This is a genomic window from Pararhizobium polonicum (assembly GCF_001687365.1).
Lineage (GTDB): Bacteria > Pseudomonadota > Alphaproteobacteria > Rhizobiales > Rhizobiaceae > Pararhizobium > Pararhizobium polonicum.
On record NZ_LGLV01000020.1, the window covers coordinates 55616 to 162430 of the forward strand.

The 106815-nt window shown below is 61.3% G+C and carries 100 protein-coding genes, 1 pseudogene and 1 riboswitch (1 of these 102 running past the window's edge); of the genes and pseudogenes, 54 read left to right on the forward strand and 47 right to left on the reverse strand.

Annotated features, from left to right (window positions below; all coding sequences use genetic code 11):
- From ADU59_RS26855 to ADU59_RS26865, 3 genes are all read left to right on the forward strand, one after another.
- On the forward strand, positions 1-375 hold the end of the coding sequence (locus ADU59_RS26855; protein ID WP_068958442.1) for a cytochrome b. It extends 882 nt beyond the left edge of the window; the window shows 375 of its 1257 coding nt (coding positions 883-1257); the start codon falls outside the window, past its left edge; the stop codon is at positions 373-375.
- Between the two features lie 24 nt (positions 376-399).
- Positions 400-1281, forward strand: a complete 882-nt coding sequence (locus ADU59_RS26860; protein WP_068958445.1) for a cytochrome c1 — start codon at positions 400-402, stop codon at positions 1279-1281.
- Positions 1282-1424: 143 nt separating this feature from the next.
- Positions 1425-1784: a VOC family protein gene (locus ADU59_RS26865; RefSeq protein WP_068958612.1), complete on the forward strand. Its 360-nt coding sequence runs from the start codon at positions 1425-1427 to the stop codon at positions 1782-1784.
- A gap of 247 nt (positions 1785-2031) precedes the next feature.
- Here ADU59_RS26865 and ADU59_RS26870 read toward each other — a convergent pair whose 3' ends face one another.
- Positions 2032-8331, reverse strand: coding sequence for an apolipoprotein A-IV repeat region-like domain-containing protein (locus tag ADU59_RS26870; RefSeq protein ID WP_068958446.1), 6300 nt, complete (start codon positions 8329-8331; stop codon positions 2032-2034).
- A 662-nt stretch (positions 8332-8993) separates the two neighbouring features.
- On the opposite strand from ADU59_RS26870, the gene ADU59_RS26875 reads away from it, so the two are divergent.
- A complete protein-coding gene (locus ADU59_RS26875) occupies positions 8994-9362 on the forward strand; it encodes an Hpt domain-containing protein (protein WP_068958448.1) in 369 nt (122 codons plus the stop codon).
- Between the two features lie 214 nt (positions 9363-9576).
- Entirely contained in the window at positions 9577-9897 is a 321-nt protein-coding gene (locus ADU59_RS26880; RefSeq protein WP_068958451.1) for a 2Fe-2S iron-sulfur cluster-binding protein, read from the forward strand.
- Positions 9898-10320: 423 nt separating this feature from the next.
- Here ADU59_RS26880 and ADU59_RS26885 read toward each other — a convergent pair whose 3' ends face one another.
- A complete protein-coding gene (locus tag ADU59_RS26885; protein ID WP_068958453.1) occupies positions 10321-10944 on the reverse strand; it encodes a DUF922 domain-containing Zn-dependent protease in 624 nt (207 codons plus the stop codon).
- A 208-nt stretch (positions 10945-11152) separates the two neighbouring features.
- Here ADU59_RS26885 and folP point away from each other — a divergent pair, with 208 nt between their 5' ends.
- From folP to folK, 3 genes are read left to right on the forward strand one after another with little or no spacing between them, the layout of a single operon-like run.
- Complete coding sequence (folP, locus tag ADU59_RS26890; protein WP_068958455.1) at positions 11153-12034, forward strand: dihydropteroate synthase; 882 nt, start codon at positions 11153-11155, stop codon at positions 12032-12034.
- Positions 12031-12399, forward strand: coding sequence for a dihydroneopterin aldolase (gene folB / locus ADU59_RS26895; protein WP_068958457.1), 369 nt, complete (start codon positions 12031-12033; stop codon positions 12397-12399). The genes folP and folB overlap by 4 nt, the downstream gene beginning before the upstream one ends.
- A gap of 1 nt (position 12400) precedes the next feature.
- Positions 12401-12928: a 2-amino-4-hydroxy-6-hydroxymethyldihydropteridine diphosphokinase gene (gene folK / locus ADU59_RS26900; protein WP_068958459.1), complete on the forward strand. Its 528-nt coding sequence runs from the start codon at positions 12401-12403 to the stop codon at positions 12926-12928.
- 51 nt (positions 12929-12979) lie between these two features.
- Here folK and ADU59_RS26905 read toward each other — a convergent pair whose 3' ends face one another.
- Entirely contained in the window at positions 12980-13534 is a 555-nt protein-coding gene (locus tag ADU59_RS26905) for a hypothetical protein (protein ID WP_068958462.1), read from the reverse strand.
- Positions 13535-13793: 259 nt separating this feature from the next.
- Between ADU59_RS26905 and ADU59_RS26910 the strand changes: the two genes are divergently transcribed.
- Both ADU59_RS26910 and ADU59_RS26915 read left to right on the forward strand, forming a co-directional pair.
- On the forward strand, positions 13794-14657 hold the full coding sequence (locus ADU59_RS26910) for a cytochrome b/b6 domain-containing protein (protein ID WP_068958464.1): 864 nt from the start codon (positions 13794-13796) through the stop codon (positions 14655-14657).
- Complete coding sequence (locus ADU59_RS26915; RefSeq protein ID WP_068958466.1) at positions 14654-15445, forward strand: molybdopterin-binding protein; 792 nt, start codon at positions 14654-14656, stop codon at positions 15443-15445. Before ADU59_RS26910 ends, ADU59_RS26915 begins: the two co-directional genes overlap by 4 nt.
- Here ADU59_RS26915 and ADU59_RS26920 read toward each other — a convergent pair.
- The 4 genes from ADU59_RS26920 to ADU59_RS30455 all read right to left on the reverse strand — a co-directional run bounded on the left by ADU59_RS26920 (position 15442) and on the right by ADU59_RS30455 (position 18962).
- A complete protein-coding gene (locus ADU59_RS26920) occupies positions 15442-16518 on the reverse strand; it encodes a YcjF family protein (protein WP_068958468.1) in 1077 nt (358 codons plus the stop codon). The genes ADU59_RS26915 and ADU59_RS26920 overlap by 4 nt on opposite strands.
- Entirely contained in the window at positions 16515-17990 is a 1476-nt protein-coding gene (locus ADU59_RS26925) for a YcjX family GTP-binding protein (protein WP_068958470.1), read from the reverse strand. Before ADU59_RS26925 ends, ADU59_RS26920 begins: the two co-directional genes overlap by 4 nt.
- Positions 17991-18107: 117 nt before the next feature.
- On the reverse strand, positions 18108-18638 hold the full coding sequence (locus ADU59_RS26930; RefSeq protein WP_068958472.1) for a SixA phosphatase family protein: 531 nt from the start codon (positions 18636-18638) through the stop codon (positions 18108-18110).
- A 99-nt stretch (positions 18639-18737) separates the two neighbouring features.
- Positions 18738-18962, reverse strand: a complete 225-nt coding sequence (locus ADU59_RS30455) for a hypothetical protein (RefSeq protein WP_139093231.1) — start codon at positions 18960-18962, stop codon at positions 18738-18740.
- A 169-nt stretch (positions 18963-19131) separates the two neighbouring features.
- On the opposite strand from ADU59_RS30455, the gene dksA reads away from it, so the two are divergent.
- Positions 19132-19551: an RNA polymerase-binding protein DksA gene (dksA, locus tag ADU59_RS26935; RefSeq protein WP_018324683.1), complete on the forward strand. Its 420-nt coding sequence runs from the start codon at positions 19132-19134 to the stop codon at positions 19549-19551.
- 99 nt (positions 19552-19650) lie between these two features.
- On the opposite strand, the gene ADU59_RS26940 is transcribed toward dksA, so the two are convergent.
- Complete coding sequence (locus ADU59_RS26940) at positions 19651-20640, reverse strand: flagellar biosynthetic protein FliO (protein WP_068958474.1); 990 nt, start codon at positions 20638-20640, stop codon at positions 19651-19653.
- 349 nt (positions 20641-20989) lie between these two features.
- Between ADU59_RS26940 and cckA the strand changes: the two genes are divergently transcribed.
- Together cckA and ADU59_RS26950 are read left to right on the forward strand one after the other, a co-directional pair.
- Entirely contained in the window at positions 20990-23590 is a 2601-nt protein-coding gene (cckA, locus tag ADU59_RS26945) for a cell cycle histidine kinase CckA (RefSeq protein WP_068958614.1), read from the forward strand.
- A 175-nt stretch (positions 23591-23765) separates the two neighbouring features.
- The gene (locus tag ADU59_RS26950; protein WP_068958477.1) at positions 23766-24839 is read left to right on the forward strand and encodes a D-alanine--D-alanine ligase family protein; all 1074 of its coding nucleotides are present in this window, start codon (positions 23766-23768) and stop codon (positions 24837-24839) included.
- A 66-nt stretch (positions 24840-24905) separates the two neighbouring features.
- On the opposite strand, the gene ADU59_RS26955 is transcribed toward ADU59_RS26950, so the two are convergent.
- Both ADU59_RS26955 and ADU59_RS26960 read right to left on the reverse strand, forming a co-directional pair.
- The gene (locus ADU59_RS26955; RefSeq protein ID WP_068958479.1) at positions 24906-25829 is read right to left on the reverse strand and encodes a pseudouridine-5'-phosphate glycosidase; all 924 of its coding nucleotides are present in this window, start codon (positions 25827-25829) and stop codon (positions 24906-24908) included.
- Between the two features lie 31 nt (positions 25830-25860).
- Entirely contained in the window at positions 25861-26808 is a 948-nt protein-coding gene (locus ADU59_RS26960) for a carbohydrate kinase family protein (RefSeq protein ID WP_068958480.1), read from the reverse strand.
- A 236-nt stretch (positions 26809-27044) separates the two neighbouring features.
- Here ADU59_RS26960 and recA point away from each other — a divergent pair, with 236 nt between their 5' ends.
- From recA to ADU59_RS26975, 3 genes are all read left to right on the forward strand, one after another.
- Positions 27045-28136 (forward strand): recombinase RecA, encoded by a 1092-nt coding sequence (recA, locus tag ADU59_RS26965; RefSeq protein ID WP_068958483.1) that lies wholly within the window; start codon positions 27045-27047, stop codon positions 28134-28136.
- Positions 28137-28361: 225 nt separating this feature from the next.
- Positions 28362-31025 (forward strand): alanine--tRNA ligase, encoded by a 2664-nt coding sequence (gene alaS / locus ADU59_RS26970; RefSeq protein WP_068958485.1) that lies wholly within the window; start codon positions 28362-28364, stop codon positions 31023-31025.
- 167 nt (positions 31026-31192) lie between these two features.
- The gene (locus tag ADU59_RS26975; protein WP_068958487.1) at positions 31193-32044 is read left to right on the forward strand and encodes an AraC family transcriptional regulator; all 852 of its coding nucleotides are present in this window, start codon (positions 31193-31195) and stop codon (positions 32042-32044) included.
- Between the two features lie 92 nt (positions 32045-32136).
- Here ADU59_RS26975 and ADU59_RS26980 read toward each other — a convergent pair whose 3' ends face one another.
- From ADU59_RS26980 to ADU59_RS27000, 5 genes are all read right to left on the reverse strand, one after another.
- Positions 32137-32889 carry an HAD-IIB family hydrolase gene (locus ADU59_RS26980; protein WP_068958488.1) on the reverse strand — a complete coding sequence of 251 codons (753 nt, stop codon included), beginning with the start codon at positions 32887-32889 and terminating at the stop codon, positions 32137-32139.
- Positions 32886-34226, reverse strand: coding sequence for a glycosyltransferase family 4 protein (locus ADU59_RS26985; protein ID WP_068958490.1), 1341 nt, complete (start codon positions 34224-34226; stop codon positions 32886-32888). Before ADU59_RS26985 ends, ADU59_RS26980 begins: the two co-directional genes overlap by 4 nt.
- A 146-nt stretch (positions 34227-34372) precedes the next feature.
- Positions 34373-35587 (reverse strand): NADP-dependent isocitrate dehydrogenase, encoded by a 1215-nt coding sequence (locus ADU59_RS26990; RefSeq protein ID WP_068958492.1) that lies wholly within the window; start codon positions 35585-35587, stop codon positions 34373-34375.
- A gap of 126 nt (positions 35588-35713) precedes the next feature.
- A complete protein-coding gene (locus tag ADU59_RS26995; RefSeq protein WP_068958494.1) occupies positions 35714-36106 on the reverse strand; it encodes a ribbon-helix-helix domain-containing protein in 393 nt (130 codons plus the stop codon).
- Positions 36107-36170: 64 nt separating this feature from the next.
- Positions 36171-36779, reverse strand: a complete 609-nt coding sequence (locus ADU59_RS27000) for a DJ-1/PfpI family protein (protein ID WP_068958496.1) — start codon at positions 36777-36779, stop codon at positions 36171-36173.
- A 197-nt stretch (positions 36780-36976) separates the two neighbouring features.
- Here ADU59_RS27000 and ADU59_RS27005 point away from each other — a divergent pair, with 197 nt between their 5' ends.
- The 9 genes from ADU59_RS27005 (at position 36977) to ADU59_RS27045 (ending at position 45238) form a co-directional block, all read left to right on the forward strand.
- Positions 36977-37507, forward strand: a complete 531-nt coding sequence (locus ADU59_RS27005) for a hypothetical protein (RefSeq protein ID WP_139093232.1) — start codon at positions 36977-36979, stop codon at positions 37505-37507.
- A 76-nt stretch (positions 37508-37583) separates the two neighbouring features.
- Complete coding sequence (locus ADU59_RS27010) at positions 37584-38417, forward strand: RNA methyltransferase (RefSeq protein ID WP_068958500.1); 834 nt, start codon at positions 37584-37586, stop codon at positions 38415-38417.
- The gene (gene murI / locus ADU59_RS27015; protein ID WP_068958617.1) at positions 38404-39198 is read left to right on the forward strand and encodes a glutamate racemase; all 795 of its coding nucleotides are present in this window, start codon (positions 38404-38406) and stop codon (positions 39196-39198) included. Before ADU59_RS27010 ends, murI begins: the two co-directional genes overlap by 14 nt.
- A 153-nt stretch (positions 39199-39351) precedes the next feature.
- Positions 39352-39744 (forward strand): VOC family protein, encoded by a 393-nt coding sequence (locus ADU59_RS27020; protein ID WP_068958502.1) that lies wholly within the window; start codon positions 39352-39354, stop codon positions 39742-39744.
- Positions 39745-39925: 181 nt separating this feature from the next.
- Positions 39926-41440: a helicase HerA domain-containing protein gene (locus ADU59_RS27025; RefSeq protein WP_068958619.1), complete on the forward strand. Its 1515-nt coding sequence runs from the start codon at positions 39926-39928 to the stop codon at positions 41438-41440.
- A gap of 297 nt (positions 41441-41737) precedes the next feature.
- Positions 41738-42355 (forward strand): 30S ribosomal protein S4, encoded by a 618-nt coding sequence (rpsD, locus tag ADU59_RS27030; RefSeq protein ID WP_068958504.1) that lies wholly within the window; start codon positions 41738-41740, stop codon positions 42353-42355.
- 101 nt (positions 42356-42456) lie between these two features.
- Entirely contained in the window at positions 42457-43395 is a 939-nt protein-coding gene (locus tag ADU59_RS27035; RefSeq protein WP_068958506.1) for a glutaminase, read from the forward strand.
- Between the two features lie 134 nt (positions 43396-43529).
- On the forward strand, positions 43530-44417 hold the full coding sequence (gene ttcA, locus ADU59_RS27040) for a tRNA 2-thiocytidine(32) synthetase TtcA (RefSeq protein ID WP_068958508.1): 888 nt from the start codon (positions 43530-43532) through the stop codon (positions 44415-44417).
- On the forward strand, positions 44414-45238 hold the full coding sequence (locus ADU59_RS27045) for an inositol monophosphatase family protein (RefSeq protein WP_068958510.1): 825 nt from the start codon (positions 44414-44416) through the stop codon (positions 45236-45238). Before ttcA ends, ADU59_RS27045 begins: the two co-directional genes overlap by 4 nt.
- 91 nt (positions 45239-45329) lie before the next feature.
- Here ADU59_RS27045 and ADU59_RS27050 read toward each other — a convergent pair whose 3' ends face one another.
- The 6 genes from ADU59_RS27050 to ADU59_RS27075 all read right to left on the reverse strand — a co-directional run bounded on the left by ADU59_RS27050 (position 45330) and on the right by ADU59_RS27075 (position 52904).
- Positions 45330-46616 carry a multidrug effflux MFS transporter gene (locus ADU59_RS27050; RefSeq protein ID WP_068958511.1) on the reverse strand — a complete coding sequence of 429 codons (1287 nt, stop codon included), beginning with the start codon at positions 46614-46616 and terminating at the stop codon, positions 45330-45332.
- A gap of 38 nt (positions 46617-46654) precedes the next feature.
- Positions 46655-47890 carry a multidrug effflux MFS transporter gene (locus tag ADU59_RS27055; protein ID WP_099050950.1) on the reverse strand — a complete coding sequence of 412 codons (1236 nt, stop codon included), beginning with the start codon at positions 47888-47890 and terminating at the stop codon, positions 46655-46657.
- A 424-nt stretch (positions 47891-48314) separates the two neighbouring features.
- Positions 48315-48650, reverse strand: a complete 336-nt coding sequence (grxD, locus tag ADU59_RS27060; protein WP_037095615.1) for a Grx4 family monothiol glutaredoxin — start codon at positions 48648-48650, stop codon at positions 48315-48317.
- A 166-nt stretch (positions 48651-48816) separates the two neighbouring features.
- Positions 48817-49050, reverse strand: a complete 234-nt coding sequence (locus ADU59_RS27065; RefSeq protein ID WP_037095612.1) for a BolA/IbaG family iron-sulfur metabolism protein — start codon at positions 49048-49050, stop codon at positions 48817-48819.
- 17 nt (positions 49051-49067) lie between these two features.
- Entirely contained in the window at positions 49068-51302 is a 2235-nt protein-coding gene (purL, locus tag ADU59_RS27070) for a phosphoribosylformylglycinamidine synthase subunit PurL (RefSeq protein ID WP_068958624.1), read from the reverse strand.
- A 183-nt stretch (positions 51303-51485) separates the two neighbouring features.
- Positions 51486-52904 (reverse strand): aminotransferase-like domain-containing protein, encoded by a 1419-nt coding sequence (locus ADU59_RS27075; RefSeq protein ID WP_068958513.1) that lies wholly within the window; start codon positions 52902-52904, stop codon positions 51486-51488.
- A gap of 39 nt (positions 52905-52943) precedes the next feature.
- Between ADU59_RS27075 and ADU59_RS30460 the strand changes: the two genes are divergently transcribed.
- Positions 52944-53240 (forward strand): DUF1127 domain-containing protein, encoded by a 297-nt coding sequence (locus tag ADU59_RS30460; protein WP_244506523.1) that lies wholly within the window; start codon positions 52944-52946, stop codon positions 53238-53240.
- Positions 53241-53252: 12 nt separating this feature from the next.
- Here the strand turns inward: ADU59_RS30460 and arsC are convergent, their stop codons facing one another.
- The 6 genes from arsC to purC form a co-directional block, all read right to left on the reverse strand.
- Positions 53253-53600 carry an arsenate reductase (glutaredoxin) gene (gene arsC, locus ADU59_RS27085; protein ID WP_068958517.1) on the reverse strand — a complete coding sequence of 116 codons (348 nt, stop codon included), beginning with the start codon at positions 53598-53600 and terminating at the stop codon, positions 53253-53255.
- Between the two features lie 265 nt (positions 53601-53865).
- Entirely contained in the window at positions 53866-54261 is a 396-nt protein-coding gene (locus ADU59_RS27090; protein ID WP_068958519.1) for a hypothetical protein, read from the reverse strand.
- A gap of 51 nt (positions 54262-54312) precedes the next feature.
- Positions 54313-54984 (reverse strand): phosphoribosylformylglycinamidine synthase subunit PurQ, encoded by a 672-nt coding sequence (purQ, locus tag ADU59_RS27095; protein ID WP_068958521.1) that lies wholly within the window; start codon positions 54982-54984, stop codon positions 54313-54315.
- Entirely contained in the window at positions 54981-55238 is a 258-nt protein-coding gene (locus ADU59_RS29800) for a hypothetical protein (protein WP_083198437.1), read from the reverse strand. The genes purQ and ADU59_RS29800 overlap by 4 nt, the downstream gene beginning before the upstream one ends.
- Before the next feature lie 20 nt (positions 55239-55258).
- Positions 55259-55501, reverse strand: a complete 243-nt coding sequence (gene purS, locus ADU59_RS27105) for a phosphoribosylformylglycinamidine synthase subunit PurS (protein ID WP_068958524.1) — start codon at positions 55499-55501, stop codon at positions 55259-55261.
- Between the two features lie 16 nt (positions 55502-55517).
- Entirely contained in the window at positions 55518-56282 is a 765-nt protein-coding gene (gene purC / locus ADU59_RS27110; RefSeq protein ID WP_060640884.1) for a phosphoribosylaminoimidazolesuccinocarboxamide synthase, read from the reverse strand.
- Positions 56283-56513: 231 nt separating this feature from the next.
- On the opposite strand from purC, the gene ADU59_RS27115 reads away from it, so the two are divergent.
- Complete coding sequence (locus ADU59_RS27115) at positions 56514-56828, forward strand: DUF1476 domain-containing protein (protein WP_068958526.1); 315 nt, start codon at positions 56514-56516, stop codon at positions 56826-56828.
- A gap of 110 nt (positions 56829-56938) precedes the next feature.
- On the opposite strand, the gene ADU59_RS27120 is transcribed toward ADU59_RS27115, so the two are convergent.
- From ADU59_RS27120 to ADU59_RS27130, 3 genes are all read right to left on the reverse strand, one after another.
- A complete protein-coding gene (locus tag ADU59_RS27120; protein WP_068958528.1) occupies positions 56939-57724 on the reverse strand; it encodes a class I SAM-dependent methyltransferase in 786 nt (261 codons plus the stop codon).
- Positions 57725-58090: 366 nt separating this feature from the next.
- Positions 58091-60664 carry a sensor domain-containing protein gene (locus tag ADU59_RS27125; RefSeq protein WP_068958530.1) on the reverse strand — a complete coding sequence of 858 codons (2574 nt, stop codon included), beginning with the start codon at positions 60662-60664 and terminating at the stop codon, positions 58091-58093.
- A 101-nt stretch (positions 60665-60765) separates the two neighbouring features.
- Complete coding sequence (locus tag ADU59_RS27130) at positions 60766-61395, reverse strand: RBBP9/YdeN family alpha/beta hydrolase (protein WP_483414159.1); 630 nt, start codon at positions 61393-61395, stop codon at positions 60766-60768.
- 152 nt (positions 61396-61547) lie between these two features.
- Between ADU59_RS27130 and ADU59_RS27135 the strand changes: the two genes are divergently transcribed.
- The gene (locus ADU59_RS27135) at positions 61548-62354 is read left to right on the forward strand and encodes a DUF2189 domain-containing protein (RefSeq protein ID WP_068958534.1); all 807 of its coding nucleotides are present in this window, start codon (positions 61548-61550) and stop codon (positions 62352-62354) included.
- A 66-nt stretch (positions 62355-62420) separates the two neighbouring features.
- On the opposite strand, the gene ADU59_RS27140 is transcribed toward ADU59_RS27135, so the two are convergent.
- The 6 genes from ADU59_RS27140 to ADU59_RS27165 form a co-directional block, all read right to left on the reverse strand.
- Complete coding sequence (locus ADU59_RS27140) at positions 62421-62726, reverse strand: PilZ domain-containing protein (RefSeq protein WP_068958536.1); 306 nt, start codon at positions 62724-62726, stop codon at positions 62421-62423.
- 168 nt (positions 62727-62894) lie between these two features.
- The gene (purB, locus tag ADU59_RS27145; RefSeq protein ID WP_068958538.1) at positions 62895-64196 is read right to left on the reverse strand and encodes an adenylosuccinate lyase; all 1302 of its coding nucleotides are present in this window, start codon (positions 64194-64196) and stop codon (positions 62895-62897) included.
- A gap of 61 nt (positions 64197-64257) precedes the next feature.
- Entirely contained in the window at positions 64258-64812 is a 555-nt protein-coding gene (locus tag ADU59_RS27150; protein WP_068958626.1) for a hypothetical protein, read from the reverse strand.
- 40 nt (positions 64813-64852) lie between these two features.
- On the reverse strand, positions 64853-65530 hold the full coding sequence (gene rpe / locus ADU59_RS27155; RefSeq protein WP_068958540.1) for a ribulose-phosphate 3-epimerase: 678 nt from the start codon (positions 65528-65530) through the stop codon (positions 64853-64855).
- Positions 65531-65620: 90 nt separating this feature from the next.
- On the reverse strand, positions 65621-66628 hold the full coding sequence (locus ADU59_RS27160) for a P1 family peptidase (RefSeq protein ID WP_068958542.1): 1008 nt from the start codon (positions 66626-66628) through the stop codon (positions 65621-65623).
- Complete coding sequence (locus ADU59_RS27165) at positions 66625-67713, reverse strand: branched-chain amino acid ABC transporter substrate-binding protein (RefSeq protein WP_068958544.1); 1089 nt, start codon at positions 67711-67713, stop codon at positions 66625-66627. Before ADU59_RS27165 ends, ADU59_RS27160 begins: the two co-directional genes overlap by 4 nt.
- A gap of 120 nt (positions 67714-67833) precedes the next feature.
- Between ADU59_RS27165 and ADU59_RS27170 the strand changes: the two genes are divergently transcribed.
- The 7 genes and pseudogenes from ADU59_RS27170 to ADU59_RS27200 all read left to right on the forward strand — a co-directional run bounded on the left by ADU59_RS27170 (position 67834) and on the right by ADU59_RS27200 (position 72630).
- Entirely contained in the window at positions 67834-68391 is a 558-nt protein-coding gene (locus ADU59_RS27170; RefSeq protein WP_068958546.1) for a flavin reductase family protein, read from the forward strand.
- A gap of 26 nt (positions 68392-68417) precedes the next feature.
- Positions 68418-69347, forward strand: coding sequence for an AAA family ATPase (locus ADU59_RS27175; protein WP_068958548.1), 930 nt, complete (start codon positions 68418-68420; stop codon positions 69345-69347).
- Positions 69348-69349: 2 nt separating this feature from the next.
- Positions 69350-70603, forward strand: coding sequence for a vWA domain-containing protein (locus tag ADU59_RS27180; RefSeq protein WP_425332061.1), 1254 nt, complete (start codon positions 69350-69352; stop codon positions 70601-70603).
- A gap of 20 nt (positions 70604-70623) precedes the next feature.
- A complete protein-coding gene (locus ADU59_RS27185; RefSeq protein ID WP_068958553.1) occupies positions 70624-70953 on the forward strand; it encodes an XdhC family protein in 330 nt (109 codons plus the stop codon).
- Positions 70954-70958: 5 nt separating this feature from the next.
- Positions 70959-71684: an XdhC family protein gene (locus tag ADU59_RS27190; protein WP_068958555.1), complete on the forward strand. Its 726-nt coding sequence runs from the start codon at positions 70959-70961 to the stop codon at positions 71682-71684.
- A pseudogene (locus tag ADU59_RS27195) lies at positions 71657-72307 on the forward strand (nucleotidyltransferase family protein); the annotation flags it as partial. The gene ADU59_RS27190 and the pseudogene ADU59_RS27195, both read left to right, overlap by 28 nt.
- Before the next feature lie 5 nt (positions 72308-72312).
- Entirely contained in the window at positions 72313-72630 is a 318-nt protein-coding gene (locus tag ADU59_RS27200) for a TfoX/Sxy family protein (RefSeq protein ID WP_068958559.1), read from the forward strand.
- Here ADU59_RS27200 and ADU59_RS27205 read toward each other — a convergent pair.
- The 5 genes from ADU59_RS27205 to ADU59_RS27225 all read right to left on the reverse strand — a co-directional run bounded on the left by ADU59_RS27205 (position 72620) and on the right by ADU59_RS27225 (position 77548).
- A complete protein-coding gene (locus ADU59_RS27205) occupies positions 72620-73042 on the reverse strand; it encodes an NUDIX domain-containing protein (RefSeq protein WP_068958561.1) in 423 nt (140 codons plus the stop codon). The two genes, ADU59_RS27200 and ADU59_RS27205, sit on opposite strands and share 11 nt — an antisense overlap.
- A gap of 15 nt (positions 73043-73057) precedes the next feature.
- Complete coding sequence (locus ADU59_RS27210) at positions 73058-74599, reverse strand: DEAD/DEAH box helicase (protein ID WP_068958563.1); 1542 nt, start codon at positions 74597-74599, stop codon at positions 73058-73060.
- Between the two features lie 215 nt (positions 74600-74814).
- Complete coding sequence (locus ADU59_RS27215) at positions 74815-76137, reverse strand: M23 family metallopeptidase (RefSeq protein ID WP_068958565.1); 1323 nt, start codon at positions 76135-76137, stop codon at positions 74815-74817.
- A 98-nt stretch (positions 76138-76235) separates the two neighbouring features.
- Positions 76236-77063: a ferritin-like domain-containing protein gene (locus ADU59_RS27220; RefSeq protein WP_068958566.1), complete on the reverse strand. Its 828-nt coding sequence runs from the start codon at positions 77061-77063 to the stop codon at positions 76236-76238.
- Positions 77060-77548 carry a peroxiredoxin gene (locus ADU59_RS27225; RefSeq protein WP_193427107.1) on the reverse strand — a complete coding sequence of 163 codons (489 nt, stop codon included), beginning with the start codon at positions 77546-77548 and terminating at the stop codon, positions 77060-77062. Before ADU59_RS27225 ends, ADU59_RS27220 begins: the two co-directional genes overlap by 4 nt.
- Before the next feature lie 359 nt (positions 77549-77907).
- Between ADU59_RS27225 and ADU59_RS27230 the strand changes: the two genes are divergently transcribed.
- Positions 77908-81303: a YhdP family protein gene (locus tag ADU59_RS27230; protein WP_068958568.1), complete on the forward strand. Its 3396-nt coding sequence runs from the start codon at positions 77908-77910 to the stop codon at positions 81301-81303.
- Positions 81304-81355: 52 nt separating this feature from the next.
- Here ADU59_RS27230 and tyrS read toward each other — a convergent pair whose 3' ends face one another.
- A complete protein-coding gene (gene tyrS, locus ADU59_RS27235; RefSeq protein WP_068958570.1) occupies positions 81356-82609 on the reverse strand; it encodes a tyrosine--tRNA ligase in 1254 nt (417 codons plus the stop codon).
- A gap of 131 nt (positions 82610-82740) precedes the next feature.
- Between tyrS and ADU59_RS27240 the strand changes: the two genes are divergently transcribed.
- Positions 82741-83895 (forward strand): anhydro-N-acetylmuramic acid kinase, encoded by a 1155-nt coding sequence (locus ADU59_RS27240; RefSeq protein ID WP_068958572.1) that lies wholly within the window; start codon positions 82741-82743, stop codon positions 83893-83895.
- A gap of 100 nt (positions 83896-83995) precedes the next feature.
- Complete coding sequence (locus ADU59_RS27245; protein ID WP_244506524.1) at positions 83996-85216, forward strand: GGDEF domain-containing protein; 1221 nt, start codon at positions 83996-83998, stop codon at positions 85214-85216.
- Between the two features lie 65 nt (positions 85217-85281).
- Here the strand turns inward: ADU59_RS27245 and ADU59_RS27250 are convergent, their stop codons facing one another.
- On the reverse strand, positions 85282-85959 hold the full coding sequence (locus ADU59_RS27250) for an alpha/beta hydrolase (protein ID WP_037159929.1): 678 nt from the start codon (positions 85957-85959) through the stop codon (positions 85282-85284).
- A gap of 225 nt (positions 85960-86184) precedes the next feature.
- Here ADU59_RS27250 and ADU59_RS27255 point away from each other — a divergent pair, with 225 nt between their 5' ends.
- The 9 genes from ADU59_RS27255 (at position 86185) to ADU59_RS27295 (ending at position 95580) form a co-directional block, all read left to right on the forward strand.
- Positions 86185-87351, forward strand: a complete 1167-nt coding sequence (locus ADU59_RS27255) for a cysteine desulfurase family protein (RefSeq protein WP_068958574.1) — start codon at positions 86185-86187, stop codon at positions 87349-87351.
- 146 nt (positions 87352-87497) lie between these two features.
- Positions 87498-88967, forward strand: a complete 1470-nt coding sequence (gene sufB, locus ADU59_RS27260) for a Fe-S cluster assembly protein SufB (RefSeq protein WP_068958576.1) — start codon at positions 87498-87500, stop codon at positions 88965-88967.
- Between the two features lie 2 nt (positions 88968-88969).
- Positions 88970-89329 carry an ADP-ribosylation/crystallin J1 gene (locus ADU59_RS27265; RefSeq protein ID WP_068958578.1) on the forward strand — a complete coding sequence of 120 codons (360 nt, stop codon included), beginning with the start codon at positions 88970-88972 and terminating at the stop codon, positions 89327-89329.
- 74 nt (positions 89330-89403) lie between these two features.
- Positions 89404-90159, forward strand: a complete 756-nt coding sequence (gene sufC / locus ADU59_RS27270; protein ID WP_060640908.1) for a Fe-S cluster assembly ATPase SufC — start codon at positions 89404-89406, stop codon at positions 90157-90159.
- Positions 90160-90171: 12 nt separating this feature from the next.
- Entirely contained in the window at positions 90172-91446 is a 1275-nt protein-coding gene (gene sufD / locus ADU59_RS27275) for a Fe-S cluster assembly protein SufD (protein WP_068958580.1), read from the forward strand.
- A gap of 13 nt (positions 91447-91459) precedes the next feature.
- Entirely contained in the window at positions 91460-92701 is a 1242-nt protein-coding gene (locus ADU59_RS27280; RefSeq protein ID WP_068958582.1) for a cysteine desulfurase, read from the forward strand.
- A 10-nt stretch (positions 92702-92711) separates the two neighbouring features.
- Positions 92712-93092 (forward strand): SUF system Fe-S cluster assembly protein, encoded by a 381-nt coding sequence (locus tag ADU59_RS27285; RefSeq protein WP_037095546.1) that lies wholly within the window; start codon positions 92712-92714, stop codon positions 93090-93092.
- An 89-nt stretch (positions 93093-93181) separates the two neighbouring features.
- Positions 93182-93574: a Fe-S cluster assembly scaffold SufA gene (sufA, locus tag ADU59_RS27290; RefSeq protein WP_068958584.1), complete on the forward strand. Its 393-nt coding sequence runs from the start codon at positions 93182-93184 to the stop codon at positions 93572-93574.
- A 125-nt stretch (positions 93575-93699) separates the two neighbouring features.
- A complete protein-coding gene (locus tag ADU59_RS27295) occupies positions 93700-95580 on the forward strand; it encodes a PAS domain S-box protein (protein WP_068958586.1) in 1881 nt (626 codons plus the stop codon).
- Between the two features lie 92 nt (positions 95581-95672).
- On the opposite strand, the gene gcvP is transcribed toward ADU59_RS27295, so the two are convergent.
- The 3 genes from gcvP to gcvT are packed head-to-tail and all read right to left on the reverse strand — an operon-like array spanning position 95673 to position 100055.
- Positions 95673-98537: an aminomethyl-transferring glycine dehydrogenase gene (gcvP, locus tag ADU59_RS27300; protein WP_068958588.1), complete on the reverse strand. Its 2865-nt coding sequence runs from the start codon at positions 98535-98537 to the stop codon at positions 95673-95675.
- Positions 98537-98899 (reverse strand): glycine cleavage system protein GcvH, encoded by a 363-nt coding sequence (gene gcvH / locus ADU59_RS27305; RefSeq protein WP_068958590.1) that lies wholly within the window; start codon positions 98897-98899, stop codon positions 98537-98539. The genes gcvP and gcvH overlap by 1 nt, the downstream gene beginning before the upstream one ends.
- A gap of 16 nt (positions 98900-98915) precedes the next feature.
- On the reverse strand, positions 98916-100055 hold the full coding sequence (gene gcvT / locus ADU59_RS27310) for a glycine cleavage system aminomethyltransferase GcvT (RefSeq protein WP_068958632.1): 1140 nt from the start codon (positions 100053-100055) through the stop codon (positions 98916-98918).
- 143 nt (positions 100056-100198) lie between these two features.
- Positions 100199-100286, reverse strand: a riboswitch (glycine riboswitch).
- Between the two features lie 160 nt (positions 100287-100446).
- Between gcvT and ADU59_RS27315 the strand changes: the two genes are divergently transcribed.
- The gene (locus tag ADU59_RS27315) at positions 100447-100842 is read left to right on the forward strand and encodes a DUF2946 family protein (protein WP_068958634.1); all 396 of its coding nucleotides are present in this window, start codon (positions 100447-100449) and stop codon (positions 100840-100842) included.
- Between the two features lie 101 nt (positions 100843-100943).
- Positions 100944-101930, forward strand: coding sequence for a DUF1775 domain-containing protein (locus ADU59_RS27320; protein WP_068958592.1), 987 nt, complete (start codon positions 100944-100946; stop codon positions 101928-101930).
- A gap of 63 nt (positions 101931-101993) precedes the next feature.
- Here the strand turns inward: ADU59_RS27320 and ADU59_RS27325 are convergent, their stop codons facing one another.
- Positions 101994-102329: a hypothetical protein gene (locus ADU59_RS27325; protein ID WP_068958594.1), complete on the reverse strand. Its 336-nt coding sequence runs from the start codon at positions 102327-102329 to the stop codon at positions 101994-101996.
- Positions 102330-102737: 408 nt separating this feature from the next.
- Between ADU59_RS27325 and ADU59_RS27330 the strand changes: the two genes are divergently transcribed.
- The 5 genes from ADU59_RS27330 (at position 102738) to ADU59_RS27350 (ending at position 106472) form a co-directional block, all read left to right on the forward strand.
- Positions 102738-103436: a L,D-transpeptidase gene (locus ADU59_RS27330; protein ID WP_068958636.1), complete on the forward strand. Its 699-nt coding sequence runs from the start codon at positions 102738-102740 to the stop codon at positions 103434-103436.
- 216 nt (positions 103437-103652) lie between these two features.
- Positions 103653-104651 (forward strand): L,D-transpeptidase family protein, encoded by a 999-nt coding sequence (locus tag ADU59_RS27335; RefSeq protein ID WP_068958596.1) that lies wholly within the window; start codon positions 103653-103655, stop codon positions 104649-104651.
- Between the two features lie 138 nt (positions 104652-104789).
- Positions 104790-105695: a DnaJ C-terminal domain-containing protein gene (locus ADU59_RS27340; RefSeq protein WP_068958598.1), complete on the forward strand. Its 906-nt coding sequence runs from the start codon at positions 104790-104792 to the stop codon at positions 105693-105695.
- Position 105696: 1 nt separating this feature from the next.
- Complete coding sequence (locus ADU59_RS27345; protein ID WP_068958600.1) at positions 105697-106014, forward strand: chaperone modulator CbpM; 318 nt, start codon at positions 105697-105699, stop codon at positions 106012-106014.
- 62 nt (positions 106015-106076) lie between these two features.
- Complete coding sequence (locus tag ADU59_RS27350; RefSeq protein ID WP_068958602.1) at positions 106077-106472, forward strand: VOC family protein; 396 nt, start codon at positions 106077-106079, stop codon at positions 106470-106472.
- Positions 106473-106815: the final 343 nt, after the last annotated feature.

The following is a 106815-nucleotide window of genomic DNA, read 5'->3' on the forward strand; positions in this document are numbered from 1 at the left end:
TTCTACGCGATGCTGCGCGCCATCACCTTCAACATCGGCCCGATCGATTCGAAGCTCGGCGGCGTTCTGGTGATGTTTGGCTCGATCATCATCCTGTTCTTCCTGCCCTGGCTCGATACGTCGAAGGTCCGCTCGGCTGTCTACCGTCCCTGGTACAAGCTGTTCTTTTGGATCTTCGTCGCGAACGCCATCCTGCTCGGCTGGCTCGGCTCGCGTGCGCCGACCGATCTCTACACCCTGATGGCCCAGATTGGCACCCTCTACTACTTCGCGTTCTTCATCGTCATCATGCCGGTTCTCGGCCTGATTGAAACTCCGAAGCGTATTCCGAATTCGATCACGGAAGCGGTTCTGGAAAAGAAGAACAAGATCTGAGAGCGGCTGAGAGGAACTGAACCGATGAAAAAGCTTGTTACAAGCATCCTGTCGCTCGCAATCGCCGCTGGTCTCCTTGGCACCGTCGCCTATGCGGCGGACGAGGAGCACGGCCTGAAAGAGGCGACCGAGCACGCTGTTGCGAATGCGCATTTTCCGATCCTCAAGCCCGAGGAGAGCGAATGGAGCTTTGCCGGTCCCTTCGGTCACTATGACAAGGGACAGCTGCAGCGCGGCCTGAAGGTGTACACCGAAGTCTGTTCCGCCTGCCATTCGATGAAGCTTGTCTCCTTCCGCACGCTGGGAGACCTCGGCTATTCGGACGCGCAGATCAAGACCTTCGCCGCGAACTACGAAGTTCAGGACGGGCCGAACAGCGAAGGCGAAATGTACACCCGCAAGGCTGTCGCTTCCGACCACTTCCCGTCGCCGTTCCCGAACGACGAGGCGGCTGCTGCCGCCAACAATGGCGCGGCACCGCCGGACATGTCGCTGCTGGCAAAGGCACGCGGCGTCGAGCGTGGCTTCCCGCTGTTCATCTTCGATATCTTCACCCAGTATCAGGAGGGCGGACCGGATTATATCCATGCGCTGCTCACCGGCTACCAGGATCCGCCGGAAGGTGTGACCGTTCCGGAAGGAACGCATTTCAATCCGCATTTCAACGCCGCCATGTCCCTTGCCATGGCCAAGCCGATCTCGGACGATCAGGTAACCTATGACGATGGTTCGCCGCAGACAGTCGAGCAGTATTCCCGGGATATCTCGGCGTTCCTGATGTGGGCCGCCGAACCGCACCTGGAAGAACGCAAGCGGACCGGCTTCATGGTCCTCATCTTCCTGGTGATCTTCTCCGGGCTGCTGTACCTGACGAAGAAGTCGGTTTACGCCAACAAGGAACATTAAGCCGCTTTTGGGCTTGAGAATGAGAAAAGGCGGCCCGGATGGCCGCCTTTTTTGTGTTTGACGCACTTGTTGCTTTTCGTTGCATCGCCGTTATGACGGCTTGCGAGCGCGCGGTGGAACGCAATCGACGGAGGGTTTTCTCGATGTTGCTGAACAGGGTGGTTCTGTATGTCAGGGATGTTTCGCAGTCCGCGCATTTCTACGAGCAGAATTTCGGCTTTCAGGCGCATAGCGAAGAGGGCGACAGGATCGTTGAAATGGTCAACCCGCTGGGTGGCGCGATCTTGATGTTGCACCCCGCCGGCAAGGCGCAGAAGACCGGGCAGTCGATCGTCAAGCTGGTCTTCGATGTCGAGGACGTCGAGACGTTTGTCGGTGTATGCGCGCAAAACGGCTTGCATTTTGGCAGCCTGCATCAAGCCGATGGCTATGTCTTTGCAAACGCGAAGGACCCTTGCGGCAATGCCATATCGGTATCGAGCCGCGCCTACCGGAAATCCTGATTATTGACCGAACGAGCGTCAACCGGCCCACCGAGCGGTGGCGCTTGGCCGCCTTTCCTGTGCGAACCTTCAACGGTCGTTTCCGACCCCGTATCGACATTATTGGCGCGGCCAACGTTCTTGAACGCGCCGTGGTTCCGGCAATCGCCGACCCGTCTTCTGAGCGTCGAGGTCGATTGTCTCCGTAAAAAAGGCCCCGTGATTTCTCACGGAGCCTTCAAATATCAAACAAGCAATGATCTGAAGATCAGTTGAACCGTCCGGCCGCATGCGCCAGCATCGTATAGACCTTGCCGGTATCCGAGGTCAGATAGGTCTGGGTCATCACCTTGTCGCGGTCGTTGCGGGCGACATCGCCGAGCAGCTTTTCGAAGTCGGCGATATAGCGGTCGACGGCGGTGCGGAATTCCGGTTCGCGGTCGTACTTGCGCTTGATCTCGTCGAACGTCTGCTGGCCCTTCAGCGTGTAGAGGCGGCGCGTGAACACATCGCGTTCGCCGCGCTGGTAACGCCGCCACAGATCGACCGAGGCATCATGGTCGATGGCGCGGGCGATATCGACCGAGAGCGAGTTCAGCGATTCCATCACGTGGCGCGGATTGCGGTTGTCGCCGGTCCGGGCTGCCGCCGCCGGCTGGGCCTCGGCGGTGCGCTGCGGCGGTGCAGTCACGACCGGCTCTTCCTCGCGCGATGCGCCCCGCAGGAGATCGCGCATCCAGCCACTGCCTTCCTCCGAACGCTGGCGCGTTGCGGCCTGCGGCTCGGGCTGGCGGGCAGCGGGCTGCTGGGCGAGGGGCCGCGGCTGCTCGATGCCGAGGCTACCGCGAAGGGCGGGCTCCGGTTGCTGGGCAACGGTGCGGGCCGGGGCGGATGCCACGGCCTGCTGCGCCACCGGTTGGGCAACCGGCTGCTGGCGTGCGACCGGCTGGGCGATTTCAAGCTGACCGGAGGACTTGCCGATGATGTCGGACAGTTCCTGCAGGGCCTTGATCTGTTCGGCAACGGCGCGGCGCATGACCGAGGCGTTTTCCTTGGCTTCTTCCGGCAGGTCGAAGGCACCGCGCTTCAGTTCGGCGCGTGTCATGTCGAGTTCCTTGCGAATCTCGTGGGCCGAGCGGCGGATCTCGTCGGTGGCGCCGCTGAAGCGGCTGACCGCGTCTTCGACAGCCTGGCGGATGGCTTCGCCCATATGTTCGGCCGCACCGTCCGATTTCTTGCTCGTCTCGGTCATCAGGCGGTCGATATCCGAAAGGGACGCGCCGACGCTGCCGCGCAGGCGGGAGGCGACTTCCTTGGAGCGTTCCTCGGCGCGCGCAAAGGCACCCTCGACGGAAAGACCAGCATCTTCGCCGGCCTTGGTGACGGCGGCGCGCATGGCTTCGCTTGCGGAGGCGGCACGGGCTTCGGCTTCCGACAGGGTCTTGCTGACATTGGCGAAGGAGGCCTGGACGCCGGCGCGCAGGTTGCTGGCGATTTCGTTCGAGCGCTCCTCGACCCGGATGAACACCGATTCGACCGACATGCTGGCGTCGTCACCGGCCTTGATCACAACATTGCGCATGGCGTCGGCAGCCGAGGCGGCGCGCTGTTCGGCGTCGCTCAGGATACGGCCGACATCGCTGAAGGACGACTGGATGCCGGAGCGCAGATTGCCTGCGACCTGGGCGGAACGGTCTTCCGCACGCTGGAAGGCACCATCGACGAAGCCTTCGAGGGCATGCATGGTCTTCTCGATCTCTTCAGAGCGGCTGACAAGGCCGATCGAGAGGGTGCGCAGGGCATCCTGACGCTCTTCAAGCGTGCTGACCAGATTGGACTGCGCCGCGGCCAGAAGGTCGGAGGCCTGACCGAGAACCTTGGAATGGTCCTCGAAGCGGCCAACGATGCCGCCGATCTGCGACAGTGTCGCGCCGGAAATATCCGCCAGCTTGTCTACCTTGCCTTCGAGAAGGCGCGTGGAGGTGGACAGCATGTCGGAGGCGCGTGTGGCCGATTCCGAGAAGCGTACCGTCGTCGATTCCAGCTGCTGATCCATGGCGCCGAGATTGGCGCCGGCCTGCTCGATGACGCTGGCGATCGAGGAATTGCTGGCCGCCAGCTGCTCGATGAGCCCCGTTGCGGTCGACTGCAGACGGTTCTCCACCATCTTCATCGCCTTGGCGGTTTCTTCCGCGCGGCTGGAGATCGCATTCAGCGTTTCGCCGGTACGGGCGCTCAGGCTGTCGAGCAGCGTCTCGTTTTCGGTACGCAGGCGCTCGGCGCTTTCGCGGGCAACCTCGCTGATGCGGTCGGCGGCTTCCTTGCCTGTTGCCGCATACTGATCGATGAGCGGGCGGGCCTGCTCGTCGATGAGGCGGGACAGTTCGGCGGAGCGGCCGGCCAGCATCGAGTTGAGTTCGCGCGTGCTGTCGTCGAGGGTGGTGCGGATCGTGTTGCCACGGGCTTCCAGCGCTTTTTCGACGTCGGTGAGGCTCTGGCTCAGCGACGATGCCTGTTCGGCCACCCGCGACTGCGTCTGGGCGATCCTGGCGGCCGCGCCATCGGTTGCTTCACCGACAGAGCGGGCCAGCTCGGCGCTGCGCATGGCGGCCGTTGCTGCCGTCTGCTCCACGGCCGACTGGAAGTCTGCCTGGCGGGCGGCCATGGCCTGGGCGAAGTCTTCGCCTGCCTTGGCCAGAAGCTCGGCCGAACGCAATGCTTCAGCGTCGATGCCCTGGGCTGCTTCGCCAACGGCGCCGCGCAGGTTGGTGACGAGACCCGCGGCCTTGCCCTCGATCGTCCGGCTGACATTGTCGAGGCCGATCGACAGAGCCCGGTCCATCGTGCCGAGGCGTTCCTCGATGCGGCCCGTGCCGCCTTCGATGCTCGCTTCGATCCGTGTCGCGGCGGCAGAGCTGACGCGGTCGAGTTCGGCGGTGTGGGTGGTCAGCGTTTCGGCGATGCGGCTGGCCGCTGCGCCGCTGACACGGTCGATTTCTTCGGCACGGCCGGCAAGGCTGTCGGAAATGCGCGCCGCGGCGGCATGGCCGACCCGCTCGATTTCTTCGGTCCGTCCGGAAAGGCTGTCGGCAATCATGGCCGTGGCGGCGGTGCTGACCTGGTCGAATTCAGCCGTATGCCCCGACAGCGTTTCGGCAATCCGCGCCGAGGCGACATTGCCGATGCGTTCGATTTCATCGGTATGGCCGGCCAGGCTCTCGGAAATGCGGGTGGCAGCCCGGTCGCTGGCCTGATCCAGTTCCGTCACCTTGGCGGACAGGGTGTCGGCAATCTTCTGGCCGGCATTGTCGACGAATTCGCTGACGCCGCCGACGCTTTCGCGGATGCGGCCTTCCAGCACGCCGAGGCTGCTTTCGATGCGTGCGCCGGTATCGTCGACACTGCTGTTGATATTGGAGAGCGACGTGTCCATCCGGTGCGTCAGCGTATCGGCGGCACGGCTGATCTGGTCGGCGGTTTCGCCAAGCTGGGTGGCGACATGGCTGGTGCTGTCGCGCATGCGTTGTTCAAGCGCACCGGCGCTTCTGTCTATGACGCCGCCGAGTTCCGCCTGCCGCTCTTCCAGCGTCATTTCCAGCATGCTGGCGCTGGTGGCGATCGTCGTGGCAATGGAAATCGACTGTTCGGCCAGCGCGTCGGACAGCTGCTCGGTTCCGTGGCTGACGGCGACGTTGATGGCGTTGATCCTGTCGTCCAAAGTTGCCCGGATCTGGTCATGCGTGGAGGTCAGCGACGTTGCCAGCTGGTCGGCACGGCCGGAGAGGGTCTGCTCGATATCGGACGCCCTGCCTGCCATCGAAGCGGCCAGTTCGGTGGCATGTCCCGAAAGGGCAGTGGCTATCTCGGCAGAGGTGCTGGTCATGGTTCCGGCGATGTCGCTGACGCGGCCGGTGAGGTTTTCGGCGATCTGGGCGACGCGGCCCGAGAGTTGCTGTTCGATATCGCCGACTCGGTCGGCCATCGTCTCTGCAATCGCGCTGGCACGGTAGGACAGGCTGTCGGCGATTTCTTCCGTGCGGCTGCTGAGCGTGTCGGCCATCTCGGTCGCGCGGGCGGTCATGGTCCCGGCAATCTCTGCCGAGCGCTCGGTCAGCAGCGTATCGAGCGTTGCCGTCTGGCTGGCGAGCGTATCGCCCAGCGTGCGGCTGCGTTCCGTCAGCAGCGTGTCGAGGCGTTCGGTGGTGCCGCCGATGGCCTGTTCGATGGCACCGGCGGAGGAGGTCAGAACATTGGCGAGGGTACCGGTGCGCTGCGACAGGATCGCATCGATGCGCTCTGCAGTGCCATCAAAGGCCCCGTCGATCGCTGCCGTCGATGAATGCAGCACGTTTGCAAGTGCGCCGGTGCGCTGTGACAGGATCGTATCAATCCGCTCCGCCGTACCTTCGAAGGCGCTGTCGATGGATTCCGAGCTTGCGGCGAGCAGGCTGGAAAGCTCGACGGTACGTTCCGACAGCGTATTGTCGAGGCGGAACTGGCTGGCGGCGATCGAGCTGGTGATCTCGTCGGCGCGGTTGGTCAGGGTTTCCTCGATGCGGCCGTGGATTGCCTGCAGACCGTCGATGAAACCGCTGGTGCGGGTATCCAGGTTTTCGGCAAGCTGCTGGTTGCTGGCAGCCAGCGCGCTGGTGCGGGCGTCGAGTGTGTCGGCCAGCCGCTGCTGGCTTTCCGTCAAGGCGCTCTCAAGCGAACCGGCGCGCTCGGCAAAGCCGGATTCGATCCGGTCCTGTGCGGCGGTCAGCGCGCTCATCAGCGTGCCGGCGCGTTCCGAAAGAACACCGTCGATGCGGGTATGCGCGTTGCCGATCGCGTCGCTGAGTTCGGCGGTCTTGCCGCTGATCGTCTGCTCGATGAAGTCCTGGGTGGTGCCGAGCGTGGTGGCCAGCGTCAAGGACTGGTCCGACAGGGCGGATTCGAAGCGCTCGATACCGCCGTCAAGAATGCCGCCGATGGAATCGGCGCCGCCGGTAACCGACTGGTTGATGCGGGCAAGGCTTTCCATCAGCTTGGAATCGAGCATGCCGGCGCGCTTGTCGAAGGCCGTGGCAAATTCGTGGAAGCGGGAATCGAAGGCCGTCGCCAGATGACCGACCGTGGTCTGCAGCTTCTCCTCGAAGAAGCCGGAGCGCAGGTCGAGATCCATGATCGTGTCGTCGGCGCTGGTCTTCAGGCTCTGGCGGAAGCTTGCGCCCTTTTCGTCCAGCGTGGCGTTGAGGGTGTTGAGAATATCGTCGAGGCCACCGGTGATGGCCTGCTGGCCGACATTCAGGCTCTCGTTGAGATCGCGTGTGCGGGCAATCAGCGTCTCGTTCAGCTGGCGCGCGCGCTCGTTCAGTGCGGCATTCAGCTTCTCGGTGTTGGCATCGAGCGAGGAGGCACGGGTCTCGAATTGCCCGAGCAGCTGCTGGCCGCGCTTTGCCAGCGTCTCGCTCAGATTTTCCAGGCGGGTATCGAATTCGCTGCTGAGCGATACGCCGGCGGAGGTGAGGCCGGAGAGAAGAGCGTCGGTGCGGGCCGACAGCATGGAATCGATGGTCTGGGTGGCGCTGTTGGAGCGCTCCATCAGGGCGGCCGCACGGGTTTCGATCATCGAGGCAAAGGCTTCGCCGGATGTGGCGATGCGGTTGGTGATGTCGTCGCCGGCAAGCGCCAGTTCGTCCTTGAGCTGCGTATGGGCGCCGGAAATCGACGAGCGGATCCGTTCCGCGTGACCGACGATGGATTCCCGCTCGAGGCCCAGTTCCTGGACCAGCGTGCGGACCCGCAGTTCGTTGTCGCTGTAGCTGCGCTCCAGCGCGTTGACTTCGGAATGAACCAGTGTTTCGAGTTCGGTCGCGCGTGCGATCGTGCGCTCGATGCCCTCGTTCATCGCCGACACTTCGCGGCGAACGGCCTGGCCGACGGTCATGATGCGCTCAGAAGCGGCGGTTTCCGGCTCGGCAAGGCGCAATGCGACTTCGGCCATGGAACGGGCGGCGCTGCGCAGCTCCTGCGCGCGCGAAATCATGATGGCAAAGGAGAAGAACAGCATCACCGGCAAGATGATGAAGATCGCCACGCCGATAGCGCCGGGCATCGCCGACAGGTCGGCGAGCGAGCGAATCTGCCAGATCTCAGGCCCATAGAGCAGATTGGCGACACCAAGGCCGCCAATGATCCAGAGAAGGGAGATTGCAGCGGCAATCCGCATTGCCGAGCGGCTGGAGCGAACGTCCAGCGACCGCAGAATGGCGGCCGGCGTCTTGCGCCCGTCGTCGTTGGCGGGTGCGAAGGAAGGGGCTTTGGGCGCGGGTTCCGGAGACAGGCTTCTTTGGGTTTCGGCCGTGCGGGCTGCGTTGGCAGCCTGGCTCTGCGCCGGCTTCGCGCTCTTTGCCTGACTGGGGGCAGGTGCCTGCTTGGTGGGTTCAGACACGTTTTCCTCCGGAAGATCCAAGGAAGTCTTGTCGGTCAGGGCAGACTTAAGCTCGTCAAAGTCGATTTTCAAAGCGTCTTCCAACGCCTGAAATGCTTTGTCGTCGATCGACTCGTTGCTTTTATTTGTCGCCATGCGGATACGCCTCGTTACCAAACTGTCCTTTCGAAAGGACCCTCCGCAACACCGCCTGCATTGGGGAGCACCTCCGAAACTCGGACGGTGACATGAGGATACGCGCATCACATCTACGCAGAACCCTGACATGCACCCATTTCTACCACACCGGCGGGCAACGCATTGAGACCCGTAGGTGCTTCATTCAATGCAGTTTTCCGCCAGGACCGTTTTCACCCAAAGGCGTAAACATATCCCTCAACGTACCGTAGTGACACATTCACCGGTTTCTTACAATTAAGGGCCTCCTGCATTCGTTAAAATCCTAACAAGTTCTTAATGAAAAATGGAGCTGTTTTGCCCAGAAACCCTTGTAATCAGGCGGTTTAACGACCGTTAACCATGCCAAGCGAAAGCTGCCCTCATTGTGCCGCGTTTTAATCAGATAGCAGCGCCGCTGCGACCTAATGAGTGGCAGAGACCAGCGGAATGACGGCCTGACAGGGCATGGGACGATAATGCCCGCGCCATCTTCGAGCCTTATATTAAGCAGAAGGGTCAAGCACTTCCAGATCTTTTCCGGCCGATCGGGACTGATGGAGGAGCGGACCCCGCAAGAAAATGGGACGACCGGTTGCGAGCCGGTGCGTCAGAAGAAAACACAACAAGGACATTGGCACATGGCGGCTCTCAAGATCGCGTTCGAAGCTCCGGACAATTTCGGAGGGGCTTGTCCATCGACGTCGAGGCCCATCGATCTCGTTCATCTCGCGACACAGACGATGGGAGACAAGCTGCTCGAAATCGAAGTGCTGCAGATGTTTGCGCGCCAGACCCGGCAATTGATGAAAGAGCTGGCATCCGACAGTGCCGATACCAGACTGGCCACCGCCCATCGCCTGAAGGGCGCCGCTCTTGCCGTCGGTGCTTTCGGTGTCGCGGAGACGGCGGCCGCGGTCGAGGCTGAGCCACTGGATGCGGGCAATCTCGCGGCTCTCGGTGCGGCCGTGCTCGAGGCCGAACTGTTCATCCTCAAGCTTTGCCGGTAATCGGTTCTGCCGGCGTTTATGCGAAAGGTGCCTGCGGGCGGCGGACTGCCGCCGGGCAGGCCGGCAGACGCCGATGGTTCATCGTGTTGACTGCCGATAGGAATTGTTGGAAGAAATCGGATGAATTTGCCGCGTTCCGACGCCGCCTCTGTTTCGGGGCGGCGTGACTGTTCCTGCGGTATGCAATAGCAACGCCAAGCATCCGGAAAACATAATGCCAAAACTGTCCATCATCGCCTTTGACGGCACGCGCTATGACTTCGACGTTCAAAACGGTTCGACCGTCATGGAAAATGCCGTGCGCAATTCGGTTCCCGGCATCGAAGCCGAATGCGGTGGCGCCTGTGCCTGTGCCACCTGTCATGTCTATGTGGACGAGGAGTGGTCCGCGACGGTCGGAGCACCGGAAGCGATGGAGGAGGACATGCTTGACTTCGCCTATGATGTGAAGCCGACATCGCGGCTGTCCTGTCAGATCAAGATGAATGACGGCCTGGATGGTCTCGTCGTTCATGTTCCCGAACGTCAGGCCTGATACAAGCCTGACCCCGGCGAACTGCTGAAATGCGCAAAAAAAGCCCCGCTGGTCACAATCGACGAGCGGGGCCAGGAGGGCGCATCGCAGACTGATGAGGGAGGGGACATCGGCTGCAAAGGGATACGCCAGGAGAACACACGATGCGCCGTATCCCTGGCCGGTCGAACATCAATCCGGAACGGGACAGTCAAGCGCGAAACAATACTTCCGGCGGAATGCATCCTTGACGGAAGCATATCTGGTAGAGCCGGATCAGAGCAAAGGCGGGTGCTTTTTCTATTCTTCACTCTATGCTTGCACTATAACTCATCTGCCAGCGTTGTTGTATCGCTAGAAATCACCAATAAGATACTGTTGATGCGTGCAGGCCGGGCGATTGATTTTTTCGGTTTTTGCGGGGGCGATTCGGTGGCGCGCGGTTCAGCGCTTCTTCATCGTATCGAGCCGGTACTGCAGCAGCCGGACCATCCGGCGGTCGAAATTGGCTGCTTCCATGCGGTCGAAACGGGCCTGGTCGCGATCATGGTCCGCGATGGCGTTTTCGCTCAGCCGTGCAACCCGCGCCTGCATGCGTTCGCAGTCGGACTCAGGCTTCAGCGCGAGGAAATCCTTTTCCAGCTTGCGGGCATGATTGCGGGCAATTTCAGCGTGACGCTCCTCGTGACGCTTGATGTCGCTTGACAGCGTATCCCAGACGAGCCCGAGGTCCCGGTTGGCCTTGTTGCGGTTTTTCCAGCGGGGCAGGATCAGCCTGGTGCTGAGCGTGACTTTCGCACTGCCGACGGCGCAGCGATCGCCGTGTTTCACATAGGTCACCGTGCCGCCGAACTTGATCTTGGTGGCGCCGGGGTGACGCGCGCCGGTTCCCTTCATCAACGGGCCGTTTTCAGACAATGCCTTGTCCAGTTCCTCGGCCGTGCGGCCACCGACGGAAAAATAGGTGATGCTCTTGTTGACCACGGTTTCGGCATAGGCTGTCGAAGAATGGCTCGCGATGATGCTTGCGATCAGAAGCGCGGCGAATGAAATGCGGCCAGTCGGCATATGTTTACAGGTCTCGGCAGTTGAACTTCCATAGAGCTTGGGGCATAGCCAGCCTGAGCGCAACAGCAAATAGGCAACAGCCCCGGGCAAACCGGAAAACGCAATGGATTTCGGGCGTTTGTGGCAAGGTAGCCGGTGTGCGCCTTCAGGGCGCCGTCAAGGCTCGCCTCGATTGACGGGCCAGGCGTAAGAGGGGAGTGAAACCATCATGATCGATCCTTTCCAGCCTTTCGAATGGGCATTGGCGCATGGCCGGACCCTGACGCTTGGTCCGCGTGGATTGCTGATGGCGATCATCAATGTGACGCCGGATTCGTTTTCCGATGGCGGGGTCTACAATGATACGGAAGCCGCGGTATCGCAGGGGCTGCGCTGCCTGGAAGACGGGGCGGCGATCCTCGATATCGGCGGCGAATCGACGCGGCCGGGTGCAGCCGCTGTAACGGCCGCGCAGGAGCAGGACCGCGTGCTTCCGGTCATTGCCGCGCTTGCCAGCCAGACTGATGCGATCATCTCTGTGGATACCTACCGGGCCGAGACGGCGCGGCTCGCCATTGCTGCCGGTGCCCATATCGTCAACGACGTGCACGGCCTGCAGCGCGAACCCGATCTTGCCGATGTCGCCGCGACGACTGGAGCAGGCCTCTGCATCATGCATACGGGCCGCGATCGCGAAAAGCGCGCCGATGTCGTGGACGATCAATATCACTTCCTCGAAAGATCCCTGGAGATCGCGGCGGCGGCCGGTGTCCAGCGTGACCGGATCGTTCTTGATCCCGGCTTCGGTTTTGCCAAGGACACGGACGAGAACGTGGCGCTGATGGCGCGTTTCGACGAACTGTTCGGATTCGGGATGCCGCTTTTGGCCGGGACATCGCGAAAACGCTTTATCGGTGCCATCACCGGAAGGGAGGCGCAGGAACGGGATGCGGGCACGGCTGCGACGACAGCGCTGTTGAGAATGGCGGGTGCTGCGGTTTTCCGGGTACACAATGTCGCAATCAACAGGGATGCGCTTCTGGTGGCGGATGCTATGCTGGCCTCAAAAAGACATGTGACGGGAACGCCTGGGAAGGACAATCAACCATGAAACCGATCTACACGATCACCCTGAAGAACTGCGCGTTCTTCGCCCGTCATGGCGTGCATGACGAAGAGGAATTCCTGGGGCAGCGCTTCTTCGTCGATGCGGAGCTGGATGTCGAGCAGGGAACGGCGCTGGTCGAGGATTCGATCAATGATACAGTGCATTACGGCATTGCCTTCACCGAGATCGAGAAGATCATTACCGGACGACGGCGCTACCTGATCGAAGCGTTGGCGCTGGAGGTGGCAACCACGCTCTGTTCGGTTTTCCCGCAGATTCGCCGGGCGAAAATATCGATCCGCAAGCCGAACGCGCCTGTTCCCGGCGTGCTCGACTATGTCGAAGTGACGGTCGAGCATTTTGCCTGACATGGACACGCATCTGGCGACGCTTGGCCTCGGCGGCAATATCGGCGATCCGGCGGCATCGATGGCGCGTGCGCTCGTTCTTCTGGATGCGCGGCCGGATTGCGCGGTGACGCAGGTGTCGAAGCTCTACCGCACGCCGCCCTGGGGGAAGACCGACCAGGCCTGGTTCTTCAATGCCTGTGCGCAGATCAGGACGTCGCTGTCTCCGGAAGAGCTGCTCGATGCCTGCCTCTCGATCGAGCGTCAGATGAAGCGGGAGCGGCTCGAGCGTTGGGGGCCGCGCACGATCGATATCGACGTGCTGACCTATGGCGATCTTAAACAGCAGTCGCCGACCTTGGAAATACCGCATCCGCGCATGACGGGACGCGGTTTCGTGCTGATGCCGCTCGCCGATTTCGCCCCCGGTCTTTCCATTGAAGGCCGAACGGTTGCCGAATGGCTTGAAGATGCCGATGTCGCGGGCATAGAAATCGCCGATCCGCGCAGCGACTGGTGGCGGCAGCGTGCGCCGGCGTCGCTACTCTGAACGCAAAAGAGCCGGACAAGCCGGCTCTGCGAAGTGCTGTAGCGATAATCTCTACTTGATCGATCCGACAGCCATGCCGTCGACCTGCCGGTTGAGGCTGACGCCGATCACCGGGACCATGGTGTCTTCCACTTTCACAGAAATGGTGATGTTCAGGGTCGAATCGTCCTGAAGACGGGCGATCATCGCGCCATTCAGCTTCTTGCGGTTGATGCCGACGACAACCTTGTCCTTGGCGACATTGCCCGAGACGATATCGAGGCCCTTGCCGTCGGCGCCGTCGAGGAACTTGCCGGTATAGCTGTTGCCAGCCCGGGTGATGACGGCGGACATCGGCTGCTTGAAGACGCCGACGCGGCAGGTGCCGTCAAGCTTGATGCCGGTGGATGCGCCGTCCGTGGCCTCGCCAGTCAGGTCGCAGGTGAATTTCGTGCCCTTGTATTTGCCGGCGACAATTTCGCCCGGGCCTTTCCACTGACCGGAAACCTGTTCGAAAAACGCCTTGTCGTCATCGCTGCCCGAAAACGCCGGAGAAGCGGCGCCGGTCAGGGCTGCGAGTGAGGCTGCGGCAAAACCGCGAGCGATCAAAGAAGGGCGCGAAAACATGAACGATCCTTGATGGTCGATGTCTGGAATGTGAGGTTACATTTGCACTTAAATGGTTAATGGAGCGTTGCCTGGAGCTTTCGGCGCGGTCATTCCGGCGCTCACGAAATGTTTCATCCTGCCTGCCGGAAGGGTTGGAAAACGTTGGAAATCCGGGCTTTTCACACCGGTATCACCGTGATGTGCGCGCTGGTGAAAGGAGTTGCGTTGAAACCGGAAACCGGCTCGTTACGTAATTGCGCATATAGGGAGGCTGGCAATGACCATCATTGACGACATCGAATCGCGTTCCGGGCGCAAGACCGGCGAGGGCAAGGTGATCTACCGGCACCGGATCGTCACGCGCATCACCCACTGGAGCTGGGCCATTGCCCTGTTTTTCCTGCTGCTCAGCGGGCTCCAGATTTTCAACGCGCATCCGCAGCTCTATATCGGCCAGCAATCGGGCTTTGCGTTCGACAACAGCGTACTCTCCATGAAGGCGATGCGCGCCGCCGATGGCACCGTTGGCGGCTATACCACCGTTTTCGGCCACAATTTCGATACGACCGGCGTCTTCGGCATGAGCGGACCGGCCGACAATCCATCCTATCGCGGCTTTCCCGCATGGGCGACCCTGCCGTCCTATCAGGATCTGTCGACAGGTCGCGTCATCCATTTCTTCTTTGCCTGGCTCTTCGTTGCGGTCTTCCTGATCTGGTTGGTCAGCAGTCTGATCAACGGTCACATCAGACGCGACATTTTGCCGTCCGTTGCGGATATCAAGCTCTTGCCACGGAGCATCGCCGATCACCTTCGGTTTCGCTTCCATCGCGACGGCCGCTATAACGGGCTACAAAAGCTGGCCTATGCCGGTATCCTGCTCGTCGTCTTTCCGTTGATCATCGCGACCGGGCTGACTATGTCGCCGGGCATGAATGCCGCCTGGCCATGGCTGCTCGATATTTTTGGCGGGCGGCAGACGGCGCGCACCATCCATTTCCTCTGCATGGCATTGCTTGTGGTCTTCTTCCTGATCCACATCGTCATGGTTCTTGCCGCCGGACCGCTGAATGAAATGCGCTCGATCGTCACCGGCTGGTACCGGACCGATGCCGGCAAGAAAGAGGATCACACGGTATGAGCAAATTCATCATCAACCGCCGCAAATTCCTCACCATTGCCGGTGTCGCAGCCTCCGCCGTGCCATTGTCGGGCTGCGATGCCTTTGATGGGTTTCTGTCGGGACAAAGTCCGGTGCGCGATTTCCTCGCCTCGGCAAACGGCCTGACCTATCGAGCCCACCGCATGCTGATCGGCGCCGACACGCTGGCGCCGGAATTTTCAACAAGCGAGATCCGTCAGGGCCAGCGGCCGAACGGTTCAACCGATCCGGTGGATGCAGACTATCTCGCGCTCAAGGAGACGGCTTTTGCCGGTTACCGGCTGGCGGTCGGCGGGCTGGTCGAGAAGCCGGTGAGCTTCAGCCTCGACGAATTGCGCAACATGCCGGCCCGCACGCAGATCACCCGGCATGACTGCGTCGAGGGCTGGAGCTGTATTGCCAAATGGACGGGCGTTCAGCTTTCCAGGGTTCTGGACGAGGCGAAGGTGAAGCCGGAAGCGCGCTTCGTGGTGTTTCACTGTTACGACAGCATGAACCTTGGGCTGTCGGGCGCCGTGCCCTATTACGAATCCATCGACCTCATCGATGCCCGCCATCCGCAGACGATTCTGGCCTATGGTAATAACGATCAGGCTCTGCCGGTTGCCAATGGTGCCCCACTGAGAGTCCGGATCGAGCGGCAGCTCGGCTACAAGATGGCCAAATATATCAAGGGCATCGAGCTGGTCTCGACGCTGGCGCCATTCGGCAGCGGCAAGGGCGGCTTCTGGGAAGACCTCGGCTACGAATGGTATGGCGGCATCTAGCCGTCGACTTCCGGTGTCCTTGTTTTGGTCGTGCCGGGTGTCAAATCGCCGATGAAGTCGCCGATGCCGGGGCGTTTCAGGGCCCGGAACGGCATCGGACGGCAGAGGTCCATCGCGGCAATACCGATGCGCGCGGTCATCAGGCCGTTGATAACGCCTTCGCCAAGTCTGGCAGACAGTTTCGACGCAAGGCCGTGGCCGAGGAGTTGCTGGATCAGGCTGTCGCCAACGGCGATCGAGCCGGTCACGGCGAGATGGGCAATCACGTCGCGCATCAGCCGCAGCATGCCGAGCGTGCCCGGACGGCCGCCATAGAGGTCGGCCATCGCCCGGATCAGACGGGCCGATTCGTAAATGACGTAACCGAGATCGACGAGCGCGCGCGGGCTGACGGCGGTGACGATCGAGACGCGCTTGGACGCGTTGAGGATCAGGCCTCGGGCCTCGCGATCGAGCGGTGTCAGCAATTCTCGCTCCGTCAGGTCGAGCAGATGCGGACCGTCGATGATCTCGATTTCGGTTTCCTTCAGCCGCAGGCGTCCCCGTGCCGTCTGCGGTTTGGCGGCAAGCAGGTGGATGAGGTGCGCCATCACCTGGCGCGCCGGTTTCGCCGTCGGCGCCAGGCTGGCGTCGATGGCTTCCTGCTTCAGCGCCTGGACGGCGTTCAGCCGCATCAGCCCTGAGAGCTCGCGGGCAACGATGACGAGGAAGGCCAGCAGGCCGATGGCCGCCGTTGTTATGGCGAGATAGCCGAGCCAGTCGGCACGGGTGAAAAGATCGCGTATGAGGCCATCGACCCACAGGCCGACCGCCAGCGAAACCAGAATGCCGAGTGCGCCGAACGCGATCCTGGCGAAGGAAAAGCGCCGTTTGCGCGGCGCGGCTTCCGTCACATCGGGCAGGGCACTGGTGGTTGCGGCGAAGGGATCGTCGGCGTCATCCGTCATGACGATGTTTTCGTCGAAACTCGCCGGCGAACGCCGGAGCGGATCGCGTCCGCCGGTGTCCGACGGTTCGTTCTCGATCGTGAACACGGCAGGCTTGCGCTGCGGAATTTTGGGCGTCTCGCTCATGCCAGCCGGTCTCCGAACAGGAATTGCATGGCCCGGTCGAGCCGGATGTGCGGCACCGACAGTTTCAGTCCGCCACCGGTTTCTTCGATATGCGGCGGACGGAAACGAACGAAGCTTAGTTCTGGCACCAGGCTCTCTTCCGGTTTCGATTCAAGATCTTGAAAAAGTGAATCCGGATTCTTCGGTAAGTCACCGGTAAATATTGCTGTTTTCCGTTCGCCGTCGAAGGTTTCACCATTGATCGTTTCGCCCGCGATCGGCGTGCCGACGATGACCGGCAGGGTATGGCCATCGTGATTGACGGTGGCTTCCCGGGTTGCCCGGACGGAGGCGATTGCCATCACTTCGAGCCCGGCGCCGCTCATGCCGATGCGCTCGATGGCGCGGTGGACGAGCCGTTCGGTGATCCGTTCGAGCCGGTCGTGGCTTTCGTGGTGTAGATGGTCGGCCTTGGTCGCGGCGATCAGCACCTTGTCGATCCGCTTGGTGAGAAAGGACGACAGGAAGGAATTGGTGCCCGGCTGGAAACTCGCCAGTACATCGGCAAGCGCGCCTTCCAGATCCAGCAGCGATTCCGGCCCGCGGTTGATGGCCTGCAGCGCATCGATCAGGACGATCTGCCGGTCGAGCCTGGCAAAGTGTTCCCGGTAAAAGGGTTTGACCATATGCGTCTTGTAGGCCTCGTACCGCCGCTCCATCATCGCCCAGAGCGAGCCTTTTGGCGCGCGGCCTTCAGGCAGGACGGGAAGCGGCGAGAAGGTTAGCGCTGGCGAGCCTTCCAGATCGCCCGGCATCAGGAACCGGCCGGGCGGTAACGCCGACAAAGAGCGCTCATCCGATTTGCAGGCCTGGAGATAGCGGGTGAAGGTTTCGGCAAGCCGGCGGGCGTCCGTTTCCTCGGCCGGCGCTGCGATATCCAGCGAAGAGGCAAGAGACAGCCACTCCGCCGACAGTTCCGCGCGCACGCCGGTTTCTGCCCGATCCGTTGTCCGCTTGCTGAAGGTTCGAAAGTCCTGGGTGAGCAGCGGCAGGTCGAGCAGCCATTCCCCGGGATAATCGACGATATCGATCGACAGCCTGCCGGGCGAGAAAAACCTGTTCCAGCCGCTGGCACTTTCATAATCGAGCGTGATGCGAAGCTGCGAGATCGCCCGCGTCGAATCCGGCCAGAGCCGGTCGCGGACAAGGGCGGTGATATGGTCTTCGTACTGGAAGCGCGGCACCGCATCGTCTGGCTGAGGCTCCAGCCGGATTTTTGAGACGCGCCCGGAGCGAACGGCTTCGAACACGGGCAGGCGGCCGCCGTTCAGGAGATTGTGAACCAGCGACGAGATGAACACGGTCTTGCCGGCGCGAGACAGCCCGGTGACGCCGAGCCGCAGCGTCGGATTGACCAGACCCGATGCGCGGTCGGTCAGGGTATCGAGCGCAAGTCGTGCATCATCGGTGAAGCGGGTCATGAATGGCGGCAAGATCTCGAGCCTCGGATACGCGTGTGGGGCTGGCTTTGCGGCCAGGCATGTTCGTTTGCGATATAGGGCGCCCAAGCGACCGAATAAAGGTTGCGGCGGGCTGTGACAGCATAGCCGTCAACGATTGTGCCGGTCCGGATCGATCCAGGCGGCCAATCTGCCAAGCGGCAGGGCGCCGTCGGAGGGGCGCGTATCGAAATCGACCACTGCCAGCGCGCCCGGTGGATATCCGGCTGGGATGGCCTCTGCCGCCGTCTCTTCACCCAGGGCTTCGCGCAGGATTTCCTCGATCACCGGATTGTGTCCGACCACCATGAGCGATGGAGGGGCGTCATCCTGGCTGCCAATGATCTCGCGATAGATATTCGCTCCGCCGGCGTAGAGCGCGTCGATATAGCGGATATCCAGGTCCTGCGTCATTGCGCGGCGGAATGCGTCCGCTGTCTGGCGGCAGCGGACGGCGGACGAACAGAGGACGATATCCGGCACGAGGCCCCGGTCCGCCGCCATGCCGGCAACAATCTCGGCGTCGGCAAAACCTGCGTCATCCAGTGTCCTGTCGAAATCCGTCTGGCCGGGAAGCGCCCAGGCGGCCTTCGCATGCCGGAGAAGATAGAGCCGGAAAACCGGGGCGGGGGCAGCGGGCATAAGGCATGGATCCCAGAAATGATGTTGCCACGTAAGGCCGTGTTGTCGGTCGTTCGGCTTTGCTTCCGCTTTGTCCGCCGGGGCTGCTGAAAGATCAAGTCACACGGCTTGTTTTTCAAAACTGGGCAGATCGACGTGTGCTGAAACTGCAGGTTTGACGAGGGTGATGTGGGTAACGCCGTACGGTTTTCTGGCTGGTTGAAGAAGAGAGAAAAATCCAGTGCTTGTTTTTTGTGCGTCGGACATTTCGTCAAAATGGGCGTGCGCCGCTTTGCCCGTGCCGGAGCCGCAACTTTCGCAATAGATGTCGGATGTTGACCGCAAGACAATTTCCAGAAAAATTCCAAACCTGTAATTTTGATGAAATATTAGCCTGTTAGCCTTTGAAGTAAGCAAAGCTTAAAAAGCGGTGGGCTGTTTTTCAAAGGCTTGAAACGGCGCGTGCATGGGTCTATACACCGCCGCACATGAGATGTTCTTCAGGAGAATCGCGTTGAGTGAGAAGATCGATCTTAGTTCCTTTGTCTTGTCGGAGACCGAGGAATTCATGAATACCAACCAGCGTGCATATTTCAGAGCAAAGCTGAACGCCTGGAAAAACGACATCCTCCGTGAGGCGCGCGAAACGCTCGGGCACCTTGCCGAGGAAAGTGCAAACCATCCTGATCTTGCAGACAGAGCATCTTCGGAAACCGACCGGGCCATTGAGCTTCGGGCGCGCGACCGGCAACGCAAGCTGATCTCCAAGATCGATGCGGCTCTACAACGGCTTGACGAAGGAACGTACGGCTATTGCGAAGAGACCGGCGAACCGATCGGACTGAAGCGTCTTGACGCAAGACCGATCGCCACCTTGTCGATCGAGGCGCAGGAGCGTCACGAGCGGCGGGAAAAAGTCTACCGCGACGAGTGATCGTTTCAGTCCCAAACTCAAAACGGCGCGAGATGATCGCGCCGTTTTTGTTTTCTATACATGGTCCGACTGCCGGCGCCGGTCTTGCCTGGCGCAAGCTCAGCTCTTCCGGTTGACGGCAATTTCGTTGAGCATGCGGTTCATCTCGTCTTCCAGCGTCGGCTCGGTTCGATTGCCTTGGCCGGCACCGAGACGGGGCTCCTGACGGACTGCCGGGTTGGGCAAGGGGGCAAGCGCCCGCGTGTCGCTTTCGACGCGAACATCATCGGCGGTCAGCTTGCCGAGATCGCCGGTGATCTCGGCATCGAGAATACGTTCGAACTCAAGCGCAGAGGCGTCTTTCTGGCTTTGAACGACCGGCTGGCTTTGAACCGCCGTGGGCTGCGCTGCCGTTGTGACCGGCGTTGAAGGGCGTTGCACGGCGACCGGCTGGCTGGCTGCCAGAACCCGCGAGCGCGCGGCTTCGAGAATATCTTCCGGCGATCTGGATGTTTCCAGCGACACCGGCGGTGTCATCGCGGTGGCGGTGGGCTGGGGACGCGGCTGGGCCTGGGCCGGAACCTGACGTTCAAGACCCGGCTGGCGGGCGACCGGCATGCTGTCCGGTAGCGGCTTTGCCTGGGCGGTCCTGACTACCGGTGCTGAAACATCCGAGCCTTCGCCGTAGAGAACCTGGCCCATGGCGGAAACCGGCGCTGCCTTGATTTCCTGTTGCGGTGCCAGGCGGCGCTCCGCGACCGGGCGTGCGACGGCTGTTTCGGGCTGTGCCGTTATGGCGGCAGCCTGTGACGCGGGTTGGGATTGTGAGACGATCCGGCTCTCGATGACGACATCCGTCGGTCCGCCGATCATGATCAGGTGCTCGACGTCGTCACGCCGCACCAGAACGAGCCGCCGGCGCGTATCGATGGCGGCGGCGTCGAGCACCGCCAGCCGTGGCTGGCGATTCTTGCCGCCGCGGATGAACGGCGAGGACGGCCGGTTGCGGATGAACCAGAGCACGCCGACCAGGCAAAGCAGACCCAGAGCCACAGCGCCCGCGGCAATGATGAAACGGGTACCGTTGTTGCCAACGATATCTTCGATCATGTGCTGTACTCCTTTGTGAACCCGTGGCTTGCGCCCATTTGACGGCTTTTTTCAGGCTGGGACAAGCTACGTCGGGCATTGTCCAATCTTCAATCCTTTACCCGCAATGCCGCGCTGTTTCCACCTTTGGAGAGGGGATAGCGGACATTCCCTGTGAATTGACGCCAATGCCTTTCATGCAAGTGCTTTCTGCTCTTCCCTGCGGCTGTTAAAGATGATTCTTGCTTGGTGTTTCGCGGTCCGCCGGCGCGGGTTGCATATCCGCCCCGGCTGCCGTTGAGCGGAGCAGATGGATCGAACCCGCACGCTCATTCCGGGCGCGCATGGTGCGGTTGCAAACGAGGGCCTTATGACGAAATTGCGGCAGGCAGGTGACTACCACATGCCGATTGTGGACCGTGGAACCCGGCCGGGCACTGTGCTGCGGATCATTCTGCTCGCCATCGTCCTGACGGTTTCGGCTGTCGCCTTCGTCGTTTTCAAGAATCAGCTCGAAAACCAGATCGTGCTCGGCATACTCGGCGTGCTGGCCATGGTCGGCATTTTCTTTCTGGTCTCCTCGGTCATCGGCTTTATCGAGGTGATGCCGCAGTCGCGCCCCGATGAGCTTGCCCGCGCCTTCCTCGACGGCCATCAGGACGGCACGCTGGTGACCGACCGCAAGGGCCGGATCATCTACGCCAATGCGGCCTATGGCGCGCTGACCGGTGCCACCAAGGCGACCGAGATCCAGTCTCTCGAAACCATCCTGTCGCGCAATCGCGAGGCCACCGAGGCGATCTACCGGCTGACCAACGGCCTGCACGAAGGCAAGCCCGGCCATGAGGAATTCCGCCTGTTGAAGCCGTTGCGTCCGAACGGCGGCTCGGCCGGCTCCGGCGCACACTGGTTCCGCTTGAAGGCGCGCGTCCTGCCGCTCGAAGACGGCGAGCGCAATCCGCTCTATATCTGGCAGATTTCCGACATTACCTCGGAGCGTGACGACCAGGAGCGCTTCTTCAAGGAATTGCAGAACGCGATCGACTATCTCGATCATGCGCCCGCCGGCTTCTTCTCCGCCGGCAAGAAGGGCGAGATCTTCTATATCAACGCCACGCTTGCCGACTGGCTGGGGGTGGATCTCACAAAGTTCCAGCCGGGATCGATGACGATCGCCGATCTGGTGGCGGGCGAGGGGCTGGCGCTGGTGCAATCGGTACAGGCGGAGCCCGGCCTGAAAAAGACCAAGACGCTCGATCTTGACCTGCGCAAGGCCAATGGCCAGAGCTTTGCCGTGCGCATGGTGCACCGCGTCTCTTCTGCCCGCGACGGCGCACCCGGCGAGAGCCGCACGATTGTGCTGGCCCGCTCCAGCGACGACGAAAGCGATCAGTCGGCCTCGATCGCCGCCATGCGCTTCACCCGCTTCTTCAACAATACGCCGATGGCGATCGCTTCCGTCGACGGCGATGGCCGGATCCTCAGAACCAATGCGCCGTTCCTGAAACTGTTTTCCGCTGTCGTCTCGCAGGATGATATGGAACATGGCGCGCTGCTCGAGGCCGTCGTGCACGAGACTGACCGGTCGCGGCTGCGCGACGCGCTGGATGCTGCCAAGGACCGGCAGGGCGACATCGCGCCGATCGATTCGCTTCACCCGACCGATGAGACCCGGCACTTCCGCTTCTATGTGAATGCCGTCATCGACCAGAGCGATCAGGCGCCGGAAGAGGCGGCGATCCTCTATGCCGTCGAGATCACCGAGCAGAAGGCGCTCGAAACCCAGATGGCGCAGACGCAGAAGATGAATGCTGTCGGCACGCTGGCGGGCGGCATCGCCCACGATTTCAACAACGTACTGACGGCGATCCTGCTTTCCTCCGACCATCTGCTTCTCTCGGCCCGCCCGTCGGATGCGAGTTTTGCCGATCTGATGGAAATCAAGCGCAACGCTAACCGCGCCGCAGTGCTGGTGCGCCAGTTGCTGGCCTTCTCGCGCAAGCAGACGATGCGACCGACCGTCTTGTCCATGACCGATGTCGTCGGCGACCTGCGCATGCTGGTCGATCGCATGACCGGAACCAATGTCAAGCTCGAGGTCGATTACGGCCGCGATCTCTGGCCGGTGCGGACCGATCTCGGCCAGTTCGAGCAGGTGGTGCTCAATCTGGCCGTCAACGCCCGCGATGCCATGCCCAATGGCGGCGTTATCACACTGCGCACGCGAAACCTGCCGGCATCCGAAGTGGCGGCGCTGAACCGCCGCGAGCTTCCCGAAGACGATTACGTGATGGTCGAAGTGTCGGATCAGGGCACCGGTATTCCGCCCGAGATCCTCGACAAGATCTTCGAGCCCTTCTTCACCACCAAGGAAGTGGGCAAGGGGACGGGCCTTGGACTTTCGATGGTCTACGGCATCATCAAGCAGTCCGGCGGCTACATCTATCCGGAATCGGAAGTCGGCAAGGGAACGACGTTCCGCATCCTCCTGCCGCGCTATATCGAGGAAGCGCCGCTGCCGGGCGAGGCCGGCGAGGCGCAAGCCGCGGCTGCGCTGGCCGCAAAGGCTCCAGCCAAGGAGGAGCCGACCGACCTGACCGGCAATTCGGCGGTGGTCTTGCTGGTGGAAGACGAAGAGGCGGTGCGGCGCGGCGGCAAGCGGATGCTGGAGACGCGCGGCTACACCGTTCATGAGGCCGGTTCGGGCGTCGAGGCCCTGGAGATCATGGAAGAACTGAACGGCGCCGTCGATATCGTCGTTTCCGACGTCGTGATGCCCGAAATGGATGGGCCGACGCTGCTGCGCGAAATCCGCAAGAGCTATCCGGACCTGAAGTTCATCTTCGTGTCCGGCTATGCCGAGGATGCCTTTGCCCGGAACCTTCCGGCCGACGCCAAGTTCGGTTTCCTGCCCAAGCCGTTCTCGCTGAAGCAGCTGGCTGTCGCCGTGCGGGAAATGCTCGACAGCTGACCGCCGGCAAGCCTGGGCCACCAGTAAAAAAACGTGCGCCGCTCGCAACGATCCATTGTGAGCGGCTTTTTCGCGATTGCAATTTGCAGACGCAAAACCGCCGTTTTCATTCCGGTTACTGGACTGGTTTTTGATGACCGGGTGGACCTGCTCCATCCAGAAAGTGGGGGCTTGAATGAATTCCAGACTGAGGATTGCCGTTGTTTTCGGCGGGCGCTCGACCGAGCACGACGTTTCCATTCTCTCTGCCAGCAATGTGCTCAAGGCGCTTGATCCCGCGAAATATGACGTCGTGCCCATTCTGATCACCCGCAGCGGACAATGGCGCGTCACGGAGTTTCTGGATGGAGCCATGCCGGACCCGATCCCGCAGGACGGGGACGAAATAGGCCTGGTGCCGGGCGGCCGCGGCCGCATTTTGGTCCTTCCCAAGAATGGTCCACCCCACGAACTGGCGCCGATCGATCTCCTGTTCCCGGTCCCGCACGGTCTGTATGGCGAAGACGGTTCCATCCAGGGGCTTGCCGAGACGGCAATGGTGCCTTTTGCCGGATGTGGAATTCTGGGATCAGCGACGGCGATCGACAAGGATGTGGCAAAGCGCGTGATGAAGGAAGCCGGATTGCCCGTGGCGCGGTCCCGCACGGTTCGCCTTGGCGAGGTCCCGTCTTTCGAAGCGATAGCCCATGAGCTCGGTTTGCCGGTTTTCGTCAAACCGGCGCGATTGGGATCATCGGTCGGCGTCAGCAAGGTCCAGACGGCGGGCGAGTTGCAAGCGGCGCTGGCCGAAGGGTTCCGCCATGATCAAAAGGTTCTGGTCGAGGAATTCATTCAGGGACGCGAAATCGAATTCAGTATCCTCGAACAGGCCGACGGCGCGTTGCTGGCTTCTGTCCCCGGGGAAATCATCCCCGCTGAAAGCCATGGATTCTATACGTATGATGCAAAATATATCGACCCGGCCGGTGCTGCGCTGAGCATTCCCGCTGTACTGCCCGCCGAAGTCACGCAGAAACTTCAAGCCATGTCGAAGCAGGCCTTTCATGCCCTGGGCTGCGACGGCATGGCGCGCGTCGATTTCTTCGTGCGGGCCGACATGAGCGTTGTGGTCAACGAGGTCAACACGATCCCCGGCTTCACCGACATCAGCATGTACGCCAAGGCTCTGGCAGCAAGCGGCATTGCCTATGCCGATATCATCGACCGTCTGATCGAACATGGTCTGGCGCGGGCAGGGCGGCAGACCTGATATTGCAGACCGGATGTTGCGGGGGCTGGCAGCCAGCCCCCGCCGTTTCCTTCAGTGGTGTTGGTCTCAGACCAGCGCAACCGCGATCTCGGCAGCGAGCCGGGCATTGTTCTCGACCAGCGCGATATTGGTCTCGAGGCTGCGGCCGTCCGTCAGGCCGAAAATGCTGTCGAGCAGATAGGGGGTGACGGCCTTGCCGGAGATCTCGTCGCGTGCGGCATTGTCCAGCGCGCGGGTGATGTAGATCTCCATTTCGTCGCGCGGGATTTCGCTCGCTTCAGGCACCGGATTGGCGATCAGCATGCCGCCGTCGACGCCGAGCAGGTCGCGCATCTTCTGGAAATTGGCGATCGCCGCCGGGCTGTTGAGCATCAGCGGGCTCTTCAGGCCGCTATCGCGCGACCAAAAGGCCGGGAAGATTTCGCTGTCATAGGTGACGACCGGTACGCCGCGCGTTTCCAGCACTTCGAGCGTCTTGGGGATGTCGAGAATGGCCTTGGCGCCGGCGCAGACGACGATGACGCCGGTGCGCGCCAGTTCGTCGAGGTCGGCGGAAATATCAAAGCTCTCTTCGGCCTTGCGATGCACGCCGCCGATGCCGCCGGTGGCAAACACGCGGATCCCGGCGCGGGCAGCGGCGATCATGGTGGCGGCAACCGTGGTGGCGCCGGTGCGGCGCTCGGCGATCGCAAAGGCGAGATCGGCACGCGACAGCTTCATCGCGCCTTCCGTCTGCGCCAGCGCTTCCAGCTGCGCCTCTTCCAGGCCGATATGCAAGGTCCCGTCGATGACGGCGATGGTTGCCGGCACGGCGCCTTCCTCACGGATGATCGCCTCGACGCTGCGGGCCATGTTCAGATTGCCGGGGAAGGGCATACCATGGGTGATGATGGTCGATTCCAGCGCCACGATCGGTGCGCCACGCGCCTTGGCGGCCGCGACTTCGCTGGAATATTCCATCGGCAGAAGGGGGGAGAATGGCTTGGTCATCGCGGATCCTTTTTAGCTTTTTAAGGCGCGTTCATGACAGGATTTCGGCCGGCGGCACAAGTCGAATTGCTTCTTCCAGCATCCCCAGCGACATTTTTTCCGATACGGCCAGCGGCGAACGCACGGTGATACCGGCTGCGGCGACCCCGCAGCGAAGGCACAGATCCAGCGGCTCGCCACGCAGAAATGCCGACAGGAACCCGGCGGCAAGCGCGTCGCCGGCGCCTGTGACGTCGCCGAGCGTATCGAGCGTGGGCGGTGCCACCGTCACGGTCTGCCCGCCTTGAAAGGCGATCGCCGGTTTGCCACCGCGGGTGATGACGCCGCCGGAAAGCCCGGCTGCCCGCAGCAGAGCGGGCCACTCTGCCGCATCGGCCCCGTCGCTCCCCGTCAGCGCCCGCGCCTCGGCCTCGTTCATGAACAGAAAGCTCAGCCCGGAGAGGCTGGCGGCAAGCCGCACGACCTTTGCCGGTGAAATGGCGATGGCGGCCACCGGCTTTGATTCCTGCGTGGCGCGGCCGATCAGGCTGGCGAGCGTCTCTTGCGGCAGGTTGGCATCGGTGACGATAAGGTCGCTTTCCGAGACGATCTCGCGCATTGCCCGCTGCTGCAATCGCCGCGGCGAAAACAGCCGGTAGAGATCCATGTCGGCCAGCGCGATCACCAGATTGCCGTCATTTTCGAGAATGGCCGTGTAACTCGGCGTCTGGCGATCGAGAAAGATGAAGGGGCAATCGATGACGCCGGCCGCCGTGGCGGCAAGGGCGACAGTTTCGCCGGCCGCGTCCCCGCCGCGCGGGCTGATCATCCGGACCTCAAGCCCGAGCCGCGCCAGATTGCGGGCGGCATTGAAGCCGCCGCCGCCGGCCTCCTCGAACCACGTTCCCGGATTGCTCGATCCCGGCGCCGTCACACCCGAAATGCGTGCGCGGCGGTCGATATGCGCGCCGCCGAAGATGGAAACAGTTCTGCCCGTCATGCGATTTCCCGTGTGTCTCTGCCCGGCGATTCGTTCCGCAGTTCCTGCGGCGCCCGTCTTGAAGCGTTCGTTTCCCTTGGCATCGAAGGACCCGGAACAAGGAAAGAACACTCCACGTTTTATGTCGAAAATTCAGGTGTATAGATAGTTCTTGCAAAACGAGAACAAAAAGTGTACATAGCTTTCATCGGCGGCTTCATTGCCTCAACAGCTTCCATAACCTAAAGGTGGATCACATGGCACAAAACTCTTTGCGGCTTGTAGAGGACAAATCGGTGGATAAAAGCAAGGCACTTGAAGCGGCACTCTCCCAGATCGAACGCTCGTTCGGCAAGGGATCGATCATGAAGCTCGGTGGAAAAGACAGCATTGTCGAGATCGAAACCGTTTCGACGGGCTCGTTGAGCCTGGACATTGCACTGGGAATCGGCGGGCTGCCCAAGGGGCGCGTCATCGAAATCTACGGACCGGAAAGCTCGGGCAAGACGACGCTGGCGCTGCAGACCATTGCCGAAGCCCAGAAGAAGGGCGGCATCTGCGCCTTCGTCGACGCGGAACACGCGCTCGATCCGGTCTATGCCCGCAAGCTGGGCGTCGATCTGGAAAATCTCCTGATCTCGCAGCCGGATACCGGCGAACAGGCGCTGGAAATCACCGATACGCTGGTGCGCTCCGGCGCCATCGACGTTCTGGTTATCGATTCGGTCGCAGCGCTCGTGCCGCGCGCTGAAATCGAGGGTGAGATGGGCGACAGCCTTCCCGGTTTGCAGGCCCGTCTGATGAGCCAGGCGCTGCGCAAGCTGACGGCCTCGATCTCCAAGTCGAACTGCATGGTCATCTTCATCAACCAGATCCGCATGAAGATCGGCGTCATGTTCGGTTCGCCGGAAACCACCACCGGCGGCAACGCCCTGAAATTCTATGCGTCCGTGCGACTCGATATCCGTCGTATCGGCGCCGTCAAGGAACGCGAAGAAGTGATCGGCAACCAGACGCGCGTCAAGGTTGTCAAGAACAAGATGGCGCCGCCCTTCAAGCAGGTCGAGTTCGACATCATGTATGGTGAAGGCGTTTCCAAGACCGGCGAACTGGTCGATCTTGGCGTCAAGGCCGGTATCGTCGAGAAATCCGGTGCCTGGTTCTCTTATAACAGCCAGCGCCTCGGCCAGGGCCGCGAGAATGCTAAGTCGTTCCTGCGCGATAATCCGGATACGGCCAAGGAGATCGAACTTTCCCTGCGCCAGAACGCCGGCCTGATCGCCGAAAAGTTCCTTGAAAACGGCGGACCGGAAGCCGGTGACGAGGATGACGATGTCGCTCTGGCATAAGATCAACTGATTTTTCGCCCGTCTTTGCCGGCTGCTCCTTCAAGGGCAGCCGGTTTTCTTTTGCCCGCTGGACAGGGGTTGAGCCGGACGATAAAAGCCTGTGTTCCAATTGGGCGGGAGAGGATCGGCGGATGTCCGGTGATCCGCGATTTTCAAGAGTTTTCCGGTTCGCGGTTCGGCCAGGCCATGCTGCGGACGGTTCGATGCAAGAGATAAGGGCGCAATATGAGCGGCGTGAATGAAATCCGGTCGACGTTCCTCGACTACTTCAAGAAGAACGGCCATGAGGTTGTTTCGTCGAGCCCGCTGGTTCCGCGCAACGATCCGACCCTGATGTTCACCAATGCCGGCATGGTGCAGTTCAAGAACGTCTTCACCGGCCTCGAGCAGCGCCCCTATTCGACGGCAACCACCGCGCAGAAATGCGTGCGCGCCGGCGGCAAGCATAACGACCTCGACAATGTCGGTTATACCGCGCGCCACCACACCTTCTTCGAGATGCTGGGCAATTTTTCCTTCGGCGATTATTTCAAGGAGCGGGCGATCGAGCTTGCCTGGAATCTGATCACCAAGGAATTCGGCATCGACGCCAAGCGCCTGCTGGTCACCGTCTATCACACCGACGACGAGGCCTTCGGCCTGTGGAAGAAGATTGCCGGTCTCAGCGACGACCGCATCATCCGCATTCCGACCAGCGACAATTTCTGGGCGATGGGCGATACCGGTCCCTGCGGCCCGTGCTCGGAAATCTTCTACGATCACGGCGATCATATCTGGGGCGGCCCTCCCGGCTCCAAGGATGAGGACGGCGACCGGTTCATCGAAATCTGGAACCTCGTCTTCATGCAATACGAGCAGGTGACGAAGGAAGAGCGCGTCGATCTCCCGCGTCCGTCGATCGATACCGGCATGGGGATCGAGCGTGTCGCTGCCCTTCTGCAGGGAAAGCACGACAATTACGACATCGACCTTTTCCGCGCCCTGATCGCCGCTTCGGAAGAGGCGACCGGCGTCAAGGCGGAAGGCGACCGCCGCGCCAGCCACCGCGTCATTGCCGACCATCTGCGTTCCTCCGCCTTTCTGATTGCCGACGGCGTCCTGCCGTCGAACGAGGGCCGCGGCTATGTGCTGCGCCGCATCATGCGTCGTGCCATGCGCCATGCACAGCTGCTGGGCGCCCGCGATCCGCTGATGTGGCGGCTGCTGCCGGCATTGGTCGGCCAGATGGGCCGCGCCTATCCGGAGCTTGTGCGCGCGGAAGCGCTGATTTCCGAAACGCTGAAGCTGGAAGAGACCCGCTTCCGCAAGACGCTGGAACGCGGCCTCGGCCTGCTGTCTGAGGCGACGACGGATCTCGCCGAAGGCGACCAGCTGAATGGCGACACCGCCTTCAAGCTTTACGATACGTTCGGTTTCCCGCTGGACCTGACGCAGGACGCGTTGCGCGCCCGTGGCATCGGCGTCGATACGGAGGCCTTCACCGCCGCCATGCAGCGGCAGAAGGCGGAGGCGCGTGCGTCCTGGTCCGGCTCCGGCGACAAGGCGACGGAAACCATCTGGTACGAGCTGAAGGAAAAGCTCGGTGCCACCGAATTCCTTGGCTACGACACCGAGACGGCCGAAGGTGTGGTCCAGGCGATCGTGCGCGACGGCAAGGCGATCGATAGCGCGTCGAAAGGTGAAGCGGTCCAGCTGGTGCTCAACCAGACACCGTTCTACGGCGAATCCGGCGGCCAGATGGGCGATACCGGTGTCATCTCGACCGATCACGCCAAGCTGACCGTGACCGACGTGCAGAAGCGCGGCGAGGGGCTGTTCGTGCATTTCTGCGTCGTCGACGATGGCACGCTCAAGGTTGGCGATGCGGCGGCGCTCACCGTCGATCACGCCCGCCGTTCGCGCCTGCGCGCCAATCATTCGGCGACCCACCTGTTGCATGAGGCGCTGCGCGAAGTGCTGGGTACCCATGTGGCCCAGAAGGGCTCGCTGGTTGCGCCCGAGCGCCTGCGTTTCGACGTTTCGCATCCCAAGCCGATGTCGGCCGAAGAGCTGAAAATCGTCGAGGACATGGCCAACGAGATCATCGTGCAGAACACGCCGGTGACGACGCGCCTGATGAGCGTCGATGACGCGATTGCCGAGGGCGCCATGGCGCTGTTCGGCGAAAAATATGGCGACGAAGTGCGTGTCGTGTCGATGGGGCAGGGCATCCATGGCTCCAAGGCCAACCGTCCCTATTCGGTCGAACTGTGCGGCGGCACCCATGTCGGCGCCACCGGCGAGATCGGCCTGGTGCGGATTGTCGGAGAAAGTGCCGTCGGCGCCGGCGTTCGCCGTCTCGAAGCCCTGACCGGCGTATCGGCGCTGGCCTACCTCAACGAGCAGGACGAGCGGGTCAAGACGCTGGCCACGACGCTGAAGGTTCAACCGGCCGACGTTCTGACGCGGGTCGAAGCGCTGATGGACGAGCGCCGCAAGCTGGAGCGCGAGCTGAACGAGGCCAAGAAGAAACTGGCGCTCGGCGGCGGCGAAGCCGGCGGCTCTGCCGATCAGGTCCAGGAGATCGGCGGGATCAAGTTCCTCGGCAAGGTGGTCACCGGCGTCGAGCCGAAGGACCTGAAGAGCCTGGCCGACGATGGCAAGAAGAGCCTCAGCTCCGGTATCGTCACTTTCGTCGGCGTCTCCGAAGATGGCAAGGCGAGCGCTGTGGTGGCCGTCACCGACGATCTGACGTCACGGTTCAGCGCCGTCGATCTGGTTCGCATCGCGTCCGCCGCGCTCGGCGGCAAGGGTGGCGGCGGCCGTGCCGACATGGCCCAGGCCGGCGGCCCGGATGGTGCAAAGGCTGCTGAAGCGATCGCGGCCGTCGGCGCAGCGCTGGCCGGATAATCCGGCTTCCCGTTCATTGCTTATCCTTGACAAACCGGGCTGAAAGGTCCGGTTTTTCTTTGGCCAATTCCGTTTCCCCGTGTTCAAATCGGCTGGCGCCAACTCCGCAGGATTTGTCAAATCCAGCTGTGGTTCTGTCCGGTTGTTCGGCTTGCATGAGGATCGGCATGAGGGAAGACAGCATCTGGGCGGTTTACGAGCAGCGACTGCGGCGCGTATCGGCCTATATTCACGATCACCTGGACGAGGAGCTCGATCTTGATCGGCTCTCCGACATTGCCTGCCTGTCGCCGCACCACTGGCACCGGATCTACCGGGCCGTGCACGGCGAGACGTTGGCGGCGACCGTCAAGCGGCTGAGGCTGCACCGGGCGGCGGGCGATCTGGTGCGCACGACCCTTTCTGTCGAGGAGATCGCAAGACGGACCGGCTACCCCAATCTGCAATCCTTCAACCGGATTTTCAAATCGGTGTTCGGCATGCCGCCGGCCCGTTACCGGAGAGAGGGCAGCCACACGGTCTTTCAATCGGCAAACGGAAAAGGACTTGGCGAAATGTACGATGTCACGATGACAACGATTGCCCCGCGCGAACTGGTCGGGGTCAGCCATACCGGCTCCTATATGGGGATCGGCCGGGCTTTCGAAACTCTGGGCGGCACGCTCCAGGCGCGCCGGCTCTATAGGCCTGAAATGAAGATGGTCGGCGTCTATCTCGATGATCCGGATCTGGTGGCGGAAGACAAGCTGCGCTCGTTTGCCTGTGTGACGCAGGGCGGGGATATTCCGGCGGAAGCGCCACTGGTTCACCGGCATCTCGATGGCGGTGACTATGCCGTTCTCCGCCACAAGGGGCCTTATGCGGATATGCACAAGGCCTATCAATGGCTCTACGGCCAATGGTTGCCGCAGTCGGGCCGCGAAGTGCGCGATACGGTGATGTTCGAGGAATATATCAACAATCCACGCGACGCTGCACCGACGGAGCTGCTGACGGACATCTACCTGCCGCTGAAATAGCGCGTTTTCCTCGCGCCCGGAGGATTTCACTTAGCCGGGCGCGAAAAAATCATAAGCCGGCTCAGTGAATTGGCCGATTTGCCGGCTGGCGTTCATGGGAGTTCCTTACCGAGACCCCAGTGTGCAAGCCCCTCGATCACGCCATCCGCCATGTGGCCGCCGGCAAGATAGGTATCCGGTCTGTCCTTGGCGATGGCTTTCAGCTCCGGCAGGGCATTGCCGACGACGATGCCACGCACGCCGGGCAGCTCGAACATGCTGCGATCGTTGTTGGTATCGCCGGCGACCACGACATCGTCGTGCGAGAGGCCGAGCTGACGGCAGAGCCAGGAGAGTGCGGCACCCTTGTCGACGCCATCCGGCAGGATGTCGAGATCGCGATTGCTGGAATAGACGAGACGGGCTGCAATCCCGGCACTCGCCAGCCTTTCCTCGATGGCCGACAGCATTGCGGCATCGGCGTCGTGCAGATACCAGCTGGATTTCTGCGCATGCTGATAGGCATCCGGCTGCACGGTGATTTCGGTGAGATCGGAGAGCGCAACGGCAATCCGTTCGCGATCAAAACCGGCGACAATGGAGCGGGAATAGAGTTCCGCATGGGACGGCTGCTTCTCGTGGTAGAGCATCGTGCCGACGCCGCCGATATAGATATCCGGTTTCGGCAGGGCCGTTGTGGCGATGAAGGCCTTCTGGTCGTCGATCAGCCTGCCGCTGTTGAGCACCAGCAATGGTCGAGTATCCGCCGGCAGGTTCTGCCACATCGCGCGAAAGCGGGCCTCCGCGTCCCTGTTTCCGGCCAACGTGCCATCGATATCGCTGCAGAACAGCCGGACGCGCCTCAATCTCCGTCCGTCCATGGTTCTGCCCATTCGTTGTCATCGATCGCCTGCGGCATTGGCCGTCCCTCGACGACACCGATCAGCTGTTGGGCGATACCGGTCCAGGTGAACAGGCTGCGCGCCTTGTGGGCGCCCATGCGCGACAGGCGGCCATAGAGCCGTTCGTGCTTCAGCGGCTTCATCATGGTGATACCGAGATCATATTTGTCGAAAGGATCGGCAAACAGCGCGTGCCGCCCATAGCTGACGGCGCGGAACAGCCCGCCATGGATGGTGATGATAGTGGGGGTGCCGCTGGCCATGGCTTCGATCGCCGTCATGCCGAACGGTTCGTAGCGGCTCGACAGCACGAAGATATCGGCTGCACGGTAGAAATCTGGCAGATCGTCGTCGGCCACGAACCCGGAAAAGACGACCTTGTCGTTAAGCCCGAGCGAGGCGACGCGTTCCTTCAGTTCAGCGAGAATTCCCGCTTCCTGCGGATCCATGTTTTCGCCGCCGACAGCGAGGTGAAGCCGCGCCTCCGGCTCGCGTTCGGCCAGCACCGAAAAGCCGTCGATCAGCAGGTCATACCCCTTGTTGGTGGCAAGCCGTCCCATCGCCATCACCACCTTGCCTTCGAAGCCGAAGCGCTGGCGGGCCATGTCGCGCGTTGCCTTGGAAACGGGGAAGAAACGGTTGTCGTCGTAACCCGGCGGGATCATGTGCACCCGGTCGCGCGGCAGATTGTAATCGTCGACGAGCATCTCCACCTGGATCGGCGTGGTGGCGATGACCATGCTGCAGGAGCGGTAGATGATCAGTTCGTGCTTGACGCGTTCGGAGAAGTTGAATTCCTTGTCGAACTCGGCGGCCTTGTCCGGATAATCGGTTTCCATCTGCCGCTTTTTCCACAGGCCAAGCGAATGCGGCGTGTGGATATGCGTGACGCCAAGGGCTTCCGACATGCGCTGTCCTGCAATGCCGGCATCCCAGTAGTGGCTGTTGATCAGCGTGTAGGTGAAATTGTTCTTGCGAACGAAACGGACGGCATTTTCGCACCATTCCATCAGGTGCTTGTAGAGATATTCCTTCGGAATGAAGTCGTTGCCGCCGCAGGGGATACGGATGACGCGAACGCGGTCATCGATTTCATCGAACTCCGGCTGGTCCTCGAAGCGGCGGGTGTAGATATCGACCTGATGGCCGAGCAGCGCCAGCTTGCGGGCAAGCTCGATGACGTAGACGACCTGGCCGCCGGTATCGGCGGCACCAAGCGGCGGTTCCGCGGCGACATATCCATGGGTGGAGACGAGGGCGATGCGCGGAAGATGCGAATTCTTGTCGGTGGAAACGGTCATGTATGAGTGTTCACGATCTTTTTGAGAGGTGAAGCATGCAGTGCAACATGCGGAGGGTTCATATCGCGAACGACCGGGAGCGGAAAAGGTTCCAATAAAAAAACCCGGCACGAGGCCGGGTTCGTCAGGTCAGCGGTTTATTCTGCTTACGCAGCCATCGCCTTGCGCAGGTTTTCGTCGATCTTGTCGAGGAAGCCTGTGGTCGAGAGCCACGGCTGGTCGGGGCCGATCAGCAGCGCCAGGTCCTTGGTCATGAAGCCGCTCTCGACCGTATCGACGCAGACCTTTTCCAGCGTGTCGGCAAACTTTGCCAGTTCGGCATTGTCGTCCAGCTTGGCGCGGTGGGCGAGGCCACGGGTCCAGGCGAAGATCGAGGCGATCGAGTTGGTCGAGGTTTCCTCGCCCTTCTGGTGCTGGCGGTAGTGACGCGTGACTGTGCCGTGGGCGGCTTCGGCTTCCACAGTCTGGCCGTCCGGCGTCATCAGAACCGAGGTCATCAGGCCGAGCGAGCCGAAGCCCTGCGCGACGATGTCGGACTGGACGTCACCGTCGTAGTTCTTGCAGGCCCAGACATAGCCGCCGGACCATTTCAGCGCCGAAGCGACCATGTCGTCGATCAGGCGGTGTTCGTACCAGAGCTTGGCTGCCTTGAACTTATCGGCGAATTCTTCGTCGAACACCTTCTGGAAGATATCCTTGAAGCGGCCGTCATAGACCTTGAGGATGGTGTTCTTGGTCGAAAGATAGACCGGAACGTTGCGCTGCAGGCCGTAGTTCAGTGAGGCGCGGGCGAAATCGGTGATCGATTCGTCAAGGTTGTACATGCCCATGGCAACGCCGGCTGCCGGTGCGTCATAGACTTCGTGTTCGATTTCCGTGCCGTCCTCGCCGACGAACTTCATCGTCAGCTTGCCCTTGCCGGGGAACTTGAAATCGGTGGCGCGGTACTGGTCGCCGAAAGCGTGGCGGCCGACGATGATCGGCTTGGTCCAGCCGGGAACGAGGCGTGGCACGTTCTTGCAGATGATCGGCTCGCGGAAGATGACGCCGCCGAGGATGTTGCGGATCGTGCCGTTCGGCGACTTCCACATCTTCTTCAGGCCGAATTCCTCGACGCGCTGCTCGTCCGGCGTGATCGTGGCGCACTTGACGCCGACGCCGTGCTTCTTGATGGCGTTGGCGGAATCGATCGTTACCTGGTCGTTCGTCGCATCGCGATTTTCCATGCCAAGGTCGTAATATTCCAGATCGATATCCAGATAGGGATGGATCAGCTTTTCCTTGATGAACTGCCAGATGATGCGGGTCATTTCATCGCCGTCGAGCTCGACGACCGGATTGGCGACCTTGATCTTTGTCATGTTGCAAACCTCTGCATGGGGTTGGACGAAAAACGGGGTTGGGCCCCTATAGCATCCAGTTCCCGGCAGGCAAAGGCATACAGTGCAGGAATCGGCAGGGGGGTGGCGTCGTCGGCAAAAGCGGGTTCAATGCCCCCGCGCAGCCCTCGGGAAATCCGCAAGGAGAGGCTTGGCGTACCCTCTTTCCTCCCGCGCCAGAATGGCTTGCGCGTCCAGAGAGGCGATCTTTGCACCGCGATCCGTCGGCACTAGGCCGTCAAGCTGCAGGGCGAGATAGCGCCCACAGCATACTCTGAGAAACGAGGTAAAATTTTCCGGCGGATGGCCTTCCTCGAGCGATTCGACATAGAGCCGCCCGATCAGGCGCCCGACCGACATGCCGTCCCGGTCGCCGATGTCTTCGAGAATGGACCAGAAGAAGCTTTCAAGCCGGATGCTGGTCGCCACCCCATCGATCCGCACCGAACGGGTAACACTCTGCCAGAGCGCCGGGTCGGCGCCGATGAATAGCCTGCACATCCATTCCTCCCAGAATTCCGGCTTGAAGTGTCCGCTCTTCGGTGCGGTTTGGCAAGGCCGCCGATCAGGCGGCGGATCGCGTCAACGGCGCGCTGTGGCGGATCTCGGTACCGAGTACCGTCAGGAACTGGCCGATCCAGGCAGGATGGGCGGGCCAGGCGGGTGCCGATACCAGGTTGCCGTCGGTGACGGCCTGGTCGACCGGGATATCCGCATAATGTCCGCCAGCCAGTTCGACATCGAAGCGGCAGGCAGGGTAGGCCGAGCAGGTCCGGCCTTTTAGCACGCCGGCCGCCGACAGCAGTTGTGCGCCGTGGCAGATCGCTGCCACCGGTTTGCCGGCATCGAAGAAATGACGGACCATGGCAATGACGTTTGCGTCGAGGCGCAGATATTCCGGCGCCCGCCCGCCGGGAATGACCAGTGCGTCGTAGGTCTCGGCCTTCGTGCTGGCGAATGTCGCGTTCAGGGTGAAGTTATGGCCGCGCTTTTCCGAATAGGTCTGGTCGCCCTCGAAATCGTGGATGGCGGTGGCGATCTGTTCGCCTGCCGCTTTGCCCGGGCAGACGGCGTGAACGGTGTGGCCGACCGCGAGCAGCGCCTGGAACGGCACCATCGTTTCATAGTCTTCGGTGAAATCGCCGCAGATCATCAGAATTTTCTTGCCGCTCATCGTATCCTCCATCGGGTTGCGTGCCGGGTGAGGATGCCACGGTCGATCTGCTGCCGGGTATTAGCCGGTTACTACATCGCGGCGGATGAAGACCCGATATGCCGCATCATTCCGGTCTCGCGCCCGGCTGCGAAAATGGCTATGACGATACGCAACTCTCCGGCGCCCGGCGGCGCATTTGAAATCGGGAAATGACGATGAAACGGTTCGTGCTTGTTCTTCTGGCCTGCTGTGCTTTCTCCTCCGCGCAGGCGGCCGATCCCGCAGCACCGGTCAACGAAATCATGCAGGAGGCCGTCAAGGGTTGGGCCGATCAAGATGCCCAGCCCGGCGAAGATTATTTCTCGGAAGCGCGCCTTGGCCGCATCTACAGCCAGGACTTCGCCAAGACCTATCGCGCGGCGACGAAATTTCCGGCCTACGACGGAGGCGATTCGCCCTTTGACTACGATGTCATTGTCAGCGGCCAGGACAGCTGCTCGATCAAGGACCTGTCCGTTGCTGCCGGTCCGCAAACGGATGGCAGGAGCGATGTGAAGGTCACCTTCGACAATACGCATTGTTTTGGCGAGCGCGACGCCGACTGGAAGCCGAGCGAGCTGCATTTCATCGTGATCGAGGAGGGCGGGCACCCCGTCATCGACGATATCGTCCGGCCGGACGATGCGGGCTCGCTCAAGGCGGAGCTGGAAGGGATCGCCAGCCAGGGCGCCAGCGATCCGCAATAGGCCGGCTGCGACCGCGACTTTCAAAATCCCCGCATCTGTGCGAGGGAAGCGCGCAAACAGATATGAAGGCATTGGAATGGCAGGGACGAACAGCGAACGCGTACTTCTGACAGAAGGACCGGCAATCATTCTGGTGCACCCGCAGCTTGGCGAGAACATCGGCATGGTGGCGCGCGCCATGGCCAATTTCGGTCTTTCCGAACTGCGCCTCGTCAGTCCGCGTGACGGCTGGCCAAGCGAGAAGGCCCGTTCGGCCGCGAGCCGCGCCGATCACGTCATCGATGCCGCGAAAGTCTACGACACGCTGCCGGAGGCGATTGCCGATCTCAACTTCGTCTATGCGACGACGGCGCGCGACCGCTACGGCTACAAGCCGGTGCGCTCGCCATTGATCGCTGCCGAAACGCTGCGCAACCGCTTCAATATGGGCGAGGCGACCGGCATTCTCTTTGGTCGCGAGCGCACCGGCCTGACCAACGAAGAGGTGGCGCTGGCCGACGAGATCGTCACCTTCCCGGTCAACCCGGCCTTTGCCTCGCTCAACCTTGCGCAGGCGGTTCTGCTGATGTCCTACGAGTGGCTGAAGACCAGCATGGAATCGCGGGAGGAAACCTCCTTCCAGGCGCTGTCGCAGAACCCGGCGACCAAGGATCAGTTGCAGGGCTTGTTCGATCATGTCGAGGAGGCGCTGGAGGCGCGCGGCTACTTCCGGCCTGTCGCCAAAAAGCCGAAATTGATCGACAACTTGCGCGCAGTCCTGACCCGCCCCGGCTTTACCGAATCCGAAATCCGGCTGGTGCGCGGCATCATCTCATCGCTCGATCGTTTCACCCGCGAGGCGCCGCGCGGTGCCGGAGCGCCGGAAAATTCGCGCGCGAAAAAGGCAGATGACGCCGGTGACGACACCTGAGCTGAAACCCATCCTCGTCTTCGACAGCGGCATCGGTGGGCTCACCGTGCTGCGCGAAGCCCGCGTGCTGATGCCGGAGCGGCATTTCATCTATGTCGCCGACGATGCGGGCTTTCCCTATGGGGGCTGGGAAGAAGAGGCTCTGAAAGAGCGCATCATCTCCCTGTTTGCCAGATTGCTCGCAGACCATGATCCGGAAATCTGCGTCATCGCCTGCAACACAGCCTTCACGCTTGCCGGCGCCGATCTGCGCGCGGCGTTTCCGGATATGCGTTTCGTCGGCACTGTACCGGCGATCAAACCCGCGGCGGAGCGGACGCGATCGGGCCTTGTCTCGGTGCTGGCGACGCCCGGCACCGTCAAGCGCGCCTATACCCGTGATCTCATCCAGTCCTTCGCCTCGCAATGCCATGTCCGCCTCGTCGGTTCGGAAAATCTGGCCCGTATGGCGGAAGCCTATATTCGCGGCGGGCCGATCGACGACGCGGCGGTTCTCTCTGAGATCGAGCAGTGTTTTGTCGAGAAGGACGGGAAGAAGACCGATATCGTCGTTCTCGCCTGCACCCACTATCCCTTCATGGCCAATGTCTTTCGCCGCCTGGCACCCTGGCCGGTGGACTGGCTCGATCCGGCCGAGGCGATTGCGCGGCGGGCGCGTAGCCTGGTGCCGTTGCCGGATGATTTCGAGCCGCTGAACGGAGTCGATCCGGCGATCTTCACGTCCGGCAAACCTGACTTCACGACGCGACGGCTGTTGCAGGGATTCGGGCTGACCGTATAGGGCAAGTGATCATTTGCTCGCGGGGCATTGCTCGAAAATCATCGGTTCAGTCGAGGCTATCCAACGGCAAAAATTTATCGCCGACACTCTGTCGTCTGAGCGATTTCTTCTGCATGTTGATACCTGTCCATCGACAATGCGGGAAATTCAACGATGTCTGTGATCAGCCACATCACGCTTGGAACCAACGACAAGGAACGGTCTGCAAAATTCTATGATGCCGTTCTCGGGGCAATCGGGTTTTCCCGTTTGCCGAAGCCTGCCGAAAAACCACTGGCCTATGAGAAAAACGGTCAGATGCCGACCATTTACATCTACACACCGGAAGACGGCCGCCCCGCAACGTGGGGAAACGGTACGCATGTCGCCCTCATCGCCGATACGAAGGCGCAGGTTCATCGGTTCCACGAGTTGGCGCTGACGTTGGGAGGTATGGACGAGGGGGCTCCCGGGCCTCGCACCGCCTACGGACCAGACTACTATGCCGCATATGTTCGCGACCCCGATGGAAACAAGCTACAGGCTGTCTGTTACGCCGAAGGCTGAAGTAGCAGACTACCGAGGTCGTATTTTTCGGTTGGGCGACGGTGCTGCGGCAGGGAAGTCTGACTGTCTTAACTGTGGGTTTCTGTTGTGTCGGCGCGCAAACCGGCCCAAACGGTGCTAAGGCTCCTTGCTTGCGGGTTCGTGGCGGCGCATCCGGCATGGCATTTTTGACGAGGTGGATATGAAAGTCGGCATCGATATGGGGACGGCGTCCGATGGCGCATCCGTTCCGCTCGATATCGAGGAGCTTCTGGCGACGCGCCTTCTGGTGCAGGGCAATTCCGGCTCCGGAAAATCGCATCTTCTGCGCCGGCTTCTGGAACAGTCCGCCCCGTGGGTGCAGCAGTGCATCATCGATCCCGAAGGCGATTTCGTCACGCTGGCCGACAAGTTCGGCCATGTGGTGATCGAGGGCGAGCGCACGGAAGCCGAGCTGATCGGCATTGCCAGCCGTATCCGCCAGCATCGCGTCTCCTGTGTCCTGTCCCTTGAAGGGCTGGATATCGAGCAGCAGATGCGCAGCGCCGGCATCTTCCTCAATGCCATGTTCGATGCCGATCGCGACTACTGGTATCCGGTGTTGGTGGTGGTCGACGAGGCGCAGATGTTTGCGCCGTCGGTCGCCGGCGACGTGTCCGAGGAAGCGCGCAAGATTTCGCTCGGCGCCATGACCAACCTGATGTGCCGCGGCCGTAAACGCGGCCTTGCCGGTGTCATCGCCACGCAGCGGCTGGCCAAGCTTGCCAAGAACGTCGCCGCCGAAGCGTCCAACTTCCTGATGGGGCGCACTTTTCTCGATATCGACATGGCACGTGCCGCCGATCTGCTCGGCATGGACCGGCGCACGGCGGAAATGTTCCGCGACCTGAAGCGCGGCTCCTTCGTGGCGCTCGGTCCAGCCCTGTCGCGCCGGCCGCTGCCGGTGACGATCGGCAATGTCGAAACCTCGGCCCGCTCCACCAGCCCGAAGCTGACGCCTTTGCCGGAGGCGGTCGCCGACGTCGAGGACCTGATCTTCACGCCCGATCCGGAAGAGCTGATTCGCCCGATCATGCGCCGCCCCAGCGCTCAACCACGTCCGGCCACCGATATCCTGGCCGAGCTCTCCCGCCCGCGGCCGGAACCGATCGGACTTGCGGAGCCGAAGGCGCCGGTGCCGGAAATGCCTGTTCTCGAGCGCGAAGCACTGCTCGACGGACTACTGGCCGAAATTCTCGAGCATCCTGATGCGGCGTTCCGCGCCGATGCCGAACTGTTCCAGGATTTTCTTGTCCGCTGCCGCATCCGCCGCGTGCCCGGCGCCCCGCTGTCGCTGAGTGCCTTCCGCCGCAAGATGGCGGTCGCCCGGTCCGGGGTCGATGCGGAGACGGCTGCGAGTGAAATCTGGGCGTCTGCGCTCAGCCTGTCGCGCAATGTCACCGACGATCTGCAAGGCGTGTTCCTGCTTGTGGCGCAGTCTGCCGTGCGCAATCTGCCATGCCCTTCCGACGCGATGATCGCGCGCGCCTACGGCACCCACTCGGCCCGGCGCGCCCGCCGTCTGCTCGGCTATTTCGAGGAGCAGGGGCTGATTGTGGTGCACAGCGATCTCTCGGGAAAGCGCATCGTCGCTTTTCCGGACCTGCAGGTAGAGACGGCGCCAGGCGCAGCCGATGCGCTTTTCGATGACACGGACAGCCGGAGTGCTGCGGAGTAGCGGAATAAGGGCGTAAAATGCGGAATGTTTTGCGCCGTCGTTGACAATTTTGTGAAACTTACCTAAAGACGCGCACAACGCCGGGCCGAAATGCCCGGTGTTACTTTTTAGTGGCGCATATGCCTTGTCTTTCCGGCCGAGCCGGAAAGGGAAATGCGCGAACCGACATGTCCCGTGGCTTCTCCGTTAGCGTAATGTGAGAAACCTGTCAGAGCTTTCAAAAGAAGTTCAGAGGAGGGCGTGTTTCCTTGATCCGGTTTGGCAACAGACCGGTGTAACCTGTTGAAGGGAAATACGATGAGCAAGCGCGAATCGTCCAAGTACAAAATTGACCGCCGTATGGGCGAAAACATCTGGGGCCGTCCGAAGTCCCCGGTGAACCGTCGCGAATACGGTCCTGGCCAGCACGGCCAGCGCCGCAAGTCCAAGCTTTCCGACTTCGGTGTGCAGCTGCGCGCCAAGCAGAAGCTCAAGGGCTACTACGGCGACATCCGCGAAAAGCAGTTCCGTGCGATCTTCGCCGAAGCTGACCGTCGCAAGGGTGACACTTCCGAAAACCTGATCGGCCTGCTCGAATCGCGTCTCGACGCGATCGTCTACCGCGCCAAGTTCGTTCCGACGGTCTTTGCTGCCCGTCAGTTCGTCAACCATGGCCACGTCAAGGTCAACGGCGTTCGCGTCAACATCGGTTCGTACCGCTGCAAGGCTGGCGACGTTATCGAAGTTCGCGAAAAGTCCAAGCAGCTCGTTTCGGTTCTCGAAGCCGTTTCGCTCGCTGAACGCGACGTTCCGGACTATGTCGAAGTCGATCACAACAAGATGGTTGCGACCTTCGCCCGCGTTCCTGCCCTGATCGACGTTCCGTACCCGGTCATCATGGAACCGAACCTCGTCGTCGAATTCTATTCGCGATAATTTCTTAGAGGCTTGGCCTTGTGAAATTCGGAAAAGCCACTCAGAGATGGGTGGCTTTTTTGTTGCCCAATTTCCACCAAGTCTGATGCGGAGAATGACTGATGCCCGGCCCGTTGGACCTGCAGTCGATTGTCGATGATATCCACCGCGAGCTTACCCCACGGCTCGGCGAGGGGAAGGTGGCCGATTACATCCCGCAGCTCGCCCGCGTCGATCCCAAGCGTTTCGGCATGGCGATCGTCACGGTCGATGGCGATGTTCATATGGCCGGCGATGCACAGGTGCCGTTCTCCATCCAGAGTATCTCCAAGGTCTTCACGCTGACGCTGGCGCTCGGCAAGCATGGTGAGAACATCTGGAAGCGCGTTGGCCGCGAACCGTCCGGTTCCGCCTTCAATTCCATCGTCCAGCTTGAGCATGAACATGGAATCCCGCGCAATCCCTTCATCAATGCCGGGGCCATCGCCATCACCGATCTGGTGCTGGCCGGTCACACGCCGAAGGAGGCGATCGGCGAGGTGGTCCGGTTTGTGCGCTACCTGGCCGACGAGGACGATATCGTCATCGATCCGGAAGTCGCGCGCTCTGAAGCCGCAACCGGCTACCGTAACTTCGCGCTCGCCAATTTCATGCGTTCTTTCGGCAAACTCGATCATCCCGTCGAGCATGTGCTCGGCGTCTATTTCCATCAGTGCGCGCTGGCGATGAGCTGCGTCCAGTTGGCCAAGGCCGGGCTGTTTCTCGCAGCCTCCGGTACCAATCCGCTGACCAGGCATTCCGTTGTTTCCAAGCAGCGGGCGCGGCGTATCAATGCGCTGATGCTGACCTGCGGCCACTATGACGGCTCGGGCGATTTTGCTTATCGCGTCGGCCTGCCGGGCAAGAGCGGCGTCGGCGGCGGCATTCTTTGCGTCGCGCCGGGCAAGGCCTCCGTTGCCGTCTGGTCGCCGGGACTCAATCATAACGGCAATTCGCTGCTTGGGTCGCTGGCGCTGGAAATGCTTGCCAGCCGCACCGGATGGTCCGTGTTCGGCGCCTGAGTGGGGCGCTACGGAAGTTTCACGTCCATCCGGGCGCATTTTCCTTGATCTTGCCGGCGGACACGGGCAAGTGCAGGGCATCGTATTCGTGCGCCGCCTTTGTGCCGTCGCGCCTTTCCATCCGGGACTTTGTCATGGATATTGCCATTCAATCGCCGACCAAAGCAGACCTCGAAGATCTCGTGCCGGATCAAGCCGGCGACGATGTGATGCATCCGATCTTCGCAAAGATGCCGTCATCCGTCTCGTTCAACAAGCTGCGCAAGCGGTTGCTGCGGCAGGTGCGTCAGGCGATCGAGGATTTTGGCATGCTGAAAGGCCAGAAGCGCTGGCTGATCGGCGTTTCCGGCGGCAAGGACAGCTACAGCCTCCTGGCCCTGCTGATGGACCTGCAATGGCGCGGCCTGCTGCCGGTCGAACTCGTGGTCTGCAATCTCGATCAGGGACAGCCGAATTTCCCCAAGCATGTGCTGCCGGACTATCTCTCGTCGATCGGTGTCAGGCACCGCATCGAATATCGCGACACCTATTCGATCGTGAAGGAGAAGGTGCCGGCGGGCGGAACCTATTGTGCGCTCTGTTCGCGCCTGCGCCGCGGCAATCTCTACCGGATCGCCCGCGAGGAGGGCTGTGACGCGCTGGTGCTGGGGCATCATCGCGAGGATATTCTTGAGACCTTCTTCATGAATTTCTTCCACGGCGGCAGGCTGGCGACGATGCCGGCAAAGCTTCTGAACGACGAAGGCGATCTGATGGTGCTGCGGCCGCTGGCCTATGCGGCCGAGGACGATCTGGCGAAATTTGCCGCTGCGATGGAGTTTCCGATCATCCCCTGCGACCTCTGCGGTTCGCAGGACGGGCTTGAGCGCAATGCGATGAAGGCGATGCTGTCGGATATCGAGCGCCGCATGCCCGGCCGCAAGGACACGATGCTGCGGGCGCTCGGCCACGTCAATCCGTCGCATCTGCTCGACCCGAAACTGTTCGACTTCCAATCCCTCTTCGCGGAGCCCAAAGCATGACATCTGCCATCGATATCGCCGCCATCGCCAACATCCTGCAGGAGGCCGCGGCCAAGGAAATCCTACCGCGTTTCCGCAACCTCGGCGCGGGCGACGTGCGGATGAAGTCGGAAGCCATCGATCTGGTGACGGAAGCCGACGAGGCGGCGGAGCGGCTGATCAAGGCGCGGATGGCAGAGGTTTCTCCGGATGCGCTGTTCGTCGGCGAGGAATCGGTCGCTGCCGATCCGGCGCTGCTCAGCCGTCTGGCTGGTGCCGATCTCGCCATCGTCGTCGATCCGATCGACGGTACCTTCAACTATGCCGCTGGCATGCCGTTGTTCGGCGTCATGGCCGCCGTCGTCGCCAAGGGCGAAACCGTCGCGGGCATCATCTACGATCCGATGGGCAATGACTGGGTGATTGCCGAAAAGGGCTCCGGGTCCTGGCTTTGCAAGGCCGACGGCTCGCAGGAGCGTCTTGCCACCGTGCCGTCCGTACCGCTCGAAAGCCTTGTCGGCTGCGCCTCCACCGGCTTCTATTCGCCGGAAAACCGCCGCATCGTCATGGGCAACATGGCCAAGGTGCGCATCGCCACCAGCTATCGCTGCGCGGCCCATGAATACCGCGCCTTTGCCGCCGGGCATTTCCACTTCCTGACCTATCAGAAACTGATGCCCTGGGATCATCTGGCCGGCACGCTGATCGCTCAGGAAGCCGGTGCCTATGCCGCCCGGTTCGATGGCTCGCCCTATCTGCCGCATCATGTCGATGGCGGCCTGCTGCTGGCGTCCGACAAGGATTGCTGGGACATGCTGCGCCGTGAGGTGTTTACCGTCTGACTGCCAGAAGACGGCAGCGCATAGAAAAGGCCCGCTCAGTGTTCATTCACTGAGCGGGCCTTTCCATTTCGGGTTTCAGCGTTTCAGCGGATTACATATGTCCGCCGCCAGCTTCAAGCTTGGCGGTGTCGTCGCCCGGGTGGGTGAAGAGCTTGCCTTTTTCCGCCCAGAGGACTGCAAGGATCGTCAATACGCCGAAGAGGGTAAAGCCGGCAAACAGCGGCTGGACCGTGCCGTTGAACATTTGCCCGACGGCGCCGCCGATCAGTGCGCCGCCGGTGGTGGAGACGAAGCCGGTGATCGCGGTTGCCGTTCCCGCCAGATGCCCCATCGGCTCGAGGCTGATGGCGGTGAAATTGGTGGCGATGACGGCGAACATCATCAAGAGAACGGAGAACAGCAGGTAGGCGAGCAGGAAGTCTGGCTTGCCGCCCAGCGAAATCAGCAGACCGGCGCCGGAGAGCAGCGTGAACAGGATCATCGCCACATGCGAGATGCGCCGCATGCCGAAGCTGCGGACGAAGTAGCCATTGGCGAAATTGGCAACGGCGATGCCGCCGGCGGTTCCGGCAAAGGCGATCGGCAGCCAGTCGCCAAGGCCATAGACCTCGCCGAAGATCTGCTGGACGGTGACGATATAGGCGCAGATGACGGCGGTGAACAGCGTCAGGCCGATCATGTAGCCGCAGGTGACGCGGTTGGTCAGAACGGTGCGGAAGCCCGAGACGACCGATGCCACCGATAGCGGCAGGCGTTCTTCCTTCGGCAGCGACTCCTGCAGGCGCATGGCTGCCCAGACAAAGAGGATGGCGCCGATGCCGCCGAGCAGGATGAAGATCCAGTGCCAGTTTGCGTAATAGATGACGGCCTGGCCGAGCGAGGGGGCGACGATCGGCACGATCATGAAGACGATCATCACATAGGACATGACGCGGGCCATTTCGCGGCCGCCGAAACAGTCGCGGACAACAGCCATGGTGGTGATTCGAACCGCGGCCGCGCCGATGCCCTGCACGAAGCGCAGGAGCAGCAGCATTTCAAAGCTCTGGGTTGCCGCCGCTCCAAGCATGGTCAGCGTGAAGAAGGCGAGACCGGCCAAGAGGATATTGCGGCGGCCGAATGTGTCGGACAAACTGCCGAAGACGATCTGCGAGCAGCCGAAGCCGAGAAAGAAGACGCCGATGACCAGCTGCGTGTCGTTGGTGTTGGCGACGTTGAGCGAGTGGCCGATGGCGGGCAGGGCCGGCAGCATGATGTCGATCGCGACCGCAACGCTTGCGGTCATCAGAGCGATGGTGATGACGAATTCGAAGAAGCCGAGGCCTATTCGGGACGATCCGATATTTTCGATGTGTTCGGTGGCCGTGGTGGTGGACATGAAGGAACCTATGAAAGTCTTGGGGGTGACGGAAGCCGTCAGATAGATGGATTGTGCGGGCTGAAAAGCTTGCCCTTCTCGGCAACGAGCACGAAAATCAGACCGATGACGGATACGGTCAGGAATCCGATCGCCAGCGGTGTGACCGTGCCGTCGAAAGCCTGGCCGATCAGCGCGCCGATGGAGGCGCCGCCGATCGTCTGGGTAAAGCCCAGCACGGACGATGCCGTTCCGGCGACGTGACCGAGCGGCTCCATCGCCATGGCGTTGAAATTGGGGCCGATCAGGCCGAACTGGAACATGGCCGAAGCGTAGAGCAGGATGAAAAGCCAGAACGGAAGCGTTCCGAAGATCGACGCCACGGCCCAGATCATGCTCGCGATCGTGAAGCCGATCAGGGCACCGTGCGACAGGCGGCGCATGCCGTAGCGCTTGACCAGCCGTGAGTTGGTGAAGGACGCGATCGCCATCATGCCGGCAAAGCCTGCAAAGACCAGCGGAAACCAGTGGCCCAGGCCATAGATGCCGACGAGGATCTGCTGTGAGGAATTGATGAAGCCGAACAGCGAGCCGAAGATGAACGACGCGGCCAGCGAGTAACAAAGCGAGACGCGGTTGGTCAACACGATGCGGAAGCCGGCCAGGATGGACGTCACGGTGAACGGCCGGCGATGTTCGATAGACAGCGTTTCCGGCAGGCGTAGTGCCACCATCGTTGCCACCAGCAGCGCAAACACGCAGATGACGACGAAGATCATATGCCATTCGGCAAAGATCATGATCAGCTGGCCGATGCTGGGGGCGATGACCGGCACGATCATGAAGACCATCATGACCAGCGACATGACTTCGGCCATCATCCGGCCGCCATAGACGTCGCGCACGATCGAGACGGTGATGACGCGGGTGGCGGCGGCACCAATACCCTGCATGAAGCGCAGTGCCAGAAGTCCGGAAAAGGACGGCACGAAGACGATGGCGAGCGCACAGAGCGCATAGATGCCAATGCCGCCGAGAAGCGGCAGCTTGCGGCCGAATCGATCGGACAGCGGGCCGAAGAACAGCTGCGCGCAGCCCATGCCGATGAGATAGGCGGTGATCACATATTGGCGCGTGTTTTCATCGACAACACCGAGACTGGCGCCGATCTCCTGCAGACCGGGCAGCATGATGTCGATCGAAATCGCATTGATGGCCATCAGCAGCGCCATCAGGGCAATGAATTGTGGTTTTGACAAAGCCGGGATACCCGGTGCTTCGGATGTTATGGTCATCGGGATAGTTTCCTGGCGGACGTGCCGGGCGCCTGAAACCGGAAACGGCAATGTTTCCCGGATGGATCAGGCGCAGATGAAAATGCTGGAGCCAGCGTATTATATATGCGGTTGGAAGCGCGGCTCCGAAGCGCTTTCAAGACAGAAACCGGTCCAGCCGGGTTTGGAAGAGCGCAGGCAAGATCGTGCCGGCGGCAACTGGGATAGAGGGAGGTCAGGAGGATATGATCCGGCCTCGTTCAATGGCGCAGAAACCTGCACTGCGCGTGCATACTCCCAACATCGCGACTGGCTTGTGACAGTGGCTCATATTGGTTCCGGCTGATAAAGGCTGCGCAATATTAGTCAGTCATCACAATCTGCCGGAATCAAAAAAAGGCGGTGACCCGCCTTTTTCAGCTGCCACTGTGGCCGAATTCAGGTTTCAGGCTGCGCCCTTGACGGCGATGCCCTGTTCCTCGAAATGCGACTGGAGTTCGCCAGCCTGGAACATTTCACGGACGATATCGCATCCGCCGATGAATTCGCCCTTGATGTAGAGCTGCGGGATGGTCGGCCAGTTGGAATAGTCCTTGATGCCTTGGCGAAGATCCGCATCGGCGAGCACATTGATGCCCTTGTAGTCGACGCCGATATAATCGAGCATCTGGACCACCTGGCCGGAGAACCCACACTGGGGGAACTGGGGGGTGCCCTTCATGAAAAGAACGACATCGTTGCTCTTCACTTCATTGGCGATGAAATCGTTGATACCGCTCATGTCGTAGTCCTTCCTGCTCCCGCTTCAAGGGTCGGGGGTGTCGATCTCTGTTAGATAACATGCGCGCCGGTGATTTTCATCACCCGTTCGCAACAAAAATTGATGACTTGCAGGCCGGCAACAGGTCGGCACTCAAGTTTTACGGACGTCCAGTGTCAGCCTGCCTTCATTCCGGTGCGGAAGTCTGAAGGGCCAGGGCATGGAGAACACCCCCCATATTGCCCTTCAGCGCGTTGTAGACCATCTGGTGCTGCTGCACCCGGCTTTTGCCGCGAAAGGCTTCCGCCACGACTTCGGCCGCATAATGATCGCCGTCGCCGGCCAGATCCCGGATTGTCACCTTTGCGCCGGGAATGCCCGACTTGATCATGTCTTCGATATCGCCAGGTGCCATCGGCATGGTCTGTACTCCCTGAATTACTCGGCGGCGATCAGTGTTTCGCCGTCCATGAAATCAGGGAACCATGATTCATGGGCCGAGCGCAATTGCAGAATTGCAAGCGGCTTGGCTGTGCCAAGCACGAGCTCGGTGCCGCCGGTGCTGCCGATGGAAGGCGCGGCCACGCCTGCGGCTTGCGCCCGCTCGGCCACAAGTGCCGCATGTTCCGGCTTCACGGTGACGACATAGCGGCCCTGATCCTCGCCGAAGAAGACCGGGATCGGATCGTGGCCGGCAACCGCCGAAACCTTGGCGCCGATACCCGACGCCATCGCCATTTCGGCAACGGCCAGCGCCAGGCCGCCCGAGGAGCAATCATGCACGGCAGTGGTCAGGCCATCGGTGATCAGCCCGCGGACGAAATCGCCGGTCTTGCGCTCATGAGCGAGATCGACATGCGGGGCAGGGCCATCGGTACGGCCGTGGATGTCGCGCAGATAAACCGACTGGCCGAGATGCGTTCCAAGCCCTTCGGGTGCGCCGACGAGCAGGATGGTCTCGCCTTCCGCCGCAAAGCGGATACGCGCCATCTGCGACCAGTCGCCAAGCAGGCCGACGCCGCCGATCGTCGGGGTCGGCAGGATGCCCTGACCGTTGGTTTCGTTGTAGAGCGAGACATTGCCGGAAACGATCGGGAAATCGAGTGCGCGGCAGGCTTCGCCGATGCCCTTGATGGCATGAACCAGCTGGCTCATGATTTCCGGGCGTTCCGGATTGCCGAAATTGAGGTTGTCGGTGGCCGCCAGCGGCAGTGCGCCGGTCGCGGTGATATTACGCCAGCATTCGGCCACGGCCTGCTTGCCGCCTTCGAACGGGTCGGCCTCGACATAACGGGGCGTCACGTCGGAGGAGAAGGCCAGCGCCTTGGTCGGATGGCCTTCGACGCGCACGACACCGGCGTCACCGCCGGGAAGCTGCAGCGAATTGCCCTGGATCAGCGTGTCGTACTGCTCGTAAACCCAGCGGCGCGAGGAGTTGTTGGCGGAGCCCACCAGCGCCAGGACGGCATCGGCGACATTGGCCTGCGGCACATCGCCGGCAGCCAATGGGGCTGCGGCGGTGGCTGGCGTCCAGGGGCGGTCGTATTCCGGTGCCTGATCACCCAGATCCTTGATCGGCAGGTTGGCGACTTCCTCGCCCTGATGCAGCACGCGGAACCGCAGGTCGTCGGTTGTCTTGCCGACGATGGCGAAATCCAGACCCCATTTGACGAAGATCGCCTTGGCGATCTCTTCCTTGGCGGGCTCAAGCACCATGAGCATGCGCTCCTGGCTTTCCGACAGCATCATTTCATAGGCCGTCATGCGCTCTTCGCGCACCGGCACCTTGTCCAGTTCCAGCTCGATGCCGAGGTCGCCCTTGGCGCCCATTTCGACGGCCGAGCAGGTGAGGCCAGCGGCACCCATGTCCTGAATGGCGATGACCGCACCGGTCTTCATCAGTTCGAGGCAGGCTTCGAGCAGGCATTTTTCGGTGAAGGGGTCTCCGACCTGCACGGTCGGACGCTTCTCTTCGATCGATTCGTCGAACTCGGCCGAGGCCATGGTCGCGCCGCCGACGCCATCGCGGCCGGTCTTGGCGCCGAGATAGACGACCGGCAGGCCGACGCCCTTGGCTTCCGACAGGAAGATCGCATCCGACTTGGCAAGGCCTGCAGCAAAGGCATTGACGAGGATATTGCCGTTATAGCGGGCGTCGAACTCGACTTCGCCGCCGACCGTCGGCACGCCGAACGAGTTGCCGTAACCGCCGACGCCGGCAACGACGCCGGAGACGAGATGGCGGGTCTTGGGATGATCCGGCGAACCGAAGCGCAGCGCGTTCATCGCCGCGATCGGACGGGCGCCCATGGTGAAGACGTCACGCAGGATGCCGCCGACACCGGTCGCAGCGCCCTGATAGGGCTCGATATAGGACGGATGATTGTGGCTCTCCATCTTGAAGACCACGACGTCGCCATCGTCGATATCGACGACGCCGGCGTTCTCGCCCGGTCCCTGGATAACGCGCGGGCCGGTGGTCGGCAGCGTGCGCAGCCATTTCTTCGAGGACTTGTAGGAGCAGTGCTCGTTCCACATGGCCGAGAAGATGCCGAGTTCCGTAAAGCTCGGCTCGCGGCCGATCAGGTCCAGAATGCGCTGATACTCATCCGGCTTCAGGCCGTGCGAGGCAATCAACTCGGGGGTGATGGGGCGGGTATTGGAAATGGTCATCGTGGTCCATTCGGTCCGTTGGAGCATCCCGGACGGCGTCAGAGCCGATTGCGTGCAGGGCTGCGTCAAAACAAAGAGATCGCGTCGGCGTTTCTTTAGCCGATGCACTTCCGGGATGCGACAGGAAAATGGCGAGAAAGCACAGGAGATCGTGTGCTTTTCGCCGATAAAGTCAGCTTTCGTTCAGGCGAAGCTGTCGTAGCCCGTGCGGCCGCTGTCCAGCAGGCGCCGCAGCGTCAGGAAACCGCGCCGGACCTCGTTGCGGTCGGCGGGTGAGGAGAAGCCGATCCGGACGCGGTGGTAGACGCTCTCGGTCCGTCCGGCCTTGAATTCGTCCTCATCATCGACCAGCACGCCTTCCTCGAAAGCCGCGTGCTTGAAAGTGCCCGAAAACCACGGCTCGGACAGTTTCAGCCAGAGGAAAGGCACATGCGGATGCGAGTTGAACTCGATGCCTGAAAAGATTTCGCGGGCCATCTGTTCGCGCGCCCGGATCTCGTCGATGCAGCGGGAGCGCAGGATCGCGGCCTCGCCGCTGAGGACGAGGCGGGAGCAGAGTTCGGCCAGAAGAAAGGGCATGCCGCCGCTGACCATCTTGTGGGCGATGCGGATGCGCTGGCTGAAATGCGGCGGGCAGGCGACCCAACCGCCGCGCACGCCGGCGGCAACCGATTTCGACAGGCCGCCGACGAGGAATGTCCGCTCCGGCGCAAGTTCGGCGAGAAGCGGGGTCATGTCGCCACTCATGGCGCCGTAAAGATCGTCTTCCAGCAGCCAGACACCATAACGGCGGGCAATATCGGCGATCGCCTGCCGACGTTCCAGCGACAGCGTGACAACAGTCGGGTTTTGCGCTGTCGGCATCAGGAAGGCGAGTTTTGGATGCTGCTGGGCGCAGACGCGCTCGAAGTCTTCGGGATCGAGGCCGTAATCGTCGGTCCGCAGCAAAATCGTCCGGCGGCCGATGAGGCCGGCGCTTCGGCTGATTTGCGAATAGGTGACGTTCTCAAACGCGATCTTGTCGCCCGGTGCCGTGACGGCGGCGATGACCGCGACCGCACCGGCATGGGCACCGAGGGTGGGTACGATTCTGTCGGCTTGCGGGCGAAATGTCCCCTTGGCCAGCCATTGGCTGCCCGCCTCGAACCAATGCTGCGGGAAGTCGCGGGCGTAGCTGGCAATATCGGCGTGGTGCTCGCGGCTGATATCGACCAGCACCTTTTCCAGCGATGCGCCCTGGCCGATATCGGGTGCCGCCGTGCTGTCGAATCTGAGCTTACCCGGCGGCGCCTTGATCGGACGGGTGCCGGCGAGGGCTGCCGTCATCGGATCGGCCTGTTCGGCCGGCCGCAATTCGGCATTGTTGAGCACATAGGTGCCCCGGCCGACTTCGCCGCTGACAAGCCCGCGTTCGCGCACGAGATGGTAGGCCCGGCCGATCGTGCCGATTGTCACGCCGATATCGAAGGCGAGGTTGCGCTGCGGGGGCAATTTCGTACCGGCGGTCAAAACGCCGCCGGCAATCGCCTGCTCGATCTGGTCGGCAATGCGGGCGTAAAGCGGGCCTTGGCCTTGGCCGGGGTCTGGCATCCAAGTTGTCATGGTGACAATTTCTACATTGCATCCCTTTCGGTGTCAATTATGACAATGCAATATCAAAAAATAACCATTGCAATCGGCGGAGTGATGACAATGAGTGCAATATGTGCGGATGACGATGCAACTTGTTCGACCGGGACGGGTGCAATCCCGGTTCAGCGTGGTTTTGCTGCGGGTCTGAAGCGTTTCGTCTGGCGGGTGATCGGCTGGATTGTCCAGTATGAGGAAAAGCGGCTCAGCCGTATTGCGCTGTCCGAACTGACGGATGAGCAGCTTGCCGATATCGGCGTGACGCCGTCGGAAGCGCGCCGTGAGGCGGCGCGTCCTTTCTCGAGCTAACCGATCCCCAGGCTAAAGAAGTTCAAGCACCCTGGTTTTGGGACGACAGACTTTGATGCCTTTTTCCGTCACGACGATCGGTCTCTCGATCAGTTCGGGGTGGGCCAGCATCGCGTCGATGATCTCCCGGTCCGTCTTCTTCTCGTCATCGAGGTTGAGCGACAGGTAAACGCGCTCTTTCGTGCGGAGCAATTGACGCGGCGACATGTCCATGGCGAGCAGTAGCGCCAGCATCTCCTCGTGGCTCGGCGGCGTCTTCATATAGTCATTGATGATGGGTTCGATACCCGCCTCACGGATGATATCGAGAACCGCGCGGGACGTGGAGCAGCGGTTGTTGTGATAAATCATAACGCTCATGAATATGCCTTTGGTGACAACAGGACACGGGAGGAATTCGGCGGAACGGGTGCGGACAGATGTCCGCGCCTAGCACGCGAGATAGCGCGGCTTCATGACAGGTGTGAGAGTGATGTTTCCGGTTTTAGCGCACAAAAATACGCCCTTTGATTGCATTTGTTCAGCAAGGGGCTTCTTCAGTTGATTGTCTGGCAAAATTTGGAAAAAGAAAAGCCGCAAGAAGTAACGATAATGCCGCACGCTTGCGGTTCATTGCGCTCTTCGGCTAGCTGCAGCCGTTGCCGCCGGCAGCCCAGCGCTTGATGTCTGTCGTCATCCGCGCCCCGACAGGCTCATTGAACAGCGGTCCGAAGGCCTGCAGGCGGGCAGGGTGCCCTTCCGCCTGAACGACGGCGAGCGGCCGGGACTCAGGCGAATTGCGCTTGACGAGCAGTATCCGCGGGCGCCCGGAGAACGAATTGAGTTCCGGGGCCAGACGATAGGCCTTGAAGGCGGCGTCACCGGACTTGAACCAGCAGGCATTGGCGCCGAGCGCCACCCGTTCCATGGTCGCCAGCGCGGCGGTGTTCTGGGCCGGCGGCGGCGGACTGGCCGACTGGCAGCCGGCAACGAGCGCAAGCGTGGAAACAGTGATGAAACGGATGAAAGCTGTGCCACGCATCGGAAGGCCCCTGTGATTCGATCTTGAGGGTGCCTTCTATCAGACCGAATGTTAAGCAGCGATTACGTCGAGCGCGGAAGCGAATAGGCCGCGGCCATCGGCGCCGCCATGGGCTGCCTCGATCAGGTTTTCCGGATGCGGCATCATGCCGAGAACATTGCCCTTGGCATTGACGATCCCGGCGATGTCATTGACCGATCCGTTCGGATTGGTTCCGCCGGCATAGCGGAAAACGACCTGGCCATTGTCTTCAATCGTCTTGAGCGTATCGGCATCGGCAAAATAATTGCCGTCGTGATGGGCGACCGGGCAGCGGATGATCTGTCCCTGCTCGTAGGCGCGGCTGAAATCGGTGTTGGCGTTGACGACTTCCAGCTTGATTTCCTTGCAGACGAATTTCAGCGAGGCGTTGCGCATGAGCGCACCTGGAAGAAGGCCTGCTTCAACGAGAATCTGGAAACCATTGCAGACGCCCAGAACCTTGACGCCGGCCTCGGCCTTGGCCTTGATCGCCTGCATCACCGGCATGCGGGCGGCGATGGCGCCGCAGCGCAGATAGTCGCCGTAGGAGAAGCCGCCGGGGATGACGATCAGATCGACATCGGGGATGTCCGTTTCCGTCTGCCAGATCGTCACCGGCGCCTTGCCGGAAATCTTGGTCAGAGCGGCGATCATGTCGCGATCACGATTGAGGCCTGGAAGCTGGACGACGGCGGATTTCATGGCTGCGGTTCAAACCTGGATTGGGCCTCGGCAAGCTCGCGCAATTCGAGGCGGTTTTCGATACGATCAAGGCGGGTGTCGTGACGGGCGAGAATTCCGTAGACGTTGTGAATATCCTGATGCATGGAAATCATCGTTCCACGTATCGCATTCAATTCCGAGCGAATTTCCCGTTGTCCCTCTTTCAGACCGGCAATGTCTGAGTGAACACGCTTCAAAAGCTCATACATCAATTCGCTTGTGATTTCCGACATTCACAGGCCTCATTCAACCATCAGTCGAGTGAGATAGTGTAATTCTCGATCACGGTGTTGGCCAGAAGTTTCTCGCACATGGCCTTGAGTTCGGCCTCGGCCTTTGCCTTGTCGGCGGTTTCGATCTGGAGATCGAAAACCTTGCCCTGGCGGACATTGCCGATGCCGTCAAAGCCGAGGGCGCCGAGGGCACCCTCGATTGCCTTGCCCTGCGGGTCGAGAACGCCGTTTTTCAGCGTCACTGTTACGCGTGCGTTGATCACTGTCGATACTTCCTGCTTATTTCACCAGCACCGGGCCGGAGCCGCGTGGCGGTTCGTTCTCGTTCATGATGCCAAGGCGGCGGGCCACTTCCTGGTAAGCCTCGACAAGGCCTCCCATATCGCGGCGGAACCGGTCCTTGTCCATCTTTTCCTTGGTTTCGACGTCCCAGAGACGGCAGCTGTCCGGCGAAATCTCGTCGGCCAGGATGATGCGCATCATGTCACCCTCGAACAGGCGGCCGCATTCGATCTTGAAATCGACGAGCTGGATGCCGACGCCGAGGAACAGGCCGGTGAGAAAGTCGTTGATGCGGATGGCCAGCGCCATGATGTCATCGAGTTCCTGCGGGCTTGCCCAGCCGAACGCGGTGATGTGCTCTTCGGAAACCATCGGGTCGTCGAGCGCGTCGGCCTTGTAATAGAATTCGATGATCGAGCGCGGCAGAACCACGCCTTCCTCGATGCCGAGGCGCTTTGCCAGCGATCCGGCCGCCACGTTGCGCACGACGATCTCGAGCGGAATGATTTCCACTTCCTTGATCAGCTGCTCGCGCATGTTGAGGCGGCGGATGAAATGCGTCGGAATACCGATGCGGTTCAGATGCGTGAAGATGTATTCGGAAATACGGTTGTTGAGCACGCCCTTGCCGTCGATGATCTCATGCTTCTTTGCGTTGAAAGCTGTTGCGTCATCTTTGAAGAACTGAATCAGCGTGCCAGGCTCAGGACCCTCGTAAAGGATCTTTGCCTTGCCCTCGTAGATACGGCGGCGACGGTTCATAAATGATATCTCTGCTGTTGCAGGCGCCCTTGGGTGGCGCACTTGGTATTTTCTAAGGCGGTCCATAACCGAAATGAAACCATTTCACAATCGGCGTCTGATCCGATCCCCTGAATTAGGGCAGGGTAGCACGAAAGTCGCCGCGCCGGTAAACTTCGCATTGCACTTTCCATGACCTTTTGGTTTATGGGCGAAAAGCTCAACGCAAAACGGTTTTTTGGGAGATCAACGATGACCAATATGCAGGATCGCGAAAAGGCGTTCGAATCGAAGTTTGCTCTTGACGAAGAGCTGAGGTTCAAGGCCGAAGCACGCCGCAACAAGCTTCTCGGCCTTTGGGCGGCAGAGCTTCTGGGCAAGAGCGACCCGGCCGCCTATGCCAAGGATGTTGTTGCCGCCGATTTCGAAGAGGCCGGCCATGAGGACGTCGTGCGCAAGCTGCGCGCCGATTTCGATGCTGCCGGCATCACCCTGACCGATGACGAGATTCGCCTGAAGATGCTTGAGCTTCTGTCGGAAGCGGTAACGCAGGTCCAGAACGGCTGATACTGGCATTATAAGTAATTTTCCCGGCCGCCCGTTTATTCGCGGGCGGCCTTTTTTGTGCCGGTTATCCGGGGTCTCCCGGGGTTACCGGCCGGCTATCGGCGCCATGCCTATCGATAGACGCGTTCGGAGAAAGCGCTCATGCCTGAGCGGACCATCAGCTCATAGGCCATCCGGCGGCCAAGCGGGTTGTGGAGGCGGGCGACTTTCGAGCCCAGAAATTCCGTTTCCACATGATCGAAGGCGGCGAGATTGGCTGAATTGGCGATCAATTCGCTGTAAAATTCGTGGAATTCACGGCGGCAGACATAGGTTTTGTACTTGGTCATGCAGAAGGCGGAAAAGGCACCGCCGGATTTGCGCAGGAAATCGGCCACGCCGACGGTAACCTCCGGCCAGGCCGGATTGAACGTATCGTCAAATGCGATGACGCCGTGATCCGCAAGCGTCTCCATTGCGAGCCTGCTGTCGGCAGTGACATGCTGAAGCATATGACCGCCGTCTATGCTGAAAAATCGGATTTTACCGATCTTCGCGGTGAGTTCGGCCGGTTCCAGCCGGGTGCTGTCGCCTCTGATCACCAGCTCTTCATCCACGGGCAGGCCGAGCCGGCGGCCGTTTTCCAAGAAACGGCTGTATTGAGAGGGCGTGTTCCCCGTCGTCTGGTCTATGTCGAAAAGATCGATTGCCAATATCTTCTCGTCGCTGCCGCCGATCTTTCTCAGCAGAAAATAGGAGCGGCCATAGAACACGCCGATTTCGGCAATGGCGCCGGCGAGATCGCTGTCTTTCTGGTCTTGCAGAAGCGAAAGGAAAACAAGGGCATCCGGCGGGTCGATATAGCCCTCGATCGTTTGGAGATCGTGGAATATGAATTTACGAATGGCTGAATTCATCAGGTGGCTATCCGGTTCTGTTGAGACGATAAACGGATGGAGTATTCGATCGGCGCTGATGGCCGATAGACGGCTCGTAAAGCTGGCTGTGAAGTTTCGTACCTTTTGATTGAGAAATCTTACTTCGAAATGCAGGAGATTTCATAAGTAAGGCCATTATTAGGCGAAAAAATTGGCTGTATATCGCCATTTTTACTATCAAAAGTTGATTGGTTTCATATGTTAGTACGAGGTATTGTCAAGTAGTATTTTGGGTTATGTCAAGCAACCGGGCTGTTCTTCCGAAGGAATAACTTCACATGAGCTTTGCGTGGAACTACAGTTCTCTTCGCGATGCGGAACGGTCTGGCCTGGTTCGGCTGACCGCTATGCCGCGCCTGCGGCCTGCCGTTCGGAATTTTCGCGCCATTGCCCTGCCATGACAAAGCGGACGAGATCCGTTGACGACATCGGACGCGCGAAGGCATAGCCCTGCAGGATATCGCAGCCCAGGTCGCGCAGAATATCGGCATGCTGGCGCGTCTCGACACCTTCGGCGATCACTTCGATGTTCAGCGAATGGCCGATATCGATGATCGAGCCGACCAGCTTTCGTTGCTCGGCCGATTCGGAAATCGGTCCGACGAGGGCGCGGTCGATTTTCAAGCGGTTCGGGTTGAGTTTCATGAGGCCGACGATCGAGGCATGGCCGGTTCCGAAATCATCGATTTCGATATCGATGCCAAGCGCTTTCAGATCACTCAAGGTTTGCGTGGCGTTTTCGTCGAGATCGTCGAGGAAAATCGATTCCAGCAGTTCGAACGACAGTCTTCCGCGGGGTATACCGATCTGCTTCAGGCTCTCGATCAGTCCCGGCTCCCGCAATCGTGGTGACGAGACGTTGACGGAAATACGCGGAATGGAGAGCCCGCGCGTTTCCCAATCCTTGAAATCCCTCAATGCCTGCGCGGCGATGCTCCGGTCGATCGCCGTCAGTGCGTTGATATCGTCCGCGATCTTCAAGAAATAGTCGGGTGCCAGCAGTCCGAGCTTTGGGTGCGCCCAGCGGGCGAGGGTCTCCACGCCGGCAATATCCAGCGTGCGGGCATCGAATTGCGGTTGATAGAAGGCAACGAACGCACCGTCCTCAAGGCCCTTGATGATTTCGTCGGCGGTGTGCTTGGCGTGATGGATCTGCGTTTGCAGCTGCTTGGTAAAAAACTCGTACCGGTTTCGCCCGAGACCCTTGGCGCGGTAGAGAGCGATATCCGCATTCAGCAACGATTGTTTCGCGTCCGCCGTCCCGTCCAGCGTCCAGGCGATGCCGACGCTGGCGCCGAACCGGCACAGATGCCCGCCATAGGGCACCGGCTGGCGCAGGGCGTCGATAATCTGGTCGGTGAGCATGACGATCGCATCCTGAGAGTGTTGCGCATCGCACAACACCAGGAATTCGTCGCCACCGATCCGGGCAACGAAATCGTTCTCGCCGATGATCGAGGTCAGGACCTGCGCCGTGTGGACCAGCATCGCATCGCCCGCCTGATGGCCGAGCGTGTCGTTGATCTGCTTGAACCGGTCGAGGTCGATATGCAGGATGGCGCAGTAGGCGACCTTTTCGCCGATCCAGTCATCGAGCCGCTGGTCGAGGAAGCGCCGGTTTGGCAGGCCGGTCAGGTGGTCGTGCAGCGCGTTATATTCGATCCGTGTGCGGGCTGCTTCCAGCTCCCGGTTGCGCGCTTCCGCCAGCTGTCTTGCCCGTTCGAGTTCGTCGCGCAGCGCGACATCCTCGGTAATATCCCAATTGGCGCCGATCAGCTTTCGCTCTCCTTCGGCGTCGACGAAGGTCGCGGAACTGGAGCGGATATGACGGATTGCCCCATCGGGGCGGACAATCCGGAAGGCATTCGTGAAGGGAGCGGCCGAAGCCACGCCAGCCGCAATCCTTGACAATGCGCCTGCACGGTCTTGCGGATGCAGCCGCTCTTCGAGGACTGCGCCCGGCTGTGCCAATGTTGCCGCATCGACGCCGTAGATCCGCAGCAATTGCTCGTCGCGCACGACGGCACCGGTATCAAGATTGGCCTCGAAGACGCCGACTTTCGAAACGTCGAGGGCAAGCCGCAGGCGGCGCGAAATTTCCTCAAGCTGGGCTTCGGCCTTCTTGCGTTCGGTGATGTCGGTATCCGTGCCGATGATACGGCTCGGTTTTCCGTCCGGCCCCCATTCGATGGACGCGCCCCGGCTTTCGATCCAGACCCAGTGACCGTTGGTATGCCGTTCACGATACTGGAACGTGTTGAACGCGACTTCGCCTTCATCCTGGCGGCGAATGGATTCAAGCACATGCTCGCGGTCAGCCGGATGAACGTTTTCGATCCACAGGTCCAACGCGCCATCGACCGCCGCGTCTGCTGCCATGCCCCGGATGGTTTTCCAGTGGGAGGAGTAAAACATCTCGTTCGAGCGGAAATCGTGATCCCAGACGCCTTGATGGGCGCTTTCGAGCGCGTATTTCCACCGGGTTTCGTTTTGCTGAAGTATGGCAAGCGCCTGCTTCAGCACGTCTATCGACTGGATCTGCAGAATGACCCCGGGAGCAGGCTCACCGGGTATATGTGAGAGCGCAGCACTGACCCACTGTGGCTGACCGTTCGGCTGTACCAAACGGACATCGCACCGGCTGGGCCTGTTTTCCCTTTGTTGGACGTCCGCCATTGCACTGTTGAAGACCGCGGCATCCTCACTGTGCACGAAATGGAGGATGTGTTCGCCGCGCATCGCCTCCGGGGAAAGGTCAAGCGCATCTGCAAAAGCAGGGTTCGCTTGGCGGATGGCGCCGCCCTCGTCCAGCAGGCAGTAGCCCACGGGCGCACGATCGAGAATAGCCGCCGCATCCGGCAAGGAACCGGCGGCTACCGGCTCTGGCCGAAGCTCTCTGTTCTGGCTGGCGATCGTCACGTGTGTGTCGTTCCCGCATGATTTGCGGTCATCATGAGCAACGACAATGAAAGGACGCTTAACGTCGATGCGCTAACGTGAAGGCGCGGGCAATTATAACCTTACGGTTGAAGCCGATTGAGGAACTGGGCAAAGACCATCGTGCCTTCCGGCCATGGGCCGTGTCCGGATTCGCTGTTGATATGTCCGGATTCGCCGGCATCAATGAGCATCGATCCCCAGGCGTTGGCCACGTCGCCGGCATGCTCGTAGGTGCCGAACGGGTCGTTGCGGCTTGCCACGACAAGGCTCGGGAACGGCAACGGCTCGCGCGGGTAGGGGCCGAACGTCATCAGGTGCTTCGGCCGGATCTTCGGATTGGTCACCTCGGGCGGTGCCACCAGGAAGGCGCCGGCGATCTTCTTTTCGACATGCGGCATGGCATGAATGGCCGTCGCCACGCCAAGCGAATGGGCAACGATGACAACAGGCTTGGTCGCCGCGTTGATGTCGTCGATCATGCGCTTGACCCAGTCTTCGCGCACGGGCTTTGCCCACTCGGCCTGTTCGACGCGCCGCGCGGAGGCAAGTTTGTTCTGCCACCGGGTTTGCCAATGGTCCGGCCCGGAGTTGGTGTAACCGGGGACGATGAGGATATCTGCTTCGGATGCTTTCATGATAACGGCGATTTGAGGTTGAGGACGAAGGAAGTCAAGTGAAAGACAAGCAAATCTGGTATATGCTGCATGCAAGGCGCGATTGGTCACGACGCGCCGTAGCGGCGGATGCCGCCAATGGCGAGAGCATGGGATCGCGGTCCATGATACCGAAATCCTCTCGAAACCGGAAATACTGATTGTTCTCGAATAACGTGACGACGCGTGTTCCAGGAGGAGAATTGGTCATGACGACATTTCATGTAATGGCAGGATCCAGTACCGAGATCGAGCATCCCGAAATTCGCAGTATCGGCGTCGCCGATGTTTTCGATGCGCTGCGTCTCGGTTGGCAGGATTTTAGTGCAAAGCCGTCTCATTACGTCTTTCTCTGCCTGATCTATCCGATCGCCGGTGTCGTCCTTGCCGCGTGGAGTTCCGGTGCCAACATGCTGCCGCTGCTCTATCCGCTGGCTTCCGGCTTTGCCCTGCTCGGTCCTGTCGCCGCCATCGGCCTCTATGAGATCAGCCGGCGCAGGGAAATCGGCATGAATACCTCATGGCGGCACGCCTTCGACGTTCGCCGCTCCCCGGCGCTGCCGTCGATCATCGGGCTGGCTTTCATGCTGCTGATTTTGTTTGTCGTCTGGCTGCTCGTCGCGCAGTCGCTCTATATGCAGCTGTTCGGCGACGTTCCGGTGACTTCGCTTTCGGCCTTTTACAACCAGATCGTCGGAACAGATCAGGGATGGAACCTGATCCTGGTTGGCAACGCCGTCGGCTTCGTCTTCGCGGCCATCGTTTTGGCGACCGTAGTCGTGTCGTTTCCACTGCTGCTCGACAGGGATGTCGGCGCGGTGGCTGCGGTCGAGACGTCGGTGCGTGCGACGCTCGCCAATCCGGTTCCGGTTGCCGTGTGGGGTTTGATTGTCGCTGCCTGTCTGGTCATCGGCTCGATCCCGGTTTTCGTCGGCCTCGCCGTCATCATGCCGGTCCTCGGCCACGCGACGTGGCACCTCTACCGCAAGCTGGTCGTCGCACCGGAAGCCAAGTAGAGCGAACATCAGGAATGCAAAAGTGCCGTCCCTGTGGGCGGCACTTTTGGCCGATATGTCTGCGATCTACCGGAAATATTTGTAATAGGACGAGATTTGCGCCGCCGTATTGGAGGACGTATTGAGGCGAATGCCGATCTTGTCGCCGCGATACCACTGCACGATGCCGGTGAGATGACCGAATTCGTTGCTTTCGATCGAGACTTCCTGGCCGGTCTTGGCATTGATGTCGAAATAGAGCTGGAAGCAGATCCCGGATTCCGACAGATCCTTGACGATGCCCCGGCTTGAGCCGCCCTTGCAGGTGACTTGACCGGTAAATTTCGTCGTCGTGCGCTCGGCTTTGCGTTCGATTGCCTGCTGGTACGGCATGGTCCACCCAACTCCTGCTTTTTCAGTTCCCCAGAATGTCTCATGAAGAATTGACAAAAAGCTTGATGAATTCGTTCGCAATTGAACGAACTGGGTCGAAATCGAACATCTCACTGCAGTGGTTGGAGAGAAAACGGGGAGCCGATCCGGCTCCCCGCAGAGATACAATCAGCCGAAGACCCGGCGGAAGATCGTGTCGACATGCTTGGTGTGATAGCCGAGATCGAATTTTTCGCGGATGTCGGCTTCCGAAAGGGCCGCGCGCACTTCCGCATCGGCCAGCAGTTCCTCGAGGAAATCGGCGCCCTTTTCCCAGACCTTCATGGCATTGCGCTGCACGAGGCGGTAGCTGTCCTCACGCGACACACCGGCCTGGGTCAGCGCCAGAAGCACACGCTGGCTCATCACCAGACCGCGGAACTTGTTCATGTTTCTCAGCATGTTTTCCGGGTAGATCACCAGCTTCTCGACAACACCGGCGAGGCGGTTGAGAGCGAAGTCGAGAGTGATCGTCGTATCCGGGCCGATGGCACGCTCGACGCTCGAATGGCTGATATCGCGCTCATGCCAGAGAGCGACGTTTTCCAGTGCCGGCACGACCGACATGCGCACCAGACGGGCAAGCCCCGTCAGGTTTTCGGTCAGAACCGGATTGCGCTTGTGCGGCATGGCCGACGAGCCTTTCTGGCCGGGCGAGAAGAATTCTTCCGCTTCCAGAACCTCGGTACGTTGCATATGGCGGATTTCGGTGGCGACGTTTTCAATCGACGAGGCGATAACGCCAAGCGTTGCAAAGAACATCGCATGACGGTCGCGCGGGATGACCTGGGTGGAGATCGGTTCGGCAACGAGGCCCAGCTGCGCGCAGACATGTTCCTCGACGCGCGGGTCTATATTGGCAAAGGTGCCGACAGCGCCGGAAATTGCGCCGGTGGCGATTTCGGCGCGGGCAGCAACAAGACGGTCACGATTGCGGCGCATCTCGGCATAGAAGCGGGCAAAGGTCAGGCCCATGGTGGTCGGCTCGGCATGAATGCCGTGGCTGCGCCCGATGCGGACCGTATCCTTGTGTTCGAAGGCGCGGGTCTTGAGCGCGGTCAGCACCCGGTCCATGCCGGCAAGCAGCAGGTCGGCGGCGCGCACCAGCTGGATGTTCAGTGTCGTGTCGAGCACGTCCGACGAGGTCATGCCCTGGTGGACGAAACGGCTGTCGGGGCCGATGAATTCAGCCAGATGCGTCAGGAAGGCGATGACGTCATGCTTGGTGACAGCTTCGATCTCGTCGATGCGGGCGACGTCGAAAGTGGCGGCTCCGCCCTTTTCCCAGATCGTCTTTGCGGCTTCCTTGGGGATGACGCCGAGTTCGGCCAGCGCGTCGCAGGCATGCGCCTCGATTTCGAACCAGATGCGGAATTTGGTTTCGGGCGACCAGATGGCCACCATTTCCGGCCGGGAGTAACGGGGGATCATGGGCTTTAGCTTTCGTCACGGATGAAGTTGGCTGAGCCTCTAGCAAAGATAGACGGCAATCTCAACGTTGCTGTTCAGGCATCCGCCAGGCGAGCCACAGGCTGGTCAGGCCAAGAGCGGCAAATCCGAGCGGTAGATAGAGGCGAATGCCCATGACCACGAACTGATAGACGGCGCTGGCTGAGGTGATCGTGAACTGATAGGCCCAGATGCGGCTGCCGAACGGCGCGTGCCAGCGGGCATAAAAGACGCGGTAATCCATGGCAAAAAGAAACGCCGTGGCGACGATGGTGCAGACGGTCAGGCACAGAAAGAAGGCGGCGAACCGGGTTTCCCGGCGCCTTCCTATCGCACCGAAGCGTCCGAGCAGCAGGGCGCAGGGCCAGGCGGCCATGCCACCGAAGAAAAACAGGATGAGAATGCTCTGGAGATGAGAGGTTTCGGCGCTGTTGCGCAGATAGAGCGCTGCAAGCGCCGACACCGCCATCATCGCGCCCCACAAGGGCGCGCCGAAGAGAATTTCACGTATGCTGGGCAGGGAAGCGAGCAGCCGCTGGCTAATCCGTAGCGTCAAGCTTGCCGGCTCGCTTATCCCGGCGCAGTCGGATGCGCTCATGGCGCCACTGGGGCTGGAACAGCGATCCCGTCCGGCAATCTCACCCGCGGCCTCCTTCGGCATTGGCGCGCAGGGTGGCGATGGTTTTGCTATAGGCATCGACATGGCCGCCGCTGAAGATCGCCGAGCCCGCGACGAAGACGTTCGCGCCGGCAGAAGCAGGAAGAGCGATCGTGTCCAATGCGATACCGCCGTCCACCTGGATGTCGATCGGCCGGTCACCGACCATTGCCTTGATACGGCGGATCTTCTCTTCCATCGCCGGAATGAACTTCTGGCCGCCGAATCCGGGATTGACGGTCATCACCAGGATCAGGTCGAGCTTGTCGAGCAGATAGTCGAGCACGCTTTCGGGCGTCGCCGGATTGATCGAAACGCCGGCCTTCTTGCCCAGCGCCTTGATCGCCTGCACCGAACGGTCGAGATGCGGTCCGGCCTCGGCGTGGACGGTGATGCTGTCGCAACCGGCCTTGGCGAAGGCTTCGAGATAGGGATCGGCCGGTGCGATCATCAGATGGCAGTCGAAATAGGCATTCGTGTACGGCCGCAGCGACTTGATGACATCGGGGCCGAAGGAAATGTTCGGAACGAAATGGCCGTCCATGATGTCGAGGTGGACCCAGTCGGCACCGGCGGCAACGACATCGCGCACTTCCTGTCCGAGTTTGGCGTAGTCGGCGGCGAGGATGGATGGGGCAATCCGGATCGGCAGGGACATGATGCAAGGCTCCAACTTGTTTTCCGGCCAATAACACCGCTTTTCAGTGCAAACAACATGTGGCGGTGTCGCTGTGGTGTTATCCGTCCGCTATCGTCGCGCTGTCCACGCCGGCAGCAGGTCGTTTTCGGCCGCTACGGCATCATGAACGCCACGCGCGATCGCCCGCGCCATGGTCGATGCCGCCGCGGCGCCGAGATCGATGAAATCCGGCAGGGAGACGGTTTTGCCACTCGTTCCGGTCGCCAGGGCAAAGACGAGGTCGCCGTCGAGCGGCGTGTGCGACGGCCAGAGTGCGCGTGAAAACCCGTCATGGGCCGCGATTGCCAGACGTTTTGCCTCGGCTTTTGTCAGCACCGCATCGGTGGCGATGATGGCGATGGTGGTGTTCTGGGTTTCCCGTTTCCCGTCGCGGAACTTGATGCGGAGATCGCGGGCATTGCGCGGGAAGGGGTGTGGCATGCCGAGCCCGCCGAATTCCCCGGCCTCTTCGAAAGGGGCCGACCAGAAATGCCCGGTGTCGCCGATCGTTGCCGATCCCAGCGCGTTGACAGCGACCAGCGCGCCGATGGTGATGCCGTTATCGAGCACCGTCGAGGCCGTGCCGAGGCCGCCCTTGAACGTGGCTGTCAAGGCACCCGTGCCGGCACCGGCAGTGCCGGTGGCAAATTCGAGTGCTGCGGCCTGAACCGCCTGATAACCGAGTTCGCGATAGGGCGGATAGAGGCCCCAATTCTTGTCGCCACCGTTGATCAGGTCGAACAGGATCGCGGCCGGCACGATCGGGATATGCAGGTTGCCGACTGGAAAGCCGCGTCCCATCTGGCGCAGGGCCGCCTGTACGCCGGAAGCCGCATCGAGACCAAAGGCCGAACCGCCGGACAGAACCAACGCATCGACCGTCTGCACCGTGTTGTGCGGCTCAAGCAGGTCCGTCTCCCTCGTTCCGGGCGCTCCCCCCAGCACCTGGACGGCAGCGACCGCCGGCTGATCGCAGACGACGACGGAAACCCCGGATTTTAGGCGGTGATCCTCGGCATTGCCGACCTTGAGGCCCGCGACATCGGTGATCGAATTGCAAGGCCCGGCGCGCATCATTCCGTTCCCGAAACAGTTGGTGCCGGAATGAAGCGGCTGCCTTGCCATTGCAGCAGGCGATAGGGATTGTCGGCCAGTTCATGACCGGCGTTGAAACGGATGGAGCCGATAACCGTCGGATAGGGCCCTTTCATCAGCGCATCGGTGACCGGGCCATTGTCTTTGCCCGCCTGATCCTTCGCCTGCTCCAGAAGCGTCACGGCGGCAAAAGCGGGCAGCACGTAGCCCTCCGGCAGCAGCTTTGCCGCCGTCATGGCCTCGACGGTTCCTTTTGCCTCGGGCAGGGTGGCATAATCGGGCAACGCCACGGCGAGAACGCCGTTCGCCAGGGGAACCGGCTGGTTTGCCGCCTCCAGAGCCTCGCCGCCCATCAGCGTCAGCGGCACCTTTTCCGAAGCGGCATCACGCGCGATGATGGCACTATCCGCCCGGTCGCCGCCGGTGAACACATGCGTTGCCCCGCTCTTGGCAAGCCGGCGGACGAGGCTGACCTGCTGTTCCTGCGCCGGACGGTAGGTGTCGGAGAAGGTCGGGGTCAGGCCGATTTCAGCCAGCGCGCCACGCACGCTTTCCACCAGCTCGCGGCCGTGAATCGTGCCGTCCTCGATCAACCCCAGCGGTTCGTTCTTCCAGCGCGAAAGAATGATTTCGGTCACCTTGGCGGCCTCCGCCTTGGCGCTAGGCCCCAGCCGGAAGAGCGGCCATTTTTTCTTCAGCGCGTCTTCCATCAGAATGTCGGAGCGCGCACTCAGCGTCAGCGCAGGGATTCCGGCTTCGGCGAGCGCCGGCAGCACCGCCTCCAGGCTTTCCGTGCACAGGAAGCCGATCGCCGCTTCCGCGCCGCTGGCCAGCAGCGCTTTCGTCAGGGCTTCCGCATCCTTCGGTTCGCAGGTTTCCGGGATTGCGATGATTTCCGAGCCGCGATCCTCGGCTTGAAAATGCGCACCGGCGAGCATCTGCTGTCCGAGAAGCGCAAACGGTCCCTCCGCCGGCGCGACGACCGCGATCTTCATGCCGGCAGCCCAGGCGGGGGCGGCTGACACCGATCCGGCGATAAGGAGGCTGACGACGATCGAATGGTACATGCGCTTTTCCAGATGAGGATGGGCATGTTTTAAAGATGTGGCCGCAAGGGTCAAAGGAAAAGATCGGAACCTTCGCCGGGTGGACGGCAATTGCCGTAATCGGGGAAGAAAAACCATGCGATGGGTTTCATATTTTGTCGCAATGTCTATGTGTTAGAGGTGAACACCGATCTGGAGACTGCCGTGTTGGACAAGACCCAACTGGACCCGCTGACCTACCGTGATGCCATGAGCCGGCTGGCCGGTCATGTGCATATCGTGACAGCCGCGCATGAGGGCGTGCAGCGTGGTGTGACGATTACGGCTGCCTGCTCGGTTTCAGACGATCCGGCGACGCTGCTCGTCTGCATCAACGGCGCTAATCCGCGCAACGGGATTTTCACCGCAAGCGGCAGCTTTGCGCTCAATCTGCTCGGCGCCGACCAGATGGATCTCGCCCATGTCTTCTCGGGCAGGAACAATGTCGATCCGTCCGCGCGCTTTTCACATGGTACCTGGGAGGAATTGAAGACCGGCGCGCCGATTCTGCGTGAGGCTGTGGCTGCCTTCGATTGCCGGCTGATCGATATCAAGACGGTGGCGACCCATATCGTGCTTTTCGGCGAGGTCGTTGCCGTCACGCTCGGCGCGCAGAAACCGGCGCTCGTCTATCTGGACCGGGATTACCGCACGTTGTAAATTTCCTCCAAGGGAACTGAGGAAACATGAAGACGTACACGAACGGCGCATTGCCGGCCTCCATCGCGGAAACGATGGAGATGCTGGAATCGGGCGATTATCTTGCCGGAACGGCGCTTTCGACAGTGCTTTTCCTGTCGCTGACCATGAAACGTCCGTTGTTTCTCGAAGGCGAGGCCGGTGTCGGCAAGACCGAGATCGCCAAGGTGCTGGCCAAGGCGCTCGACCGGCCACTGATCCGGCTGCAGTGCTACGAGGGACTCGATATCTCGTCTGCCGTCTATGAATGGAACTATCCGGCGCAGATGCTGGAAATCCGGCTTTCGGAGGCTTCCGGTACGGCCGATCGCGGCAAGATCGAAAGCAATATTTTTTCGGAAAAATACCTGATCCGCCGCCCTGTGCTGCAGGCGATTTCGGCGGAGGCCGGCAAGGCGCCGGTGTTCCTGATCGACGAGCTGGACCGCACGGATGAGGCTTTCGAAGCTTTTCTGCTCGAAGTCCTGTCGGATTTTCAGGTGACGATCCCCGAGCTCGGGACGATCCGGGCGCAGGAACCGCCGATCGTCATCATCACCACCAACCGGACCCGCGAGGTGCATGATGCGCTCAAGCGCCGCTGTCTCTATCATTGGGTCGACTATCCGAAAGCGGCGCAGGAGCTGGACATCATCCGCCGCAAGGTGCCGGGCTGCAACGAACGGCTGTCGCGCGAAGTCGTCGGCTATGTCCAGCGGTTGAGAACGATCGATCTGTTCAAGAACCCTGGCGTGGCCGAAACCATCGACTGGGCAACGGCCCTGACCGAACTTGACCGGCTGACACTTGATCCCGAAACCATCGCCGATACGCTCGGCGCGCTGCTCAAGTACCAGGATGACATCGCGCGGGTCGAAGGCGGTGAAGGCCGCAAGATCCTCGACGAGGTCAAGGCCGAACTCCTGGCGGCGGGCTGATCATGGCGACACTTGCTCGGGCAAGCGACGGAGCCGCTGTTCCACCGATGCAGGAGGGCGATGGGCATTTTGCCGATAACATCGTCTTTTTCGCCTGGGCTTTGCGCAAGGCGGGATTGAAGATCGGGCCCGGTGCGGTCACTGATGCAATCGAAGCCGTGACGTTGATCGGTATCGGCTCCCGCGACGAGTTTTATGCCGCGCTGCAGTCGGTTCTCGTCAAGCGATATGAGGATCAGGCTCTGTTCGATGAGGCCTTCCGTCTGTTCTGGCGGTCGCACGATCTGATCGGCAGGATGATTGCGGCGATGCCGCCGATGGCACCCGATTCGCGTGAAACAGACCGCCGCCGCGCAGGCGAGAGGTGGATCAGCGATGCACTTTTTGCCGATCGCGAGGCGCAGCGGCCGGTTCGCGACGAACCGGATATCGAGATCGATGCGCGGTTGACCGCATCGGGCCGCGACCTTTTCCGGCGGACGGATTTTGCCCGGATGTTGGCAGCCGAGCTTTCGGAAGCGAAGAAGGCTCTGGCAGCGCTGGTATTGCCGATGGATGAGGTGAGGACGCGGCGCTACCGCGCCTCTCATCGCTCGCGGCGGATCGACCCGCGCGCCACCATGCGCGATGCGATGAAAACCGGCGGCGACCTCATCCTGCCGCGCTTTCGCGAGCCGAAGACCATCCATCCGCCACTCGTGGTGCTGGCCGATATTTCCGGCTCGATGAGCCAGTACACTCGCATCTTCCTGCATTTCCTGCATGTTTTGACCGCCAAACGCCGCCGCGTTCACACATTCCTGTTCGGGACACGGCTGAGCAACGTTACCCGGCAGATGAACAGGCGCGATCCGGACGCGGCGATGGACGACTGTATCAGCGCTGTCAGCGACTGGTCCGGCGGTACGCGGATCGGCGAAACCCTGCATGTATTCAACCGCCTCTGGTCGCGCCGGGTGCTGGGGCAGGGTGCCATCGTGCTGCTGATCACCGACGGTCTGGAACGTGACGATGTCGGCGATCTCAAAATGGAGATGGACCGGCTGCACCGCTCCTGCCGCCGGCTGATCTGGCTCAATCCGCTGCTGCGCTTCGACGGTTTCGAGGCGCGCGCGCGGGGTGTCAGGGCGATGCTGCCGCATGTTGACGAATTCCGCGCGGTGCATAACTTGGCAGCGGTGTCGGATCTGGTCGAATCCCTGTCCGGCCGTTTTTCACGGGATGCCGATCCACGCCGCTTCATGGCGCGGCGCTGAGCTGTTTGGAGAAAACCGTCATGCCGGAGCAATCTCCATTATTCGATCCGCTGGTGGTGGCACAGCAATGGCGCACGCAAGGGCGCGGCGTCGCCATCGCCACCGTTCTCGAAACCTGGGGCTCGGCGCCAAGGCCGGTCGGTAGCCATCTGGTGATTGACGCGGACGGCAATTTTGAAGGATCTGTTTCCGGCGGCTGTGTCGAAAGTGCCGTCATCGGTGAGGCGGCGGAGGTGATTGCGGCGGGGACGGCGCGGATACTCGACTTCGGCGTAACGGACGAAACTGCCTGGCGCGTCGGGCTTTCCTGCGGCGGGCGCATCCGCATCTACGTCGAAAGGCTGGGATAAAGCCGATGCTGCCCGAGCACCTGCACAGACTCAATGCGGCGCGTGATTCCCGGCGCGCGGCTGTGATTGTAACCGATCTGGATGCCGCCAGCTCGACGCTTTTTCTAGAAGGCGAGAATATCGAGGAGACAGCGGCGCCGGCCGTCGAATCCGCCTTGCGAACGGGCAAGTCCGGAATGGCAGAAATCGGCGGACGACCGGTTTTCATCAACGTCTATCTGCCACCGCCGCGCATCGTCGTCATCGGTGCGGTTCATATCTCGCAGGCGCTTGCCGGCATGGCGGCGATTGCGGGCTTCGACCTGACGATCATCGATCCGCGCAGTGCCTTTGCAACGCCGGAGCGGTTCGGCCAGACCAGGCTGCTTGCCGAATGGCCCGAAGACGCGCTCAAGGGTATGCCGCTGGATGCCTATACGGCGTTGGCGGCGGTTTCCCACGATCCGAAGATCGACGATTTTCCGCTGAAGGCGGCGCTCGATGCGGCCTGTTTTTATGTCGGCGCGCTCGGCAGCCGCAGGACGCATGCCAGCCGGGTCGAGCGGCTGACAAAGCTGGGGCTGGATGAAAGCGCCATTGCCCGTATCCATGCGCCGATCGGCCTCGATATCCGCGCGGCGAGCCCGGCCGAAATCGCCGTCGCCATTCTCGCCGATATCATTCAGGCGTTGCGCACACGCGATGTGACCGCCACGCCACGAGGCGCGGACAACCGCGGCCCGGCGCGGTGACGGATATGGAGCAGAAGGACATTTCGGTCGCCATCGTCCTGCTCGCTGCCGGCCGGGCAAGCCGCATGGGCGCGTCGGGGCAGCACAAGCTGCTGGCGGAGTTTGATGGCGTTCCACTGGTGCGGCGCAGCGCCGAAGCGGCCCTTGGCGCCGGTGCCAGCCGTGTCTTTGCCGTGACGGGCCACCGGCAGGCGGAAATCCGCGCCGCGCTTGCCGGGCTTGACGTCGTGCCCGTCGCCAATGCGAACTATACGGCAGGCATGGCCTCGTCGCTGATCGTCGGAATCCATGCGGCCGAACCGGATGCCGATGGCGTCTTGGTGATGCTGGCCGACATGCCGTGGGTGACGGCCGGTGATCTGACAACACTGATTTCGGCGTTCAAGGCTGCGCAGGGCCGGGTCATCATTCGTGCCGTGTCAGACGGCAAGCGCGGCAATCCGGTAATTCTGCCACGCCCGACGTTTAAGGCCGTCAGCCAGTTGCAGGGCGATGTCGGTGCGCGCCATATCATTGAAACATGCGGGCTGCCGGTGATCGATGTCGATATCGGACCGGCTGCTCATCTCGATCTCGATACGCCGGAGGCTATTCTTGCCGCCGGAGGCATATTGAAAGGCTAACGAAAATGGACAATGCGGCAATCGAAGAGATGTTTGCAGCGCTCGGGCCTGTGACGGTCAAACGGATGTTCGGCGCCAAGGGCATCTATTTCGAGGGGCGAATTCTGGCGCTGGAGGTGGATGGTGACATTCTGCTCAAGGCTGACGTCGAAAGCGCTGCCGATTTCGAAGCGGCCGGAAGTGTGCAATGGGCTTATGACGGCAAGGGAAAGCCGGTGAAAATGCCTTACTGGTCCATTCCGGAAGAGGCGTTCGACGATCCGGACGAGATGGCCCGCTGGGTACGGCTTGCCTATGAGGCAGCCTTGCGGGCTAGGAAGTAGCCAGTGCCTGCAGTGCTTTCACCGCGTCCTGTGCAAACAGGGAAAGCGGTTGCGGCAGATTGTCGAGCGGATACCAGCCGATTTCGGCGAGCTTGTCCGGTTCCGTCAGCTGCGGTTCGCCGGAGAAATCCTCGGTCACGTAGATCAACGAGATCCAGTGCTGCCGGTCGGCTTCGACCCGTTGTTCGCTGAGGCAGAGAAACCGTGCGGAGTGGATCGTCAGGCCACTTTCCTCCTCGGCCTCACGGCGCGCGGCGTCTGCAGCCGGCTCCATGTGATCGACCTTGCCGCCGACGATGCTCCAATGGCCGGCTTCCGGCGCCTTGAGGCGCTTGCAAAGCAAAAGCTTGCCGTCATTCAAGACGGCAAGCCCAGATCCCACGCCGGGGAAATCAATGCCTGGAAGCGCCATGCGACTGCCTGATGATCAAGCCTTGCCGGCAATCAGCATGAAAGCCGGAATATCGTCGCCGAAGCCGACCGGTGTTGGACCATCGTCCTGGTCGCGGCGATAGCGATTGCGGCGATCACGGTTGTCGTCATTGGCAGGATACGGCTGGGGAGCAGGACGGTTGCTGTGGCGGCCGGCATTCTGCGGTTTCGTTTCTGCCTTGCGTTCTGATCTCACAGGTTCTGCCTTTGCTATGACCGGTTCGAGTGCTGCTACTGTCGTTACTGCTGCTGGAATATCGTCCGATTTGGTGTCCGATTTGTGACTGTGCACCGGACGGGGCGCGTAATCGCGGTCCCTGTCGTTGCGCCGTCCACCACGCTTGCCGTCACGGCCACCGCGCTCTGGCTTGCTGCTCTCGTGGCTTTCCATCGGAGCGGGCAGGGCGGAAAGGTCGCCGTTCAGCCATTCGATCTTCTTGTCGATCAGCTTTTCGATGGCATCCACGAATTTGGTGTCGCGCTTGGAGACCAGCGTGAAGGCAGCGCCCGAACGGCCGGCACGGCCGGTGCGGCCGATGCGGTGGACATAGTCTTCCGCATGGATCGGCACGTCGAAATTGAAGACGTGGCTGACATCCGGAATGTCGAGACCGCGGGCGGCGACGTCGGAGGCAACCAGCAGCGTGATCGCATTGTCCTTGAAGCCTGCGAGCATTTTCGTGCGCGAGCTCTGATCCATATCACCGTGCAGAGCGCCGACCGAGAAACCGTGACGCGACAGCGAGCGGTACAGTTCGGCAACATCAAGCTTGCGATTGCAGAAGATGATGGCGTTCTTCAGTTCTTCCTGCTTCTGGATCAGATCGCGCAGGATGGCACGCTTTTCGTAATCCTTGCTGTGAGTCGCGACCAATCGCTGCGTCACGGTCGTTGCCGTCGACGAACGCGTGGACACTTCGACGCGCTCGGGGTTCTGCAGGAACCGGTCGGCCAGCTTCTGGATTTCCGGCGGCATGGTGGCCGAGAAGAACAGGGTCTGGCGCGTGAACGGGATCAGCTTGGCGATGCGCTCGATATCCGGGATGAAACCCATGTCGAGCATGCGGTCGGCTTCGTCGATGACGAGAATTTCAACGCCGGTCATCAAAAGCTTGCCACGTTCGCAATGGTCGAGCAGGCGGCCGGGGGTGCAGATCAGCACGTCGGCGCCACGCTCCAGTTTGCGGTCCTGTTCGTCGAACGAGACGCCGCCGATCAGCAATGCGACATTGAGCTTGTGATTCTTGCCGTATTTTTCAAAGTTTTCCGCAACCTGAGCAGCCAGTTCGCGCGTCGGTTCAAGAATGAGCGTGCGCGGCATACGAGCGCGAGCGCGTCCCTTTTCCAGAAGCGTCAGCATCGGCAGCACGAAGGAGGCCGTTTTACCCGTGCCCGTCTGGGCGATTCCCAGAATATCACGCCGCTGCAGGGCTGGCGGAATAGCGCCTGCCTGGATCGGTGTGGGGATGGTGTAGCCCGCATCTGTCACTGCGGTAAGAACTTTTTGGCTCAGGCCAAGGTCTGAAAAAGTGGTCAAAGGGAAATCTGTTTCCGTTCCGGTTCGGTCGAACTCTGGTCAATCGGCGCATGCTTTAACTGCCGTCGCTGGGGCTCATAGTCCCATAGGCAAACAAAGTCAAGAAAACCGGTGGTTTGATGCTGGAGAGAGTCAATAAATAACTTGCCGGCAAAGTGATGGCGGAAATACGCGCGCCCAAGGCTCCAGATGGACCCGCACTTACACTGATCGGTTCAGTTGATGTAGTGGCTGAGCTTGATACCGGCAGTCAGGAACCGCATCGGATCAACCGCTTCGCCGTTCAGGCGGACCTCGTAATGCAGATGCGGTCCTGTCGAGCGGCCGGTGCTGCCGGAGCGGGCAATGGCTTCGCCCGCGGTAATCCTGTCGCCGACATTGACGAGGATGGTCGACAGGTGGGCGTAGCGGGTGGTGATGCCGTTGCCATGGTCGATTTCGACCATATTGCCATAGCCGCCGGTCTTGCCGGCGGTGATCACGGTACCGGGTGCTGTCGCAAGGATCCGCGTTCCGGTCGGGGCGCGAAAATCGATGCCGGCATGCAGCGCCAGGCGGCCGAGGAACGGATCCATGCGGTTTCCGAAGCTGCTGGTGATGTCGCTGGCCGGCGAGGGATTGTTGAAAGGCAGCTTCTTGACCTGGCTGCGGATATGCTCGAGGCGGCCAAGTGCCGTATCGAGCCCGACAAGGGAATTGTCGAAGGCTTCGGCCGTTTCCGGTTCGACAAACGGTCCGCCAATCGCGGTATCATCTTCCCGCACACTCGTGGGCACGTCCGCGACCGCATCGTCCGGCGCAACCTTGACGCCGGTGCGCGCAAGGATGGTCATGATGGCATCGGTCGCCTCCGATGCGCCTTCGGTCAGGCTCCGGATGCGGGTCTTCTGTTCCTGTTCGATATCCTTCAGCGACAGCGTCACCTTGGAAAACAGCCGGTCGGCCCTGTCGGACATGGCCTCCTGGCCTCCCGTGCCGGACTGGGGTGCATAGGCGAGCGCCATCCTCTGCTGCGGCGGCTGGCCTCCCAGTCCCATCAGGCGCTCGATCGCCTTGACGCCGCCGCTCGCGTCGGCGCGCTTGTCGGAGGCCTGCGGTGCCGTGAGGGCCGGTTGACTTTCCTTGCCGGCAATGCCGGATTCCTCTGCCCGGTCGAGCAGCGTGCCGAGTTTGCCATGACGCGACGACAGCGCCATCTGCTGCTGCAGCAATTTTTCGACCTTGTCTTCCACGACCTGCTGGTCGAGCAGTTGACGGCTGGTGACGCGATCGACCTGGGCGCGCAGCGCTGCGATCCGGTCTTCATACTCGTGCTGCATGCGCGCCTGACGCGCCATCGTGCCGCCGATCAGATCGTCGCGCAGCACGAGATAGGATGTCGCGGCGAGATAGCCGATCGAAAAAACGGAAACAAAACAGATCGACAGCGCTGCCATCCACGGCTGGAAGGTCATGTGCCTGACCTTGTCGCCGCTTGCCAGAATGATGATGTGCTTTTGTGTGCGCTTGCCGAAGACCCGGCTTTCCGTAGACACCAACTCACCCCCACCACATGCGATTCTGCGCGCCCTGATGGTGTCGATTAGACACCGTTAAGGTTAACAAAGCCTTGCGAAAGGGCGATTGGCCAGCCGGCTCAGGTGTTCACCGATGCCGTCATCGAGCGATAGAACGATGGCGTCAGGCCGGCTTCGGCGCGCGCGATATCGTTGAAGGGCGCTTTCAGCGGGCCGCGGAAATTGGCCCTGACCAGGGCCTGAAACGCCGCTGCCGGATCTTTCTTCTGGCGGGCGCAGAGAAAGCGGAACCATTTCGCGCCGACGGCGACATGGCCCTTTTCGTCCTCATAGATCACGTCGAGCACCGCAGCGCTTTCCAAATCGCCGGCCTCGCGCATCTTCGCCTGCAGGGCGGGCGTCACGTCGAGGCCGCGGGCTTCGAGAATCAGCGGCACGACGGCCAGCCGTGCGGTGAGGTCGTTGCGGGTGTCGTGGGCTGCCTGCCACAGGCCGTCATGGGCGGGCAGATCGCCATACTCGGCGCCAAGCTGGCGCAAACGATCGCGGACCATGCGGAAATGCTTGGCTTCCTCGAACGCGACCTTCATCCAGCCGTCGAAGAAGGAGTTCGGCACGGGTTCGCTGGCAAACCGCGCGACGATATCGAGCGCCAGATCGACGGCATTGAGCTCGATATGGGCGATGGCGTGGAGAAGGGCGATCCGTCCCTTCTCGGTCGTCAACGCCCGTTTCGGCATCTGTCGCGGCGGGATGAGGTCGGGTTTTGCGGGCCTGCCGGGGCGGTCTGCGATGGGCGTGTCGCGCGGCGACCGCAGCGACAGGCTGCGCTCGCTCCAGCGCCGGGCCGTTTCCTGGGTCAGCAACGTCTTGATATCCAGATCGGCAGCCCGGATGGCGCGAACGGCGCCGTCACGCAGGCTGTGGATCGCCGGCAGGTCCGTCATTTTCCGTCGCTTCCGTTCGCAAGGCCCTGGGCTGCCGCCAGCACCTCTTCGGCATGGCCGGGGACCTTTACCTTTTCCCAGACGCGCCGCACGAGACCATCGGCGCCGATCAGCACGGTCGTCCGCTCGACCCCCATATATTTGCGGCCGTACATGCTCTTTTCCACCCAGACGCCATACGCATTCAGAACGGTCTTTTCCTCATCCGCGGCAAGGATGACCGAGAGATCGTATTTCTTGGCGAACTTGTCATGTTTCTTCACCGAATCGGGCGACACGCCGATAACGACCGCGTTGGCGGCGGAAAAGGCGCTCAGCAGTGCTGAAAAGGCGATCGACTCGGCCGTGCAGCCGCTGGTGTCGTCCTTCGGATAGAAGAAAAGCACCACCGACTTTCCCTTGAATTGCGACAGCGAGACGGCTGCGCCGCCGTCGCGCGGCAGGGTGAAATCCGGGGCAATCATGCCTTCGGTCAAATTCGCCATGGTTATTCCTTTTTTCTCGGGCATCTGCCGCAACGGTTGTCGCAAGAAGGCTTATCCAATCCGAACCGGCTGCGTCCAGCATCGGGCCGGTTGAGAGATGTGTATCGCACAGCGAAGATGAGCAAGGGGGCAGACATCATTTGCCCTGAAGTCCTTCTTTAACTACTGTGGAACAAACGCAAATGCCCGTGGGTGTTGCGTCGCAACTTCGGCGTTCATGGGCGAAAAGATGAGTGAAATCAGCCATGCACGGAGCGGCGTGCGGCGCGTATAGCCGCTTGACGCCGCGAGGAGGAATGGCAGCAGATTGGAAAAACACCGCATGATTCTTTTCACAATTCCGGAGGCCACCGGCGCTGATGAATGAAATCCGCGGCGAAAAGGTTTCTTTTCGCAAGGAAGACATTGTTGTTCTGCATTCCCTGCCTTCGGCGCAGACGCATGATCCCTGTATCGTTCATGCGCCGCAGCGGCGCAGCATGACACATATCGTCGTGATGACGACGATCGTCATGGCTGCGATTTTCTTTCTTCTCGGCGCCGCACTGCTGACCGTGATCGAGGGCGGCTTTCTGGACGAATCGCTGAATGCGCGGGCGCAGACAGCGTTGAACGGCGCGATCGGCGAAGACTATCATGCGGAGGTCGGCAGCACCGTGTTGCGCGTGACCTCAAGCGGTGCGCTGGCGCTGAAGGCGCAGGACGTGACGCTGGTCGAGAACATTTCCAACAAGCGGCTGGTGACCACCAATTCCGTCTTTATCGAGCTCGATCCGCTGGCCCTGATCACCGGCCGCATTGCCGTGTCCCGGCTTGAGGCAGAAGGGGCGACGCTGGATTCGTCGCTGCTGCCGCAAGGCAAGCCGATCGATCTGACGGCGATCCGCGTCGCCGATGTCGCCGGTGGGCTGGAGGTCGTTTTCAAGCAGATAGACAGTATCGCGCAACTGATCGGCCGCAGCAACACCGAAACCGTGCGGCTTGCCGACCTGCAATTGTCTTTCGTCGGTCCTCGCCTGCGTGTCGTTCCCGTGATTGTGGAATCGGTGGATTTCAAAAGCGGCGCCAACGGCTCCATGCAGATCGACGGGATTTTCTCGGTGGATGGGCAATCGTCCGAACTGCATCTTCGCGCCGACAGGCAGAATGACCGGGTGATGAGCCTCAACGGTGCCGCCGACAGCCTGCCGCTGTCGGCTTTCCTTTACCGCGATGAGACCGGGACGGAGCCTGCGTTCGGGATCAGGAGCAGCGCCGATCTGAACATCACGGCGACACGTGGTGCCGAGGGTACGGTGCCGACGTTGCGCTTGAACGGCCGGTCCGCCGAAGGCGTCTTTGACGCTGGCGGCTTTTCGTCGGAACTCAAGCCCTCCGAACTCAACGTCACCTATGATTTTGCCCGCGAGAGGATCGAGATCCTGCCGTCGATGGTGCGGGTCGGCCGATCGAGCTTTCCCTTTACCGGCGCGATTGCCGACCTCGATCCGGCGGCGGCGGCCGGCAAGAAGGGGTTTTCGCTGGATCTTCTGCTGCAGTCCGCCAGTTCGTCGCCCGTCGACGTTACCGAGGCGCCGCTGATCTTCGATGCCAAGGCGCAGGGGCGCTTCCTCTCCGAGACCCATCAACTGGTGTTCGACGAGCTGACTGTGTCGAGCGGGCTCGGCACGGCGGCGGGGTCGCTGTCCATGACGTTCGGGGATACCTCGCCACAGATCAGCTTTGCCCTGCTCACCAGCAAGATCCAATCTGCGGCCGTCAAACAGCTCTGGCCGTGGTGGGTTGGAAAGACCGCGCGCCGCTGGGTGATCAACAATATCTTCGGCGGCACGGTGACGGACGGCAAGATCGAAATCTTCCTGCCGATGGGACGAATCACGCGGACGGTCGGCCCGATCGATCTGAATGCCGAGGAATTGAGCGTCCAGTTCAACATCGCCGACGCCCGGGTTAACCTTGCGGGCGATATCCCGCCGTTGCGCGACGCCGCGGGAGCCTTCAAGCTGAAAGGCGAGTATCTCGATGTCGAGATCGCGCATGGAACGGCCTATTTCCCGTCCGGACGCTCCGCTACGCTGAATGGCGGCAATTTCGTCATCCCCAATACCTACGAAAAGCCGCTGATCGCCGAGATGAAACTCGACGTCGGCGGCCAGGCCGATGCGATCGCCGAGCTTGTCAGCTACCGGCCCATCGCCGCCCTGCAGCGCACCCCCTTCAAGCCGGAGGATTTTTCAGGCGAGATGACGGCGCAGGTGGGCGCGCGCTTCGGCCTGGTGACAGCCCAGAACCCGCCTCCGCCGCAATGGCAGGCGCAGATGCTGCTGAATGGCGTGACCGTCAACAAGCCCATCTCCGGGCGTGCGATCTCCGACATCAAGGGCACGCTCAGGGTCGATCCGCAACAGGCGGTGCTGGATGCCAAGGCCGACATCGATGGCGGGATAATGGATATTTCGCTGGTAGAGCCTGTCGGGGCAAACAGCACCGTCGCGCGCAAGCGCGAGGTTTCCGGGACACTCAGGGAAGGGCAGCTTGCCAAACTGGCACCCGGCCTTGCGGGGATTATCAGCGGGCCGGTCGCGCTGGACATCCTGATCGATGAAAAGAATCGGCATACGGTTTCGGCGGATCTCGGCAATGCGTCGATTTCGCTGCCGTGGATCGGCTGGGCGAAGGGCGCGGGGATCGGCGCGAAGGCGACGTTTTCCGCCTCGACCACAGACGGTGTCACGCAAATCGATGACCTGAAACTGAGCGGCGACAGTTTTGGCGCCAGCGGCGCGCTGGTGCTCGACAAGTCGGGCCTGAGCTCAGGTGCGTTTTCTTCGGTGCAGCTCACCAAGGGCGACGACTACGCGGTCAACATCAAGCGGCAGAAAGGTGGCTTTTCGGTCAGCGCCAGCGGCCGCTCCGCCGATTTGCGGCCGGTTATCGAAAGCCAGCGCAATGCGTCGGGTGACAATAGTGGTGGAGACGGCAAGCGGGTCGTCATCGATGCAAACCTCCAGCAGGTGACCGGGTTCCACTCCGAGACGCTCTCCAATTTCAATCTGAATTACACCGCCAGAGGCAGCCAGATCGACGCGCTCGACCTGTCCGCCATCACCGACAGCGGGCAGGCCGTCGTTGCGAAGCTGACGAAGAGTGGCGCGGACAATACCCTGGAACTGACCAGCGGCGATGCCGGCTCTCTGGCGCGCTTTGCCAACATCTACAGCAACATGCGCGGCGGGTTGCTCAATCTGAAACTGCGCGATCGCGGCGGCAGTTCCTGGCGCGGCAATATCGACATCCGCAAGTTCTCGCTGGTGAACGAAGCAAGGTTGCAATCCATCGTTTCCACCCCGGCGGGCAGTGACGGCCGAAGCCTGAACCAGGCGGTGAAGAAGGAGATCGACGTCAGTTCGGCCCGCTTCGAGCGCGGTTATGCCAATGTCATGCTCGACAACGGATCGGTTGCGGTCGAGGGCGGGGTCGTGCGCGGCACGGATATCGGTGCGACCTTCCAGGGGACCGTGCGCGACAAGAACGGCAATATGGACATGACCGGCACATTCATGCCGGCCTATGGGCTCAACCGGCTGTTCGGCGAATTGCCGCTGATCGGCGTGCTTCTCGGCAATGGCCGGGATCGGGGATTGCTCGGGATCACCTTCAAGCTGGTGGGACCGTTTGCGAAGCCAAACCTGACGATCAACCCGCTGTCGATCATCGCACCCGGCGTTTTCCGTAGCATCTTCGAATTCCAATAAAAAACCGGCGGGAACGCCGCCGGTTTCAACTCTTGCTCAAGAGGCTGGACGATCAGGCCGGCCGCACGAGAATGTGCTTCTTTTTGCCGAGCGACAGCTTGACGACGCCATCCGCGGTGACATCGCCGGTGCCGATCAACTGCCGGTCGTCGCTAACCACCGTGTCATTGATGCGGACCGCACCATCCTTCAGGAACTGCCGCACCTTGCCGTTGGATTCCGCCAGGCCGGCACGGACGAACAGCGCGAGAATACCGATACCGGCCTCAAGCTCTGCCGCCGGTACGTCGATGGAGGGGAGGTTTTCGGCAATTGCGCCTTCCTCGAAGGTCTTGCGTGCCGTTTCCGCCGCCTCTTGCGCAGCGGCGCGGCCGTGCAGCATAGCGGTGATCTCGGTTGCCAGGATCTTCTTGACCTCGTTGATCTCAGCGCCGCCAAGCTGCGACAGGCGTGCGATCTCGTCCATCGGCAGGGTGGTGTAGAGCTTCAGGAAGCGCAAAACGTCCGCATCCTCGGTGTTGCGCCAGTACTGCCAGAAATCATAGGCCGACATCATGTCCGGGTTGAGCCAGATGGCGCCGTTGACGGACTTGCCCATCTTTGCGCCCGACGACGTGGTCAATAGCGGCGAGGTCAGTGCATAGAGCTGCGGTGTGCCCATGCGGTGACCGAGGTCGATGCCGTTGATGATATTGCCCCACTGGTCCGATCCGCCCATCTGCAGCCGGCAGCCGGTCCGCTTGTAAAGCTCGACGAAATCGTAGGCCTGGAGGATCATGTAGTTGAACTCAAGGAACGACAGCGACTGTTCACGGTCCAGGCGCGTCTTGACGCTGTCGAAGGCCAGCATCCGGTTGACCGAGAAATGGCGGCCGACGTCGCGCAGGAATTCGAGATAATTGATGCCGAGCAGCCAGTCGGCATTGTTGATCATCAGCGCGTCCTTCGGTCCATCTCCATAGGTCAGGTAGTTGGAGAAGACCGACTTGATGCTGGCAATGTTAGAGGCGATCGTGGCCGGCGTCATCAATTGCCGTGCCTCGTCCTTGAAGGACGGATCGCCGACCATGCCGGTGCCGCCGCCCATCAGCGAGATCGGCCGGTGACCGGTCGCCTGCATCCAGTGTAGCATCATGATCTGGATCAGGCCGCCGGCATGCAGGCTGGGCGCCGTCGGGTCGAATCCGATATAGGCCGTCACGGTTTCCTTGCTGAACAGTGCATCCAGTCCGGCATTGTCGGACGTCTGGTGGATGAAGCCACGTTCCTGGAGGGTGTGAAGGAAATCGGACTTGAACTCGGACATGACCTGTCTCTTTCGGTGGGCTGTTTCGATCGGAATGAGTGCTTGCTGGATATTTGCGCGGCGTTTAGCACTGTTTCTTGAAAAGTGCACCTGTTTGCGTCGGGAATGTTTGCTGGGGAGTTGAGTTCGGCATGGCGGAAATGAAGACGGCGATCGGGCTGATGAGCGGCACGAGCATGGACGGCATCGATATCGCGCTGGTTCGAACCGATGGACGTGACGTCGTCGAGCGCGGCCCGGCGCAGGGGATTGCCTATGACGCAAAGTTCCGCGATCGCCTCAAGCAGGCGCTGGAGGACGCAAAGGCGATCACGCGGCGAGACGAACGGCCGGGCAGCCTGGCGGCTGTCGAGAACGAGCTGACGTTGCGTCATGCCGAGGCCGTGCAGGGTTTCCTCATTAAAAACAATCTGCAGGCGGCGGATATTGATGTAATCGGTTTCCACGGCCAGACGGTCCTGCACCGTCCGGACGCGGCCTTGACCGTGCAACTCGGTGATGGTGCCCTGCTGGCGCGTGAAACCGGCATCACCGTCGTCCACGATATGCGCGCCAACGACATGGTGCATGGCGGGCAGGGCGCACCGCTGATCCCGGCCTATCATGCGGCCCTTGCTGCCGGCTTGCCGGAGAATCTGCGTTCTCGGCGGCCGGTGGTGTTCGTCAATATCGGCGGCATCTCCAATCTCACGTTTGTCGGCACGGATGGGCAGGTTGCCGCGTTCGACAGCGGGCCGGGCAATACGCTGATCGATCAATGGGTCGAGGCGCATGCGGGCATTCCCTACGACCAGGGCGGCATGATCGCCAGCGAAGGACGTGTCCTTGCCGGTCTGGCGGAGCGCTATCTGGCGAACCCGTTCTTTACCGGAACCAGGCGCCGCTCCCTCGACCGCAACGATTTTTCGCCGCCGGCCGGTGCCGACGCAAGCCTCGAAGACGGCGCGCGGACGCTTGCTTACGTAACGGCAGCCGCCATCCTCAAATCGTCGCAGCATCTGTCCATGCGTCCGGGTACCTATATCATCTGCGGCGGCGGGCGGCTGAACCGGATCATCATGCGCGATCTGGCCGAGCTTGCCTTGGCGGAGCAGGCATCGGTCATCGCGGCTGAAGAGGCCGGGCTGGACGGCGACGCCATGGAAGCGGAAGCATGGGCCTATCTCGCCGTTCGTTCCCTCGAAGGACTGCCCCTGACATTTCCCGGCACGACGGGCGTGACGAAACCGGTCACCGGCGGTGTCCTCAACATGCCCGGCGAGACTGCGCGTCCGAACGCCGATTAACGGTTCTTTTGCGCGAAACGGGTAGCATTCCGGTCAGGCCGCGATGTCTTATCCATCCGCGATGGGGCGAGTACGGCATGACGGGAGCGGGGCGTGCAGAATGCGTGCGCCCGGAACGGACATCGAGATGAACGGCGCGCTTTTCCTTCTGACGGTCAATTTCCTGATAGCGCAGCTTTTCTGTGCGTTTTTTCTCGTCATCTCCAGGCGCAGCCGTATTCCGTCTGCCGGACGCTGGTTTGCCGCTGCTTTCGCCGTCGCCTCGCTTTCGGCGATATGCGAGGTCGTCATCCGTTATGCCGATTTTGACCGGCTCGCGAGTTTCGGGGCGTTCAGCGCCGTGCTCTCCGCAATTTTGATGATTCGCGTCGGCATCGGGCGTCTCTATGGCGTTCCGTCGAACCTTTGGGCGATGGCGGGGATTCTCGGCATTTCGCTGCCTCTCAATCTGATGATCTATGACCTGCCACGCGGCACGTTCTCCCATTCGCTCGGCTACCAGTTGCCGTTCGCGATCGCGGAGCTGATCTGTGCCGGCGCGGTCTACCGGTCCGGCCGCCGCGAGACGGCGGACCGGATCCTGATCGGATTGCTGCTGCTCACGGCTGCGAATTTTGCCAGCAAGATCTATTTCTCCGTCGAATTCAGCGGCGGCGCAACGGCGCAGGCCTATCTTGCCAGCACCTATGCGCTGGTTTCGCAAAGCCTGAGCGCCGTGCTGGTCGTCTCGACAGGACTGACACTGCTGGCCGTCATCGTCGTCGAGATCATGGACGATGCCAGGGCGAATTCGGAAATCGATCCGCTGTCGGGGCTTTTCAACCGGCGTGGCTTCAACGGGCACGTGAGCCGGATCCTGTCGCGCCCCGTTCCGGCCTATCCGCATTGCATCATTCTCTGCGACCTCGACCACTTCAAGGCCGTGAACGACACCTATGGGCATACCGCCGGCGACCAGGTCATCGTATCGCTCGGCCGGATGCTGAAGGAGCACGCGCCGCCGGAGGCGATCTGCGCGCGTTTCGGCGGCGAGGAGTTCGCGATCTTCCTGCCGTCGACCGGCGAGACGACCGGCTATCTTTTCGCACAAGGCCTGCGCAACAGCTTTTCGGCGCTGGCGTTTCCGGGCTTGCCGGATACGGTCCGGCTGACGGCGAGCTTTGGCGTCTGTGCGCTTGCGGCGGGGGAGGATTCGATTGCCGATGCCATCAACGGGGCGGACGCAGCTCTTTACGATGCCAAGAACAGTGGCCGTAACCGCGTCAACCGGATGCGCCGTGCAACGGCAACAGGCCCGGAAGAATGGCAGGCACAGGCCTGATACAATCGATGCGCAATAGAAAAAGGCCGGAATGACCGGCCTTTTCGCATGGATATCAACGGATATTAGCGGATGCGCTTTGCCGCCGGTTCCGGCGTCAATTCACCGTTCAGCCGCCGGTCGAGATAATCCTCGCATTCGGCCATCAGCGTGTCGACCTGGCCGTTGAAGAAGTGATTGGCACCCGGCACGGTCTTGTGGGTGATCAGGATACCCTTCTGGGCCTTCAGCTTGTCGACCAGCGTGTTGACATCCTTTTCCGGCGCTACCTTGTCGAGATCGCCGTTGATGATCAGGCCGGACGAAGGGCAGGGCGCCAGGAACGAGAAATCGTAGGTGTTGGGCTGCGGCGCGATCGACATGAAGCCTTCGATCTCCGGGCGGCGCATCAGAAGCTGCATGCCGATCCACGAGCCGAACGAATAGCCGGCAACCCAGCAGCTCTTGGAATCCGGATGCATGCTCTGCACCCAGTCCAGCGCCGAGGCAGCGTCGGACAGCTCGCCGGCGCCGTGGTCGAATTCGCCCTGGCTGCGGCCGATCGAGCGGAAATTGAAGCGGAGCGTGGTAAAGCCGCGCTTCTGGAACATGTAGAACAGCTGGTAGACGATCTGGTTGTTCATCGTGCCGCCGAATTGCGGATGCGGATGCAGGACGATGGCAATCGGGGCATTCTTCTGCTTGGACGGCTGGTAACGGCCTTCGAGGCGACCGGCGGGTCCGTTGAAGATAATTTCGGGCATTGGCTCTCCGGGCATGTTTATGGCATTAAAAAACGTTTCCGAAGCTAAGCAGTCTTGACGAAAGCACTCAGCTTTTTTAGAACGCAGTTTAGAACCATTCAAAACTTTGACACGGGCTTTCCGTGGCGAGTGTCGTCTCTTACGGCAAGCGAAGCGAAAATTTCAAGGAAAATGCACCGGCCGCTGCCTTTAACATGGCAACCGGGCATTCTTTGGCAAGGGACCATGAAAGAAGAGCGCATCTATATGGATTGGAACGCCACTGCGCCGCTGCTGCCGGCAGCGCGTGCGGCATGCCTGTCCGCGCTTGATCTTGCCGGTAACCCGTCGTCGGTTCACGGCGAAGGCCGCAAAATCCGCACACTGATCGAAAATGCCAGGCGGGATGTCGCGGCCCTTTGCGGCGCCCAGCCGGCCAGTGTGATTTTCACCAGCGGGGCGACCGAGGCAGCCAATTGGGTGCTGACACCGGATTTCCGCATGGGCAAGACGCCGCTGACGATCGGCCGCCTTTATATCTCGGCGATCGAGCATCCCGCCATTCGCGAGGGTGGCCGTTTCGGCAAGGACGACATCAGCGAAATTGCCGTGACATCCGCCGGCACCATCGACCTTGCGGCCCTCGAAGCGGCACTGGCGGCGCATGACCGTCAATCCGGCCTGCCGATGGTCGCCGTCATGCTTGCCAATAACGAAACGGGCATCGTCCAGCCGATTGCCGACGTCTCGCGTCTCGTCAAGGCAGTGGGCGGTCTTCTCGTCGTTGATGCCGTGCAGGCTGCCGGGCGTTTGCCGTTGTCGATCGAAGATCTCGGGGCGGATTTCCTGATCGTCTCGTCACACAAGATCGGCGGCCCCAAGGGTGGCGGCGCGCTGGTTGCGCGTGGCGAAATTCTGATGCCGGCGGCGCTGATCCGTGGCGGCGGCCAAGAGAAGGGCCATCGTTCGGGCACGGAAAACCCCGCCGCGATCGCCGGATTTGGCGCGGCGGCGCAGGCTGCCGTTGACGGTCTCGAGCAGCGGATCGCCGCCGTGTCGGCGATGCGTGACCGGCTGGAGGCGGCGATGATCGCAGCGGCACCGGACGTCATCATCCATGGCCGCGACATCGAGCGCATCGGCAATACATGTTTCTTCACGCTGCCGGGCCTCAAATCCGAGACCGGACAGATCGCCTTCGATCTCGAAGGGGTGGCCCTTTCGGCGGGTTCTGCCTGCTCGTCCGGCAAGGTCGGCCAGAGCTATGTGCTGTCGGCGATGGGGCATGATCCCCGGCACGGTGCCTTGCGTATTTCGATCGGACCGTCGACGACATCGGCCGAGATCGATCGATGCGCAGATGTCTTTGCAAGGATCGCGGCGCGGCGCAGGCTTTCAGGTGCGGCCGCCTGACGGTGAATAAAATGGCGGAAATTGAATTTTCCACTTGGCAAACGGGGTGAAAATGCCCCTAAAGCCCACTACATAGGCGATACAACGAACATTGTATCGTACTGACAAGCTGCCGGACCTTGGATCCGGCGAGATTGGAGAACGACATGGCTGCTGTGCAGGAAACAATCGATCAGGTCGCCCTGATCGATGTGGACCAGTACAAATACGGATTTGAGACCATGATCGAAATGGACAAGGCCCCCAAGGGCCTGTCCGAAGAGATCATCCGCTTCATTTCGGCAAAGAAGAACGAACCGGACTGGATGCTCGAATGGCGTCTGGAAGCGTATCGGCGCTGGCTGACGCTGGAAGAGCCGAACTGGGCGCGGGTCAGCTATCCGAAGATCGATTTCAACGAAATCTCCTTCTATGCGGCTCCGAAGAGCACGCCGGGCCCGACGTCGATCGATGATGTCGATCCGGAGCTTCTGAAGGTCTACGAAAAGCTCGGCATTCCCTTGCGCGAGCAGGAAATCCTGGCCGGCGTGAAGACGTCGCGGATTGCCGTCGATGCCGTGTTCGATTCCGTTTCGGTCGTGACGACCTTCAAGGAAGAGCTGAAGAAGGCCGGCGTTATCTTCATGTCGATCTCGGAAGCCATCCGCGAGCATCCCGATCTCGTGAAGAAATACCTCGGGACCGTCGTTCCGACGACCGACAACTATTATGCGACGCTGAACTCGGCCGTATTCACCGACGGCTCGTTCGTGTTCGTGCCGAAGGGCGTTCGCTGCCCGATGGAACTGTCGACCTATTTCCGGATCAACGAAAAGGGCACCGGCCAGTTCGAGCGCACGCTGATCATTGCCGAAGACAATGCCTATGTCTCCTACCTCGAAGGCTGCACGGCGCCGCAGCGCGACGAAAACCAGCTGCATGCGGCGGTGGTCGAACTGGTGGCTCTTGACGATGCCGAGATCAAGTATTCGACCGTCCAGAACTGGTATCCGGGCGACAAGAACGGCAAGGGCGGCATCTACAACTTCGTCACCAAGCGCGGCGATTGCCGTGGCAAGAACTCGAAGATTTCGTGGACGCAGGTCGAAACCGGCTCGGCGATCACCTGGAAATACCCGTCCTGCATTCTGCGCGGCGATGGTTCGCGCGGCGAATTCTATTCGATCGCCGTCTCCAACGGTCACCAGCAGATCGACAGCGGCACCAAGATGATCCATCTCGGCAAGAACACGTCGAGCCGCATTGTCTCCAAGGGGATCGCGGCCGGCGTTTCGCAGAACACCTATCGCGGTCAGGTCTCGACCCACCGCAAGGCGGAGAACGCCCGCAACTTTACCCAGTGCGACAGCCTGCTGATCGGCGACAAGTGCGGTGCGCATACCGTGCCCTATATCGAGGCGCGCAACTCCTCGGCGCAGTTCGAGCATGAGGCGACGACGTCGAAGATTTCCGAGGACCAGCTGTTCTACTGCCTGCAGCGTGGCATTCCGACGGAAGCGGCGATCGCGCTGATCGTCAACGGCTTCGTCAAGGAAGTCATCCAGGAACTGCCGATGGAATTCGCGGTCGAAGCGCAGAAGCTGATCGGGATTTCGCTGGAAGGCTCTGTGGGCTAACGATGTCAGATGCGACGATTGTTCTGTTTCGACCTGTGGGGTTGGAGGAACTTGAGCTGATAGAAACTGCTGGTTGGAAAGCTTTCCCGCCACGTTTGCCGGATCAGCCGATTTTCTATCCGGTCACGAATGAAGGTTATGCGGCGCAGATTGCTCGGGACTGGAATACAAAAACAGGATCCCGGCATGGCTATGTGACGCGGTTCGAAGTGAATGCCGAATATGCCGCCAAATTCGATCGAAAGATTGTTGGCGGTCGCGAACATGAAGAGCTTTGGGTACCGGCGGAGGAACTGGAAGAGTTTAATCGCAATATCGTTGGATCGATTGCGGTAACTCAGCAGTTCCTGCCTTCGGATTGAAAACACAGCAGGCCGAGAGGCCACGTTTGAAAGGCTCGCCCGCATATTCGAGCCGATACGCTAGGAAGATTTACATGCTTGAAATCAGAAACCTCCATGCCCGCATCGCCGAAGACGGCACCGAGATCATTCGTGGTCTGAACCTGACTGTGAAAGCCGGCGAAGTGGCGGCCATCATGGGCCCGAACGGCTCCGGCAAGTCGACGCTGTCCTACATCCTCTCGGGCCGCAGCGATTACGAAGTGACCGAAGGCGATATCCTTTACAACGGCGAGAGCATTCTCGAACTCGACCCGTCCGAGCGCGCCGCCAAGGGGATCTTCCTTGCGTTCCAGTATCCGGTCGAAATCCCGGGTGTCGCCACCATGCAGTTCCTCAAGGTGGCGCTCAACGAGCAGCGCAAGTATCGCGGCGAAGACGAGCTTTCGACGCCGGATTTCATCCGCCGCGTCAAGGAAGCTGCCGCCAAGCTGCAGATCAACCCGGATATGCTCAAGCGCCCCCTCAATGTCGGTTTTTCCGGCGGCGAGAAGAAGCGCGCCGAAATCCTGCAGATGGCGCTGCTGGAGCCGAAGCTTTGCGTGCTGGACGAAACCGACAGCGGTCTCGATATCGACGCGCTGAAGATCGTTTCGGACGGCGTCAACGCATTGCGTTCGCCTGATCGTGCGGTGATCGTCATCACCCACTATCAGCGCCTGCTCGAATATATCGTGCCGGATAGCGTCCATGTTCTTTACAAGGGACAGATCATCAAGTCCGGCGACAAGTCGCTGGCGCTTGACCTCGAAGCCAATGGGTATGCCGACATCATCGATGCGGCGGCCTGAGGAGTGCCAGGGATGAACATGCAAACGGCAATCACGATGACGGCCGCCGAGACGGCCCTTGTCGATGCCTATACCGCCGAGATCGGCGATCTGCCCGGCGAAGGCGCCGTGCTGTCGGCCCGCGACACTTTGCTGGCCGACCTGAAGAAGCAGGGCCTGCCGACACGGCGGGTCGAATCCTGGCACTATACCGACCTGCGTGCGCTGTTGCGTGCTGTTCCGGCGTTTGACCCGACAGCGTTTGCCGAAAAGGTCGATCCGCTGGTCGCCGGCTCGTCCGTGCTGACGGTCCTCAACGGCAAGGCCGACGCCAAGGGCGCACCGGCCGGCATCAATGTGCGGACCTACCGCGAAAGCCTGATCGACGGCGTTGCCGCCGCAGATCTCGTCGAACGCGACCAGGAAGATGCCATCGGCCGCATCAACGGCAGCTTCGTGCGCGACGGCTTCGAAATCGAGGTGCCGGAAGGCACCGAACTCGAACGACCGCTCGAACTTCAGCTGGTGCAGAGCGCCGGTCAGAGCCATTCGCGCTTCCCGGTCACCTTCGGCGCCAATTCGAAGGCAACGGTCATCGAGCGCCATCTCTCGGTCAGCGATGGCGCCAGCCTCGTGACTGTGGTCAGCGATCTCATTCTCGATGACGAGGCCGAGATCACCTGGATCATCCTGCAGCAGCAGGGGGCCAGCGACAGCCATCTCGCCCAGGTCAATTTCGATCTCGGCACCAATGCCAAGCTCAGGCTGTTCGTCATCAATGCCGGCGGCAAGCTGGTGCGTCAGGAAGTCCACGGCGTCACCACCGGCGAAGGCGCCGACTTCAAACTGCGCGGCATCAATCTGCTTGGCGGCGAAACGCACACCGACGTGACCTTCACACTCGGTCACGACGTACCGAACACGACATCGACGGAAGTCATCCGTAACGTGCTGTTCGACCGCGCCAAGGGCGTGTTCCAGGGCCAGATCCGGGTTGCTCCCGACGCGCAGAAGACCGACGCGAAGATGGCGTGCAACACGCTGCTGCTCTCCGACGACGCCGATTTTTCGGCGAAGCCCGAGCTGGAAATCTTTGCCGACGACGTTCAGTGCGGCCACGGCGCCACCGTCATCGATATCAACCCGACGCATCTCTACTACCTGCGTGCCCGCGGCATTCCGGAAAACAAGGCGCGGGCCATGCTGGTCAACGCCTTTGTCGACGAGATCGTCGAGGAGCTGGAAGACGAGACGGTGACCGAGCCGCTGGAAGCGATCATCGCAACGTGGCTCGAGAAGCACGCCTGATTGGATAATGGACATGGAACACACGGTGCCGGTGCCCGCCTATGACGTCGAAGCGATCCGCAGGGATTTTCCGATCCTGTCGCGGACCGTCTACGGCAAGCCGCTCGTCTATCTCGATAACGGCGCCTCGGCGCAGAAGCCGCAGGTGGTCATCGACGCCGTCAGCCATGCCTATTCCAACGAATATGCCAACGTTCATCGCGGCCTGCATTTCCTGTCGAATGCCGCGACGGATGCCTATGAGGCCGCACGCGAAAAGGTGCGCCGCTTTCTGAACGCCCCCTCGGTCGACAATATCGTCTTCACCAAATCCTCAACCGAGGCGATCAACACGGTGGCCTACGGCTACGGCATGCCGAAGATCGGCGCGGATGACGAAATCGTCATCTCGATCATGGAGCACCATTCCAATATCGTGCCGTGGCATTTCATCCGCGAGCGCCAGGGTGCCAAGCTGGTCTGGGCGCCGGTCGACGATCAGGGCGTGTTCCATATCGACGATTTCGTCAAATGCCTGACGGACAAGACCAGGCTGATCGCCATTACCCATATGTCGAATGCGCTGGGCACCGTCGTTCCCGTCAAGGAAATCTGCCGCATCGCCCGCGAGCGTGGCATTCCGGTGCTGATCGACGGCAGCCAGGCTGCCGTTCACATGCCGGTCGATGTTCAGGACATCGATTGCGACTGGTACGTCATGACCGGCCACAAGCTCTACGGCCCGTCCGGCATCGGAGTGCTCTACGGCAAGACGGACCGCCTCAAGGAAATGCGCCCCTTCATGGGCGGCGGCGAGATGATCGTCGAGGTGACGCAGGATGGCGTCACCTACAATGATCCGCCGCACCGTTTCGAAGCCGGAACGCCGCCGATCGTCCAGGCGATCGGCCTTGGTTATGCGCTGGACTACATGGACAATGTCGGCCGCGCGGCGATCGCCGCCCATGAAGCGGATCTGGCCGCCTATGCGCACGAGCGTCTGTCGTCGATCAACTCGCTGCGCATCATCGGGACGGCGCCCGGCAAAGGTGGTATCTTCTCCTTCGAACTGGAAGGAATCCACGCGCATGACGTCTCGATGGTGATCGATCGGGCCGGGGTGGCGGTCAGGGCCGGCACACATTGCGCCCAGCCGCTCTTGAAACGCTTCGGCGTGACCTCCACATGCCGTGCATCCTTCGGGCTCTACAATACGCGGGCCGAGGTGGATGTGCTTGCCGACGCGCTCGACCAAGCCCGCAAATTCTTTGCGTAAGGATAGTCTGATGAGCCTTGATACGACTGAAGACAAGATCGACGTCCGCGAAGGGATCGTTCATTCCGCCATTCCGGCGGACGAACTCGCCCGGCTTAGCGATGACGTCATTTCGGCACTGAAGACCGTCTACGACCCGGAAATCCCGGCCGATATTTTCGAACTCGGGCTGATCTACAAGATCGATATCGAAGACGATCGCATGGTCAAGATCGCCATGACGCTGACCGCGCCCGGCTGCCCGGTGGCCGGCGAAATGCCGGGCTGGGTGGAAAACGCCGTGGGTGCCGTCGAAGGTGTCTCCGGCGTCGAGGTGTCGATGACCTTCGATCCGCCGTGGACACCCGACCGCATGTCGGAAGAGGCGCAGGTTGCCGTCGGCTGGTACTGATCGCGTATTGATCCCTTAACCGCCACGCATTACATTCTGGACTCGGAAAGCGTCAGGCCTTGAACCTGGTCGCATAAGGAGAATGGCCGATGGGCTTTGCAGTCATGAGTTTGAGCGATGCGGCGGCAGGCCGCGTCAAGGCGATCGTCGAGAATGCCGGTGGCGAGGCCGAAGGCATTCGTGTCGGGATCAAGAAGGGCGGATGCGCTGGCATGGAATATGCCATCGATCTGGTGAGCACAGCCAACCCGAAAGACGATCTGGTCGAGCATCAGGGCGCCAAGGTCTGGGTCGCTCCCGAAGCTGTTCTCTACCTGCTTGGAACCCGGATGGATTTCGAGGTCACGACCCTGCGCTCGGGCTTTACCTTCAACAACCCGAACCAGACATCGGCCTGCGGCTGCGGCGAATCCGTCGAATTGAAGCCCGCGGACCTTGCAGCTCTGGCAGCGAAGGGCGATGCGGTCGTGCGAGCCGGCTAACGGTTCCGCCGCCATGGCGCGGTCACATCTTGCGCATTCGGAAAGAGATTGGTTTGCGCCAGTCTCTTTTTCTGTTTTTATGCCGTGCTGACAAAAGGCGGCTGGGGCATGGATCGGGTATCGCGATGCCGATTGCGCAGAAACATTTCGTCCAGGCTCTTTACGACAGCTTTCCCGATCCTGTGGTCATCGTCGATTCCGGGCGGATCATTATTGGAGCCAATTCTGCGACCTCCAGGCAGTTCGGTTACACACCAGCCGAGATCGGCGGTCTGCCGGCGCGGATACTCTATGCCTCGGACGCGGACTATGAAGCATGCCTCAGCCGGGATCTGGGCAAGTCCGCCGGCGATGCCGTTTCCGAGGGCGTCTATCAGTATAGCCGCAAGGACGGCTCGATATTTTCCGCCCGCCTTCGCCTGACCGAGGTGATCGGGGACGACGGCGCGGTGCAGGGCTTTATCGGCGTCGTGCACGATATCTCCGATATTCTCGCGCTCGACAGGGAGCGAAAGAAAACGGCCGACATGCTCAATGCAGCCCTGCAGGCGATCCCCGAAGGGTTTGCCATTTTTGACGGGCACGAAAAAATCATCGCTTTCAATGAAGCCTATCGCCGGATGCTCGGTACGGCCGGTCACGGTCTTCAGGCCGGCATGACCGCGCAGGAAATCCTCGTGGCAGTGCACGAATCCGGCAGCGATCCTTTTGTGACGGCGGGCTCGCCGGATGCTGCGGCATGGATCGAAAGCCGGCTCGAGGACTTTCGCCATCCGGGCGGTAGGGCGCAGGTTTTTCCTTCCGCCGATGGGCGGTGGCTGCAGGTCGAGAGCCTGAAAGCTGTGGACGGCAATACCGTCATGCTGCTGATCGACGTGACCGAACTGAAGGAAGCAGAGCTGGCGCTGGACCGGCAGCGGCTGGAATATTACACGCTGGTCCAGAACATCCCTGACTTCATCACCCGTATTTCCGGGGATTTGAAATATACCTTCGTCAACGAGCGGTTCGCCCAGTTCATCGGCTTGCCGGACGAGGCCCTGATCGGTCGGCTATGCCTGGATTTCGTTCCCGAAAACGATCGAGCGCGGCTCGCGCAGATTCTCGGCAGTCTTTCTCCAGAGACCCCGATGGTCACCCGTGAACAGCGCCGGTATTTGGCCGATGGCAGCGACTTCTGGATCTTCTGGTCGAACATGGCCATCTACGACGGACACAAACTGATCGAATATATCACCGTCGGACGCGACATCACGGAATTGAAGCGGCAACAGGCCCGGATCGCCCAGCAGAGCGCCGAACTCCGGCGCAAGAACGAGGCCCTCAATCAGTTCACCGGAACCGTTTCGCATGACCTGAAGGCGCCGCTGCGCCACATGTCGATGTTTTCCGAAATGATCAGCGAGGATGTCGCCAACGGAAATCTCGCAGACGTTCCGCTCTACGCCGGGCATCTGCGTCAGAGCGCCGGGCGGATGGACCGGTTGATCGACAGTCTTCTCGACTATGCCCAGATCGCCGACCAGATCGGCAACTGGCAGACCGTATCGCTGTCCGACGTGATTTCCGATGCGATCCTCAATCTCGACAGCTTCATCCGCGAAGCCGAAGCCAGCATCGAATTTTCGCCTTTGCCGCAGGTGAAGGGCGATCCCGAATTGCTCAAGCGCCTTTGTCAGAACCTGATCGGCAATGCCATCAAATACCGCAGGGAGGACGTCAGCCCTCTTATCAGGATTTATGCCGAACAGGACGAGGACGCGATCCGGGTCTATTTTCAGGACAACGGCATCGGTATCGATCCGCGGTTTTCAAAGAAGATTTTCGATGTCTTCCAGCGCCTGCACAGGGATGAAGCCGTCTATCAGGGGACCGGCATCGGCCTGGCGCTGGCAAAACGGATTGCCGAGAGCCACAACGGTGCCATCGAGCTCGACACGACATTCACGCACGGTGCGCGGTTCGTCCTGACCCTTCCGGACATGCGGCAATCCGGTGGCATGTAGGACACGCTTGGGAAACCGGGTGACGACCGGATTGCCGCCAATAATGATCTGGGTGGCGCGCATTTCGTCATGCGCGCCACTCGTGTTTCACGCTATTCGGCCGCCTCGGCATAATCCTCAAGCGGCGGGCAGGTGCAGACGAGGTTGCGGTCGCCATAGACGTTATCGACGCGGTTGACCGGTGACCAGTATTTGTCGACGCGGAAGGCGCCCGGCGGGTAGCAGGCCTGTTCGCGCGAATAGGGGCGATCCCAATCGCCGACAAGGTCTTCCACCGTATGCGGGGCGTTCTTCAGCGGATTGTTCACCCGGTCCATCTTGCCGTCCTCGATTGCCTGCGCTTCGGCGCGGATCGCCAGCATGGCATCGCAGAAGCGGTCGAGCTCGGCCTTGGTTTCCGATTCCGTCGGCTCGATCATCAGCGTGCCGGCGACCGGCCAGCTCATCGTCGGCGCATGGAAGCCGCAGTCGATCAGGCGCTTGGCGACGTCATCGACGGTGACGCCGGCGCTTTCGACCAGTGGGCGGGTATCGACGATGCACTCATGCGCGACGCGGCCCTTGGCCGACTTGTAGAGCACATCATAGGCGCCCTTCAGCCGTGCGGCGATGTAGTTGGCGTTGAGGATCGCCACCTTGGTTGCCTGCGTCAGGCCTTCGCCGCCCATCATCAGGCAGTAGCTCCAGGAGATCGGCAGGATGGAGGCCGAGCCGAAGGGAGCAGCCGAGACGGCACCTTCGCCGCCGTCGGTTTCCGGATGGCCGGGCAGGTAGGGCGCCAGGTGCGCCTTGACGCCGATCGGGCCCATGCCCGGGCCGCCGCCGCCATGCGGGATGCAGAAGGTCTTGTGCAGGTTGAGGTGGCTGACGTCGGAGCCGATATCGCCGGGACGGGCGAGGCCGACCATGGCGTTCATGTTGGCCCCGTCGAGATAAACCTGACCGCCATGCTTATGGACGATGTCGCAGACCTCGCGGACATTTTCCTCAAAGACGCCATGCGTCGACGGATAGGTGATCATGCAGCACGAGAGGTTTTCCGCATACTGCTCTGCTTTTGCTCGGAAATCTTCCATGTCGATATCGCCATTGTCGCTAACCTTGACGACGACGACCTTCATGCCGGCCATCTGGGCCGACGCCGGGTTGGTGCCGTGCGCCGAGGTCGGGATCAGGCAGACGTCACGATGATCGTCGCCATTGGTAAGGTGATAGGCACGGATCGTCAGAAGCCCGGCATATTCGCCCTGCGCACCCGAGTTCGGCTGCATGGAAACCGCATCATAACCGGTGATCTGGCAAAGCTTCTGGCTGAGGTCGGTGATCATGTGGCGATAGCCTTCGGCCTGATCGGCGGGCACGAAGGGATGGATTTCGGAGAATTCCGGCCAGGTGATCGGCAGCATTTCGGCTGTCGCGTTGAGCTTCATCGTGCAGGAGCCGAGCGGGATCATCGAGCGGTCGAGCGCCAGATCCCGGTCCGACAGCCGGCGGATATAGCGGGTCATCTCGCTTTCCGCCCGGTTCATATGGAAGATCGGATGCGTCAGGTATTCGCTGGTGCGCAGAAGAGATTCCGGCAGGCGATAGCCGGCCTCGAAATCTTCGACGGTGAAATCGCCGCCGAAGGCCCGCCAGACGGCTTCGAGCGTCACCGGCCGCGAGCGCTCGTCAAGGCTGATGCCGATCTTCGTGGTGCCGATCCGGCGCAGGTTGACGTCTTCGGCAACGGCCGTCTTCAGGATGATGCCCTGGAGCTTGCCGGCATCGACGGTGATCGTATCGAAGAAGGTATCCGGCTCGACCTTGAAGCCGAGCTTTTCCAGGCCGAGCGCCAGCAGGACGGCTTTCTGATGAACGCTCTGGGCGATCGCCTTGATGCCCTTGGGGCCGTGGAAGACGGCGTACATCGACGCCATGACGGCGAGAAGCACCTGTGCGGTGCAGATATTCGACGTGGCCTTTTCGCGGCGGATATGCTGCTCGCGGGTCTGCAGCGACAGGCGGTAGGCCCGGTTGCCGCGGCTGTCGACAGAGACGCCGACAAGGCGGCCCGGCATGGAGCGCTTGTAGGCATCCTTGACGGCCATATAGGCGGCGTGCGGGCCGCCATAGCCGACCGGCACGCCGAAGCGCTGGGTGCAGCCGATGGCGATATCGGCACCCATTTCGCCCGGCGACTTGAGGAGCGCCAGTGCCAAGGGATCGGCCGCGACCGTGGCGATGGCGCCGGTCTGGTGCAGCCGTGCGATCAGGCCGGTGAAATCGTGAACATGGCCGTAGGTGCCGGGATACTGGAAGATTGCGCCGAAGACATCGACCGGATCGAGATCGGCAAACGGGTTGCCGATGACAATCGACCAGCCGAGCGGCTCGGCGCGGGTCTTGAGCAGGGCGATCGTCTGCGGGTGGCAATTCTCGTCAACGAAGAAGGCTTTTGCCTTGGATTTAGACACACGCTCGGCCATCGCCATGGCTTCGGCGGCAGCGGTTGCTTCGTCGAGCAGCGACGCATTGGCGACGTCGAGGCCGGTCAGGTCGCAGACCATGGTCTGGTAGTTGAGCAACGCTTCGAGCCGGCCCTGGCTGATTTCCGGCTGGTAGGGCGTATAGGCCGTATACCAGGCCGGGTTTTCGAGAATGTTGCGCTGGATGACCGGTGGCGTGATCGTCCCGTAATAACCCTGGCCGATCAGCGAGACGAGCTTCCTGTTGCGGTTGGCCGTCTCACGCATCTTGTCGAGCGCTTCGCGCTCGGTCATGGCAGCGCCCCAGGCGAGCGGGGTCTTCTGGCGGATCGACGGCGGAACGGTGTCGTCGATCATGGCATCGAGATTGGGATAGCCGATGACCTTGAGCATCTCGGCCATTTCGTCGGGCGAGGGGCCGATATGACGCCGGTTGGCGAAATCATAGGGCTGGTAGTCGGTGAAGGTGAAGTCTTTCGGCATGCTCATCAGGCGATCAGCTCCTTGTAGGCGGCTTCGTCCAGAAGGGCGTTGACGGCGGACGGATCGGAAAGCTTCAGCTTGAAGAACCAGCCGGCCCCTTGCGGATCGCTGTTGACCAGCGACGGATCGTCGACGATCGCCTGATTGGTCTCGGTGATCTCGCCATCCAGCGGACAATAGACGTCGGACGCCGCCTTGACGGATTCGACGGTGGCAGCGGTTGCGCCCTTGTCGAGGTTCGATCCGGTTTCGGGAAGTTCCACGAAAACCAGGTCGCCGAGCTGTTCGGCGGCATGGGCGGTAATGCCGACCGTTGCGACATCACCCTCGATTTTCAGCCATTCATGTTCGTCGGTAAATTTCAGCATGGGGTTCAGCTCCAGATCAGCGTTTGTAGGTCGGGGTCACGAAGGGCAGGGCGGCGATGGTGACGGGCAGATATTTTCCGCGCACCTCGGCGAAAACTGGGGTGCCATTGGCGGTATGGGCGGTATCGACATAGCCCATGGCGACGGGATGATCGGCGCTCGGGCCAAAACCGCCAGAGGTTACGGTGCCAATGGGAGATTTTCCCTCGGCATCGGCAAAAAGCGGTGCGCCGCCGCGCACCGGCGCCTTGCCTTCCGGCTTCAGGCCGACACGGCGGCGCCCGGCACCATGGGCGAGCTGGCGCAGGATGATATCAGCACCGGGGAAGCCGCCTGCGCGCGCACCATCCGTCCGGCGGGCTTTCTGCACCGCCCATTCGAGCGCAGCCTCAACTGGCGTCGTTCCGGTATCGATGTCGTTTCCGTAGAGACACAGCCCGGCTTCGAGACGCAGGGAATCGCGCGCGCCAAGACCGATCGGCATGACATCGGGGTGCTCGAGGATCCGGCGTGTGACATCTTCCGCAGAGGAGGCAGGAATGGAGATCTCGAAACCGTCCTCGCCGGTATAGCCGGAGCGCGAAATGATGCAGGGCACGTCGTGCAGCTCGGCTTCGGCGACGTCCATGAAGCGCATGGTGGCGATATCGGCCCAGAGTTCGGCCAGAACGCATTCGGCCCGCGGCCCTTGCAGAGCGATCAGTGCGCGATCATCGAGCAGGGTGAGATCGCAGGTCCCGCCGAGGTTCTTTTGCAGATGCGCGAAGTCTTCGTCCTTGCAGGATGCATTGACGACGAGAAAGAGATGGTCGCCGCGATTGGCAATCATCAGGTCGTCGAGAATGCCGCCCGTGTCATTGGTGAAAAGCCCGTAACGCTGGCGGCCTTCAGCGAGGCCCAGCACATCGACCGGCACCAGCGTTTCCAGCGCAAGGGCTGCGTCTTCGATTCGCCCGGATTTTGGCTTGAGGATGATCTGGCCCATATGGGAGACATCGAACAATCCGGCAGCGGAGCGGGTATGAAGATGCTCCTTCATGACACCGGCCGGATATTGCACCGGCATGTCATAGCCGGCAAACGGCACCATGCGGGCACCGAGCGACACGTGCAGCGCATGCAGCGGCGTCTGTTTCAAAGGGGAATGATCGTCCAAATCCGGTCTCCAGGTCTGGCGCACAGGCGCCGGCTCATCTCCACGGCGCATTTCGTGCGTCGTTTCCTCGAGCCCCCTCTGTCCCTTTGCCTGAGATTGTTATCCCTTCGGCGAGCGGAAATGCTTCTCTCCAGAGTCCTACCGGCACCTTGCTGGTCCATTGGCCTGAGAGTTTCCGGGGCGGTTGCTCCTTCGGCACCGGTATGAACCGGATTCTCCCAACAAGATCGATTTCAGATAACGGCGATGCCCGCGGCTTGGCAAGCCCAAAATGTCGCGTCCGAACAGATTTTTGTCGTCGCTGTTTCAGCTCGGTGGCTCGGCGCGGAAAAACAGCCTTTGCTTTTTTGCCGGTGAGGGGATAACGCAATTCTCCGAGACGGAGAGGATGATGGCGGGAGCCGGGCGACATATGTGGGGTGCGGTGCGGGTGCTTTCAGCGCTGGCGCTGCTGTTCCTGTCGTTTGCGCACCAGCCGGCCTTCGCCCGGCAGATCACCCCGGAGATGGCAGCGGACTATAGGCTGCCGGACGGTTCGATCGGCGATATCTGCTTCGGGCTGGATGGTGTCGACGGCAAAGGCCACGGTTCCTCGCACGAGGGGCTGGCACCGGTTTGCGATTATTGCCGGCTGGCCGCGTCGGTGCTTTTGCCGGCACCGCCCGGTGAAAGCTATCTTGTCATCCGGTTAGCAGCGCTGATCTCGGACAAGCCTGATTTTCCTCTGCTTTTCGTTTCGCATCCGCGCAGCCTGCCGCCGTCGCGCGCACCTCCGCTCTCGCTCTGACATCGTCGCTTCGGCGATTCACGTTTTTCAGAGCATTTCAGCCGTTGACGCGGCGTTGACCGTCTTGCCGATGCTGGCAAGACCGGTCCGGAGACAGATCGATGACACAGACCAGAACCACAATTCTTGCGCTCGCATTTTCGCTTGGCGCAACCGCCACCGCCCATGCCCATGCGTCTTTCCAACAGGACGAGGTTGCCTCCGAAAGCAGCTTCAATGCCGTGCTGCAGATCCCGCACGGCTGCGACGGCAAGGCGACCACGGAAGTACAGGTCAAACTGCCGGAGGGGTTCGTTTTCGCCAAGCCGCAGCCCAAGGCCGGCTGGGAGCTTGAGATCATCAAGGGCGACTACCGGAAGAGCTATGACAATCACGGCAAGAGCGTCACCGCCGGCCCGCTGGAAATCCGCTGGAAGAACGGCAACCTGTCCGACGACTATTACGACACCTTCGTGATCAACGGCAAAATCTCGGGCTTCGACAAGGAGACGCAGATCGCCTTTCCGGTGACGCAGCTCTGCGGCGCTTCCGACAAGGTCGTCTGGGACCAGATCGCCGCGGAAGGCCAGAGTGCCCATGCGCTGGAGCATCCGGCCCCGACGGTTACCGTGACGCCTGCGCAGGCCGGCGGACATCACCACGACGACATGGCTGGAATGGCCGGCATGACGGAAACGACCGATGCGCCGGTCAGGGCCGGTGCGCTGGAGATCTCCGGCGGTACGGTGAAGGCGATGCTGCCGGGCGCCAAGGTCGGCGGCGGTGGCTTCATCGTCAAGAACGATGGCAGCGATGGCGATATGCTCGTTTCGGTCGAAAGCCCGGCTGCCGGCCGCGTCGAGCTGCACGAGATGACCATGCAGAACGACGTGATGAAGATGCGCAAGCTGGAGCAGGGCGTTGCCATTCCTGCCGGCGAAACCGTCACGCTTGAAAGCGGTGGCCTGCATCTGATGTTCATGGACGTGAAGAAGCCGTTTACCGAGGGCGACAGCATTCCGGTCACGCTGACGTTCGACAAGGCAGGCAAGGTCAGCTACGTGCTTGCCGTCGGCAATGCCGCCGGTGGTGCGCACAAGCACAAGTAAATCCGGCGATATTCTACCCGGTGGGCGGCGCGGGAAACCGGGCCGCCGTCATTCTGTGGGGCGTCAATCGCCGGTTTCGTTATCGTCCCGGTGCGAAGCCTCGTCGCGGTCATCAGGCCGCGGCTCATCGGGTGCGAATTCCATGTAGCGGCGTACCACTTCGCCGCGCGTGCCCTGCGGCAGGCGGCTGTTGGAACTCATCAGCATCAGCGACAGCGATGTCGGGCTGCGAAGGGCGGCAATCGCGGCGTGGGTATTGACCGCATCGTCCTTTGGCCTGGCCGACAGCAATGTGATCGCCTCGTCGGTCGGGCCATCGCCGCTCATGCGCGCGGACGGCTTGATGGCTTGCGCCGCATAGGCCGCCGTCGTGGCTGACATGGTAATGACCTGCGACATCGACGATCTACCCTTGGCGGGCGCTCCCTTTAAAGTGGCAATCGTTCCATTTTTAAGCCGTCCGCAGTTTCATCCCGGTGAAATTGGGTGCTGGCATTTAAGGCAAATCCTATCGATCCTCCGCTCGAAAACGGGGAATGCGGCGAGGCGGGGCAGGGATGATGTTTCATCCAGGACGCGCATGCGCGGATATCGCCGGGCCCGGCCCTTCACGATATGGTGACCGGAGCGGAATCGTGATGCCCGCGGCATGATATGGCGTTGGAAACCGAAGAAATTGCAGTCATAAAGACTTTGCGGTTCCGATTCTCGCGGACGGACACAGGATGCACGGTGCTCGCCGAGGCGAACACCTCCGGTTGTTTTCGGCGGATGGAATTGGATAATCAAAGCGGATTGATGGGGCTCATGACGATCGAACACAGTTTCTCCCGCCGGGGCTTTCTTGGCGTCCTTGCGGCCGGCACGCTTGCCGGCTGTACCACCACCATGCCGGGAGGCCGGTCGGCGCCCATGCCGGCGAGGATCACCCGGCCCATCGGTCCGCCGTCGGATGCCGAGTTGCAGGTGATGTACGGGCCGGTCGTGGACGGCGGCTATCAGATCCCGGCCATTCCCTATCAGCAGATCGATCCGAAATTCTACCGCCAGCGCGTCGCCGACCGGACCGGCGAGGCGCCCGGTACGGTCGTCGTCGATACGCCGTCGCGTTTCCTCTATGTGGTCGAGCCGGGCGGTACGGCGATGCGCTACGGCGTCGGCATCGGCCGCGAGGGCTTTGCCTGGCAGGGCGACGGTGTCATCCACTGGCGCCAGCCATGGCCGCGCTGGAAGCCGCCGAACGAAATGGTTGCCCGCCAGCCGAGCCTTGCCAAATATTCGATCGCAAATGGCGGCATGGAGCCGGGTCTCAAGAACCCGCTCGGCGCCCGGGCGCTGTACATTTTCCAGAATGGCCAGGACACGCTCTACCGGCTGCACGGCAATCCGGAATGGCAATCGATCGGCAAGGCGGTGTCGTCGGGCTGCGTGCGGCTGATGAACCAGGATGTCATCGACCTCTATCAGCGCGTTCCCGCGAAGGCGAAGATCGTCGTCTGGCAGTAAGGCGTGGCGGGCAGGCGCGGTGCGTCTGCCCGTGGCCGCGCGCAGGGGCATTAACCGAACGCTAACTGCAATGTCCGATTCTGCACGCATTGATCGGGGCGATTGTCCTGATATGCTCCGTTCGACAAAACTTTGGCGCGATTTCAGGCGATAGACGCTTCCATGACTTGTTTTCATCCCCTTCATCGGGCCGCAAAGCGCATCACGTCCGCCCGCATGCTGGTGTCGCGGACACTTGCCGTGCTGGCGCTGGGGGCTGCGCTGTCGGGCTGCATGGCGCTGGACGATATCTCCCAGGCGCCGCCGAAGCTGAGCGGCAAGATGATCGCCGAGATGTCGAAGAAGGGCATGAAGCCGGAAAGCCCGGTGCTGGTGCGCATCTTCAAGCAGGAGAGCGAGCTGGAGGTCTGGAAGGTCGACAAGACCGGCGCCTATGCGCTGTTGAAGACCTATCCGATCTGCCGCTGGTCCGGGGAGCTTGGGCCGAAGACCAAGACCGGCGACCGCCATGCGCCGGAAGGCTTTTATCACGTCTCGGCAGGCATGCTGAACCCGAATTCGCAATTCTACGTCTCCTTCAACCTCGGCTATCCCAACCGGCTGGAATCGGCGCTCGGCTATACCGGCGAGGCGCTGATGGTGCACGGCGCCTGCTCGTCGTCGGGCTGCTACGCCATGACCGACCAGGGCGTCGGCGAGATCTACGCGATCGTGCAGAAATCGCTGGCCGGCGGGCAGGACAAGTTTCAGGTCCAGGCCTTTCCCTTCCGCATGACGGCCAAGAACATGGCGCTGCATCGCGGCGATCCCAACATGTCCTTCTGGCGCACGATGAAGGAGGGCTACGATGCCTTCGAGGTGACGCGCCGGCAGCCGAAGGTTTCCGTCTGCGAGCGCCGCTATGTCTTCAACAAGGAATTCGAGGGCGGCGAGCCGGCCGATCCGCTGGCGGCCTGCCCGCCGGTGATCAACCAGCTCGAACCGCAGGCGATGGCCAGGATCGAAGCGGAAGAGCGCAAGGTCGACATGGCGATCACCGGCTCTGTGCCGGCCAGCACGACGCTGAGCGCCTATTCCGACGGCGGCATGCATCCGAGCTTCCGGGCGCTGTTGAAGACGCAGGGCCCGAAGAAGCTGGCGGCCAGCGTCTCCGGTACAAAATACCCGATCAGCCGCCCGGATGCGGCACTTGCGGACCCGTTCGACGGGCGGTGAGTGTTTTGCGGTATCACGCGGCCTCATTGCGTGGTTTAAAGAGCGATATTTTCAGCCCCCGTCAGCGCCTTCCCGTGCTTGCTCTGGACCGCAGCTGACCTATCTTCATGTTCACCACAACGCTGTGGCGGGAGCCCAATGGCCAACGACCCCTACCAAACGCTCGGCGTGGCGAAAACCGCGACGCAAAAAGAGATCCAGAGTGCCTATCGCAAGCTTGCGAAGAAACTCCATCCCGACCTCAACCCCGGCGACAAGAGTGCCGAGGACCGGTTCAAGACGGTGTCTTCCGCCTATTCGCTGCTGGGTGACGAGGAAAAGCGGGCCCGCTTCGACAAGGGGGAAATCGATGGCGCCGGCACCGAGCAGGCGCCGCGCAACTACTACCGGGACTATGCGGCATCGCCGGGCAAGGACACGCGCTACCAGAGCACGAGCGGCTTCTCGGATTTCGGCGAGAGCGACGACATGTTTTCGAGCTTCTTTTCCCGGCGCGGCCGCGGGCAAACGCGGGGTAGAGATTTGAACTTCTCCATGGAAGTGGATTTCCTCGATGCCGTCAACGGCTCCAAGCAGCAGATCACGCTGCCGGACGGGACGACGCTCGACCTGCAGGTTCCGCCGGGAACGCAGGAGGGGCAGACGCTTCGGCTGCGCGGCAAGGGCGGGCCCGGTTCCGGCGGCAGCCCGGCTGGCGACGCGCTGATCGAAATGCATGTCAGGCCGCACCCGATCTTTACACGCGACGGCGACGATATCCGCATCGAGATGCCGATCTCGCTGCGCGAGGCGATCCTCGGCGGCAAGGTGACCATCCCGACGATATCCGGCCATGTGGCGCTGACGCTGCCGCCCAATTCGAGCACCGGAAAGACGCTGCGCCTCAAGGGCAAGGGCGTGACCCGGCGCGGCGGCGGCAACGGCGACCAGTACATTACCGTCAGCATCACGCTTCCCGAAACCGCAGACGCCGAACTGACGGCATTCGCCACGTCCTGGCGGGCAGGAGAGGCGCACAATCCTCGCAAAACCTGGGGAGGTTGACATGAATCATTTGGAGTATTGCGAGCGTCTCAGCATCGTTTCCTCCACGCTGACCATATGGATCGACCGCCAGTGGATCATTCCGGAAATGACCGATGACGATTCCGAATTTCACGACGCCGACCTAGCCCGCGGCTTCCTCATCCTTGATCTCACCGAGACCATGGGCGTCAACCATGACGGCATCGACGTCATCATGGCGCTCGTCGATCAGGTTCACGGCCTGCGGGCCAAACTGCAGGCGCTGACGGAGGCGATCCGCGAACAGGACGACGATACCGCGCAACGCGTCGTGAAGCGGCTGGAGGCAATGCGATAGGCGAGGGTACGCCAACGCCTTGCCTGTCTGCATGATGCGGCGACATACGGGAGGACTCCTCGATGCGGCATACCTATCGTCTCGATCATTTTGCACTGCTGGTCCGCGATCTCGACCGCAGCGTTGCCTTCTACCGCGACGTGATGGGCTTTTCGCCGATCGAGCGCACCGGCAGTGCGAACGTCGCATGGCTCGATATCGGTGGCGGCGACGCCATTCATCTGATCCAGGGTGATTTCGGCGCGACCCATGTCACCAAGGATACGCATGTGGCGGTGTCCACCGCCGATCTTGATGCGCTGGTCGCCGAGCTTGACGCCGGCGGCATCCCCTTTACCGACTGGCCCGGCAATCCCGGCCGGATCGGCGTCCATCGCAACGGCTTCCGCCAGATCTACCTGCAGGACCCGGATGGCTACTGGATCGAGATCAACGACCACCGGCCGCCAACTGTCTGACGGCGGCCGGGCATGCTGGTGCGTTCACGCGGCGGATTTCGCCCGTGGTTGTCAAAGAGCAAGTCGGACGGGGCGCTCGCAAGAGCCTCGTTTTGTAGTGGGAAAGTGGCTTTCGCCAGCGCCCCGTTCGGCGGTTTTTGCCCGCGACTCCGGTTTCTCTGCAACCGGCCCCTTGGCCGGTCTTCTGTGCCGCACAGGCACGTCCGCAGCCGCGACAGCCTGCGGAGGGAAACCATTTTCCGCGAACCCCCGATATGAGGACTTCCGTCCTTTCCCCACACCCGGCGCCGGCCCCGCCTCGCTGCCACGGCTGGCAGTGTATCCTCGGCGGAACGATCAGGAG

What these genes read in the sequence shown, in the direction of transcription:
- ADU59_RS26860 (WP_068958445.1), top strand. Translation starts at nt 400, where the DNA reads ATGAAAAAGCTTGTTACAAGCATCCTGTCGCTCGCAATCGCCGCTGGT.
- ADU59_RS26865 (WP_068958612.1), top strand. Translation starts at nt 1,425, where the DNA reads ATGTTGCTGAACAGGGTGGTTCTGTATGTCAGGGATGTTTCGCAGTCC.
- ADU59_RS26870 (WP_068958446.1), bottom strand. Translation starts at nt 8,331, where the DNA reads ATGGCGACAAATAAAAGCAACGAGTCGATCGACGACAAAGCATTTCAG.
- ADU59_RS26875 (WP_068958448.1), top strand. Translation starts at nt 8,994, where the DNA reads ATGGCGGCTCTCAAGATCGCGTTCGAAGCTCCGGACAATTTCGGAGGG.
- ADU59_RS26880 (WP_068958451.1), top strand. Translation starts at nt 9,577, where the DNA reads ATGCCAAAACTGTCCATCATCGCCTTTGACGGCACGCGCTATGACTTC.
- ADU59_RS26885 (WP_068958453.1), bottom strand. Translation starts at nt 10,944, where the DNA reads ATGCCGACTGGCCGCATTTCATTCGCCGCGCTTCTGATCGCAAGCATC.
- folP (WP_068958455.1), top strand. Translation starts at nt 11,153, where the DNA reads ATGATCGATCCTTTCCAGCCTTTCGAATGGGCATTGGCGCATGGCCGG.
- folB (WP_068958457.1), top strand. Translation starts at nt 12,031, where the DNA reads ATGAAACCGATCTACACGATCACCCTGAAGAACTGCGCGTTCTTCGCC.
- folK (WP_068958459.1), top strand. Translation starts at nt 12,401, where the DNA reads ATGGACACGCATCTGGCGACGCTTGGCCTCGGCGGCAATATCGGCGAT.
- ADU59_RS26905 (WP_068958462.1), bottom strand. Translation starts at nt 13,534, where the DNA reads ATGTTTTCGCGCCCTTCTTTGATCGCTCGCGGTTTTGCCGCAGCCTCA.
- ADU59_RS26910 (WP_068958464.1), top strand. Translation starts at nt 13,794, where the DNA reads ATGACCATCATTGACGACATCGAATCGCGTTCCGGGCGCAAGACCGGC.
- ADU59_RS26915 (WP_068958466.1), top strand. Translation starts at nt 14,654, where the DNA reads ATGAGCAAATTCATCATCAACCGCCGCAAATTCCTCACCATTGCCGGT.
- ADU59_RS26920 (WP_068958468.1), bottom strand. Translation starts at nt 16,518, where the DNA reads ATGAGCGAGACGCCCAAAATTCCGCAGCGCAAGCCTGCCGTGTTCACG.
- ADU59_RS26930 (WP_068958472.1), bottom strand. Translation starts at nt 18,638, where the DNA reads ATGCCCGCTGCCCCCGCCCCGGTTTTCCGGCTCTATCTTCTCCGGCAT.
- ADU59_RS26940 (WP_068958474.1), bottom strand. Translation starts at nt 20,640, where the DNA reads ATGATCGAAGATATCGTTGGCAACAACGGTACCCGTTTCATCATTGCC.
- cckA (WP_068958614.1), top strand. Translation starts at nt 20,990, where the DNA reads ATGACGAAATTGCGGCAGGCAGGTGACTACCACATGCCGATTGTGGAC.
- ADU59_RS26950 (WP_068958477.1), top strand. Translation starts at nt 23,766, where the DNA reads ATGAATTCCAGACTGAGGATTGCCGTTGTTTTCGGCGGGCGCTCGACC.
- ADU59_RS26955 (WP_068958479.1), bottom strand. Translation starts at nt 25,829, where the DNA reads ATGACCAAGCCATTCTCCCCCCTTCTGCCGATGGAATATTCCAGCGAA.
- ADU59_RS26960 (WP_068958480.1), bottom strand. Translation starts at nt 26,808, where the DNA reads ATGACGGGCAGAACTGTTTCCATCTTCGGCGGCGCGCATATCGACCGC.
- recA (WP_068958483.1), top strand. Translation starts at nt 27,045, where the DNA reads ATGGCACAAAACTCTTTGCGGCTTGTAGAGGACAAATCGGTGGATAAA.
- alaS (WP_068958485.1), top strand. Translation starts at nt 28,362, where the DNA reads ATGAGCGGCGTGAATGAAATCCGGTCGACGTTCCTCGACTACTTCAAG.
- ADU59_RS26975 (WP_068958487.1), top strand. Translation starts at nt 31,193, where the DNA reads ATGAGGGAAGACAGCATCTGGGCGGTTTACGAGCAGCGACTGCGGCGC.
- ADU59_RS26985 (WP_068958490.1), bottom strand. Translation starts at nt 34,226, where the DNA reads ATGACCGTTTCCACCGACAAGAATTCGCATCTTCCGCGCATCGCCCTC.
- ADU59_RS26990 (WP_068958492.1), bottom strand. Translation starts at nt 35,587, where the DNA reads ATGACAAAGATCAAGGTCGCCAATCCGGTCGTCGAGCTCGACGGCGAT.
- ADU59_RS26995 (WP_068958494.1), bottom strand. Translation starts at nt 36,106, where the DNA reads ATGTGCAGGCTATTCATCGGCGCCGACCCGGCGCTCTGGCAGAGTGTT.
- ADU59_RS27000 (WP_068958496.1), bottom strand. Translation starts at nt 36,779, where the DNA reads ATGAGCGGCAAGAAAATTCTGATGATCTGCGGCGATTTCACCGAAGAC.
- ADU59_RS27005 (WP_139093232.1), top strand. Translation starts at nt 36,977, where the DNA reads ATGAAACGGTTCGTGCTTGTTCTTCTGGCCTGCTGTGCTTTCTCCTCC.
- ADU59_RS27010 (WP_068958500.1), top strand. Translation starts at nt 37,584, where the DNA reads ATGGCAGGGACGAACAGCGAACGCGTACTTCTGACAGAAGGACCGGCA.
- ADU59_RS27020 (WP_068958502.1), top strand. Translation starts at nt 39,352, where the DNA reads ATGTCTGTGATCAGCCACATCACGCTTGGAACCAACGACAAGGAACGG.
- ADU59_RS27025 (WP_068958619.1), top strand. Translation starts at nt 39,926, where the DNA reads ATGAAAGTCGGCATCGATATGGGGACGGCGTCCGATGGCGCATCCGTT.
- rpsD (WP_068958504.1), top strand. Translation starts at nt 41,738, where the DNA reads ATGAGCAAGCGCGAATCGTCCAAGTACAAAATTGACCGCCGTATGGGC.
- ADU59_RS27035 (WP_068958506.1), top strand. Translation starts at nt 42,457, where the DNA reads ATGCCCGGCCCGTTGGACCTGCAGTCGATTGTCGATGATATCCACCGC.
- ttcA (WP_068958508.1), top strand. Translation starts at nt 43,530, where the DNA reads ATGGATATTGCCATTCAATCGCCGACCAAAGCAGACCTCGAAGATCTC.
- ADU59_RS27045 (WP_068958510.1), top strand. Translation starts at nt 44,414, where the DNA reads ATGACATCTGCCATCGATATCGCCGCCATCGCCAACATCCTGCAGGAG.
- ADU59_RS27050 (WP_068958511.1), bottom strand. Translation starts at nt 46,616, where the DNA reads ATGTCCACCACCACGGCCACCGAACACATCGAAAATATCGGATCGTCC.
- ADU59_RS27055 (WP_099050950.1), bottom strand. Translation starts at nt 47,890, where the DNA reads ATGACCATAACATCCGAAGCACCGGGTATCCCGGCTTTGTCAAAACCA.
- grxD (WP_037095615.1), bottom strand. Translation starts at nt 48,650, where the DNA reads ATGAGCGGTATCAACGATTTCATCGCCAATGAAGTGAAGAGCAACGAT.
- ADU59_RS27065 (WP_037095612.1), bottom strand. Translation starts at nt 49,050, where the DNA reads ATGCCGATGGCACCTGGCGATATCGAAGACATGATCAAGTCGGGCATT.
- purL (WP_068958624.1), bottom strand. Translation starts at nt 51,302, where the DNA reads ATGACCATTTCCAATACCCGCCCCATCACCCCCGAGTTGATTGCCTCG.
- ADU59_RS27075 (WP_068958513.1), bottom strand. Translation starts at nt 52,904, where the DNA reads ATGACAACTTGGATGCCAGACCCCGGCCAAGGCCAAGGCCCGCTTTAC.
- ADU59_RS30460 (WP_244506523.1), top strand. Translation starts at nt 52,944, where the DNA reads ATGACAATGCAATATCAAAAAATAACCATTGCAATCGGCGGAGTGATG.
- arsC (WP_068958517.1), bottom strand. Translation starts at nt 53,600, where the DNA reads ATGAGCGTTATGATTTATCACAACAACCGCTGCTCCACGTCCCGCGCG.
- ADU59_RS27090 (WP_068958519.1), bottom strand. Translation starts at nt 54,261, where the DNA reads ATGCGTGGCACAGCTTTCATCCGTTTCATCACTGTTTCCACGCTTGCG.
- purQ (WP_068958521.1), bottom strand. Translation starts at nt 54,984, where the DNA reads ATGAAATCCGCCGTCGTCCAGCTTCCAGGCCTCAATCGTGATCGCGAC.
- ADU59_RS29800 (WP_083198437.1), bottom strand. Translation starts at nt 55,238, where the DNA reads ATGTCGGAAATCACAAGCGAATTGATGTATGAGCTTTTGAAGCGTGTT.
- purC (WP_060640884.1), bottom strand. Translation starts at nt 56,282, where the DNA reads ATGAACCGTCGCCGCCGTATCTACGAGGGCAAGGCAAAGATCCTTTAC.
- ADU59_RS27115 (WP_068958526.1), top strand. Translation starts at nt 56,514, where the DNA reads ATGACCAATATGCAGGATCGCGAAAAGGCGTTCGAATCGAAGTTTGCT.
- ADU59_RS27120 (WP_068958528.1), bottom strand. Translation starts at nt 57,724, where the DNA reads ATGAATTCAGCCATTCGTAAATTCATATTCCACGATCTCCAAACGATC.
- ADU59_RS27135 (WP_068958534.1), top strand. Translation starts at nt 61,548, where the DNA reads ATGACGACATTTCATGTAATGGCAGGATCCAGTACCGAGATCGAGCAT.
- ADU59_RS27140 (WP_068958536.1), bottom strand. Translation starts at nt 62,726, where the DNA reads ATGCCGTACCAGCAGGCAATCGAACGCAAAGCCGAGCGCACGACGACG.
- purB (WP_068958538.1), bottom strand. Translation starts at nt 64,196, where the DNA reads ATGATCCCCCGTTACTCCCGGCCGGAAATGGTGGCCATCTGGTCGCCC.
- ADU59_RS27150 (WP_068958626.1), bottom strand. Translation starts at nt 64,812, where the DNA reads ATGAGCGCATCCGACTGCGCCGGGATAAGCGAGCCGGCAAGCTTGACG.
- rpe (WP_068958540.1), bottom strand. Translation starts at nt 65,530, where the DNA reads ATGTCCCTGCCGATCCGGATTGCCCCATCCATCCTCGCCGCCGACTAC.
- ADU59_RS27160 (WP_068958542.1), bottom strand. Translation starts at nt 66,628, where the DNA reads ATGATGCGCGCCGGGCCTTGCAATTCGATCACCGATGTCGCGGGCCTC.
- ADU59_RS27165 (WP_068958544.1), bottom strand. Translation starts at nt 67,713, where the DNA reads ATGTACCATTCGATCGTCGTCAGCCTCCTTATCGCCGGATCGGTGTCA.
- ADU59_RS27170 (WP_068958546.1), top strand. Translation starts at nt 67,834, where the DNA reads ATGGGTTTCATATTTTGTCGCAATGTCTATGTGTTAGAGGTGAACACC.
- ADU59_RS27175 (WP_068958548.1), top strand. Translation starts at nt 68,418, where the DNA reads ATGAAGACGTACACGAACGGCGCATTGCCGGCCTCCATCGCGGAAACG.
- ADU59_RS27180 (WP_425332061.1), top strand. Translation starts at nt 69,350, where the DNA reads ATGGCGACACTTGCTCGGGCAAGCGACGGAGCCGCTGTTCCACCGATG.
- ADU59_RS27185 (WP_068958553.1), top strand. Translation starts at nt 70,624, where the DNA reads ATGCCGGAGCAATCTCCATTATTCGATCCGCTGGTGGTGGCACAGCAA.
- ADU59_RS27190 (WP_068958555.1), top strand. Translation starts at nt 70,959, where the DNA reads ATGCTGCCCGAGCACCTGCACAGACTCAATGCGGCGCGTGATTCCCGG.
- ADU59_RS27200 (WP_068958559.1), top strand. Translation starts at nt 72,313, where the DNA reads ATGGACAATGCGGCAATCGAAGAGATGTTTGCAGCGCTCGGGCCTGTG.
- ADU59_RS27205 (WP_068958561.1), bottom strand. Translation starts at nt 73,042, where the DNA reads ATGGCGCTTCCAGGCATTGATTTCCCCGGCGTGGGATCTGGGCTTGCC.
- ADU59_RS27220 (WP_068958566.1), bottom strand. Translation starts at nt 77,063, where the DNA reads ATGACGGACCTGCCGGCGATCCACAGCCTGCGTGACGGCGCCGTTCGC.
- ADU59_RS27225 (WP_193427107.1), bottom strand. Translation starts at nt 77,548, where the DNA reads ATGGCGAATTTGACCGAAGGCATGATTGCCCCGGATTTCACCCTGCCG.
- ADU59_RS27230 (WP_068958568.1), top strand. Translation starts at nt 77,908, where the DNA reads ATGAATGAAATCCGCGGCGAAAAGGTTTCTTTTCGCAAGGAAGACATT.
- tyrS (WP_068958570.1), bottom strand. Translation starts at nt 82,609, where the DNA reads ATGTCCGAGTTCAAGTCCGATTTCCTTCACACCCTCCAGGAACGTGGC.
- ADU59_RS27240 (WP_068958572.1), top strand. Translation starts at nt 82,741, where the DNA reads ATGGCGGAAATGAAGACGGCGATCGGGCTGATGAGCGGCACGAGCATG.
- ADU59_RS27245 (WP_244506524.1), top strand. Translation starts at nt 83,996, where the DNA reads ATGCGTGCGCCCGGAACGGACATCGAGATGAACGGCGCGCTTTTCCTT.
- ADU59_RS27250 (WP_037159929.1), bottom strand. Translation starts at nt 85,959, where the DNA reads ATGCCCGAAATTATCTTCAACGGACCCGCCGGTCGCCTCGAAGGCCGT.
- ADU59_RS27255 (WP_068958574.1), top strand. Translation starts at nt 86,185, where the DNA reads ATGAAAGAAGAGCGCATCTATATGGATTGGAACGCCACTGCGCCGCTG.
- sufB (WP_068958576.1), top strand. Translation starts at nt 87,498, where the DNA reads ATGGCTGCTGTGCAGGAAACAATCGATCAGGTCGCCCTGATCGATGTG.
- ADU59_RS27265 (WP_068958578.1), top strand. Translation starts at nt 88,970, where the DNA reads ATGTCAGATGCGACGATTGTTCTGTTTCGACCTGTGGGGTTGGAGGAA.
- sufC (WP_060640908.1), top strand. Translation starts at nt 89,404, where the DNA reads ATGCTTGAAATCAGAAACCTCCATGCCCGCATCGCCGAAGACGGCACC.
- sufD (WP_068958580.1), top strand. Translation starts at nt 90,172, where the DNA reads ATGAACATGCAAACGGCAATCACGATGACGGCCGCCGAGACGGCCCTT.
- ADU59_RS27280 (WP_068958582.1), top strand. Translation starts at nt 91,460, where the DNA reads ATGGAACACACGGTGCCGGTGCCCGCCTATGACGTCGAAGCGATCCGC.
- ADU59_RS27285 (WP_037095546.1), top strand. Translation starts at nt 92,712, where the DNA reads ATGAGCCTTGATACGACTGAAGACAAGATCGACGTCCGCGAAGGGATC.
- sufA (WP_068958584.1), top strand. Translation starts at nt 93,182, where the DNA reads ATGGGCTTTGCAGTCATGAGTTTGAGCGATGCGGCGGCAGGCCGCGTC.
- ADU59_RS27295 (WP_068958586.1), top strand. Translation starts at nt 93,700, where the DNA reads ATGCCGATTGCGCAGAAACATTTCGTCCAGGCTCTTTACGACAGCTTT.
- gcvP (WP_068958588.1), bottom strand. Translation starts at nt 98,537, where the DNA reads ATGAGCATGCCGAAAGACTTCACCTTCACCGACTACCAGCCCTATGAT.
- gcvH (WP_068958590.1), bottom strand. Translation starts at nt 98,899, where the DNA reads ATGCTGAAATTTACCGACGAACATGAATGGCTGAAAATCGAGGGTGAT.
- ADU59_RS27315 (WP_068958634.1), top strand. Translation starts at nt 100,447, where the DNA reads ATGGCGGGAGCCGGGCGACATATGTGGGGTGCGGTGCGGGTGCTTTCA.
- ADU59_RS27320 (WP_068958592.1), top strand. Translation starts at nt 100,944, where the DNA reads ATGACACAGACCAGAACCACAATTCTTGCGCTCGCATTTTCGCTTGGC.
- ADU59_RS27325 (WP_068958594.1), bottom strand. Translation starts at nt 102,329, where the DNA reads ATGTCGCAGGTCATTACCATGTCAGCCACGACGGCGGCCTATGCGGCG.
- ADU59_RS27330 (WP_068958636.1), top strand. Translation starts at nt 102,738, where the DNA reads ATGACGATCGAACACAGTTTCTCCCGCCGGGGCTTTCTTGGCGTCCTT.
- ADU59_RS27335 (WP_068958596.1), top strand. Translation starts at nt 103,653, where the DNA reads ATGCTGGTGTCGCGGACACTTGCCGTGCTGGCGCTGGGGGCTGCGCTG.
- ADU59_RS27340 (WP_068958598.1), top strand. Translation starts at nt 104,790, where the DNA reads ATGGCCAACGACCCCTACCAAACGCTCGGCGTGGCGAAAACCGCGACG.
- ADU59_RS27345 (WP_068958600.1), top strand. Translation starts at nt 105,697, where the DNA reads ATGAATCATTTGGAGTATTGCGAGCGTCTCAGCATCGTTTCCTCCACG.
- ADU59_RS27350 (WP_068958602.1), top strand. Translation starts at nt 106,077, where the DNA reads ATGCGGCATACCTATCGTCTCGATCATTTTGCACTGCTGGTCCGCGAT.